Below are 115,343 nucleotides of genomic sequence, written 5' to 3' on the forward strand. Positions count from 1 at the left end.
AACTGGTCGCTATGGGCGGTATCGGTCACACCTCCTGCCTGTACACTGACCAGGATAACCAGCCAGAACGCGTTGCTTACTTCGGTCAGATGATGAAAACTGCGCGTATCCTGATCAACACCCCTGCTTCTCAGGGGGGTATCGGTGACCTGTACAACTTCAAACTCGCACCTTCCCTGACGTTGGGTTGTGGTTCCTGGGGTGGTAACTCCATCTCTGAAAACGTTGGTCCGAAACACCTGATCAACAAGAAAACCGTTGCTAAGCGAGCTGAAAACATGTTGTGGCACAAACTTCCGAAATCTATCTACTTCCGCCGTGGCTCTCTGCCCATCGCGCTGGATGAAGTGATTACTGATGGCCACAAACGTGCGCTCATCGTGACTGACCGCTTCCTGTTCAACAACGGCTATGCAGACCAGATCACCTCTGTGCTGAAAGCGGCTGGCGTTGAAACCGAAGTCTTCTTCGAAGTTGAAGCCGACCCGACGCTTTCCGTTGTTCGCAAAGGCGCTGAGCTGGCTAACTCCTTCAAACCAGACGTGATTATCGCGCTGGGCGGTGGTTCCCCGATGGACGCCGCGAAAATCATGTGGGTCATGTACGAACACCCGGAAACCCACTTTGAAGAGCTGGCGCTGCGCTTTATGGACATCCGTAAACGTATCTACAAGTTCCCGAAAATGGGCGTGAAAGCGAAAATGATCGCCGTCACCACCACTTCCGGTACCGGTTCTGAAGTCACACCGTTTGCGGTTGTGACCGACGATGCAACCGGTCAGAAATATCCGCTGGCTGACTATGCCCTGACCCCGGATATGGCGATTGTCGATGCCAACCTGGTGATGGATATGCCGAAGTCCCTGTGTGCGTTCGGTGGTCTGGATGCGGTAACTCACGCCCTGGAAGCTTACGTTTCCGTACTGGCTTCTGAGTTCTCTGACGGTCAGGCTCTGCAGGCCCTGAAACTGCTGAAAGAAAACCTGCCGACGTCTTACCACGAAGGGTCTAGAAACCCGGTTGCGCGTGAACGTGTTCACAGTGCAGCGACTATCGCCGGTATCGCGTTTGCCAACGCCTTCCTCGGTGTATGTCACTCCATGGCGCACAAACTGGGCTCTCAGTTCCACATTCCGCACGGTCTGGCGAACGCCCTGCTGATTTGTAACGTTATCCGCTACAACGCGAATGACAACCCGACCAAGCAGACCGCTTTCAGCCAGTACGATCGTCCGCAGGCACGCCGTCGTTACGCTGAAATTGCTGACCACCTGGGCCTGAGCGCGCCGGGCGACCGTACCGCCGCTAAGATTGAAAAACTGCTGGCATGGCTGGAAAGCATTAAAGCTGAGCTGGGCATTCCTAAGTCTATCCGTGAAGCAGGCGTACAGGAAGCTGACTTCCTGGCACACGTTGACAAACTGTCTGAAGATGCCTTCGATGACCAGTGCACCGGCGCTAACCCGCGTTATCCGCTGATCTCCGAACTGAAACAGATTCTGCTGGATACCTACTACGGTCGTGATTTCACCGAAGGTGAAGTTGCAGCGAAGAAAGACGTCGTTGCCGCACCGAAAGCAGAGAAAAAAGCGAAAAAATCCGCTTAATTCGTTATCTGTTTTAGCATGACAATAACGGCCTCAATTGAGGCCGTTTTTTTGTTTTACCTGTTTATCTGATGCCTGAAGGCGCTATGCTGATCATCTGGCCTACGCGCTCACGGCACGCCCTTCGTCAGGAGGCCTGAATAATGACCTCCAAAGCGCTACAGGGCGTTTTATAAGCCGATCTTTACCTCAGGTATCATATGTGCCGATGACGCTCCTGAATCGCCGTCAGTGAGCCCTCCTCCAGCGCGTCCTTATAATGCTTACGGCAAACTGAAACGTAGCGTTCATTCCCGCCAATAACCACCTGTTCGCCTTCGTTATAAGGCCTGCCGTCCTGATCAAGGCGCAGAACCATACTGGCTTTACGACCGCAGAAACAGATAGTTTTTAATTCCACCAGCTTATCTGACCATGCCAGCAAGTATTGGCTGCCGACAAAGAGCTCCCCACGAAAGTCTGTTCGTAGCCCATAGCAAAGTACTGGAATATCTAATTTGTCGACAACCTCGGATAATTGATAAACCTGCTGGCGAGTCAAAAACTGGCTTTCGTCGACTAACACGCAATGTATTGTCTGCCGCGCGCTCTCGGCACGAATCTCTTCAAACAAGGATGTATTTTGGTTAAACAATTTTGCCGGCGACGACAAACCGATACGAGAGCTGACTTTGCCTGCGCCGAAACGATCGTCGATTTCCGCCGTATATACGACGGTACGCATCCCGCGTTCCTGATAATTGTATGAAGATTGCAGCAGTGCAGTCGACTTACCCGCATTCATTGCCGAATAGTAGAAATATAGCTGTGCCATTGGTCGCAGGACCTCACCTGAGTGAAATAAAGATTGGCGGGATTGTACCATAATTTACCGACGCGACGGCGCGGCTCGCGCTCCGGTGAGTATTAAGAATTGTACAAACATCGCTCACTATACCCAAAATAATTCGCGTTGCTTAAAGGCGGCAAGGGAGTGAGTCCCCAGGAGCATAGATAACTATGTGGCTGGGGTGAGCGAGCGTAGCCAAACACATAAGCAACTTGAAGTATGAAGGGTATATACACATTCCTTCACAAATTATGCCGTTAAAATTCATCAACAATGCTTATCATCACCCGCCAATATGAAAACCTTGTACTTATTGTTACCGTTACTCATACCCGGTGCAAAGTAATAGGGTTTTCTTGTAAGGAAAGCTAATACAAGAGATTGATATCTCAGCAATGAGATCGTATTTCATCATGATAAAATGTGACCTGACTCCTAAATTTTTAGCGACAGACGGTGAGTATCCCCCCTGCCAATAAGCTCTTTTTTGTGCGGCGCCTCAAGGAAAATTTAAGTTGAGATAATTAAAACGTGTGCTTAATAAAGCGTAATTTTGAATTCCTTACATTCCTGGCTATTGCACAACTGAATTTATCGCTCTATTATTAGCTCAACAAACCACCCCAATATAAGTTTGAGATTACTACAATGAGCGAAGCACTTAAAATTCTGAACAACATCCGTACTCTTCGTGCGCAGGCAAGAGAATGTACTCTGGAAACGCTTGAAGAAATGCTGGAAAAATTAGAAGTTGTCGTTAATGAGCGTCGTGAAGAAGAAAGCGCTGCTGCTGCTGAAGTGGAAGAACGCACTCGTAAACTGCAACAGTATCGTGAAATGTTAATTGCCGACGGCATTGACCCGAATGAACTGCTGAATAGCATGGCTGCCGCTAAATCCGGCACCAAAGCTAAACGCGCAGCTCGTCCGGCTAAATATAGCTATGTTGACGAAAACGGTGAAACTAAAACCTGGACTGGCCAGGGTCGTACACCGGCTGTAATCAAAAAAGCAATGGAAGAACAAGGTAAGCAACTGGAAGATTTCCTGATCAAGGAATAATTTACTTCCTGGATGCTTAAAATCCCGCCGCTGGCGGGATTTTTTTTGCCTGAGTTCTCCGCTGACGACCCCAGGCATAAAAAAAACGCCGGATTTACCAGCGCTTCTGTTAAAAAATTTATAACGTATCGTTACTTCTTAATACCCATTTCTTCTTCAAGCCAGGCTTTAAATTCAGCACCCAGCGAATTATGACGGATGCCATATTCAACGAATGCCTGCATATATCCTAACTTATTACCACAGTCATGGCTTTTACCCTTCATGTGGTAGGCTTCAACCGTTTCTTTTTCGATCAGCATATCGATAGCATCGGTCAACTGAATTTCATCCCCGGCGCCCGGAGGGGTTTTCGCCAGCAACGCCCAGATATCCGCGCTCAACACATAACGCCCGACAATCGCAAGGTTAGACGGCGCGACATCCGCTTTTGGTTTTTCAACCACGCCAACCATCGGCACACTTTCGCCCGGCGCCAGCTCAACGCCTTTACAATCGACCACGCCGTATGCAGTCACATCTTCTACTGGCTCAACCATAATCTGGCTATTGCCGGTTTCATCGAAACGGCGGATCATTTCAGCCAGGTTATCCTGAGACAGGTCGGACTCATATTCGTCAAGAATAACGTCTGGCAGAATAACAGCGACAGGTTCGTTTCCGACAACGGGATGCGCGCACAATACGGCATGGCCCAGGCCTTTTGCCAGCCCTTGACGTACCTGCATAATAGTGACATGCGGAGGGCAAATAGACTGAACCTCCTCCAGAAGCTGACGCTTAACGCGTTTTTCCAGCATCGCTTCCAGCTCAAAACTGGTATCAAAGTGGTTTTCAATAGAGTTTTTAGACGAGTGCGTAACAAGCACGATTTCAGTAATGCCAGCAGCGATACATTCGTTCACGACGTACTGAATTAATGGCTTATCAACCAGCGGCAGCATCTCTTTCGGGATAGCTTTGGTCGCTGGCAGCATCCTGGTTCCCAATCCCGCGACCGGGATAACGGCTTTTTTGACTTTCGAATTAAGGGCAGCCATTTAAAATTCTCCTGGACTGTTCATGTATTGAACGTGTTCATTAATCTGTATCGTGTTCCAGTATATCAGTACCAGAACAAGCCTCAGGTCCAAAAAGGACTTATATTGGTATAATTAAGACAAATACTTATAAATCTGCCGCAGATAGTAACACTCGTCGGGAAAGGCCGGTAAAGCAATTTCCGCTCACTCTTCCGTTTGGTCATTCCGCAGACAACATCAATCGCAGGCGCCCTCCTGCGCCCCATATTTGACACTGCCATGAGTCGCAACGCTGGCTTAATTGGTTAAGGTAGGCGTTACCCAATGTTCCTAGCGGCACGCCGCTGCTAATTTGAACCTGATGAGCGCCCGTATTTAAGGTGGCGTTCAATCCGGCGGAGACGAGAATCAAATTTTTGAGCTCACTGTGATAGTAGCCGACAAATAGCGGGAATTGCCCAGGTAAATTGGCTTGTCTGAGCAGATGATTTACCTGTTTTAATAGCGCGCCTAACTCCGGTAAACGGTGCTTTTGTTGGCCGAGCTGATCCTGCAATAAGCCGTTAAATAGCGCTCGCAGCAACAATGCGGCTAACACGCCGTTATCGCCCGCCCGGGTGACATCCAGGCAATAAAATGCCAGTTCGTTATCAGATAGCGGCGCAATATCCAGCACCAGTCCAGGCTGATCGGCGGAGACGAGCTGCCGGTAATTAATGCGGCAATGGGAAATCACCTGCTGTACCGGGGGCTGCAATTCCTGCAACAATTGCGCTGCGGCGGTTGGATTACTCACCATTGCATCCCAGTCACGAAACAGGCGTTCTTCTTCTTCAACCCGCGAGTTAAACATATTAGGGTATAAGCAAGCGAATACGGTTTCCCGCAAGCGGTTGAGATCTTTTACCGGCTTCAGCAAGACATCTTCAACCCCAAGGCGTAACGCTTTGGCGATATCCGCCATATTTTCTGTTGCGGAAATAACCAGAATAGGCGTCTGGTCTCCGCGATTACGTAAGTTTTCTACCAGTTTGAGACCGTTCATTCTCGGCATAGCGATATCACATATCATGAGATCAGGGGTAAAACGCCCCATCAACTCCAGGGCATCCACCCCGTCGCCTGCCAATGCCGTTGTCGCTCCCAAAGAGGAAAACCACGAATCCAGAAGCGAGCGAAATACAGGCTCGTCTTCAACAATAAGAATCTGTTTTCCGACCAATGGCTGCGTCATGTTCTCTCCCCTGACTGGCTTTAATCAATAGTGGCATGGTATTGCCGCTTGCGCCTGTCAGAATTTGCTTAAGTGATCGTAAAAGGTACATTAAACGTCGGTACGCACCAAGGGTATAAGTTCGTCCATCTTTTTCTCTACGGCTAACTGACCCGCCGCAATAGCGGCATGGGCGCGATGAAAATCCAGCGTAGAGATTTGCGGACAGAATGGTTGAATGAGAATATCAGGCGGATCGCCAGCCATACGGTTACGTTTAAGACGATTTTCCAACACCTGAATGGAGGTTGTCATGATTTCCATTGCCCCAGGCGAACTCACGCCACGGCGTGAAGTCAGGCTACTGAAACGTTCTTTTAAACGCTTATGCCAGGGCAGCGCATCATCGCTCTCTTCATTGATATTCCCGACATTTACAGAGAGTAAATCTTGCTGCATGAGGTGGGCATCATGTTGCAGGTCTACCGCAATAACGATATCGGCCCCCAGCGCCCTGGTTAACGAAACAGGTACCGGATTAACGACTGCGCCATCTACCAGCCAGTAACCGTTATGCTCAACCGGAGACATCAGCCCTGGCATACTGCACGACGCGCGTACAGCAAGGTGTAGATCGCCTTCAGTAAACCATAGCTCTCGTCCCGTGCTAAGATTCGTCGCGACCGCGCCAAAACGTCTTGAACAGTGGTCAAAATCCGTGACGGGCATAATATCCCGATAGTGATTAAATACGCGTTCGCCGCGAAGCAACCCTCCTCTGCCCCAGGATACATCCATCAGGCGTAAAACATCCCAGTAGCGGAATGAACATACCCACTGTTCAAGCGCCGATAATTTATTACAGGCATACGCGGCGCCGACCAGTGAACCTATTGAGCATCCTGCAACGATATCAATATCAATGCCTGTTTGCTTGAGGGCTTTGATGACCCCAATATGAGACCATCCTCTCGCTGCGCCAGATCCCAGCGCCAGCCCTATTTTCATTTTTCTCATCGTACTTAACGACTTCCCCTGGCTTCAAGACGTAGCAACATCGCCACTGCTCAGTTAACATAATGCCACCCTGGCGTTCAACGCCGTTTTTTATATTCAGGGAGATTATTGTGTCTCAGCCTTGTCCCTGTGGTAGCGCTGACGAGTATAGCCTATGTTGTGGTCGTATTGTGTCCGGAGAACGAGTAGCACCCGATCCGTCACATCTCATGCGCTCTCGTTACTGCGCTTTTGTGATGAAAGACGCAGATTACTTAATTAAGAGCTGGCATCCAACCTGCAATGCGGCCGCGTTTCGTGATGATATCATCGCCGGATTTGCCAATACCAGGTGGCTCGGCCTGACTATTTTTGAACATACCTGGTCAGAAGCAGAAAATACAGGGTATGTTAGTTTTATCGCGCGTTTTTCCGAACAAGGGAAAACCGGGGCGATTATCGAACGTTCTCGTTTTATCAAAGAAAACGGTCAGTGGTATTATATTGACGGTACCCGCCCGCAGTTGGGTCGAAACGATCCCTGCCCGTGCGGTTCAGGCAAAAAATTTAAAAAGTGCTGCGGCCAGTGACGCCTGACAGTATCGATACAGCAAACACTCTCAACAGGATTTTTCCGGCAATGCAATCACTACAACGTAAAGTTCTGCGTACTATTTGTCCCGATCAAAAAGGCCTTATCGCGCGGATTACCAACATTTGCTATAAGCACGAGCTTAATATTGTGCAAAACAATGAATTTGTGGACCATCGCACCGGACGCTTTTTTATGCGGACCGAGCTGGAAGGCATCTTCAATGATTCCACTCTTCTGGCTGATCTGGACAGCGCCTTACCGGAAGGCTCTGTTCGTGAACTCAATCCCGCCGGACGCCGTCGGGTAGTGATTCTGGTTACCAAAGAGGCGCATTGTCTGGGCGACCTGCTGATGAAAGCCAACTATGGCGGGCTGGATGTTGAAATCGCCGCGGTCATTGGCAACCATGAAACGTTACGCTCGCTGGTTGAACGTTTTGAGATCCCTTTCGAACTGGTCAGCCATGAGGGATTAACGCGTGAAGAGCATGACACGAAGATGGCGGACGCCATTGATGCCCATCAACCGGACTATGTGGTGCTGGCCAAATATATGCGTGTTTTAACGCCAGGTTTTGTGGCGCGCTTTCCGAACAAAATTATCAATATCCACCACTCATTCCTGCCGGCGTTTATCGGCGCGCGTCCTTATCATCAGGCCTATGAGCGCGGCGTGAAAATCATCGGCGCTACCGCGCACTATGTGAATGATAATCTGGATGAAGGCCCAATCATTATGCAGGACGTGATTCACGTCGATCACACCTACACCGCAGAAGATATGATGCGTGCCGGGCGCGACGTTGAGAAAAACGTATTAAGCCGCGCGCTGTATCAGGTTCTGGCGCAGCGGGTCTTTGTTTACGGCAATCGGACGATTATTCTTTAATCGTCAGTAATATGAATTGATTAGCTTTAATCCGTTACGGATGAAAAGTACGCAAACAGTTCATTTCAGGCAAAGGAATGCTTTACAGCGGCGTGTCATTTGATATGATGCGCCCCGCTTCCCGAAAGGAAGCGGGCCAGTATTAAGCATTACCCCGTGGTGGGGTTCCCGAGCGCTCATAAGGGAGCTGACTGCAAATCTGCCGTCATCGACTTCAAGGTTCGACTCGAGCAATAGTGAGAGAACGTTGCCGCAGGCAACGGCCCGAAGGGTGAGGAGCTTTAGCTCCGAATAATCCTTCCCGCTATAGAATGCAAGCAGCATAATGAATTTATCCCGTGGTGGGGTTCCCGAGCGGCCAAAGGGAGCAGACTGTAAATCTGCCGTCATCGACTTCGAAGGTTCGAATCCTTCCCCCACCACCATTATTCACTACAGCGATGTAGTTAACTCGATGAGCAATGCAGAAGTTTGCACTTGTCGGGGAAGGGTGAGAATCTTCGATTAAGGTTCGGCTCGAGCGAAAGCGAGAGAACGTTGCCAACGGCCCGTAGGGTGAGGAGCGAAGCGACGAATAATCCTTCCCCCACCACCATCTTCAAGCTTTACCTACAATTTGAATTACCCCTGGTGGGGTTCCCGAGCGGCCAAAGGGAGCAGACTGTAAATCTGCCGTCATCGACTTCGAAGGTTCGAATCCTTCCCCCACCACCATCACTTCCGTCGCGTATCTTATCCCCGTTAAGCATAGTGTCTCATATCTCTCCGTACGGGGAAGGATGAGAAGCTTCGACTAAGGTTCGATTCGAGCGCAGCGAGAAAGCGTTGCCGCAGGCAACGACCCGAAGGGCGAAGCGCGCAGCGCTGAGTCATCCTTCCCCCACCACCATCACTTCCGTCGCGTATCTTATCCCCGTTAAGCATAGTGTCTCATATCTCTCTGTACGGGAAGGATGAGAAGCTTCGACTAAGGTTCGATTCGAGCGCAGCGAGAAAGCGTTGCCGCAGGCAACGACCCGAAGGGCGAAACGCGCAGCGCTGAGTAATCTCTCCCCCACCACCATCACTCCATAAAGTACCAATTTCAAATCAATCAGCACTGCCCCATATCCTTACCCCACAGGCAGACTTCACTCCATGGCTTATTGGCTATCTTATCAATACTTCTTCCTGGCAATCTTTTTCGCCTCCTTTGATTGGTTGATTTTTCGCCTGATGAGATCAAAGGCGGCATATGTCTCGCTAAGTTGATCTGGGGTGAGCGTTCCCTTGAGTCGGTTTCTTTCGGCAATGAGCGCTGAACAATCATCCTTAGATTTTTCCGTATATATACTTGCCATGTAATACCAAATATAGGCCTGCTTATTATCTTTAGGCACACCCTGGCGCCCATGAGCATAAATTTCCCCAAGCGCTGATTGTGCCGGAGTAAACCCCTGCTCTGCCGCTTTGAGGTACCACTTCAGCGCATTCCGGCTATTTTCAGGCACGCCTCTTCCCGTGCTATATGCTACGCCAAGCTGATATTGCGCTTTCGCAAAATCCTGTTTTGCTGCTTTTCGATACCATGCGATAGCCTGTCTGTCGCTTTGCGCGACGCCGCGACCAAATGCAGACATGATGCCCAGATGCGTTTGCGCAGCAGGCAGCCCCTGGCGAGCGGCTTTGCGATACCACGCCAGCGCCTGTTGGTAGTCCTGAGAAACGCCCTCACCCTGCATAAACATCACGCCGATCGCATCCTGCGCCTCGGCCAATCCCTGCGCTGCGGCTCTGCGATACCACTCCAGCGCCAGATTGTGATCTTTCAATAAGTGATAACCGTTGTAATACCATACGCCAAAATTGTACTGTACCTTTGCCATCACGCGTTGCGCTGTTTTTCGATACCACGTCTGAGAGTGAACCCGGTCAGCGGGATGCGCTTTATCATAGAGCGCATTCAGCGGAATGTGGCCTGGCGTATAGCTGCCTGGTATACCTTCATTAAGCCAGTAAACTGCCTGACGATAATCCTGAGGCACGCCTTCACCATAAAAATAGGCAACACCGAGATAAAGTTGCGCGGGGTAGTACATATTTTCCGCCGCTTTACGCATCAAGATCGCCGTTTGCTGATAATCCTGAGGAACGCCCTGACCGTGGGCGTACATTACTCCAAGCTTAAATTGTGCTGACGAAGCTGAACCCTGGCCGCGGACAACGCCCGCATCATTGGTTGGAGAGGCGGCTTTTCGATACCACTCCAGCGCTAGCTGGGTATTTTGGGGAAACCCATCGCCATACATATAGGCGTCACCGAGGATTTCTTGCGTACTACTATCCCCTAGCTCTGCCGCCTTGCGATACCACTCCAGCGCTTTTTGTCGACTAAGTGGAAAATTTTCACCATAGTTGTAATGATAGCCAAGGATAAAATAGGAAAAATCAGAACCTTGTTTACCCGCTTTCTCCAGCCATTTTATGGCTAGTTTATAATCAGGCTTAACGTATCGCCCCTCCGCATACCAGCTTCCAAGCGCGAACTGCGCGCTTTCATCTCCTTGTTCCGCTTTTTGCTCTAATTCCTGAACGTACTGGCATTCTTCTGAGTCGGCGGGATAGCGCTCCTCGCAGACAGCAGCGTGAGCCATTTTTGAAATAAATATATTTAATATTATTATTTTGAAAATTGATGAAAAACGCATACAACTATCCTTATTGTCGTTTATGGCGTGATTATATGCTGCACCATCCTTTTTCTGCTTACAAAAAACTCGCACAGATGCTGAATAAACCCAAAAACAAAGAGTACGGATTCAGATGCCAGACATGGCAGATCCGCTGTAAACGAAACAAGGCGGCGGTCGATAAGGCATTTATGCCGCACTCCGGCAAACAGCCATAAAAAAACTCCGCCGAAGCGGAGTTTAGGGCATCGAGAGAAAATCAGTGACGCGCACGTACAATCTGATACTTGCGGGTCAGATACTCGACCGGCACGCTCCAGATATGCACCAGGCGCGAGAAGGGGAACAACAGGAACAGCGTCATCCCCAGTACCAGGTGCATACGGAAGATAAAGGCCACACCGTCCAGATGTGCGGATGCGCCACCGTGGAAGGTCACAACTGACTGCGCCCACCCGACCAGCTTCATCATTTCACTCCCGTCCATATGCTGGGCGGAGAACGGAATGGTCAGCAGACCCAGCGCGCACTGAATCACCAGCAATGAGAGAATCAAAATATCTGCGCCGGTAGTGGTGGCGCGGACACGTGGGCTAAACAGACGACGCTTGAGCAGTAAAATACCGCCAACCAGCGTCAGCACGCCGCAGGCGCCGCCGGCAATCATCGCCATCTTCTGCTTCACGTCGACCGGCAGAAAAGCTTCATACATCCAGTGCGGCGTTAACATGCCCAGGAAGTGACCGGCGAAAATACCCAGAATCCCAATGTGGAACAGGTTTGACGCCAGGTTCATTCCTTTGCGATCCAGCATCTGACTGGAAGCCGCCCGCCAGGTGTACTGACCGTAGTCGTAACGTAACCAGCTACCGATCAGAAATACCGATCCGGCAATGTACGGGTAGATATCAAAGAAGAACATATTCAGGAAGTGCATTAGTGCTGTCCTCCGGTGGTGATATTCAGATATTGCGGCGCCACGGCCCCGGCAAAACGACGCTGGTGAGCGGAGATTTCCGACTCGCCACACCCTTGATCGGCGAAGAATTTCACCTGCTCTTCTTCCCAGACCGCATCCAGTGCCTGCGGGGTATCATCACGTGCTTCATTCGCAATTTTTTCAGCCACTTTGTCGCTGTCGATAACGGTATTCGCCAGTTTTAACAGCAGATCGAACAGCACCGCATAACGGCTGTCACGCTGTTGCAAACGTGCGCTGAGCAGCGCCAGAATCGGCGCGATATCCTGTAAACCCCCTAACGCTTCACTTTTCGGCAATTGCGCAAGGTATTCCAGATACAGCGGCAGATGATCGGGAAGTTCGCGGCTGTCGAGCTGCAAACCGTGCTGCTCATACTGTGCCATCAGGTCAACCATCGCCTGACCGCGATCGCGGGATTCCCCGTGTACATGTTCAAACAGCAGCAGCGATGTGGCGCGACCACGGTCAAACAGTTCACTGTAGGCGGCCTGTACATCCAGCATGTCCTGCGCGGTTAAATCGCGCAGGAAAACGCCCAGAGTCTGGGCATCCTCTTTATCCAGGTTCTCAGATGACGCGAGCGCATCGAACAACTCCTGCTGATGCTGCCACAGGGCAGCATCCGGGTACTCGAGCAGACGCGAAACAATGACGAGTTCAATCATGCGTGCGGCTCCGTTTTGCTGGTCACATCAACAGCGTCGATGCGGCGGCTGTTGAACAGATTGAATTTGGTATCAGACCCGTGGCAACCATCGCCGAAGGTAAAGCCACAACCGCTTTTCTCCGGGAATGCGTCACGCGCCAGTTCACGATGGCTGCTCGGCACCACAAAGCGATCTTCATAATTAGCAATTGCCAGGTAACGATACATTTCCTGCGCCTGGGTTTCGCTTAAACCCACCTCTTCCAGCGCGCGGGTATCCACTTTACCGTCTACGGTTTCCGCACGTTTGTAGTGACGCATCGCCAGCATCCGTTTCAGCGCCAACAGTACCGGTTGGGTGTCGCCAGCGGTCAACAGGTTCGCCAGGTACTGCACCGGGATACGCAGACTGTCTACATCCGGCAGAATACCGTTGCTGCCCAGTTCACCCGCGTCGGCTGCAGACTGAATCGGTGACAAAGGCGGTACGTACCAGACCATCGGCAGCGTGCGGTATTCCGGATGCAGCGGCAGCGCCAGCTTCCAGTCCATCGCCATTTTGTACACTGGCGATTGCTGCGCCGCATCGATCACGCTCTGCGGCACGCCGTCCTTCAGCGCCTGCTCAATGACAGCCGGATCGTTCGGATCGAGGAACACGTCCAGTTGACGCTGGTACAGATCTTTTTCGTTTTCCGTACTGGCGGCGCTTTCAATGGCATCTGCGTCATACAGCAGTACGCCAAGATAACGGATACGGCCCACGCAGGTTTCCGAGCAAACGGTCGGCTGACCGGCTTCGATACGCGGGTAGCAGAAGATGCACTTCTCGGACTTGCCGCTCTTCCAGTTGAAGTAAATCTTCTTGTACGGGCAGCCGGTAATACACATCCGCCAGCCGCGGCACTTGTCCTGGTCGATCAGCACAATGCCGTCTTCTTCACGCTTGTAGATGGCACCGCTTGGGCAGGTTGCCACGCACGCCGGATTGAGGCAGTGCTCGCACAGGCGCGGCAGATACATCATGAAGGTGTTTTCGAACTGGCCGTACATCGCCTTCTGCATGTTTTCGAAGTTCTGATCTTTAGCGCGTTTTTCGAACTCGCCGCCCAGAATCTCTTCCCAGTTTGGCCCGCTGGTAATTTTGTCCATCCGCTGGCCGGTAATCAGCGAGCGCGGACGCGCGATCGGCTGATGTTTGCTTTCCGGCGCGGTATGCAGGTTCTGGTAGTCGTAATCAAACGGCTCGTAGTAGTCGTCGATGCCCGGCAGATGCGGGTTAGCGAAGATTTTACCCAGCAGCAGCGCCCGGTTGCCCATGCGCGGCTGTAGTTTGCCGTTGATTTTGCGGATCCAGCCGCCTTTCCATTTTTCCTGATTTTCCCAGTCATTCGGAAAACCAACGCCAGGCTTACTTTCCACGTTGTTAAACCAGGCGTATTCCATACCTTCGCGACTGGTCCAGACGTTTTTACAGGTGACTGAACAGGTATGACAGCCGATGCACTTATCGAGATTCAGCACCATGCCGACTTGTGAACGAATTTTCATTTTACGCTCTCCTGTACCTGGTCATTGCCTTCGCCATCCAACCAGTTAATGTTCTTCATCTTACGTACCACCACAAACTCATCGCGGTTGGAGCCGACGGTACCGTAGTAGTTAAAGCCGTAGGCTAACTGCGCATAGCCGCCGATCATATGGGTCGGTTTCGGCGTAATGCGCGTCACCGAGTTATGAATACCGCCGCGCTGCTGGGTAATTTCCGACCCCGGCAGGTTTACGATACGTTCCTGCGCGTGGTACATCATGGTCATGCCCGCCGGTACACGCTGGCTGACCACTGCGCGTGCGGTCAATGCGCCGTTGCTGTTGAAGACTTCGATCCAGTCGTTATCTTCAATGCCCAGATCTTTGGCGTCGGTTTCGCTCATCCATACAATCGGGCCGCCACGCGACAAGGTCAGCATCAACAGGTTATCGCTGTAGGTCGAGTGGATACCCCATTTCTGGTGCGGCGTCAGGAAGTTGAGCGCCTTCTCCGGATTACCGTTGGATTTACGCCCCATCACCGCTTTCACCGAGCGAGTGTCGATCGGTGGGCGATACACCAGCAGACTTTCGCCAAAGTCGCGCATCCACTGGTGATCCTGATACAACTGTTGGCGACCAGACAGCGTACGCCATGGGATCAGCTCGTGAACGTTGGTATAACCGGCGTTATAAGAAACGTGCTCATCTTCCAGACCAGACCAGGTCGGGCTGGAGATAATTTTGCGCGGCTGGGCCTGAATATCGCGGAAGCGGATTTTCTCTTCTTCTTTATTAGTTGCCAGATGCGTATGGTCGCGACCGGTAAACTCGCTCAGCGCCGCCCAGGCTTTCACCGCCACCTGACCGTTGGTTTCCGGCGCTAACGTCAGGATCATCTCTGCCGCGTCAATCGCCGTGTTGAGCATCGGCTGGCCTTTCGCCGGACCGTCCGCTTTGGTGTAATTAAGCTTACGCAGCAAGTCCATTTCGCTTTGCGTGTTCCAGGCAATCCCTTTCCCGCCGTTGCCGATTTTCTCCATCAGCGGGCCGATAGAGGTAAAGCGTTCGTAAGTCGCCGGGTAATCGCGCTCAACGGTCATGATGTGCGGCGCGGTTTTCCCTGGAATCAGATCGCATTCGCCTTTTTTCCAGTCTTTCACGTCCAGCGGCTGCGCCAGTTCAGCGGCAGAATCGTGCTGGATCGGCAGCGTCACGACGTCAGTCTCTTTACCCAGGTGGCCTACACAGACTTCGGAGAATTTCTTCGCAATGCCTTTGTAGATTTCCCAGTCGCTTTTCGATTCCCAGGCCGGATCTACGGCGGCAGACAGCGGATGAATAAACGGATGCATATCCGAGGTATTCATATCGTCTTTTTCATACCAGGTGGCGGTCGGCAGTACGATATCGGAGTACAGGCAGGTGCTCGACAGGCGGAAGTCCAGCGTCACCACCAGATCCAGTTTGCCGTCCAGGCCATTGTCACGCCACTCCACTTCTTCCGGCTTCACACCGCCCTGTTTACCCAGATCCAGCCCCTGAATACCATGCTCAGTACCCAGCAGATATTTCAGCATGTACTCATGGCCCTTACCGGAAGACCCAAGCAGGTTTGAACGCCAGATGAACAGGTTACGCGGGTGGTTTTTACCGTTTTCCGGCTGCTCGGCGGCAAAGCGAATCGAACCCTCTTTCAGGGATTTGACGGTATAGTCTACCGGCGTCATACCGGCTTTTTCCGCTTCACGCGCAATGTACAGCGGGTTAGTGCCTAACTGCGGTGCCGACGGCAACCAGCCCATACGTTCGGCGCGCACATTGAAGTCAATCAGATGGCCGCTATAGCGGGATTTGTCCGCCATCGGCGACAGTAACTCCTCGGCGGTCACCGTCTCGTAGCGCCACTGGCTGGAGTGGTTATAGAAGTAAGAGGTGCTGTTCATGTGACGCGCCGGACGCTGCCAGTCAAGGGCAAACGCCAGCGGCTGCCAGCCGGTCTGCGGACGCAGTTTTTCCTGGCCGACGTAGTGCGCCCAACCGCCACCGCTCTGACCAACGCAACCACAGAACACCAACATATTGATCAGCCCGCGATAGTTCATATCGAGGTGATACCAGTGGTTCAGACCGGCGCCAACGATAATCATTGAACGCCCGTGCGTTTTGTCCGCGTTATCGGCGAACTCCCGTGCGATACGGATGATCTGCGCCCGCGGCACGCCGGTGATCTGCTCGGCCCATGCTGGCGTATATGCTTTGGTATCGTCATAACTGACGGCACAATTTTCATCGTTCAGGCCGCGTTCCAGACCATAGTTCGCCATAGTCAGGTCATACACGGTGGTGACTAACGCTGAAGAACCATCGGCCAGTTGCAGACGTTTTGCTGGCAGTTTATGCAGCAGGACGTTATCCAGCGCCACATGATTAAAGTACTCTGAACCTTCGCCGCCGAAATACGGGAAGCCCACGTCAGCAATCTCATCCTGGCTGCCCAGCAAGCTGAGCTGCAATTCAGTTTCTGCACCGGTAGTCCCGTCGCGCTGCTCGAGGTTCCATTTGCCTTTTTCGCCCCAGCGGAAACCAATTGAACCGTTTGGCGCCACCATTTCACCGTTGCTGTTGATAGCGACGGTTTTCCATTCCGGGTTATTTTCCTGCCCCAACGAATCAACGAGATCGGCAGCGCGCAGCATACGACCTGCGGCATAATAACCATCACGCTCTTCAAGCATCACCAGCATTGGCATGTCGGTATAGCGACGGACATAATCGGTGAAGTACTGGCGCGGGTTGTCGAGGTGGAATTCACGCAGCATGACGTGGCCCATCGCCAGCGCCATCGCCGCATCGGTCCCCTGCTTCGGCGCCAGCCACAGATCGCACAGTTTGGCGATTTCGGCATAGTCCGGCGTCACCGCGACGGTTTTAGTGCCTTTGTAACGTACTTCGGTAAAGAAGTGGGCATCCGGCGTACGGGTTTGCGGCACGTTAGAGCCCCAGGCGATAATATAGCTGGAGTTGTACCAGTCAGCGGATTCCGGCACGTCGGTCTGCTCGCCCCAGGTTTGCGGGGAGGCTGGCGGCAGGTCGCAGTACCAGTCGTAGAAGCTCAGGCAGGTACCGCCAATCAGCGAAAGATAACGTGCGCCGGAAGCGTAGGAGACCATCGACATCGCCGGGATGGGTGAGAAGCCCGCGACGCGGTCAGGACCATAGGTTTTCACGGTGTACACGTTGGAAGCGGCGATCAGCTCGTTCACTTCCTGCCATGAGGAGCGAACAAAGCCGCCACGACCACGCGCCTGTTTGAAGCTTTTGGCTTTATCGGCATCTTCAATGATGGAGGCCCATGCCTCTACCGGATCGCGATGCAGTTTTTTCGCCTCGCGCCACATCTTCATCAGACGTTTGCGCATTAGCGGATATTTCAGTCGGTTAGCGCTGTAGAGATACCAGGAGTAGCTTGCGCCGCGCGGGCAGCCGCGAGGTTCATGGTTTGGCATATCAGGACGGGTGCGCGGGTAATCGGTTTGCTGTGTTTCCCAGGTCACCAGACCATTTTTGACATAAATTTTCCAGCTACAAGAACCGGTGCAGTTCACCCCATGGGTTGAGCGCACAATTTTGTCATGCTGCCAACGTTGGCGGTATCCGTCCTCCCAGTCCCGGTTTGTTTCGAGAAGCTGGCCGTGCCCATCGGCAAAGGTTTCGCCCTTCTGCTTGAAGTAGCGAAACCGGTCCAGGAATTTACTCATCGGGTTTCTCCTGTGTGGAACCTTACGGCTCTCTGATAAATCGACATTGCTTAACTAAGGGCGAAGGTAACGCGCTGAATGGGCGTGAGAATTGATAACGATCAAGGCGGACAGGGATGCAAATGGCGCGCAAACCTCCTGCATACTCCTTTTGGAGGAGGAGTTTTATTTATATATATTACTGATTTAATTACATAAAATTAAATTTACGCACGACATGAATGTTAAATTTTCAACAAGTGGGTATTAAGGGGTATCCCCCTGGATGACCGATAAAGATGAGCGTGGTCAGCCCTGTCGCGCCTCTCTTCTTGACTATAAGTATGTTGTAACTAAATACGGATAAAAAAAAGCGCGGTCTAACGCCGCGCAAAGGATAATCAAAAGTTACTTTTTATTTTTAGAATGACGTCCATATACCGCCCAGGTAATAACGACGCAGGCGATATAGAAAATAAGAAAGACTTTCATCGCGCCGACTGGCGAACCGGTTAATGCTAAAGATGAACCAAACGCTTTCGGAATAAAAAAGCCGCCAATCGCGCCAATCGCGGAAATAAAGCCCAGCGCCGCCGCCGTATCAGTTGCCGCTTCACGCATGGCTCTTTCTTCCGACCCGCCTTCCGCTTTTACCCGGTCCATTGTCAGTTTACGGAAGATAACGGAGATCATCTGGAAGGTAGAACCACTCCCCAACCCAGCCGTCAGGAACAGCGCCAGAAATACCCCGTAGAACGCGATAAAGCTACCGCCAACGCCGCCAGTAGGTAATGTCAGGAACAGCAGACCGCTGAAAATCGCCATCAGGACAAAGTTGGTAAGCGTGACGCGAGTCCCCCCCAGACGGTCAGAAATTGCGCCGCCTGCCGAACGCGCCAGCGCGCCGATAAACGGACCGAAAAACGCATAATGTAGGATCTGCACATCCGGGAATTGCGTTTTAGACAGCATCGCGAACCCCGCGGAGAAACCGATAAACGATCCGAAGGTCGCCAGATACAGCAGACTCATGATCCACAGATGACCACGTTTGAGCACCGGCAGTTGCTCTTTTAGCGAGGCCTTAGACGTCGCCAGTTCGTTCATGCCGAACCACGCCGCCAGCGTAAAAATGGCCAGGAAAGGCACCCAAATCCAGGCTGCGTTCGCCAGATAGAGCTGAGAACCATCCGGCTGCTCTACACCGTGGCTGCCAAAGGCGGCAAAGATAGAGAGCGAAACCACCAGCGGCGCAACCAGCTGCATCACGCTCACGCCCATATTGCCCAGACCACCGTTCAGACCCAGCGCGCCGCCCTGCTTTTGTTTAGGAAAGAAAAAGCTGATGTTCGCCATACTGGAGGCAAAGTTCGCGCCGGCAAAACCACACAGCAAGGAAATAATAATGAAAGTGCTAAATGGCGTACTGGTATCCTGAACGGCAAAGCCTAACCATACGCAGGGCACGATGAGGATACCGGTACTGAACGCTGTCCAGCGACGTCCGCCAAATAGCGGCACCATAAAGGAGTAAGGCACCCGTAGCAGCGCGCCGGAAACAGATGGCAGCGCAGTCAACATAAAGAGCTGATCGGTCGTAAAATTAAATCCCACTTTCGGCAGGTTCACCGCCACTGCGCTGAATAGCATCCAGACGCAAAACGCCAGCAGTAAACACGGCACAGAAATCCACAAATTACGGCTGGCGACACGATGGCCGCGCTGCTGCCAGAACGCCGGATCTTCCGGACGCCATTCCGTGATAACAGCGCCAGTTGCCCTTTCCGGGGCGGATGAGTGACTCATAGACACCTCTGATTCTTGATTTGATGTCTGCCACATTAGGGTTTACTGCCGAAGGTAAGTTGATATAAATCAAAGGAAAAGTCGTCATCACCGGCGACTAAAAATAGTTATTACCCTTAATGAGTAGGCTATTTTGGTAAAAAAGCTGTGGTTTTTCACCATGCTGTGTCTGTCTACTCCTTCCCGTCGCAGATACCTCTCTACGGCGGCAATTAAGGAGTAACTCGTTATAGGTATGGGTATACTCCGCTGTATCGTTGAGAATAGCGGCACAGCCGATTGACGCCCCTCTTTTTTGCTACGTTTTTTCGGCGACATTACCCCGAAGAAAGAAGGTAACATGTTTAAACGGTGTTTCTCTCCTCTTACGCTGGTTAACCAACTGGCGCTGATTGTCATGCTCTCTACCGCTATCGGCGTGGCGGGGATGGCGGTTTCCGGCTGGCTGGTTCAGGGCGTGCAGGGTAGCGCTCATGCGATTAATAAAGCGGGCTCATTGCGTATGCAAAGCTATCGACTACTGGCCGCTGTCCCGCTGGATGCTAAAGATCAAAAGCTGCTGGATGAGATGGAGCAAACGGCATTCAGCCCGGAACTGACCCGCGCCGCTGAGCGAGACGGGCAGCAAAAGCAGCTTAAAGCGTTGCAGGATTACTGGCATAACGAACTCTCGCCAGGACTACAGCACGCGCAAAACGCGCACGCGGTCGCAGAAGATGTCACGCGCTTTGTGGCGGGCCTGGATCGCCTGGTGACGTCGTTCGACCATACTACTGAATTGCGTATCGAACGCGTGGTATTAGTTCACCGGGTAATGGCGATCTTTATGGCGCTATTGCTGGTATTTACGATTATCTGGCTACGTGTTCGCCTTTTGCAGCCCTGGAAACAGTTGTTATCAATGGCGCGCGCCGTCAGTCAGCGCGACTTTACCCAACGTGCCAATATCAGTGGACGCAATGAGATGGCCGCGTTGGGTTCTGCGCTCAATAATATGTCTGAAGAACTGGCCGAAAGTTATGCGGTACTGGAACAGCGCGTACAGGAAAAAACAGCCGGTCTGGAACATAAAAACCAGATTCTCTCGTTTTTGTGGCAAGCCAACCGCCGACTGCATTCACAGGCTCCGCTATGTGAACGTCTTTCACCGGTACTGAATGGCCTGCAAAATTTAACCCAGTTGCATGATATTGAGCTGCGAGTCTATGACCTGGAAGATGAAGATAATCACCAGGAATTTACCTGTCAGTCGGACATCAGTTGCGATGATAAAGGCTGCCACCTTTGCCCACGTAGCGCCCTGCCGATGATTAACGGCGGCACCACCTTAAAATGGCGGCTCACCGACTCTCACACCCAATACGGTATTTTGCTGGCGACGCTGCCCTATGGACGCCATCTTAGCCACGATCAGCAACAGTTGGTGGACACGCTGGTTGAACAGCTTACCGCGACTCTGGCGCTCGACAGGCATCAGGAGCGTCAGCAGCAGTTGATTGTCATGGAAGAGCGTGCCACCATTGCCCGCGAACTGCATGATTCTATTGCCCAGTCGCTCTCTTGTATGAAGATGCAGGTGAGCTGCCTGCAAATGCAGGGCGACGTGTTACCGGAAAGCAGCCGTGAGTTACTCAGCCAAATTCGCAATGAGCTAAACTGCTCCTGGGCGCAACTGCGCGAACTGTTAACTACTTTCCGGTTACAGTTGACGGAACCCGGGCTACGTCCGGCGCTGGAGGCAAGCTGCCAGGAGTTCAGCGCCCGGTTTGGCTTTACGGTAAAACTGGATTATCAGCTTCCCCCCCGCCTGGTGCCTTCACACCAGGCGATACACCTGTTGCAAATTGCCAGGGAAGCCCTCAGCAACGCCCTTAAACACTCTCATGCCGACGATGTGGTGGTGACAGTGACGCAATGTGGCAAACAGGTCAAACTAAAAGTGCAGGATAATGGCTGCGGCGTCCCGGAAAACGCCGAACGCAGTAATCACTACGGCATGATCATCATGCGCGATCGGGCGCAAAGTTTGCGCGGCGATTGCCAGGTACGCCGACGCGAGACTGGCGGAACAGAGGTCACTGTTACTTTTATTCCAGAAACAAACTTCACAGAAACCCAGGGAGATACCCATGAATAATCAGGAACCGGCAACCATCCTGTTAATTGACGACCATCCAATGCTACGCACGGGTGTAAAGCAGCTTGTGAGTATGGCGCCCGATATCAGCGTGGTCGGAGAAGCCAGCAACGGTGAGCAGGGTATTGACCTGGCGGAATCGCTCGATCCCGATCTGATCCTCCTTGATTTGAATATGCCGGGAATGAATGGTCTCGAAACGCTGGATAAATTACGCGAAAAAGCGCTGTCAGGACGTATTGTCGTTTTCAGCGTATCCAACCATGAAGAAGATGTCGTCACGGCGCTAAAGCGCGGCGCGGACGGTTATCTGTTGAAAGACATGGAGCCGGAGGACTTGCTCAAAGCGTTACAACAGGCCGCCGCCGGCGAAATGGTATTAAGTGAAGCGTTAACGCCGGTACTGGCGGCCAGCCTGCGGGCCAACCGCGCCACCACCGATCGCGATGTAACGCAGCTCACCCCGCGTGAGCGCGATATTCTGAAGCTCATCGCGCAGGGATTGCCGAATAAGATGATTGCCCGACGTCTGGATATCACCGAAAGTACGGTCAAAGTGCACGTGAAACATATGCTCAAGAAAATGAAGCTGAAATCGCGCGTGGAGGCCGCCGTCTGGGTGCATCAGGAACGCATCTTTTAATTATTGCTCCTGGAACGGTTGCCAATGCGGATTATCGTCCGGCATCGTGATAAACGGTTCAGTCAGCGCGAGCGTGATCTCATTGGAAGAGACACGCTGACCTTTTTCATCCTCAACCACCACCGATAAACGCCAGCGATTTGCCGCGCCTTCGCGGTGATCCCAGGCCGGCATAATGATTGTCCAGCCCTCGATACTGCGGGTGTCCGTTCCTGCCGTCAAACTTAAGGCCTGTGTATCGCCCTGCCAGCTCAAATGACGAATACCGTGCACGCTGCGCACCTGCAATTTTAACGCAACCGTCTCACCAGGCGTAAGATCCCAGGGCGGCGTCGCCAGAAAAACCGTTAACGTTTTACGCTGCCGATACTCCATTGTCGGCAGCGAGTTACGTTGCGGCGTATCATAGCGGCTACCGCGTAATGACTGGCTTTGCGCCACTTCACTGGCGGCAAGCTGCTTTTTGAGCGGCACGCCGAAGCGGTAGTTAAGCGTCAGCCCCAGGTTATTTTGACTGACCCCGCTCTCGCCCTGTTTGTGCTGGGCGGTCATGGTAAGCAAAGGTACTGGCGTATAGTTGAGACCCAGTTTTAACGCGACAGGATTGTGATACCCCGTTCCGGAGTCAAACAGATCCACGCTATCGCCAAAGTACTGCTCCAGGCTAACGCTGGTATTGATATGCTGGTAAAACGGCAGCCGCATTTGCGCGTTGATATCATACCCGCGCGCCATTCGCTGTTCTAAGGTCGCCGTATGCGTCTGCCAGTCGGCAAAAGGCTGGTAATAGTTGGCGGATAAACGCAAATATTCTCCCCACGCCTCCGCGCCAAAGCCGGCGCGCTGCAGATTTTCATCCAGCAGATTATCGTAAAAGGTATTATAGCCAAGAAGCCAGCCATCCTGCGCCCAGCGCTGTCCTATGCCAACGTTGCTTACCAGTCCGTCAGTCTGTTGCGTAAGACCAAGCTGGCTCCAGGTCAGATAGCGCTGTTTATCCTGTAAAGGGATAAACCAGCTTCCGCGACTGCCGTTAAAATGACCTTCGTTATCGACGTTAATATCAACGCTGGCGCTGCCCCAGGCTGATAGCCAGCTTTCAAGCTGCTGGTTAACCTGCTCGCTGACCACATCGCGTACCTGTCCGAAAGCGAATTGCCGCGCCTGTTCACCGGTATCCAGATCGTTATTTTTCATGCTGGCTTCGCCAAACGCTTTGGCCATCTCGGCAAAATGCTTTTCCCCTTCGTGGGATTCCGGCATCATGCCTAAATCCGGCAGACGGTTTTGATCGAAAGGGTCTTGCGCCTGCGCACGGATCGTACCGCTGGCAGCCAGCAAGAGAAGCGAGAGTGAGAATGAACGAAAAACAATACGGCTCAACGTGTCGGCAACTTCTACAACAAAAGATAAGAGGAATGGCATCAGAGTAAACCATAACGTGTCCGGACAGGTTTTGCAGCCTTTTCTCGTGCTTCCAGGAATATCCTTATTTTTTCCGCAGAGCGTCCCAGGATTTTCTCCACGCATTTGGCGGTACCCGGTTCCCGAGGTAACATAACGCCATTGTCGACAAAATTTCTCGAGGAGAAGGGTTATCCATGCAAAATATCGTCATTATCGCTAACGGCGCCGCCTACGGCAGCGAATCATTATTTAATAGCCTGCGTCTGGCCATTGCGCTGCGCGAGCAGGAAAGCCATCTCGATTTACGCCTGTTTTTGATGTCAGATGCCGTAACCGCAGGGTTACGCGGTCAAAAACCAGCCGAAGGCTACAATATTCAGCAAATGCTGGAAATTCTGACCGCGCAAAACGTACCGGTAAAATTATGCAAAACCTGTGCGGACGGACGTGGTATCACTCCCCTGCCGCTGATTGACGGTGTGGAAATCGGAACGCTGGTCGAGCTGGCGCAATGGACGCTGGCGGCGGACAAAGTGCTGACATTTTGAATCTGTACGCGGGAAAAGCTCCCGCGTCAGGATAGACTTCCGGCAAGAAAATCAGGCCAACACGTGAGTAATACCGCGTTTATTTTTTCTTATGCCATTTATCATCCTCGCCTTTTTCATAATCGTTTTTAACCGCCGCCCAGGCGACTTTGTGTGCGGTTTCCTCGCGGCTGGCGTCATCACGACGATCGGCTTTATCTTTATATTGCTCCCAGGCGCTATTAAAGGCTTCTTTGTAAATGTCCTGGGCATGGGCTGGAAGAACATTCCGCACATTATCGGGTAAATCACTTTTGGCTTTATACGGCATCAGCGCCTCCGTCTTCAGGGAAAACATTAAGTGTGGTAAACAATGCGTTATTACGCCAGTCGAGGAGGATTTTTGCTTTTTACGGAAATTAACTTTTTGTTATTTAAACACTGTTAAAACAAGATGCTTGTTTTACTGACCTTGAAAGAAAAAAATCGTCTACGCCGTAAAACTACGTAAAAAACCACTAAAAAAATACAAATTTCTGCTATTTTTACCTTCTCTACTCTTTCCAAAATATTAACACCTGCACAAGGGAGACCCTCATGACGCATGCCTGTGAGGCGGTGAAAACCCGCCATAAGGAGACTTCGCTTATTTTCCCGGTTCTTGCGCTGGTAGTGCTGTTCCTTTGGGGAAGCAGCCAGTCACTACCAGTGGTTATTGGCATCAATATCCTTGCACTTATTGGTATTTTAAGCAGCGCATTTAGCGTGGTCCGTCATGCCGATGTATTAGCGCACCGACTCGGCGAACCCTACGGATCGCTTATTTTAAGCCTGTCCGTCGTTATTCTTGAGGTGAGTTTAATTTCAGCGCTGATGGCTACCGGCGATGCTGCGCCAACGCTTATGCGCGATACGCTCTACTCTATTATTATGATTGTCACCGGGGGACTGGTCGGTTTCTCGTTGTTGTTGGGCGGGCGTAAATTCGCAACGCAATATATGAATTTATTCGGGATTAAGCAGTATCTTATCGCGCTGTTTCCGCTGGCGATTATTGTGCTGGTTTTTCCAATGGCATTGCCGCAAGCCAATTTCTCTACCGGTCAGGCATTATTGGTCGCGTTAATTTCCGCCGCGATGTACGGCGTATTTTTGTTGATTCAAACCAAAACGCACCAGAGCTTATTTATCTATGAACATGAAGATGAAGGCGATGATGACAATCCACACCACGGTAAACCCTCCGCGCACAGTAGCGGCTGGCATACTGTCTGGTTACTCATTCATTTAATTGCGGTCATTGCCGTTACCAAAATGAATGCCAGCCCGCTGGAGGCGTTGCTGACCAGCATGAACGCCCCGGTCGCCTTTACCGGTTTCCTGGTCGCGCTGTTAATTCTCTCGCCGGAAGGACTGGGCGCGCTGAAGGCGGTACTGAATAATCAGGTTCAGCGGGCAATGAATCTGTTCTTCGGATCGGTGTTGGCGACGATTTCATTAACCGTGCCGGTCGTCACGCTCATCGCCTGGGCGACAGGTAATGATCTGGTGTTTGGTTTAGGCGCGCCGGAAATGGTAGTGATGGTGGCCTCGTTAGTGCTGTGCCATATTTCGTTCTCTACCGGACGCACCAACGTGCTAAACGGCGCGGCGCATCTGGCTTTATTTGCCGCCTATCTGATGACGATTTTTGCCTGATATAAAAAAGCCGGATAGTATCTTATCCGGCCTACACAAGCTAAAAACCGCAATCAGTTCTCGGTATCCAGCTCGTCGAAGCTTTTCACCAAATCATCAATCGCTTTTATCTGGGTCAGGAACTGCTCCAGTTTCGCCAGCGGCAGCGCGGAAGGACCGTCGCACTTCGCATTAGCCGGGTCCGGATGCGACTCCAGGAACAGGCCCGCCAGACCGACAGCCATACCGGCGCGCGCCAGCTCGGTCACCTGACCACGACGACCGCCCGAGGCGGCGCCAAATGGGTCGCGGCATTGCAACGCATGGGTAACATCGAAAATCACCGGCGAGTTGCCAGAGACCTTTTTCATCACGCTAAAGCCCAGCATATCCACCACCAGGTTGTCATAGCCGAAGTTCGCGCCGCGGTCGCACAAAATCACCTTATCGTTACCGCCCTCATGGAACTTATCCACAATATTGCCCATCTGACCCGGGCTTACGAACTGCGGCTTTTTCACGTTAATCACAGCGCCGGTTTTCGCCATCGCTTCCACCAGGTCGGTCTGGCGCGCCAGAAACGCCGGGAGCTGAATCACGTCAACCACATCAGCAACAGGCTGCGCCTGGCTGGCTTCATGGACGTCAGTGATCACTTTTACGCCAAATGTCTGCTTGAGTTCCTGGAAGATTTTCATCCCTTCTTCCAGACCCGGCCCACGGTAAGAGTGAATAGAGGAACGGTTGGCTTTATCAAAAGAGGCCTTGAACACGTAAGGAATACCCAGCTTCTGGGTAACGGTTACGTAGTGCTCACAAATGCGCATTGCCAGATCGCGTGACTCCAGCACGTTCATACCGCCAAACAGCACAAACGGCAGGTCATTTGCCACCTTAATGTCGCCAATGTTAACCACTTTTTGTTTCATAGGATCGCCTTACACTTATAGGTAAAATGTCGGTTAATTAATGTAGAACAATTTGCTTGTGCGCAATGGTGTTGATCTGCGCACGAATCATTTCGCTGATCGGGTCTTCCGGACACTGTTCAACGAAGTAGCTTAAATCAGTCAGCGCAACGTGTTCACACTCAAGCTGCGCGTAGATCAACCCGCGGTCACGGATTTCGTAAGGATCTTCCGGGTTAAATTGCAACAATGCTTCGCTAACACGCAGCGCCAGCTCCATTTGCCGTTCCTCCATCAGCGAGGATTTCAGCGTATCCAGTAGCTTACGAATCACTTCGGCGTTATCCGCTTCGTCCAAATCTTCATTAAACAACTCGGCGACCGGACTAATATTGCCTTTTAACCAGACTTCGAGGGTATGTTCATCAAGCGTTTCACCGTTGAACGGGTTAATCAGCCACATTTCCCCTTCCAGCGATTCAATACGCAAAATCAACTGCGTTGGGAAGATAACGGGCACCAACGGCAAATCAAGACGGTTTGCTATCCATAATAAAATAGCGCCCAACGATACCGCGCTACCCTGGCGTTTTTTCAGGACTTTATCGAGCCATAAAGCATCAGAAAGACGGTAGACGCCGCGGGAATCCGTGAACCCCCACTCGCCGTAAAAAAGTGCCAGCAATTTTTCCAGTTGCTCATCCTGAGACAGGAGCTGGCTAATTTCTTCCTGCGCCAGACTGACCAGACGTTCCAGTTCGTCGTAGACAAACTGCGTGGGAAAATCCAGGCGAATCATCTCTGATGCCAGGATCATGCCATCACACAGCGGCGCATTGTTAAATTCGAAATCAGCTAACGACCTCATGACTTACCCCAGTAACGGTATTTTTGTGGTGGCGAGTTTAATGATGATGTACAGCACCACCAGCGCCAGCGGGAAAGCGATAAAACGCGCCTGCTGGCTGCGCGCCTGACGATAATCAAGCGCAATAAAACCCAAAACGATGTAGATGATAACGCCAAACAGTTTTTCAGTCAGCCATGAGCCCGACTCCGTGAATGGCAGGATGTGCGTTTTAACGATTAACCCAATACCGCTAAGCAGTAACAGGGTATCTATGACGGGAGGCACGATTCGTGTCCAGCGCGCGGCGGCCAACGCATGGCCGCAATAGCGCCACCAGTAACGAGCGACAAACAAACTGACGGAGAGCGCAACACAGATAAGATGAAGCGTGAGCAACATTGCAATTGTCATGGCGTAAAACGTCCGCAGGTCACGCGTTCATTACCACCATAATCACGACACGTTTCTACATCCGAGTAACCAGACCGCCTGAAAACCGCTCTTACCGCTTCGCCCTGCTGCCAACCGTGTTCCAGCAGCAGGAAGCCGCCGGGCGTTAACATCTGGCGGGCGTTATCGATAATATGCGTAAGATCCGCCATACCGTTTTCGTCCGCCACCAACGCCGAGCGCGGTTCAAAGCGTACATCGCCTTCGCTAAGGTGCGGGTCCTGCGCATCAATGTAGGGCGGATTGCTGACAATCATGTCGAACTGCTGCCCCGATAGCGCGCTGAACCAACAACTTTGCAGTATACGCACATTCCGGATAGCCAAATGTTCCGCGTTGCGTATCGCCAGCGCAACCGCATCAGGCATACGATCGACCGCAGTCACCTCGCAATCCGGTCGCTCGCAGGCCAGCGCCAGCGCAATCGCGCCGGTTCCGGTGCCTAAATCCAGAATACGACAGGTTTTTACCGGCAATCGCGCCAACGCCTGTTCAACCAGACATTCGGTATCCGGGCGCGGGATTAGCGTGGCGGGAGAAACGAAGAGCGGCAGCGACCAGAATTCGCGTAAGCCCGTCAGGTACGCAATAGGTTCGCCCTGTCTACGCCGCTGCAGCAGATCCGCGAGCTGTTGTTGCTGGACGTCGGTAAGCGGCGTTTCGCCAAAGGCCATGATATACGTCCGCCCCTTGCCTGTTACGTACTCAAGCAGGATCTCGGCGTCGCGCCGGGGGCTGTCGCTGTCCCGGAGCTGGTTTACCGCCTCATGCAGCCAGTGCTGAAAATCCATTATTCCTGCTCGGATAAGGCGGCCAGCAGGTCAGCCTGGTGTTCCTGAACAATCGGCTCAATCAGCATATCCAGCTTACCTTCCATCGTTTCATCAAGGCGATATAACGTCAGATTAATACGATGATCGGTCACGCGCCCCTGCGGGAAATTATAGGTCCGGTTACGATCGCTGCGATCGCCGCTGCCAAGCAGATTGCGGCGCGTTGACGCCTCGGCCTGCTGGCGTTTTGCCGTTTCGGCGGCGTGAATGCGCGCCCCGAGCACCGAGAGCGCTTTCGCTTTGTTTTTATGCTGCGAACGTTCGTCCTGGCATTCCACCACGATGCCGGTCGGCAAGTGGGTAATACGGATAGCGGAGTCGGTGGTGTTAACGTGCTGACCGCCCGCGCCGGAAGAACGAAACGTATCAATGCGCAGATCCGCCGGGTTAATATCCGGCAGCTCGGCTTCCGGCAGCTCCGGCATCACGGCGACGGTACAGGCGGAGGTATGGATACGTCCCTGCGACTCGGTCGCCGGAACACGCTGTACGCGGTGTCCGCCGGACTCAAATTTCAGTCGGCCATACACGCCGTCGCCGCTGATTTTGGCGATGATCTCTTTATAACCGCCATGCTCGCCTTCGCTCATGCTCATGATCTCCACGCGCCAGCGGCGCGTTTCGGCATAACGGCTGTACATGCGGAACAGATCGCCGGCAAACAGCGCGGCTTCGTCGCCGCCGGTACCGGCGCGAACCTCAAGGAACGCGTTTCGTTCATCATCCGGATCTTTCGGCAGCAGCAGTACCTGTAACTGTTGCTCCAGCTGTTCGCTTTTTTCTTTCGCTTCGCGCAGTTCTTCCTGCGCCATTTCTCGCATTTCAGGATCGTCGAGCATCATCTGAGCCGTCTCGATATCGTCCTGAACCTGTTGCCAGTCCGTAAAACAGCGAGAAACGTCGCTTAATTGCGCATATTCGCGCGACAATGCGCGAAAGCGGTCCTGGTCGGCGATAATTCCCGCATCGCCCAGCAACGCCTGAACTTCCTCATGGCGTTCGTGCAGGGCTTCCAGTTTGGCAACGATAGAAGGCTTCATAGGCGTAAATTCACCCTGTAAAAAAGTGTGGTGTGTGCTGCTACTCCAGCCCGAGGCTGTCGCGCAGAATATTCAGGCGTTCGTCATCCCCGTCACGGGCAGCCTGTTGAAGTGATTTCGTTGGCGCATGAATCAGGCGGTTGGTCAGTTTCCATGCCAGATCCTGCAAGATGGCTTGCGCATCACCGCCCTGTTGAAGGGCCGACAGCGCTTTGGTAGTCAGTTCGTCACGAATCTGCTCCGACTGACTACGGTATTCCCGAATGGTCTCGCTAGCCCCCTGGGCGCGTAGCCAGGCCATAAACTCGCTGGCTTCCTGCTCAACAATCGTTTCCGCTTCTACCGCCGCAGCCTGACGCTGCGCCAGATTATGCGAAATGATGCTCTGTAAATCATCGACGCTATAAAGATAAGCGTTCGCCAGTTTGCCGACTTCCGGCTCAACGTCGCGCGGTACGGCGATATCCACCAGCAGCATCGGCTGGTTGCGACGGCTTTTTAATGCGCGCTCCACCATGCCTTTACCGATAATCGGCAGCGGGCTGGCGGTCGAACTGATGATAATATCGGCATCCTGCAAACGGGCGTCGATATCGCTGAGCGAGATAACCTCAGCGCCAACCTCATCCGCCAGGGCTTGCGCGCGCTCGCGGGTTCGGTTGGCGATAATCATCTTTTGTACTTTATGCTCGCGCAGGTGACGCGCCACCAGTTCAATAGTTTCACCCGCGCCAACTAACAGTACAGTGACCGTCGAGAGCGATTCAAAGATTTGGCGGGCGAGCGTACAGGCGGCAAACGCGACGGAGACGGCGCTGGCGCCGATATCGGTTTCAGTCCGCACTCGCTTGGCGACGGAAAACGACTTCTGAAACATTCGCTCCAGCGCGCTGGCGTTAAGGTGGCCTTTTTGCGAATCCGCAAACGCTTTTTTCACCTGACCGAGGATTTGCGGTTCGCCCAGCACCAGTGAATCCAGACCGCTGGCGACGCGCATCAGGTGGCTGACGGCGTCATTGTCCTGATGCCAGTACAGACTGTTGCGCAGATCGTCCTCGTTCAGGTTATGGTAATCGCATAACCAGCGGATCAGCGCTTCCTGCAGGTTATCCTGCTCTTCCACGCTCAAATACAGCTCTGTACGGTTACAGGTTGACAGCACGACCCCGCCCTGCACCATTGGCTGCGCAAGCAGGCTGTCCAGCGCCTGATCAAGCGTGTCCGGCGAAAACGTTACGCGTTCTCGCAGCGATACAGGTGCCGTTTTATGGTTAATACCGAGCGCTAAAAGGGTCATGTCTGCGGGAGTAGTACCAGCGTTGATATGGTTAGTCTGCTTGCATCATACAGGATGCGCGTGGTCAATAAAAGAGAGAGCCCCCTTTTGGAGTAATTGGCAGCGCTCGCTAATTTGATGATTTAAGACAACTTGAAAGTAGACGATGTCACCAGGCGGCGCTAGCATTAAAGGCTATAACTGTAACCGATAGCAAAAATTTGCCGAATCGCGGCGCGAACGTTTTTACAGCCTGCAGGTTCAGTTTTCAGGCCTGATAAGCGTAACGCCATCAGGCAATTATTGCACCGTATCACAAGGATTCGTCATCACTATGACCCTGCCCGATTTTCGCCTGATTCGTCTACTGCCGTTAGCAAGCCTGGTTCTCACCGCCTGTACGCTTCCTGGGCATAAAGGCCCGGGCAAGAGCCCGGATTCCCCTCAGTGGCGCCAGCATCAGCAAGAGGTGCGTCATCTGAATCAATACCAGACGCGCGGCGCCTTTGCTTACATCTCAGATGATCAGAAAGTCTATGCGCGCTTCTTCTGGCAACAGACCGGACAGGATCGCTATCGCCTGCTGCTCACCAATCCGCTGGGCAGCACCGAGCTGGAGCTTAACGCCCAGCCGGGCAATGTCCAGTTGGTGGATAACAAAGGCCAGCGTTATACCGCCGATGACGCCGAAGAGATGATCGGCAAACTCACCGGGATGCCGATTCCGTTAAACAGCCTGCGGCAGTGGATCCTCGGTCTGCCTGGCGATGCCACCGACTACAAACTGGACGACCAGTATCGCCTGAGCGAAGTGAACTATCGCCAGGATGGTAAAAACTGGAAAGTGGTTTACGGTGGCTATGACAGCAAAACGCAGCCTGCCATGCCTGCCAATATGGAGCTTTCAGACGGCAGTCAGCGCATTAAGCTGAAAATGGATAACTGGATTGTGAAATGATGACCCATTGGCCTTCTCCGGCAAAATTAAATCTGTTTTTATATATCACCGGACAGCGAGCAGACGGCTACCACACGCTGCAGACGCTGTTTCAGTTTCTGGATTATGGCGACACACTCCACATCGAACCGCGTCACGATGGCGAAATCCATTTATTAACGCCGGTTAACGGCGTTGAAAATGAAGACAATCTGATCGTCCGCGCCGCGCGGCTGTTGATGAAAGTCGCCTCGGAGAGTGGGCGCCTGCCCGCCGGAAGCGGTGCGGATATCAGCATTGAGAAGCGCCTTCCCATGGGCGGCGGTCTGGGCGGCGGCTCGTCTAACGCCGCGACCGTTCTGGTGGCGCTCAATCATCTTTGGCAATGCGGGCTTTCCATTGATGAACTGGCGACGCTCGGCCTGACGCTCGGCGCCGACGTCCCGGTCTTTGTTCGTGGCCACGCCGCGTTTGCCGAAGGCGTAGGCGAAATATTAACGCCGGTGAATCCGCCGGAAAAATGGTATCTGGTCGCGCACCCTGGCGTAAGCATTCCGACGCCGGTTATCTTTAAAGATCCTCAATTGCCGCGTAATACGCCAAAAAGGTCAATAGATACGTTACTAAAATGTGAATTCAGCAATGATTGCGAGGTTATCGCAAGAAAACGTTTTCGCGAGGTTGATGCGGCGCTTTCCTGGCTGTTAGAATACGCGCCGTCGCGCCTGACTGGGACAGGGGCCTGTGTCTTTGCTGAATTCGATACAGAGTCTTGTGCTCGCCAGGTGCTTGAGCAAGCCCCGGAATGGCTCAATGCTTTTGTGGCGAAGGGTGTCAACCTCTCCCCATTGCATCGAGAGTTACTCTAACGCATTCGGGTTTCAGGAAGATGGCGAAATGACGAATCGCCGGTCATATATGCCGTATTTGACCGGTGTGAGGCATCGATACCAGCGCACATGAAACGTGAATGAAGACGAGTAAGCCGGGCAAGCTGAGCTTCGGTGACAACGTCACCTTGTTCCAGACGTTGCATCGCGCTCTTTAATACACCGCCTGGATAGGATTTTGCCTGGCCCGCACAGTTTTCGGCAGATTCTTTCCACCAATGGACGCATGCCTGAGGTTCTTCTCGTGCCTGATATGAAGCTTTTTGCTGGTAACGCCACCCCGGAACTAGCACAACGTATTGCCAACCGCCTGTACACTTCTCTCGGCGACGCCGCCGTAGGTCGCTTTAGCGACGGCGAAGTCAGCGTACAAATCAACGAAAATGTACGCGGTGGTGATATTTTCATCATCCAGTCCACTTGTGCCCCAACCAACGACAACCTGATGGAATTGGTCGTTATGGTTGATGCCCTGCGTCGTGCTTCCGCAGGTCGTATCACCGCCGTTATCCCCTACTTTGGCTATGCACGTCAGGACCGTCGCGTACGTTCCGCCCGTGTGCCGATTACCGCAAAAGTTGTCGCTGACTTCCTGTCCAGCGTCGGCGTTGACCGCGTTCTCACCGTAGATCTGCATGCTGAACAGATCCAGGGCTTCTTTGACGTTCCGGTTGATAACGTGTTCGGTAGCCCAATCCTGCTCGAAGATATGCTGCAACTGAATCTGGATAACCCGATCGTGGTTTCTCCGGATATTGGCGGCGTGGTTCGTGCCCGCGCTATCGCTAAGCTGCTGAACGATACCGATATGGCTATCATTGATAAACGTCGTCCGCGCGCGAACGTTTCTCAGGTGATGCACATCATCGGCGACGTCGCTGGCCGTGACTGCGTGCTGGTTGATGATATGATCGATACCGGCGGTACTCTGTGCAAAGCAGCAGAAGCATTGAAAGAACGTGGCGCTAAACGCGTATTTGCCTACGCGACGCACCCGATCTTCTCAGGCAATGCGGCAAACAACCTGCGCAACTCCGTCATTGATGAAGTCGTTGTCTGCGACACCATTCCGCTGACCGACGAAATCAAAGCGCTGCCGAACGTGCGTACTTTGACCCTGTCAGGTATGCTGGCCGAAGCGATTCGCCGTATCAGCAACGAAGAATCGATTTCCGCCATGTTCGAGCATTGATCGAACCCGGATCTGAAACCCGCTGCGGCGGGTTTTTTTGTCTGTAACACCCTTTTGTATGACTTATGCCTCCTTCACCTGCCATTTAGTTGACAGATGATGCGCTCATGGATGAAACATTATTGTGAACAAATTATTTTCCTCACATGTGATGCCTTTCCGCGCTCTCATCGATGCTTGCTGGAAAGAAAAATATACCGCCTCCCGGTTCACCCGTGATGTGATAGCCGGGATCACCGTCGGGATTATTGCTATCCCGCTGGCGATGGCGCTGGCAATTGGCAGTGGCGTTGCGCCGCAGTATGGCCTCTATACCTCCGCTGTCGCCGGGATCGTGATCGCGCTAACCGGCGGCTCGCGCTTTAGCGTTTCCGGCCCTACCGCCGCGTTTGTGGTGATTTTGTATCCGGTATCGCAACAGTTTGGTCTGGCGGGCCTACTGGTCGCCACGCTGATGTCGGGCTTCTTCCTGATCCTTTTCGGCCTGGCGAGACTGGGGCGATTGATTGAATATATCCCGGTGTCGGTCACGTTGGGTTTTACCTCAGGGATTGGTATTACCATCGGTACCATGCAGATTAAAGATTTTCTTGGTCTGCAGATGGCCCATGTGCCAGAGCACTATTTGCAGAAAGTCGGCGCGCTGTTTATGGCGTTGCCCACCGTCAATATTGGCGATGCCGCCATTGGCGTAGTAACGCTGGGAACGTTGATTTTCTGGCCGCGTCTCGGTATTCGTCTGCCAGGACATCTTCCCGCGCTGCTGGCTGGTTGCGCCGTGATGGGGATCGTTAATCTGCTGGGCGGCAATGTGGCGACTATCGGCTCACAGTTCCATTATGTTCTGGCTGACGGCACTCAGGGCAACGGCATCCCGCAGCTCCTGCCGCAACTGATGCTGCCGTGGAGTCTTCCTGGCTCCGATTTCACGCTAAGCTGGGATTCACTGCGCGCGCTGCTGCCAGCGGCCTTCTCGATGGCAATGCTGGGGGCAATCGAATCATTGCTCTGCGCCGTCGTGCTGGACGGCATGACCGGCACCAAACATAAAGCTAACAGCGAACTTATCGGCCAGGGACTGGGGAATATGGTCGCGCCGTTCTTTGGCGGCATCACCGCCACCGCCGCGATTGCCCGCTCTGCCGCCAACGTCCGCGCTGGCGCGACCTCTCCCATCTCGGCGGTAATTCACGCTATCCTGGTCATTCTGGCGCTACTGGTCTTGGCCCCGCTACTCTCCTGGCTGCCGCTTTCCGCGATGGCGGCGCTACTGCTGATGGTGGCATGGAATATGAGTGAAGCCCATAAAGTGGTAGATCTGTTACGCCATGCGCCGAAAGACGACATCATCGTTATGCTGCTGTGCATGTCATTAACGGTTCTGTTTGATATGGTCATCGCCATCAGCGTGGGGATTGTCCTTGCTTCCCTGCTGTTTATGCGCCGTATTGCGCGAATGACTCGACTTGCGCCGGTCAATGTCGATGTGCCTGATGATGTGCTGGTGCTGCGTGTTATCGGTCCGCTCTTTTTCGCCGCGGCGGAAGGACTGTTTACTGACCTTGAGTCACGTATTAAGGGTAAACGTATCGTCGTTCTGAAATGGGACGCAGTACCAGTGCTGGATGCAGGCGGGCTTGATGCTTTTCAGCGTTTTGTGAAGCGTCTGCCGGAGGGTTGCGAATTGCGTATCAGTAATCTGGAGTTCCAACCGCTGCGCACAATGGCGCGTGCCGGTATCAAACCTATTCCTGGGCGTCTGACCTTCTTCCCGAACAGGACGGAGGCGTTAGCGGATTTACTCAGTTAATGGACAATGCCCGGTGGCGATAACGCTTACCGGGCCTGAACCGGTTAGCTATGACGACGATTGTCGTTACGGCGGCAACGTTTGTCATAGTGACGTACCCACCAATATTTGTCGCTCACCTGCTCATGCCCCCCTACACGAGCCCCTGCCAGCCAAAGAACTGCCCCGACAAAAATGCTCAGTATTGCGCCATGCGCAAAAAACTGCGGCAAATTAAACTGCGGCAGTTGGTTTAAAATAGAGTAACCCACGCCGACAACCATCACGACCAGCCCCAACCCCATCAGCACGTTACCGAATAACGAAGCGTTTTTGCGTTTCATATGTCACCTCCGGAACTTTTGGGTTGTTTTTAGGAAATACCCCTAAACTTTATGTGTAAAGTATAGACAACACTTCCGTTTGTAAGTGCGGCTGTGATCACAAATGTAAAGTTTCATTTAACAAAACTCTACAAATAACACACTGAACAGTTTACATTTTTAATAATCAATGCTGGCAATTATTTAATTTACTTCAGAGTGTCGCTCTGTTTTGTCAAGCGGGCAGACAGACAGTAAACTACGCGCCAGTTATGGATCTACTCAGGACAAAAAACGTGGCAATTAAATTGATTGTTGGTCTGGCGAATCCCGGTACGGAATATGCCGCGACGCGACACAATGCAGGCGCATGGTACGTCGATTTACTGGCGGAGCGCCTGCGCGCGCCGTTGCGTGAAGAGCCTAAATTCTTTGGCTATACCTCACGCATCACGCTGGAAGGGGAAGATGTTCGCCTGCTGGTACCCACCACGTTCATGAACCTCAGTGGTAAAGCAGTTGGCGCAATGGCCAGTTTTTACCGTATTCAGCCGGACGAAATTCTGGTCGCTCACGACGAGCTGGATCTCCCTCCGGGCGTGGCGAAATTTAAACTTGGCGGCGGCCACGGCGGCCACAATGGTCTGAAAGACATCATCAGCAAGCTGGGCAATAATCCCAACTTTCACCGCTTACGCGTTGGAATTGGTCATCCAGGCGATAAAAATAAAGTTGTTGGTTTCGTGCTGGGTAAACCCCCTGTTTCTGAACAAAAATTAATTGATGAGGCCATTGACGAAGCGGCACGCTGTACGGAATTGTGGTTCAAAGAGGGTCTGGCCAAAGCAACAAGCCGTTTGCATACCTTTAAGGCGCAATAACCAGTGATGTGCGGCATTTTTGCCGCACGCCGTGTATAATAGGCGAAGTTATTTCCATTTCTGCAATCTGTTTTCTATAACAGATTGATTATTAAGATATTAAGGTGAGTTAAATCATGGGATTCAAATGCGGTATCGTCGGTCTGCCCAACGTCGGGAAATCCACCCTGTTCAACGCGCTGACAAAAGCCGGTATTGAAGCGGCAAACTTTCCGTTCTGCACTATCGAACCGAATACCGGTGTCGTGCCGATGCCCGATCCGCGTCTGGACCAGTTGGCTGAGATTGTTAAACCGCAACGCATTCTACCAACCACGATGGAGTTCGTGGATATCGCCGGTCTGGTAAAAGGCGCATCCAAAGGCGAAGGGTTGGGTAACCAGTTCCTGACCAATATCCGTGAAACCGAAGCTATCGGTCACGTGGTTCGCTGCTTTGAGAACGACAATATCATCCACGTGGCGGGTAAAGTAAATCCGGCAGAAGATATTGATGTTATCAATACCGAACTGGCGCTGGCTGACCTCGATACCTGCGAGCGCGCGATCCATCGCGTACAGAAGAAAGCCAAAGGCGGCGATAAAGACGCCAAAGCGGAACTGGCCGCGCTGGAAAAATGCCTGCCGCACCTGGCCGAAGCGGGGATGCTGCGTTCGCTGGACCTGACGGACGAAGATAAAGCGGCTATCCGTTATTTAAGCTTCCTGACGCTGAAGCCGACGATGTATATCGCTAACGTCAATGAAGACGGTTTTGAAAATAACCCGTATCTAGACCAGGTTCGCGAAATCGCCGCCAAAGAAGGTTCGGTCGTGGTTCCGGTGTGTGCCGCCGTCGAAGCTGATATTGCTGAGCTGGATGATGACGAGCGCGACGAATTTATGGCTGAACTGGGTCTGGAAGAGCCGGGGCTGAACCGCGTTATTCGCGCAGGTTATCGCCTGCTGAACCTCCAGACCTATTTCACCGCCGGGGTGAAAGAAGTTCGCGCATGGACCATTCCGGTTGGCGCAACCGCGCCGCAGGCAGCAGGTAAAATCCATACCGACTTCGAAAAAGGCTTTATCCGCGCCCAAACTATCGCTTTTGACGACTTTATTACCTATAAAGGTGAACAAGGCGCGAAAGAAGCCGGTAAGATGCGAGCGGAAGGCAAAGATTACATCGTTAAAGATGGCGATATAATGAACTTCCTGTTCAACGTCTAAATAACATTCGTTGTCTTATGAGGTTTCATTGAATCTCAGAACAACGGTAAAACTCTATAAAATCCACGCCATTGCGTGGATTTTTCATTTCATAATGTCTCAACTCATCTCGTAACAATGCTGTCAAAAATGAGTACAACATTTTTCCATCTTCATTTTAAGTAAGTACAAGAACGGTATAATAAATAAACAAGGCCCCGTTATGCTCACCGATACGCAATGCCGCACTGCCCGGGCCATAGTGTGAATGTTGTTTCGTCTAAGGTTTTGACTCTATACCAGCGAAAAGCTTTTTAGAAAGGTATAGATACCGTATGGCCTGTTTGGGTTAACTCATATCACAGTATCGCACATAGCCTCAGATCTTGTTCAGGCGTTCCCCCTACACTCGCCACCGAGGATCTTAGGCCAACTGCATGAACTACAAAATTATAATCATTTTGCAATTCTGAAACTAAATATAATTTGCGATTGCACTGCCATTAATTTAATACGCATAATGAATGAATAAAAAATCATTAAAATCGTAGACTGTAATACTCTAAGAATCGCGTGAAGGAATTCATATTAAAATATTGAGATGTTTTTTTAACAAAGAATCAACCCTGTTTGCTCTGTGACTATAGAGAAATACCGAAAGTTTTATTTTTGATCAAATCCAACCGGCTGGACGCACCATCATCAATTTTAGATTGACATTCATTAATAATAGTAGAATAGTGACCATAGAAATTTCGGTAGATATACAGGATGATGCCGTGGATAGTTTTATTTCTAATTTAATCATTTTCTTATTTATTGCCTTTTTGATAACGTTTTTTATATTCACACAAAGAATAAAAGCTAAAGCAATAGATAAAATTGACAATAGTTTGACGCTTTACAGCATTATCTTTAACAAGGGCGTTCAGGACCATGTCACATATCCTCAGAATATCATATCACATTTAAAAATCGATCGTTTTTACCCGTTGGTCACTTACCTCCCTGCAATCCCACTCTTTTGTCTTGTTTTATATTGTCTGGAAGGCTTGTCATTAGCAATATTAACAATTTCTATCATTGCATTACTTTCATTTGCTGCATTGAGTCTTACAATCTCACTTGATATATATGAAAATGCTATTGTTCATAATACGTTGCTAAGGAAAAGAGTCTTTTTATTTAGCCAACTTGACTCTATTGATGAAAAAATAGACTATGACGGTGTTCCAAACACAAAAGAAGAAGCACTAATGTATCCAAGATATTATGCCATAGTAAAAAATGGGCGAGTCATCTTTTGCATACCGAAAACACTTAGCAATTACTCCAACTTCAAAAAAAATTTCAATGAATCGTCTATTTTTATAAAAGAAATAATAGGCAACGAATATTAACCAGATAATTAACCCATTATTTATCAGGAAGGTATAAAATGTTTCAGAATTCAGGCGAAGTGATTATGTACTTCGGTTGTTTTTTATTCTCCTTACCATTTATCCTTGTTTTAATCAGAAAAGTACTTTTTTTTGTGGGGCTACAATATAATTTCCTTCATAGCCACAAAGCAGGTGTCTCTTTTGGATTGCTACTTATATATGGACTTATCATCGCATACATAGGGCAGTCGTATAAAGACAGGATCTGCAATGATGTGATGCTTTCTTATTATGAACAAGGTATAAATTATTCTGAGCTAACGCCATCGCAGAGGATAAATATATTATATGCGAGTATTCATATGCCTATAGATTTCAAAAAAGGTAACGACGTCTCTAAGTACTTACCTGCGTTAGAAAAATACACATACCAATCAAAAATATATAAACATAAATCAATAGAAGAGGCCAAAGAAGAGACAAATCAATTTATGAAAACATTCACACAATAATTATACATACTGCATACCAAGCCACAAGTGCGGTAAACACATCGACCTTTGGTGTACATTAACACTAAGAGCCTATCCCACCAGGCGTTATTGGCGCAGCCAGTTTGGACACGGACAGCGCGCAAAAACCGGAGCGTACACGTAGTACGTGAGGTTTGACTCGCTACGCTCGCCCTTCGGGCCGCCGCAAGCGGCGTTCAAAACGCTAACGCGTTTTGGCGAGCACTGCCCAGGACCAAAATGGCAAGTAAAATAGCTCTAATGGGATAGGCTCTAAGCGTCAATCCCTCTTACACAGTTATAGCAGCGCACCAGGTACAATGCATTGATACTTAAAGACTGGTGTAGGAATTCATAATTGGAAACATCGAAGATTCAGAGTTTTCGTCAGAGATCGGGCCAGGGTCAATCTGGCCGGGATCTCAAAAATGCATGGAACTAAAACGAGTCTATTTACAGTAAGTTCTTTTCTTAATTACCAGTCGACATTCACTGTATGGTTATAAAAAGGATGCTGATCCTTTAGCGGCGTCTCATAACTTGGGATCGCATCATAATCATCTTTTCCCCGAACGGAATACCTTCCCGCTTCGATATCAAAACGATGTTTGAGCCATCCCGCAACATGACTTGCGAAAGCCTCTTTTCTTCTTAATGGCCAATCGACAGAAGCCAAATTAACATCTAATAAGTACCGCCCTTCTTTATTAACCTTGATCATTCCAGCCTGCAGTAACGCCCGTACCACCTGGGATTGGTTATCATGAATCCAGACCCAGGCATTTCCAAATTCCATTGCATAGCTATCATTTAAAAAATCTTTTTTTGAAAATAATTCACTTACATAATCATTGATAGAGTCAGCATAATTTTTTACTTTAGATGCAGATAAATCAAAAAAAGATTCAAATTCGAAAGTATTGTCATTAATACAGGACAGTAACGCACCCGGTTCCGAGAGCTGGGTCCATGATTGTAAACTCTCTACAGCTATAATGAATTTGAAAGTATTTCTTCCAATGATACCCCGGTCAATTAAAGTTAAAATATCGTGAGCTACGGTAGGAATATCTTCTACAAATGGAACAATTATTCCCGCACCACTTATTTCGCTTGATTTAAAATCAAACCCTGGGGTGCTTTCAATGTTTTCCGGAATACCATACTCTTTAATATGATTAAGGAAATTTTTAATATCGCCACGATATGGCCATCGCCATTCGCGTTCATGTGTCCAGTCAATCTTACCTGGAACATAAGTAACATATCTATATTGTTCAATTAAAGGAAGAGCCGTTTCATCAAGAATACGTTCCCCGTTTCTGCCTTGCGAGCATCGAGCATTGTTATGCTCATCCAACCCATATATGACTGGCCTTGCCCCATAATTAAACATTTGCTCTTTAGGTAAAACGATTGCATATAAACCGATTTTTTCATTTCGTTCTAATCGGCGAACACCAGTTTCTAAATAAGCTGCAATCGGCATATCTGTAAAGCATACCACCGGGGAGTCACCATATACGGTTCGTTGCCCATTTCGGTATGACCAGGACGAGAAAATTTTATGACTGCGTAAAGATAATCGAAGTAAATATTTAGCATCAATGAAACATGCGTGGTGCTGATTATTAAAACCACAGTGTTCAGGCAAATAAATATGGCTACCGGTCTCTAAATCAACGTCCCGAAAAAAATGAATCAAATAATCGGATAAGTCAAATCTGATGTTATTTTTCATGGGGCGCCCTCTTTCAAATGGTCTCTTTTTTGCATTCCTTTAAAACCAGCACCATCATTTTATATAAAAATCATCACGAAGTATGCTTCTTTTAACGATGACATCAAACCCTCCCTCCTTTTGCGTCAACTTACGTATCCCTGAAATGGCGAGACCAGGCTAAATCTACCCGAGGTTGCTCACTGAAAACCTCATCCTGGAACAAGCTCAACCGTCCTTCCCCGCCACGGCCCTTTCGCCGAAAAACCGATAATGGGTATAAATATACCGCTATAAGCTATACCCACACACTTCACATTGTTTCTTATCGTTAATCCGATACGCTTTTTTCACATTATTTCTGGCGATATACGCCGGTGCAAAGTGAATCGGGCTCGTTTCCGCGCTCGCGCGTAACCCAATGATTTGCTTTGCTGGCGGAACGTCAACGGACCCGCAAAAGCGCCTTATGCCCCTGGCGGAGCGTGGTGCAAAAAGGAGAAAAAATACGCGTTATGAATAACGAGGAGACCTTTTATCAAGCCATGCGTCGTAAGGGAGTGACCCGACGCAGCTTTCTCAAATTCTGTAGCCTTGCCGCCACATCGCTGGGACTGGGCGCCGGAATGACGCCAAAGATCGCCTGGGCGCTGGAGAATAAACCGCGGATTCCGGTGGTCTGGATTCATGGACTGGAATGCACCTGCTGTACCGAATCCTTTATCCGTTCCTCGCACCCGCTAGCCAAAGATGTGATCCTCTCGCTGATTTCCCTCGATTATGACGACACCCTGATGGCCGCCGCCGGCGCACAGGCCGAAGAAGTCTTTGACGATATTACCACTCGCTACGCCGGGAAATACATTCTGGCGGTGGAAGGCAATCCGCCGTTAGGAGAACAAGGGATGTTCTGTATCAGCGGCGGCCGCCCGTTTATTGAAAAACTGAAGAAAGCCGCCGCGGGCGCCAGCGCTATTATCGCCTGGGGAAACTGCGCCTCCTGGGGTTGCGTCCAGGCCGCCCGCCCCAATCCGACCCAGGCAACGCCTATCGATAAAGTGATCACCGACAAGCCGATCGTGAAAGTCCCTGGATGTCCGCCAATCCCGGATGTCATGAGCGCCATTATCACCTATATGGTGACGTTTGATCGTCTGCCGGAACTCGATCGCATGGGCCGTCCACTGATGTTCTACGGTCAGCGTATCCACGATAAATGCTACCGTCGCGCCCATTTTGACGCCGGTGAATTTGTCGAGAGCTGGGATGATGACGCCGCCCGCAAGGGATACTGTCTGTACAAGATGGGCTGTAAAGGGCCAACCACCTATAACGCCTGCTCCTCCACACGCTGGAATGACGGCGTCTCCTTTCCTATCCAGTCCGGTCACGGATGTCTGGGATGTTCAGAAAATGGTTTCTGGGATCGCGGCTCGTTTTATAGCCGCGTGGTGGATATTCCCCAGATGGGTACCCATTCAACCGCCGATACGGTGGGGCTGACCGCGCTGGGCGTGGTCGCGGCGGGCGTTGGCGGTCACGCTGTCGCCAGCGCGCTCAACCAACGTAAACGCCACAAACAACAGTTAGCGCAAGCCGAACAACAGCCGGACAATGAGGATAAACAGGCATGAGTAACCAGTATCAAACCCAGGGTTATACCGTTAACGACGCCGGCCGTCGTCTGATCGTGGACCCGATTACCCGCATCGAAGGGCATATGCGCTGCGAAGTGAACATTGATGAGCAAAACGTCATTACCAATGCCGTTTCCTGCGGCACGATGTTCCGCGGGCTGGAGATCATTCTGCAAGGCCGTGACCCGCGTGACGCCTGGGCGTTTGTTGAACGTATTTGTGGTGTATGTACCGGGGTACATGCTCTGGCATCGGTGTACGCTATCGAAGATGCGATTGGTATCCAGGTGCCGGATAACGCCAATATTATACGTAACATCATGCTGGCTACGTTGTGGTGTCACGATCATCTGGTCCATTTTTATCAGTTAGCCGGTATGGACTGGATTGATGTTCTGAATGCGCTGAAAGCCGATCCGCGCGCCACCTCGCAGTTGGCGCAAAGCCTTTCCGCCTGGCCGATGTCATCGCCGGGCTACTTCTTTGACGTACAAAATCGATTGAAGAAATTTGTCGATGGCGGCCAGCTTGGGATATTCCGTAACGGCTATTGGGGACATCCACAGTACAAACTGTCGCCAGAGGCTAATCTGATGGGTTTTGCCCACTATCTTGAAGCCCTCGACTTCCAGCGAGAGATCGTCAAAATCCATACCATATTTGGCGGTAAGAACCCCCATCCTAACTGGATCGTCGGCGGGATGCCGTGCGCGATCAATCTCGATCAAAGCGGCGCGGTCGGGGCTATCAATATGGAGCGCCTCAACCTGGTGCAGTCGATCATCACCCGCACCGCCGACTTCATTAACAACGTGATGGTTCCGGACGCGCTGGCTATCGGCCAGTTCAATAAAGCATGGAGTCAAATTGGCACCGGTCTGTCGGATAAATGCGTGCTGAGTTACGGCGCATTTCCGGACATTGCCAACGACTTCAGCCAGCAAAGCCTGTTAATGCCGGGCGGCGCGGTGGTCAATGGCGATTTTAAAAATGTCATGCCGGTAGATTTGGCCGATCCGCAGCAGATACAGGAGTTTGTGGATCACGCCTGGTACCGCTATCCGGACGATCGGCTGGGGCGTCATCCTTTTGACGGCATTACCGATCCCTGGTACAACCCCGGTGATGTCAAAGGCAGCGATACGCATATCCAGCAGCTCAACGAGCAGGAACGTTACTCCTGGATTAAAGCGCCGCGCTGGCGGGGTCATGCCATGGAAGTCGGCCCGCTTGCCCGAACGCTTATCGCGTACCACAAAGGGGATGCCGCCACCATAGAGTCGGTAGATCGCATGATGTCCGCCCTTAAACTGCCGCTCTCCGGTATCCAGTCTACGCTTGGCCGTATTTTATGCCGCGCGCACGAAGCGCAATGGGCCGTCGGTAAGCTGCAGTATTTTTTCGACAGGCTTATGACCAACCTGAAAAACGGCGACCTGGCCACCGCCAATACCGAGAAATGGGAACCGGCCAGTTGGCCGCAGCACTGCCGCGGCATCGGTTTTACCGAAGCGCCTCGCGGAGCGTTGGGACACTGGGCGTCAATACGCGATCAGAAGATTGAACTCTATCAGTGCGTGGTCCCCACCACCTGGAACGCCAGCCCGCGCGATCCTAAAAAACAGATCGGCGCCTATGAAGCGGCATTGATGGGAACGCAAATGGCGATTCCCGACCAACCGTTAGAAATCCTGAGGACGCTGCACAGCTTCGACCCCTGCCTCGCCTGTTCAACCCACGTGCTCGGCGACGACGGCAGCGAACTGATTGCCGTCCAGGTACGCTAAGCGTTAAGGAAAAGAACGATGACTGGAAAGCTATCTCCACGCGTCGGGGAGGCGCGTGATACTGCCGTCAGCCACTATGTGTTTGAAGCGCCGGTACGCCTGTGGCACTGGCTAACGGTGGCCTGCATGTTGGTACTGATGGTAACAGGCTACTTCATTGGCCGGCCCTTGCCGTCGGTGAGTGGCGAGGCGACCTATCTGTTTTACATGGGCTATATCCGGCTGATCCACTTTGCCGCCGCGATGATCTTTACCGTGTTACTGCTGGGGCGAATTTATTGGGCCTGTGTCGGCAACCGCTATTCGCGAGAGCTGTTTATCGTCCCGGTCTGGCGTCGCAGTTGGTGGCAAGGCGCTTTCTCCGTGGTCCGCTGGTATCTGTTTCTGGAGAAAAAACCGGGGAGCGACATCGGACATAACCCTGTCGCGCAGGCCGCGATGTTCGGCTATTTCCTGTTGTCGGTATTTATGATCCTCACCGGTTTCGCTCTGTTTGGCGAGCATAGCCAGTACGCGATCTTTGCGCCGTTCCGCTATGTGGTTGAATTTTTCTACTGGACCGGCGGCAACTCCATCGATATTCACAGCTGGCACCGACTGGGTATGTGGCTGATCGCCGCCTTCATCGTCGGGCACGTTTACCTCGCTATCCGGGAAGACATTATGTCCGACGATACGGTGATCTCCACCATGATCAATGGCTATCGCAGCCATAAATTCCCCAAACCGCACGACAAGGAGCCCTCATGAATGCGCAACGCGTAGTGGTGATGGGGTTAGGAAACCTGCTGTGGGCCGATGAAGGATTCGGTATCCGGGTCGCGGAGCGTTTGTATGCCCGATATCACTGGCCTGAAGAGGTGGAAATTGTGGACGGCGGTACGCAAGGGCTAAACCTGTTAGGTTATGTTGAGCAAGCCAGCCATCTCCTGCTCCTTGACGCGATCGATTACGGCCTGGCGCCGGGCAGCCTGCGAACCTATGCCGGCGAGAAAATCCCCGCGTATCTCAGCGCCAAAAAAATGAGTCTGCATCAAAACAGTTTTTCCGAAGTTCTGGCGCTGGCCGACATCCGCGAGCATCTGCCCTGTCACATAGCGCTGGTCGGTCTGCAACCGGCGCAACTGGACGACTATGGCGGTAGCCTGAGCGAAATAGCTCGCAGCCAGCTACCGGCGGCGGAACAGGCCGCCCTGGCGCAACTGGCCGCCTGGGGGATCGTACCGCAGGCAAACGAGGTCGCACGCTGCCTGAACTATAAATGCCTGTCGATGGAAAATTATGAGGGAGTGCGCATACGTCAGTATCAGACACGTCTGGAGGACAAAAGAAGTGGCGAATGACACCCCGTTCTCTGCGCTATGGCAACGCCTGTTAACCCGTGGATGGCAACCGGTAGAGGCTTCTACGGTAGACGACTGGATCAAACGGGTTGGAGATGGCGTCGTCCTGTTAAGTAGCGATCCGCGGCGTACGCCGGAAGTCAGCGATAACCCGGTGATGATTGCCGAACTCCTGCGTGAGTTCCCGCAGTTTGACTGGCAGGTGGCGGTGGCCGACCTTGAACAAAGCGAAGCTATCGGCGATCGCTTTAATGTACGTCGGTTTCCGGCGACGTTGGTTTTTACAGACGGCGAGCTACGCGGCGCGCTCAGCGGCATTCATCCCTGGGCTGAACTGCTCACGCTGATGCGTTCGATGGTTGATACTCCCGCAGCGCAGGAGACAGCACAATGAGCAACGCCTTTTTTCATCTGCTGGGGCCAGGCACGCAGCCTGATGACGCCAGTTTCTCGATGAATCCCCTACCGCTCACCTGTCAGGTCAATGGCGACCCAAGTATGGCGGCGCTGGAGCGCTGCGCTCACAGCCCGGCGGTGATGGCATTGTTGACCGATCTGCGAGGTCAGCTTGCCCGGCGCATTCCGGAAGTCGGCGACGTGCTGGGATGGGAGTTATCTCCCCTGAATGCCGATGATCTCTCATTCCTCAATACGCTATTGGGCGAAGGCGAAGTCTCGGTACGCATTCAGCATCCGGACGGGAGTGAAAGCGAGATCCAGGAGACTATCTTCTGCGGCCTGTGGCGGGTACGCCATCTGCATAACCGACGTCTGCTGACGGATCGTCTGGAAGCAGGTAGCGCGCCCCTGACATTATGGCAAGCGGCGACTGCCGATACGCTGCCTGACGACTCTCTGCTGCCTCCGCCTGTCGCTGGCCTGATGAATGGACTGCCGCTGGCCCATGAGTTATTGGCGCACGTACGCGATCCGGCGTTGCAACCTCACAGCATCAATTTGACCCAACTGCCGCTCAGCGAGGCCGATCGTCTTTTTCTGGCGCGTTTATGCGGACACGGGAACATCCAGATTCGCATCTCCGGGTATGGCGAAAGCCAAATCAACGCCACAGCATTGCGCCATCTCTGGCATGTACGCTGTCTGGATGCCCTTAAAGGGCCGTTGCTCGATAGCTATGAGATTTGTCCTTTGCCGGAGCTGGTACTGGCGGCCCCGGAAGATCTGGCCGATTCGCGCCAGCGCCTGGATGAAGTCTGCCGATGGCTGGAGACGCGCTAGCGCTCTCAACAGGAACGTCACCGGTGTCCGGTACTGATTAGCTTTTTACTCTCTTTCTGCCTACAGGAGTTAGCATGTGGGATGTCATTGACTTATCGCGCTGGCAGTTTGCGCTGACCGCGCTGTATCACTTTTTATTTGTTCCTCTTACGCTTGGGCTGATTTTTTTGCTGGCCGTCATGGAGACGATCTATGTGGTGACGGGGAAAACCGTCTACCGCGATATGACGCGTTTCTGGGGCAAGCTCTTCGGGATCAATTTTGCTCTCGGTGTGGCTACCGGCCTGACCATGGAGTTTCAGTTCGGGACTAACTGGTCGCTCTATTCCAACTATGTGGGCGATATCTTCGGCGCGCCGCTGGCGATGGAAGCGTTACTGGCCTTCTTTCTCGAATCCACTTTTGTCGGCCTGTTCTTTTTCGGCTGGCAGCGGCTGAATAAATACCAACACCTGCTGGTCACCTGGCTGGTGGCCTTCGGCTCCAATATTTCAGCATTATGGATTCTGAATGCCAATGGCTGGATGCAGTATCCTACCGGCGCTCATTTCAACATCGATACATTACGGATGGAAATGAGCAGCTTCAGCGATCTGGTCTTTAACCCGGTGAGCCAGGTGAAATTCGTCCATACCGTCATGTCCGGTTATGTCACCGGCGCCATGTTTATTATGTCCATTAGCGCCTGGTATCTGCTACGTGGCCGCGAGCGTGAGGTGGCCTTGCGCTCGTTTGCTATCGGCTCAGTATTCGGCACCCTGGCCATTCTGGGAACCCTGCAACTGGGCGACAGTTCGGCCTACGAGGTCGCCCAAATTCAGCCGGTGAAACTGGCGGCGATGGAAGGCGAATGGCAAACCGAACCCGCGCCCGCGCCGTTTCATCTGATTGCCTGGCCGCAGCAGGAACAGGAGCGTAATGCATTTGCCGTGAAGATCCCTGCTCTGCTGGGTATTCTGGCCACCCATTCGCTGGATACGCCGGTTCCGGGGTTAAAAAACCTGATGGACGACGCGCTGCCGCGCCTGAAGCGTGGCCGGGAGGCCTGGCTGCTCATGCAGGAGATATCGCAAGGTAATCGCTCGCCGCAGGTACTGAATGCGTTTCACGCCGTTGAGGGCGATCTGGGGTACGGCATTCTGCTGGCGAAATATGCCCCGGATATGAACCATGTGACGCCGGAGCAGTATCGTGCGGCCCAGCGTGGCGCTATTCCTCAGGTGGCGCCGGTGTTCTGGAGTTTCCGTATTATGGTCGGCTGCGGTTCGCTGCTGTTAGTGGTGATGTTGATTGCGTTGATACAGACGCTGCGAATGCGTATCGACCAGCATCGCTGGGTATTGCGTATGACGCTGTGGAGCCTGCCGTTACCGTGGATTGCCATTGAAGCCGGTTGGTTTATGACGGAGTTTGGCCGTCAGCCCTGGGCGATTCAGGACATTCTGCCGACCTGGTACGCTCACTCCGCGCTGACGCCGGGCCAGTTGGCCTTCTCAATGGGGCTTATCCTCGGACTTTACACCCTGTTTTTAATCGCGGAAGTCTATCTGATGCAGAAGTACGCGCGTCTTGGGCCGAGCGCCATGCAACATCAACAACAAGCGCAACAACAGGGATAAAGGAGACAATCATGTTGGATTATGAAACGTTGCGGTTCATTTGGTGGCTGCTGATCGGCGTCATCCTGGTGGCATTTATGGTAACTGACGGGTTTGATATGGGTGTCGGTTGCCTGCTCCCGCTGATAGCGCGTAACGATGACGAACGCCGGGTGTTGATCAATAGCGTCGGCGCCCACTGGGAAGGAAACCAGGTATGGTTGATTCTCGCGGGCGGGGCATTATTCGCCGCCTGGCCACGGGTCTATGCCGCCGCGTTTTCCGGTTTTTATGTGGCGATGATCCTGGTGCTGTGTGCCCTCTTCTTTCGCCCGCTGGCCTTTGATTATCGGGGTAAAATCGCCAATGCCCGCTGGCGCGCGCTGTGGGATACCGGTCTGGTTATCGGCAGCCTGGTGCCCCCAGTCGTATTCGGCATCGCGTTCGGCAACCTGTTTTTAGGCGTGCCGTTTGCCTTCACGCCGCAGCTTCATGTTGACTATTTTGGCACCTTCTGGCAGTTACTCTCGCCCTTTGCCCTACTGTGTGGATTATTGAGCCTGTCGTTGGTGATTATGCAAGGAGGCGTCTGGTTACAGTTGAAAACGGAGGGCGTTATTCGTCAACGGGCTCTGTCGGCCACCCGCCACAGCGCGCTGCTGATCGTGATCTGCTTCCTGCTGGCCGGTTACTGGCTGTGGGCCGGCGTTGATGGCTTTGTCTTACTCACGCAGGATGCCAACGGTCCTTCCAATCCGCTCTTAAAAGGCGTGGCGATACTCCCTGGCGCATGGATGAACCACTTTATACGCTCGCCGCTACTGCTCATCATCCCGTTGCTCGGTATGATCCTGCCGATTCTGGCTTTCTATGCCTGCCTTCGCGGTCAGACTATTCGTGGATTTCTGTTCGCTTCCCTGACCCAGGCCTGCGTCATCTTTACCGCCGGCATAACGCTATTTCCTTTTGTGATGCCGTCGAGTGTTAGTCCTCTCTCCAGCCTGACGGTGTGGGACAGCACCTCCAGCCAGATGACGCTCGAAATCATGCTGGTGATTGTGCTGATTTTTCTGCCGATCGTACTGCTCTATACGCTATGGAGCTATTACAAAATGTTGGGGCGTATCAACCTGGAGACCCTCCGCCGCAACGATCATGAACTTTATTAGGGAGCGGGAGCGATGTGGTATTTACTGTGGTTTGTCGGCATTCTGCTGATGTGCTCACTGTCGACGCTGGTGCTGGTGTGGCTTGAGTCGCGTCAACAATAAAGAGGTAACCCGGGGTCAGCGCCGTCTGACTCCGGTTATTTTTATCTTTTTACGCGCCTGGCGAAGACGTTTCCCCGCCGACAGGACGACATAACATTGATACATGTCGTTATCATAATCTTTACTTTTAGAGGTGCGTCATAATTATGACAAATAGCCGCCTTGCACATATCACGCATATTTAAGCAATTAATTGCATAATTAGCGATATATCACCTCTTATAGCGGATAGTTAACCACTTCTCATCCAAAATCATAACGAAAATCCAACTGCCTGCCATTTTTGATCTGAGTTAATTGTTTAAAAAAGTGTTAAATTTATCGCTACATGGTGTGATCTACTATGTACCACGGTCAATTAAAGAACATATTACTTTTATCACTAAGGTTTATCATGGATAAGTTATCTTACGCTTCAGATAGCAGCACATCTGCCTGGAATACCTACCTGCAACAAATCGAGCGTGTGGCCCCTTATCTGGGCGAGTTAGCCCCCTGGGTGGATACTCTGCGCCACCCAAAACGCGCTCTGATCGTCGATATTCCGGTACAAATGGATGATGGCACTATTCGCCATTTCGAAGGATATCGCGTGCAGCACAACCTCTCCCGAGGTCCGGGTAAAGGCGGTGTTCGCTACCATCCTGACGTTGATCTCAATGAAGTGATGGCCCTGTCAGCATGGATGACCATCAAATGTGCCGCGCTGAACCTGCCATACGGCGGCGCTAAAGGCGGTATCCGCGTCGATCCGTTCTCGCTGTCGGAAGGTGAACTGGAGCGTTTGACCCGCCGCTATACCAGCGAGATCGGCATTATCATCGGGCCGCAGAAAGATATTCCTGCGCCGGATGTCGGCACCAACGGTAAAGTGATGGCCTGGATGATGGATACGTATTCCATGAATCATGGCACGACGGTCACTGGCGTCGTCACCGGTAAGCCTATCCATCTTGGCGGTTCGCTGGGCCGTGAAAAAGCGACGGGGCGCGGCGTTTTCGTCAGCGGGCTGGAAGCCGCACGTCGGGCGAATATTGCCGTTGAAGGCGCTCGCGTTGCGGTTCAGGGTTTTGGTAACGTCGGCAGCGAAGCCGCGCGTCTGTTTGCAGGCGCTGGCGCCCGTGTCGTGGCGATTCAGGATCATACCGCGACCCTGTTTAACGCCACCGGTATTGACATGAAGGCGCTCACGGCATGGCAGACAGAACACAAACAGATAGCCGGTTTCCCGGGCGCGGAAACTATCGCCAGCGATGCGTTCTGGCGTCTGGAGATGGATATTCTGATCCCGGCGGCGCTTGAAGGTCAGATAACTCGTCAGCGCGCGGAAGCCCTGACGTGTAAGCTGGTGCTGGAAGGGGCTAACGGCCCGACCTATCCGGATGCTGATGATGTTCTGGCCAGCCGTGGTATCCTTGTGGTGCCTGACGTGGTCTGTAACGCAGGCGGCGTAACCGTCAGCTACTTCGAATGGGTACAAGATATGGCCAGCTTCTTCTGGAGCGAAGAAGAGATCAACGCGCGCATGGACAAAATCATGACCGACGCGATCGTCCATGTCTGGGAGAAAGCGGCTGAGAAATCCTGTTCTCTGCGCACCGCAGCCTATATTGTCGCCTGTGAGCGCATTCTGCTGGCCCGTAAAGATCGCGGTATCTATCCAGGTTAAGGCGACAAATCATTGCGCTAAAATCCACGTCCCGGCGTGGATTTTTTGTCTGTATACCCCGTTTTCCACGCGCGCGCCGATAAATTCTGTCTCAATAAAATGTCTGTTTGTTCGCAAAATAGCGGTTCAATCACGCGTATCTGGTCATCGTAGACTAAGGTTTTGTCATGGTAAATGCCGTTGGCTTTGGCTCACCGCTAAGGAGATAACTTGATGATACCCCCAGAGATTCGCCGTTCTGTTCTACTGCAGAAAGCCATAAAACTGGCGCTGGCAGGGACGCTGCTGACGTTTGCATCGTTTTCGGCGACTGCCGCAGACCCGTCTTCCGACACTGAAACTCCGCAGCCGCCGGATATTTTGCTTGGCCCGCTCTTTAATGATGTCCAGAATGCAAAACTCTTCCCCGATCAGAAAACCTTTGCTGACGCCATACCTAATAGCGATCCGCTCATGATTCTTGCGGATTATCGTATGCAGCGGAACCAGTCCGGCTTCGATTTGCGTCATTTTGTTGATGTTAACTTCACCCTGCCGAAAGCGGGTGAAAAATATGTCCCGCCTGCCGGGCAGTCATTGCGTGAACATATTGATGGCCTGTGGCCGGTGCTGACCCGTTCAACTAAAAACGTCGAAAAGTGGGGCTCGCTCTTGCCGTTGCCTGAATCCTATGTCGTACCGGGTGGGCGATTCAGAGAGATTTACTACTGGGACAGCTATTTTACGATGCTGGGGCTGGCGGAAAGCGGGCACTGGGATAAGGTGGCGGATATGGTGGCGAACTTTGGTTACGAAATTGACGCCTGGGGGCATATTCCCAACGGCAACCGTACCTACTACCTGAGTCGTTCGCAGCCGCCTTTCTTTGCGTTTATGGTTGAGTTACTGGCGGAACATGAAGGTGACGATGCGCTGAAAGAATACCTGCCGCAACTGCAAAAAGAGTACGCCTATTGGATGGAGGGCGTTGAGACATTGCAGCCAGGGCAACAAAACCAACGCGTCGTCAAACTGGAAGACGGCAGCGTTCTCAACCGCTACTGGGACGATCGGGATACGCCCCGCCCTGAATCCTGGGTTGAAGATATCGCTACCGCCAAAAGCAACCCCAACCGCCCGGCAACGGAGATCTATCGGGACCTCCGATCTGCCGCCGCCTCCGGCTGGGATTTCAGCTCCCGCTGGATGGATAATCCGCAGCAGCTCAGTACCATTCGTACCACCACGATTGTCCCTGTCGATCTTAACGCTCTGCTGTATCAGCTGGAGAAAACCCTCGCCCGCGCCAGCGCTGCGGCGGGCGATCGGGCCGAAGCCTCGCAATATGACGCGCTGGCCAACGCGCGGCAAAAAGCCATTGAAATGCATCTGTGGAATAACAAAGAGGGTTGGTATGCCGACTACGATCTGCAGAACAATAAAATCCGTGACCAACTCACCGCTGCCGCGCTGTTCCCGCTCTATGTAAACGCCGCCGCGAAAGATCGCGCCGCGAAAGTGGCAGCGGCGGCTCAGGCGCATCTGCTACAGCCTGGCGGGCTGGCTACCACCTCGGTTAAAAGCGGACAGCAGTGGGATGCGCCAAACGGCTGGGCGCCGTTACAATGGGTCGCTGCCGAAGGATTGCAAAATTATGGGCAGGATGACGTGGCAATGGAAGTCACCTGGCGCTTTTTAACCAATGTGCAGCACACCTACGATCGCGAGAAAAAACTGGTCGAAAAATATGATGTCAGCAGTACCGGAACCGGCGGTGGCGGCGGCGAATATCCCCTTCAGGACGGCTTTGGCTGGACCAACGGCGTGACGCTGAAAATGCTCGATCTGATTTGTCCGCAGGAAAAACCGTGCGATAGCGTACCGTCTACTCGTCCGGCATCGTTAAGCGCAACGCCGACAAAAACGCCGTCTGCAGCGACGCAGTAACGCGTGTTTATAGTAGGTTGACCCGGCGCTGACCGGGTCAACGCTTACACGTTCTGCAGCGGTTAGCCGCGTCGCAGAAGGCGGAAAATCACCAGCACCACAATCGCGCCCACCACGGCGACCAGGAAACTGTGCAGATTGAAGCCGCTGATACTGCCGCCAATACCAAACATCGTCGCCAGCCATCCGCCAACGACCGCCCCGACGATACCGAGAATACAGGTCAGGATAAATCCCCCGCCATCGCGCCCCGGCATAAGCAATTTGGCGATAACGCCGGCAATCAAACCAAAAATAATCCAGGCGATAATTCCCATTTGCAAACCCTCTTTCCAGTAAAAACGTTTTAAGTATAGGCAAAGTCGAGCGTCGCATTTCTGAACACTGATTTATCTCGCGGACATAAAAATTTATTTATCGCTATTAAGTTCTTTCTACCGATGCCGATAACCCAACGATAGTCTGCGTATCAGGGGTTATTTCGTGTGAGTGGTTACAATGAGCAGTTCCTGAAAAAAAATCCATTAGCGATATTAGGCGTGCTACGGGATTTAAATAAAAATCAGGTTCCACTGCGTATTTCATGGGCGCATGGTCAATTCATCAGTAAAATTTTGGCGGTAGACCCGGAAAAACTCATCGTGGATTACGGCAGCCAGGAATATGAAAATAGCGCCGTATTACGTGCCGGGCAGGTAGCCATTATCGCAGAAACGCAGGGCGCAAAAGTCGAGTTCACGTTGCCGCAACTCGTTACAGGTGAATATCAGCGGCTGCCGGCCTTTATCACGCCCCTGCCGTCGTCACTGTGGTTTGTCCAGCGCCGGGAGTATTTTCGTATTGGCGCGCCGCTGTATCCGCCTTATTACGGCGTCACCACGCTACCGGACACCCGTACGTTACGTTTTCGCCTGTTTGATCTTTCCCTGGGCGGCATGGGCGCGCTACTGGAATCCGCCATCCCCGACGGACTAATCGAAGGCGCGCGCTTTTCGCAGGTTGAACTGAACATGGGGCAATGGGGGATTTTTCACGTTGACGCCCAGCTTATCGCCATCAGCGAGCGTAAGGTGATTGATGGGAAAAATGAAACGATCACCACTCCCCGCCTGAGCTTTCGTTTCCTTAACGTTAGCCCGGCGGTGGAGCGGGAGTTGCAGCGGATTATTTTTTCGCTTGAGCGCGACGCCCGAGAAAGAGCGAATAAAGTGCGAGAATAATCTTCACGCTAAACTACATGGCGTCCAGCGCCTGCTGAAGCTTCCAGATATAGCGCGGCGCCTGCGGCGCGGGATGATTATCAACAACATGTTCAAAAAACTCGTCCGCATCCAGATCGTTAATTTTTTCTATCGCCTTCTTCCTGTCGGATGAAAAAGTACGCAATAACGCGCCTGCGCCGTTAGCATAAGAGACGACCAGCGCATATTGCATCACCTGCGGATCTTTGATGCCGGCCAGCGGCCCATTTTCCAGAATGCTCAGATACGCCGCGCCCATTGAGATGTTACGCTCAGGGTTTTTCAGCTCGCTGGTGGTCGGTTCGCCACGCCAGCCCATACGACGGTAAACGTCACGCCCGGAGGTCGACGCCTTTAACTGCATCAGGCCAATCGCATTGGATTTACTGACCGCGTTAGGGTTGCCGCCGGATTCAATGGCGATAATCGCGGTGATTAAATGCGGATCAACCCCCCATGCCGCCCCGGCTTTTTCACTGATGGGCATCCACTGCATCGCACGCTTTACAGGCACTTCGGCATTCCACGGCGGATTCCTGTAATCCTGTTTTGAGCTACAGCCAGCCAGTATTACTACCAAAAAAGCAAACCATCTTAATTTCACGTCATCTATCCTTATAGCCGTAACTTATCTGTCGAAGAGGTTATAACCGCCCCGGCCAGGCACTTAGGTTGCCTCCCTGGTGCGCATCCAGAAACGTCGCACAACGAGGGACATCGCCTAATATATGCGGCATGATATACATTTGCATTCTATTGTCAGCAAGGAATTACCATGTCTCTGTTTCATTTAATCGCCCCCTCGGGCTACTGTATTAACCAACAGGCCGCGTTACGCGGCGTTCAGCGCCTGACTGACGCGGGTCATCAGGTGGAGAATGACGAGGTGATTCGTCGCCGCTATCAGCGTTTTGCCGGTACGGACGCGGAACGGCTGGCCGATGTTAATTCGCTGGCCTCGCTAACTTCGCCGGATACGATCGTCATGCCAGTTCGCGGCGGCTATGGCGCCAGCCGCTTGCTGGATCGTATCGACTGGCAGGCGCTCGCCTCCCGGCAACAGCGCGATCCCTTACTGATTTGCGGTCATAGCGATTTTACGGCGATTCAGGCTGGACTCCTGGCGCAGGCCAATGTCATCACCTTTAGCGGTCCTATGCTGGCGGCAAATTTTGGCGCCGAAACGCTGAATACGTTCACCGAGCAACATTTCTGGCTGGCGCTACGCAAGGCGCAATTTACCGTAGGGTGGCAAGGCGACGGCCCTCAGTGCGACGTACAAGGCACCTTATGGGGCGGAAATCTGGCGATGTTGATTTCCCTTATCGGTACGCCCTGGATGCCGACTATCGATAAAGGAATTTTAGTGCTGGAAGATGTCAATGAGCATCCTTTCCGGGTGGAGCGTATGCTTTTGCAACTGGAGTATGCCGGAATTTTAAACCGCCAGAGCGCCATCGTTCTCGGCAGCTTTAGCGGCGCGGCGCCCAACGAGTATGACGCCGGCTATTCTCTGGAGAGCGTCTACGCGTTTTTACGTTCCCGTCTGTCCGTTCCGCTGATTACCGGTCTCGACTTCGGGCATGAACAGCGTACGGTGACGCTCCCTATCGGGGCAAACGCGACGCTTAAAAATACGCGCCAGGGGACTCAACTCACTTTATCTGGCCATCCTACGCTGCAATTGTAAAAAAAGTCCCCGACAGGCTAAGTAAAACGCTGCCCTGGCCGTTATTATGTTAATGTTAAATAATACGAAGTCGTGTGAGTCAGGAGATATAAAACGTTGGATGCTGCAACAATTATTAGTCTATTTATTTTAGGTTCCATCCTTGTAACCAGCAGTATCCTGTTAAGTTCATTCTCATCGCGACTGGGTATCCCGATTCTGGTCATTTTTCTCGCCATTGGGATGTTAGCGGGTGTGGATGGCATTGGCGGTATTCCTTTCGATAATTATCCTTTCGCTTATATGGTCAGTAACCTGGCGCTGGCGATTATTTTACTCGATGGCGGCATGCGCACCCAGGCCAGCTCTTTCCGGGTAGCGCTGGGCCCCGCGCTGTCGCTGGCGACGCTCGGCGTGCTGATCACGTCGGGGTTAACAGGTATGATGGCCGCCTGGCTGTTTCATCTGGATCTTATCGAAGGTCTGCTTATCGGCGCGATAGTCGGTTCCACTGACGCCGCAGCGGTCTTTTCTCTGCTTGGCGGCAAAGGGCTAAACGAACGTGTAGGCTCCACGCTGGAGATCGAATCGGGAAGTAACGACCCGATGGCCGTTTTTCTGACCATTACATTAATTGAGATGATCCAGAAACATGAAACCGGTCTGGACTGGATGTTTGCCGTCCATATTATCCAGCAGTTCGGTCTCGGTATTGTTTTTGGCCTCGGCGGCGGTTACCTGCTACAGCAGATGATCAACCGTATTTCTCTGCCCAGCGGCCTGTATCCGATGCTGGCACTCAGCGGCGGTATTCTGATTTTTGCTTTGACGACCGCGCTTGAAGGCAGCGGCATTCTCGCGGTCTATCTGTGCGGATTCCTGTTAGGAAACCGTCCGATTCGCAACCGTTACGGCATCCTGCAAAACTTTGACGGACTGGCCTGGCTGGCGCAGATCGCCATGTTCCTGGTCCTGGGACTGCTGGTGACGCCTTCCGATCTGTGGCCGATTGCCGTCCCTGCGCTTATTCTCTCTATCTGGATGATTTTCTTCGCCCGCCCATTGTCGGTGTTTACCGGCCTGCTGCCTTTTCGCGGCTTCAATCTTCGGGAGCGCATTTTCATCAGTTGGGTCGGACTGCGCGGCGCGGTGCCGATTATTCTCGCCGTTTTCCCGATGATGGCCGGGCTTGAAAACGCTCGCCTGTTCTTTAATGTCGCTTTCTTTGTGGTACTGGTGTCGCTGCTCCTGCAGGGAACATCGCTGTCATGGGCGGCGAAGAGAGCCAAAGTGGTCGTGCCTCCGGTTGGCTGGCCAGTATCGCGCGTGGGGCTTGACATCCATCCTGATAATCCGTGGGAGCAATTCATCTATCAGTTGAGCGCCGACAAATGGTGCGTCGGCGCGGCGTTGCGCGACCTGCATATGCCGAACGAAACCCGCATTGCCGCGCTATTTCGCAATAATGAACTGTTTCACCCCACGGGTAGCACTCGCCTGCAGGAAGGCGACGTACTCTGCGTGATTGGCCGGGAGCGCGATCTGCCAGCGCTGGGCAAATTGTTTAGCCAGTCGCCGCCGGTTTCGTTAGATCAGCGTTTCTTTGGCGATTTTATCCTCGAAGCGAATGCGAAATTCGCCGACGTGGCGCTTATCTACGGGCTGGAAGAAGGAACGGAATACCGGGATAAACAACAAACCCTGGGTGAAATCATACAGCAACTGCTAGGCGCTGCGCCGGTCGTCGGCGATCAGGTGGAGTTTGGCGGCATGATTTGGACGGTAGCTGAAAAAGAAGATAACGTGGTACGCAAGATTGGGGTACGCGTCGCCGAAGACGAAGCAGAATAAGGTCGCCGGACAACGTCGACCCGCCCCCAGTGGACCGGTCGACGCCTTAGCCTGAATTAGGTTACGTTGTCACAAACGGCACGCGCGGCGCTACGGCGCACAGTAGCTCATAGCCCAGCGTGCCTGCCGCAGAGGCGACATCATCGACCTTAATTTCTTTGCCCCATAATTCAACCGGCGTGCCGATTCCCGCCTGCGGACACGGCGTCAAATCCACCGCCAGCATATCCATTGAAACGGTGCCTACTGTTCTGGTACGGATACCGTCCACCAGCACAGGCGTCCCGGTCGGCGCATGGCGTGGATAGCCATCGGCATAACCCGCCGCGACGATGCCAATGCGTTGTTCCTGAGTCACAGAATACCCTCCGCCATAGCCTACTTTTTCACCCGCGCTCAGCGTCTGCACGCCAATAATTTCGCTACTCAGCGTCATCACGGGTTTTAGTCCGGTATCGGCAATATCCCGCCACTGTCCTGACGGCGACGCGCCGTACAAAATAATGCCCGGCCTGACCCAGTCATAATGCGCCTGGGGATGCCACAGCGTCGCTGCCGAATTTGATAACGAGTATGCACACTGCAGGCCTTCTGTCGCCAGCGCAATACGCCTCATCGCTTCCCCGATACCTTCCGGATGATCGGCCTGAGCAAAATGTGACATCAGGGTCATTTCACCGACATTGCGCATTGCCCGCAATTGCTGCCAGACGGTCTGCGCCCGCTCAGGCTGAAAACCGAGTCGGTTCATGCCGCTGTTGACTTTGACATAGATATCCAGCGGCGCGTTAAGCCGCGCATTTTGCAGCGCTTTCAACTGCCAGTTACTGTGGATGCAGGTGGTCAGCCGATAAGTGTCATATGCCTCCAGGTCTTGCGCATGGAAAAACCCCTCCAGCATTAATATCGGCCCTTTCCACCCGCGCTCACGCAGGGTAATCGCCTCTTCAAGGTTGAGCATAGCGAAACCATCTGTGGCGCCCAGCGCGCTCCAGACGCGTTCAATACCGTGGCCGTAGGCGTTGGCTTTCACTACCGACCAGACGCGCGCCTCTGGGGCCGCCCGGCGCACAATAGCCAAATTTTGTTTCATTACCTGTAAATCAAGGCTGGCCTGTATAGGGCGGGTCATTTCACTTCCTTTATCAGTTATGCGCGCTATGCAAACGTTGCGGGCGGGTGGGCGTAAAATCGGAACGGTATCGCGCCACGCTCAGATCGTCGTAGGGTATCGCTGGCGTGCGACCCGACAAGATATCGCTTAACAACTGGCCTGAACCGCAGGCCATCGTCCAGCCTAAGGTGCCGTGTCCAGTATTAAGCCACAGATTTTTATAACGGGTGCGTCCTACTACCGGCGTGCCGTCCGGCGTCATGGGGCGCAGGCCGGTCCAGAATGTGGCCTGCTCAATATGACCGCCGCGCGGAAAGAGATCGCGCACAACCATCTCCAGCGTCTCGCGGCGCGGTTGCAGTAAGTCGGTATTAAAGCCCACGATTTCCGCCATTCCCCCCACGCGAATACGCTTATCAAAACGCGTAATAGCGATTTTGTAGGTTTCATCAAGAATCGTCGATACCGGCGCGCCGTCTGGCTCGACGATTGGGATGGTTAATGAATAGCCTTTCAGCGGATACACCGGGATATCAACAATGCCTTTAAGCATCGCCGTCGAATACGATCCAAACGCCATGACATACGCATCTGCTTTAATGATCTCATCGGCGCATTTCACGCCGTAAATCTGATCATTTTCGTACAGTAATTTTTCCACGGGAGTATTAAAGCGAAAGGTTACGCCCGCCTGCTCCGCCATGCGCGCCAGACGCTGGGTAAAGAGCTGACAGTCCCCGGTTTCATCATTCGGTAAGCGCAGTCCGCCGGTTAATTTATGCGCAACCTCAGCCAGAGCGGGTTCAACTTCCGCCAGTCGGCTGGCTTCCAGGAGCTGATACGGCACCCCGGCATCTTCCAGCACGGCGATATCACGGGTGGCGTTCTCATACTGTTGCGCGGTGCGAAAGAGTTGTAGCGTTCCCCCCTGGCGGCCTTCATATTCGATACCGGTCGCGGCGCGTAGCGTTTTCAGACAGTCGCGACTATATTCCGCCAGACGCACCATGCGGCCTTTATTTTCCATATAATGCCGGGTATCGCAGTTACGCAGCATTTGCCACATCCACTTCAGTTGAAACGGGGTGCCATCCAGACGCACCGCCAGCGGCGCATGGCGCTGGAACATCCATTTTATCGCCTTCAGCGGTACGCCAGGGGCCGCCCAGGGCGCCGCATATCCCGGTGAAATTTGTCCGGCATTCGCCGCGCTGGTTTCTTGCGCCGGGCCGGATTCGCGATCGATGACGGTGACATCATGCCCCGCCTGACTCAAATACCAGGCGCTGGTCACGCCAACTACGCCACTCCCCAGGATGACAACTCGCATAACCACTCCGTTAATAGTAAAAGAACAATCTTCTGATTACATCTTGATAACCCAGATGAAAATATTATTCAACATATGACTTTTTTATGGTGACGTGCTTCACATATACCCTAAAGACAAGCGATCCCACTGGTTTGGGATCTCCTGCTACGCGGCATGGCTATACAGCATAAAATGATGCCAATACCCGTTTTTTTGCCGTGCAGAGTGGAGGAAATCGCAAAGAAAAGTTTTCACGATCAAGTCGTTTTTTAACATGGTGTTCTATGCTTGAAAGGAGGCGCTCCATACAGAGAGCGTCGCCAACAATGAGGGTGCGCGAATGGCAACGATTGATTCCATGAACAAGGACACCACACGTTTGAGCGATGGACCCGACTGGACATTTGATCTGCTGGATGTCTATCTGGCAGAGATAGACCGCGTGGCGAAGCTCTACCAACTGGATACTTACCCGCACCAAATTGAAGTCATCACTTCCGAACAGATGATGGACGCCTACTCCAGCGTCGGGATGCCGATCAACTATCCGCACTGGTCGTTTGGCAAAAAGTTCATTGAGACGGAACGTCTGTATAAGCATGGTCAACAAGGACTGGCTTATGAAATTGTGATCAACTCTAATCCCTGCATTGCCTACCTGATGGAAGAAAACACCATCACCATGCAGGCGCTGGTCATGGCGCACGCCTGTTACGGCCACAACTCCTTTTTTAAAAATAATTATCTCTTCCGGAGCTGGACGGATGCCAGTTCTATCGTCGATTACCTGATTTTCGCCCGGAATTACATTACCCGCTGTGAAGAACGCTACGGAGTGGATGAAGTAGAAAAACTGCTCGACTCCTGCCACGCGCTGATGAATTACGGCGTCGATCGCTATAAGCGTCCGCAGAAAATCTCGTTGCAGGAAGAGAAAGCGCGACAAAAAAGCCGGGAAGAGTATCTACAAAGCCAGGTGAATATGCTGTGGCGCACGCTGCCAAAACGCGAGGAAGAAAAAACTGTCGCCGAAGCACGCCGCTTTCCCGCTGAACCGCAGGAAAACCTGCTCTATTTTATGGAGAAAAACGCCCCGTTGCTCGAGCCGTGGCAGCGCGAAATTCTGCGCATCGTGCGTAAAGTCAGCCAGTATTTTTATCCGCAGAAACAGACGCAGGTCATGAACGAGGGCTGGGCGACCTTCTGGCACTACACCATCCTGAACCATCTGTATGATGAAGGCAAAGTGACGGAACGCTTTATGCTGGAGTTTTTACACAGCCATACCAATGTCGTATTTCAGCCGCCCTATAATAGCCCCTGGTATAGCGGAATTAACCCCTATGCGCTCGGCTTTGCCATGTTCCAGGATATCAAACGTATTTGTCAGTCGCCCACGGATGAAGATAAATACTGGTTTCCGGATATTGCCGGTTCCGACTGGCTGGAAACGCTGCACTTCGCCATGCGCGATTTTAAAGATGAAAGCTTTATCAGCCAGTTCCTGTCGCCAAAAGTGATGCGTGATTTCCGTTTCTTCACGGTACTTGATGATGACAGGCATAATTATCTGGAGATCTCCGCCATTCATAACGAAGAAGGTTATCGGGAGATTCGATCAAAACTGTCGTCACAGTATAACCTGAGCAACCTGGAGCCGAATATTCAGGTCTGGAATGTGGATTTACGCGGCGACAGATCGCTGACGTTGCGTTATATCCCGCATAACCGCGCACCGCTGGATAAAGGCCGCAAAGAGGTGCTGAAACATGTGCATCGGTTATGGGGCTTTGATGTGATGCTGGAGCAACAAAATGAGGATGGCAGCGTAGAACTGCTGGAGCGTTGTCCGCCGCGCATGAACATGCTGTAATCGAGATGCTGCCCGGTAGTGTTTGCGCTTACCGGGCATCGCGGGATTATCGTCCCTGAATCGCTAAATCGCCGGGCAGATTTTTCTGCATCCGATGCCAAATCTCGCCGCTGTCATGCCCGTAACGTCGCACCGTTTCATACACCTGGTCGTGCGCGCCCTGCTCGCATAACGACGATAATTTATGATAGAAACCCAGTGCCAGACTGCGCGCTTCCGGATTGGCGAAATAGTGGCGACCAATGCGGGTGTATAACCCTTTCATGCCGTTCAGGATCAAGCCGTAAATAGGATTGCCGGAGGCGAATGCCAGACCACGAAAGATGTTATAGTCCAGATCGGCGAATGCATCGGCATGGTCGGCCACTTCGTGGGCAGTGGCCAGCACTTCCTGCGCCTTATCCGGGTGTTGACGCAACGCGGTACGAATAAAGATAGTAGAAATATTGGTACGCACCGACAACAAATTGTCGATCAGTTGCGGAACGCTTTCATGATCAAGGCGGGCCAGCGTTTCAAGGATATTCAGCCCTGACGTTTCCCAAAAATTATTAACCTTTGTCGGTTTGCCATGCTGAATGGTCAGCCAGCCATCTCGCGCCAGCCGCTGTAACACCTCGCGTAATGTCGTGCGCGTCACGCCGATCAGTTCGGAGAGTTCTCGTTCTGCCGGTAAGATCGTGCCAGGAGGAAAGCGGTTATTCCAGATACTTTCAATAATATACTCTTCCGCGAAACCCGCCGGGCTCTGCGCCTTAATGACCATAGTGAGATTTCCATTACACAGCAAAACATAGTTGTACTCATCATACCAGACGGGCGTAACACCTGATAGCGGACGCAATGAAGAAAAAGGGGATCAAGGCACCATTTCTGATATCGCCTGCCAATATCGTTAAGGACTTGCTTGCATTCGTCGCGCTCGCTACTCTCTGTGTTTAAACATAAAAACGCTATTTCATTTTTCTAGGTAAGGAAAAATTTCATGGAGATCTCATGGGGTCGCGCCATGTGGCGCAACTTTTTAGGCCAGTCGCCCGACTGGTACAAACTGGCACTACTTGTCTTTTTAATTGTTAACCCATTCATTTTCTTAGCTAATCCCTTTGTTGCCGGTTGGCTGCTGGTGGCAGAATTTATCTTCACCCTGGCGATGGCGTTAAAGTGTTACCCCCTGCTGCCCGGCGGGTTACTGGCCATTGAAGCCGTTATCATCGGCATGACCAGCGCCGCCCATGTACGTGAAGAGGTTGCCGCCAACCTGGAAGTCTTGCTGCTGCTGATGTTTATGGTGGCAGGCATCTACTTTATGAAGCAGTTATTGCTGTTTATTTTTACCCGTCTGTTACTCAGTATCCGCTCGAAGATGGTTCTGTCGCTGGCCTTTTGCGTCGCCGCCGCGTTCTTGTCGGCTTTCCTTGACGCGCTTACCGTCGTTGCGGTGGTGATCAGCGTCGCCGTCGGTTTTTACGGGATTTACCATCGTGTGGCCTCATCGCGCGGCGAAGAGAACGATATGCTGGACGACAGCCATATCGATCCGCATTACAAAACGGTGCTGGAGCAATTCCGCGGATTCTTGCGTAGCCTGATGATGCATGCAGGCGTGGGGACGGCGCTGGGCGGTGTCATGACCATGGTCGGGGAGCCGCAAAACCTGATCATCGCTAAAGCGGCTGGCTGGCATTTCGGCGACTTTTTTTTGCGGATGTCGCCTGTCACCGTCCCGGTACTGGTATGTGGACTGTTAACCTGTATGCTGGTCGAGAAAATGCGCTGGTTTGGCTATGGCGAAACGTTGCCCGAAAAAGTCCGCGACGTTTTACAGCAATTCGACGATCAAAGCCGTAAGAAGCGCACCCGCCAGGATAAAATTAAACTAATAGTCCAGGCGATTATTGGCGTCTGGCTGGTTACCGCCCTCGCCCTCCATCTCGCGGAGGTGGGACTGATTGGTCTGTCGGTCATTATTCTGGCCACCGCGTTAACGGGTGTCACCGATGAACACGCCATCGGCAAAGCGTTTACCGAGTCGCTGCCGTTTACTGCGCTGTTAACCGTTTTCTTCTCCATTGTGGCGGTTATTATCGATCAACATCTTTTCGCGCCGATTATTCAGTTCGTCTTGCAAGCCTCTGAACACGCGCAGCTAACGCTGTTCTATCTCTTTAACGGCCTGTTGTCCTCCATCTCAGATAACGTCTTTGTCGGCACCATTTATATCAACGAAGCGAAGGCGGCAATGGAAAACGGCGCTATCAGCTTAAAACAGTTTGAGCTTTTAGCCGTGGCCATCAATACCGGTACTAACCTGCCATCGGTAGCGACGCCAAATGGTCAGGCGGCATTCTTATTCCTGCTGACCTCCGCGCTGGCGCCGTTAATCCGTCTCTCCTATGGCCGTATGGTCTGGATGGCGTTACCGTACACTATCGTACTGACCCTGATAGGGCTACTGTGCGTCGAATTCACTCTTGCGCCGGCCACCGAATGGATGACTCAGGCAGGATGGTTAGCAACGCTTTCGTAACGTTTGGCCGGGCAATACACCGCCCGGCTCCGATTTTTGCCTGATAATTATCCAATTACACATTATTTCATTTCCCGCTAGTGGCGCACGAATTGAATTGGTTTACACTGCGGTCTCTACGCATGTTGCAGGGAAATTATTATGTTGCGATTTTTAAACCAGTGCTCACGGGGTCGGGGCGCATGGTTACTGATGGCGTTTACCGCCCTGGCGCTGGAAATGGTGGCGCTGTGGTTCCAGCACGTCATGTTACTTAAACCTTGCGTGCTATGTATTTACGAACGTTGCGCCCTGTTTGGCGTGATGGGCGCGGGTCTGGTCGGCGCAATAGCGCCGAAAACGCCGCTGCGATACGTGGCAATGGTTATCTGGATTTACAGCGCCTGGCGGGGTCTACAACTGGCGTATGAACATACGATGATTCAGTTGCATCCCTCGCCGTTCATGACCTGTGACTTTATGGCGCGCTTTCCAGACTGGTTGCCGTTGGGTAAATGGCTGCCGCAGGTGTTTGTGGCATCCGGTGATTGCGCCGAACGCCAGTGGTCGTTTTTAACGCTGGAGATGCCGCAATGGCTGTTGGGGATCTTTGCCGCTTACCTTGTGGTGGCGATAGCCGTCGTCATAGCCCAGGCATTTAAGCCTAAAAAACGCGACCTGTTCGGTCGTTGATACACACGCTCCTTCGGGAGCGTTTTTTTTGCCCGAAGCGTTGTTTGCCAGTGATTAAAAGGTGTATATTAAATACATCTTTTAATCACCACATCAGGGAGATGTCTTATGTCCCACTTACGCATCCCGGCAAACTGGAAAGTTAAACGCTCTACCCCCTTTTTCACCAAAGAGAATGTTCCGGCGGCACTGCTCTCTCATCACAACACAGCGGCAGGCGTTTTCGGACAACTCTGCGTGATGGAAGGCACCGTGACCTACTATGGCTTTGCGAATGAAACCGCGACAGAACCAGAAGTGAAAGTGGTGATTAATGCCGGGCAATTCGCCACCAGTCCGCCGCAATACTGGCATCGGGTAGAGCTGAGCGATGATGCGCGGTTCAACATTCATTTTTGGGTAGAGGAAGACCATCAGGGCGAGGAAATGTATCAACAGAAAAAAGCCTGACATCGGTAAACCAGTCACCACTGGGCGGCGTCCCGCCCAGTAGCCAGGTGATTAATGGCGCTAATTAAACGCTAGAGTAGTTTAATTTTAACGTGGTATCCCTCAAGCCCTTTCATCGTTTCTCGCGGCGCGAACTCTATTTCGGAAACCTCTTGCCCGGTTTTCTTCCGTAGTTCGGCAACCTTTTTGCTAATGAGTGCCGCGATTTCCTCTTCTGCTTTATGTGTCAACTCTTCGCTGTTCATTGATTTCCTCCTTTGAACTCGCAAACGGCTAAGCGCAATAAGACAGTGTCGTCATGGACGCGCTACTATTTTAACGTACAAAAAATTATAGGCTATCTTTCTGAGGATTATCAGGATGTTTCGCTTTAGAAGATGTAAAAAACCGCCTGGCACAGACGGTGCATCAGGCGGTTGGTTAATAGCACAAGACGCTATCTACGAGGATCTTCAACCTCATTCTGGGTATCCGGGTCGAGAGGATCGTCTCCCTCTGGCGTATCCGGAATATTTTCACCAGGAAGCGGCTCATCCTCTGGTAATGGATCGACTAAATCAGGACGTTCAGACATAAAGCCTCCAACGAACCATAGTTATTAAAGATACCCTACAGCACTACTTTTGGTTTTTCTTTGGATTTTTTCCTTCGTCTTCGGGTGTCTTATCAGGCTTCCTGGGCTGATCCTTTGAAACGCGCAACGGTTGGTTATTCATGGGGTAACTCCTCAGGATAGGCAGCGATATACTGCTTTGAAAGTATAGAGTCGCCACCATACGTGCGCGAGCGCAGCGACAAGGCGCGTCAGGGAGGAGTAGAAGGCAGTGATAACGCCAGGTGACGGAATTTGCACGCAATTCCTGATTTCAGGGGGCGCCCGGCGTAAATTAAAGAATTGTAAACAATCAGCCGTTTTGCCGAAGACTTATTCTGCCCACGACGGTTTATTTAAAATATGATCCTGCCAGTCCCGTACTTCAGATTCTTTAACCGCGATATGACGGACAGAAATTCGCTCGCCATGCATAGCAGCTTTCGATCCAGTCAGCAGCGGATGCCACGTCGGCAAGGGCTTACCTTCCGCCAACAAACGGTAGGCGCAGGTCATCGGCAACCATTCAAAGTCTGGCAAGTTTTCGCGAGTGAGTTTGATACAGTCGGGTTCAAATTCAAAACGGCGCTCATAATGACGGCACTGGCACGTTTTAATATTTAATTGCCTGCACGCCACGTTGGTGAAGTAGATTTCATCTGTATCTTCATCCATCAGCTTATGCAGGCAGCATTGACCGCAGCCATCGCACAGCGACTCCCACTCGGCATCGGTCATTTCATCCAGGGTTTTACGTTGCCAGAAAGGTGTATCGCTCATTAAAGTATCCGCCATTGCACTAAAGCTGCACCTTATAACCAGTCTGGCCTGCAGATGCAAGTTTTACCGCCGCTGAAGGCGGCAAGCAGATTTTACAGAACGCGGGTAGACAATGTTTCGCCATTAAAACGAATGTCCAGCTCATCGCCGCTCAATAATGGCCCCACGCCTGCCGGCGTGCCGGTTAGCACCACGTCCCCGGCTTTGAGCGTAAAATAGCGGCTCATATAGGCGATAAGGGGCACAATAGGATGAATCATATCCGCGGTCGACCCTTGCTGGCGAACCTCGCCATTAACGTTAAGTCCGATAACCGTATTTTGCGGATCGCCGCAGAAGGCCGCGACAGGGATGAAGCCTGAAATCGGACATGCGTTATCAAAACCTTTGGCTTTTTCCCAGGGCTGTCCGGCCTTTTTCATTTTCCCTTGAATATCGCGCAGGGTTAAATCAAGCGCCACGCCATAACCGGCTATCGCTTTACATACATGATCTTCGGTCGCCTGGCGGAGCGTTGCGCCAATCAGCACGGCAAGCTCAACTTCATGATGAACAGCGCCCATATCCGCCGGAATCGCCAGCGGCTGGCGAATATCACACAATGCGGTTTCCGGCTTGATAAAAAGCACGGGTTCTTCCGGCGTCGCGCTGCCCATCTCCTTGATGTGATTTGCGTAATTACTGCCCACGCAGACCACTTTACTTACCGGGTAATCAAGCAAGGCGCCTTGCCAGTTACGATGTTGATACATATTTTCCCCTAAGATCATGATGGAATTCAGGCGCGGCGCCGAATACCGTTTAACGGTCAGCGGGCGACGTATTTTGTCCCACCGAAGAAAGATGTTGTTTCAGCAAATCTTCCGGCGGCGGCGGCAATTGTAAATAATAGCCCTGCTCGCTTAACGCCTGTTTTACTTTTTCGAGCTCGGCATTGACTAATTTTTTACGTCCATCAAGCGGCAGCATCATCGCTAACTGCGGCTGACCGAATCCTTTCATCAATGCTTCAGGCACCCGCGAAAAATCGTCTTTTTTTTCGACATACAAATAGGTTTGATCGCGCTTGCTACTTCGATAGATCACACAAAACATACTTTTACTCTGAATTAACGGGATGGTGACTTGCCTCAATATAATACTGACTATAACATGCCTTCTGGACTTCGGAATATCACTCCGTATCGGAGATGATAAATAGCAAATTGAGTAAGGCCAGGATGTCAAACACGCCAATCGAGCTTAAAGGCAGTAGCTTCACCTTATCAGTGGTTCATTTGCATGAAGCGGAACCAGAGGTTATTCGTCAGGCGTTAGAAGACAAAATAGCGCAGGCTCCTGCGTTTTTAAAACACGCCCCTGTCGTTATTAACGTTAGCGGTCTTGAAAGCCCGGTAAACTGGCCGGAACTGCATAAGATCGTGACCTCAACCGGCTTACGCATTATCGGCGTGAGCGGCTGTAAAGACGCCAGCCTGAAAGTAGAAATCGATCGGATGGGTCTTCCTTTACTGACTGAAGGTAAAGAGAAAGCGGTTCGGCCTGCGCCCGTTGAGCCGGCAACGCCCAGCGAACCGCCGCAAAACGCTAATCCCATCACAAAAACGCGATTAATTGATGTTCCGGTTCGTTCCGGTCAGCGCATTTATGCTCCACAATGTGATCTGATTGTTACAAGTCACGTCAGCGCTGGCGCAGAGCTTATCGCTGACGGCAATATCCATGTCTATGGCATGATGAGAGGTCGCGCGCTGGCAGGGGCGAGCGGCGATCGGGAAGCGCAAATTTTTTGTACCCATCTGACGGCAGAACTGGTCTCTATCGCAGGTGTTTACTGGCTGAGTGATAAAATCCCGGCAGAATTTTATGGCAAAGCGGCGCGCCTGCGTTTAGCAGACAACGCTTTGACAGTTCAACCGTTGAATTGATCCCTTTTTAACAAGGAATTTTTATGGCACGCATTATTGTTGTTACTTCGGGTAAAGGGGGCGTTGGCAAGACCACCTCCAGCGCGGCCATCGCTACAGGTTTGGCCCAGAAGGGAAAGAAAACTGTCGTCATTGATTTTGATATCGGACTGCGTAACCTCGATCTGATTATGGGGTGCGAACGTCGTGTCGTTTACGATTTTGTAAACGTCATTCAGGGCGATGCGACACTGAATCAGGCGCTGATCAAAGATAAGCGTACTGAAAATCTCTTCATTCTTCCGGCGTCGCAGACCCGGGATAAAGACGCGCTAACGCGCGAAGGCGTCGCTAAGGTACTGGACTCACTGAAAGCGATGGACTTTGAGTTCATCGTTTGCGACTCGCCGGCGGGTATCGAAACCGGGGCGCTGATGGCGCTCTATTTTGCCGATGAAGCGATCATCACGACTAACCCGGAAGTCTCTTCTGTCCGTGACTCGGACCGTATTCTGGGTATTCTGGCATCGAAATCTCGTCGCGCAGAAAATGGCGAAGAACCGATTAAAGAACATCTCCTGTTGACGCGCTACAATCCAGGCCGCGTCAATAAAGGCGACATGCTCAGCATGGAAGATGTACTGGAGATTCTGCGTATTAAACTCGTCGGGGTGATCCCGGAAGATCAATCCGTACTGCGCGCATCGAACCAGGGCGAACCGGTGATTCTTGACGCCACTGCGGATGCGGGTAAAGCCTATGCAGATACCGTAGATCGTCTGTTGGGAGAAGAACGTCCTTTCCGCTTCATTGAAGAAGAGAAGAAAGGTTTCCTCAAACGCCTGTTCGGAGGATAAATTATGGCATTACTGGATTTTTTTCTCTCGCGGAAAAAGAGTACCGCTAATATTGCAAAAGAGCGGTTGCAAATCATTGTCGCGGAACGTCGCCGTAGCGATGCCGAACCGCATTATTTACCGCAGTTACGTAAAGATATTCTTGAGGTCATTTGTAAATACGTACAAATCGATCCGGAAATGGTTACCGTCCAGCTTGAGCAAAAAGATGGTGATATCTCCATCCTTGAACTTAACGTAACGCTGCCGGAAGCCGAAGAGTCAAAATAAGCTCTTTTATGGGAAAATTCCTGGATTAAAAAAGGCAGAAGAATCTGCCTTTTTTATTTTTTTACATTATTCCGAATACGGACATTTATTTCACTGGCCGTTTTCCCGGAAATTACCGCCGTTAACGCGGATACTCCTGCAACAGAAGAGTTAACTTCTCCGCCATCAGTTCGGCGCGCCAGCCGGAAATCAATTCCGGTTGCCCATTTTGCGGTTTTAATTTCCAGTGCCAGTTAAGCAACTGATTAATCTGCCGACGCGATGCCAGTAGCTCGCCGCTGACGTGATGCGACGCGCTCACCTCCGCCACCAGCGCTTTGATGGCCTTAAACGCTTTGCGATAGCCCGGCATGTCCATCAGATTCAACAGGGGTTCCGGCAATGCCTCCTCCGGTAACGCCTGTGCTTTCGCCACCAGCGATATCAACGTCTTGCCGTGAAAACGAATCTCGCTGCCGGAAAGCCCCAGGCTATCCAGCTCACCGAGACTGCCCGGCATATAACGCGCGACCGCCCACAGGTTTTCTTCACGCACAACAAAGTTCACCGCCATATCGCGCTCACGCGCCTTACGTATCCGCCAGTCAGCTAAAAGTTGCAGACAGGCTAACTGGCGAGTACGCAGTTGCCAGGCATTGGTGATATCCCGCCATGCTTCTTCCGGCGCCTGAATCTCCTGACGACGCTGCTGCATCAATCGGCATTCATCAAGCGCGGCAGGCAGCCATCCTGCGGCTTCAGTTTCAATCATCAGCTTTTTGGCGATCGGTAACAGATACCAGACATCCGCCGCCGCGTATTCACACTGACGTTCGCTTAAAGGCCGGGCTAACCAGTCGGTACGAGACTCGCTTTTATCCAGCGCCACGCCCGTATACTCTTCTACCATCGCCGCAAACCCCCACGACAGCGGACGCCCGCAAAACGCCGCCAGAATTTGCGTATCAATCAGGGGCTCCGGCAGTTCGCCAAACGCATTCAGAAATACTTCCAGATCTTCGCTACCCGCGTGCAGAAATTTGGTGATTCCCGTATCGCGCAACACCGCTTTTAACGGCGACCAGTCGCTGATGCCGAGCGGATCGATCAGGGCGACATTTGCCCCGTCAAATAACTGGATCAATCCTAACTGCGGGTAATAGGTGCGGGTACGGACAAATTCCGTATCTAAAGCAATAGCCGGACATGTGCGGACAGCTTCACACAGGCTCGCCAGCGCATCGTCCGTTTCAATCATTTGGTAATTCAAATCGTGTTCTCTTTGGTTCGCGCCAAAAAAAACGCCGGCTTAACCGGCGTCTCTCGTTAGCTGACTTAACGCTCAGGCTTTATTGTCTACTTTGCCACGGGCTTCGTCACGCAGTTCTCGTCGTAAAATTTTCCCAACGTTAGATTTTGGTAATTCCTCGCGAAACTCGACCTGTTTGGGCACTTTATATCCGGTCAGATGGCGACGGCAGAAGGTGATCAACGCATCGTCAGTCAATGCTGGATCTTTCTTAACCACAAAAAGCTTCACCGCTTCGCCGCTACTACCGGAAGGCACGCCAACCGCCGCGACTTCCTGCACGCCAGAATGCTGCATCACCACATCTTCAATTTCGTTTGGATAAACGTTGAAACCAGAAACCAGAATCATATCTTTCTTACGATCGACAATCCGCAGAAAGCCGTCTTCATCCATAACCGCAATATCGCCCGTATGCAGCCAGCCATCTTTAATGATTTCATCCGTCGCGTCAGGACGCTGCCAGTATCCCAGCATAACCTGCGGGCCTTTCACGCAAAGCTCTCCGGCCTCACCCGGCGCGACTTCGTTGTCATCGTCATCCACCAGTTTGGCTTCTGTTGACGGTACTGGCAGGCCGATACTGCCGCTGTGATAATCAATATCATGCGGGTTGACGCTCACCAGCGGGGCGCACTCGGTCAGCCCGTAACCTTCCAGCAGGTATTGCCCGGTCAGCTTTACCCAACGTTCCGCAACGACGTTTTGCACCGGCATCCCGCCGCCGGCTGACAGATGCAGCGAAGAAAAATCCAGCTGTTGAAACTCTTTATTATTGAGCAGGGCGTTGAATAGCGTATTAACGCCAGTCATCGCCGTAAATGGATATTTCGCCAGCTCCTTGACCAGGCCGGGGATATCACGCGGATTGGTAATCAGCAGGTTTTGCCCACCCAGCTCGATAAAAAGCAGACAGTTCATGGTTAAGGCAAAAATATGATACAGCGGCAGCGCGGTCACTACCAGCTCTTTCCCCGGGTGCAGCAGCGGCCCATAGGTCGCTTTCACCTGCTCCAGATTCGCCAGCATATTGCGGTGGGTCAACATCGCGCCTTTCGCCACGCCCGTCGTACCGCCGGTATATTGCAGGAAAGCCAGATCTTCAGCGACAACCTCGGGTTTGACATACTGCATACGGTAGCCATGCTGTAGCGCGCTGCGAAACGAGATCGCATCTGGCAAGTGGTATTTTGGCACCAGACGCTTGATGTATTTCACGACAAAGTTAACAACCGTACCTTTGGCGGTAGAAAGCTGGTCGCCCATCCGCGTCAGAATAACGTGCTGTACCGACGTTTTCTCGACTACTTTTTCCAGCGTATGGGCAAAGTTAGAAACAATAATGATTGCCGCCGCGCCGCTATCGTTAAGCTGATGCTCAAGTTCGCGCGGCGTGTAAAGCGGGTTAACGTTCACCACAATCATGCCGGCGCGTAAAATACCAAATAGCGCGACGGGATACTGCAACAGGTTTGGCATCATCAGCGCCACACGGTCGCCTTTTTTGAGTCCCAGCCCTTGTTGTAAATAAGCCGCAAATGCCCGACTACGTTCTTCTAATTTACGGAAGGTCATTACCTCCCCCATATTGACGAACGCAGGCTGATCGGCATAGCGCGTCGCCGCATGTTCAAACAGTTCAACCAGGGATTGATAACGGTCAGGGTTGATCTCCGCCGGAACATCAGCAGGATAACGGTTAAGCCAAACCTTCTTCAATGCATCACCTCTAAAATGAGTGTTCGTCGTCATCACAACCCCAGTTAATAAACAAGTCGTTAACATTATATTAACTCAGCGTACCAGTTTATTAATTACGCAACTGAAAGGTTGCGAAGCGCGTCACTATTTATTTTTATTATGTCTCTATGAATGCAGAAACAGCGGACCAGCCGCTGTTTCTTTTATTGATAAAACAAAGATTTACTCTGTTACTATCGTCTGAACCTCTGCGGGTCCAGGGTTATACCACCCCCAACCGCCATAGCCATAAGGCCAGGCGCGTCCGCCGTAAAACCACGGATCGATCGGCTGTGGAGGCATGACGACCTGCTGAACAAGATGCCAGCGTTTATAACCGGTAGCCTGCATCAGCATAAATTTATACGGCGTATTGCCGATTTTACCGTCAACCGTGCCGGTTATCGGGCCGACAACGGTAACTAACTGGCCACGGAAGTCCACCGGGTCCAGAAAACCGTTCACATCGGCAAAAATTCTGCCGCGCGAGGCTTCGCCCAGAACAGGACGCGCGCCACTGTCGAGCGGTACGGTCGCGATTTCAAGCCGGGTTTTTCCCTGCTGATTTTGTACCGCCACAACTTTGCCGCCAAAACGCGCCTCTTGCCCGATATAGAGCTGTGGCGCATTCATCACCCGCACCAAATCCTGCTGCGGCGTCGGACTCGAACCTTTAATGGCATCCGGGATAGTCACGCAACCGCTCAGCATAAGCGCAAAAGCGCACGCCAGCGCCCCTTTTATTAACCGTTTTTGAACCGCCATGATGCGACTCCTTTTTCTCGACCTCTATTCCACCCCACAGCATAAAGTATGGGGGGTAATAGTAGTGAGAGTCATTCTTTGCCGGGAAGTTTCTTCCACGCCACTTCGTTACGCAAATAAACCGGCTCGGCATGTTCCACGGCAACGGTCTCTCCTGCCGCCAGCTTTTGACTGGCGATGGGCAACATATCTTCCGCTGCCGGGAGCGACACCTCCCCATCATGAAGCGTCAGGCCGCACTCCTTCGCCAGATCGGGCCAGGCGGACCAACCCGTTCCTACCGTCGCCCACTCGCCGGAAAGCTGTTTCAACCGCTCGCCGACCCGTTCCGGTTTCAGCACCGCTTCCGTCTCTTCGCCCTGCCAGACGCCCTGCGCATCACGCTGGTATTCCGCCCAGTACACTTCTCCCATTCGCGCGTCAATCGCGGCGAGTACGCGGGTCGCGCCGGTTTTACGCCACGCGCCCTGCGCCATCGTGGCAAGCGTCGAAACACCGATCATCGGCAGATTTGCCCCTAACGCCAGCCCTTGCGCAATACCAATACCGATACGCACGCCGGTAAAGCTGCCCGGACCGCGCCCAAACGCCAGCGCATCTATCTCATTGAGCGAGGCGCCGCTGGCGACCAGAATTTCCTGCACCATGGGCAGGATACGTTGAGTGTGTTCTCGTGGACAAAGCTCAAAGTGAGCATTGATAGTACCGTTGTTCCACAGGGCGACAGAACAGGCCTCTGTGGCGGTATCGATAGCCAGAATTCGCATGAGGTTTCGTGCTTAGATCAATAAAATAGCGCGCATCTTACCATACTCCGTAACAAATTACTCGGCGGATGGAATCGCAAGAAAGCGAACGGCACGGGCGATATCACGCGTGCGCGGCGCAGGAGGCAGGCTGGCGAGAAACGTGGCGCCATAGGGCCGCATCACCAGCCGGTTATCACAAATCACTAACACCCCGCGATCGTCCGCATCGCGAATCAGCCGCCCCACCCCCTGCTTCAGCGTAATCACCGCGTCGGGCAGTTGAACCTCATCAAACGGATCGCCGCCGCGCAAACGACAGTCTTCCATTCGCGCTTTTAACAGCGGGTCGTCCGGGGAAGTAAACGGCAATTTGTCGATAATCACCAAAGATAACGTATCGCCGCGCACGTCCACCCCTTCCCAGAAGCTGCTGGTGGCGACGAGCAGCGCGTTGCCGGCGCTAACAAATTGCTGTAACAGTTGGCCTTTACTGGTTTCCCCTTGCAACAATACCGGCAGCGTCATGGTGGCACGAAACTGCTCCGCCAGATCGCGCATCATGGCGTGTGAGGTGCACAGCATAAAACATCGCCCGTTATTGGCTTCGATAATCGGCCTGAGCATAGCCGCCAACTGTCGCGCCGCGCCGGGCTGGTTGGTTTGCGGTAGGTTACGCGGTACGCAGAGTAACGCCTGGCGCGTATAGTCGAATGGGCTGGGCAGCAGCATGGATTCTGCCTGTTCAATTCCAAGACGGGCGGTAAAGTGGTGAAGATCATCATTTACCGACAACGTGGCCGAGGTAAAAATCCAGCTACCGGGCTTCTGTTCCATCACCTCTTTGAATTTGTCCGCCACGGTGAGCGGCGTCAGCGCCAGGGTGAAATGGCGCGAGGTGCACTCATACCAGTAGCTGTATCCCGGCTGATTGATCTCTTTTAAGCGTTTCAGCCGTGAACGGTATAGCGTGGCGCGTTCAAAAGCCGCATCCAGCAGCGCCGAACGGCCCAGCGACAGTTTCGCCACGTCGTAACAAAGCTCCAGCGTATCATCCAGCAGTAAAAATGCCCGTTGGATACGTGGGTCGGCTAACAGTTCACGCAAATTCCCCCGGTAGCCGGGCTCCCCCAGTTGCAGACGAAAATCCTGGGCGCTCTGGGCAAGGCGATCGGCGCATTTTTGCAACTGTTGAGTGTCTTTCAGTTCCGTCCGGTAGGCGATGGTGATGTCTTTTGCTAAATCCAGCAACTGACGGCTGGAGAGCGATTGTCCGAAATACTGGCTGGCGATGTCAGGCAGTTGGTGGGCTTCATCGAAGATCATTACTTCAGCCTGAGGGATAAGTTCGCCAAACCCGCTCTCTTTAACCACCATATCCGCAAGAAAAAGGTGGTGGTTTACAATCACCACATCCGCGTCCATCGCCTTTTTACGCGCTTTCACCACAAAGCACTCTTTGTAGAGCGGGCAATCGCTGCCAAGGCAGTTGTCGTTGGTACTGGTGACCAGCTGCCAGGCCTGGGAATCCTCCGCCACGCTGACGCAGGTGCTGATATCGCCATCCCGCGTCTGATTTGACCAGGAGCGCAGCAATATCACGTCGCTTAACGTTTGTACCGGTAAATCGCCGCCCGCCAGCGCTTGTTGTTCCAGACGCTCCAGGCAGAGGTAGTTTGAACGTCCTTTCAACAGGGCCGTCTTACCGGTAAACGCCAACGCTTTTGCTACCGTCGGCAGATCGCGGCTGTAGAGTTGATCCTGCAACGCTTTCGACCCGGTTGAAATGATGACTTTTTTCCCGGCGCGCAACGCCGGAGCGAGGTAAGCATAGGTCTTCCCGGTTCCGGTGCCGGCTTCAACAACCAGAGGCTGCGCATTTTCAATCGCTTGTGTCACGGCAACCGCCATTTGTCGCTGTGGTTCGCGCGGTTTAAAACCGGTTATCGCTTTGGCCAGTTGGCCATCTGCTGCAAAATCGTCCGTCACACTGCCCCCTGTTAATTTGCACAGGGGATTATGTCAGGGTAGAAAGGCTTACGCCAGTTACAGAGGTGACGGCGGCGCCACATTGTGGCAGTCTTGAGCCATTCAAATGGAAAGCAAATGAGGAATAAGTAATGTCTATCGTGCGTATTGATGCCGAAGATCGTTGGTCGGACGTGGTGATCTACAATAATACGCTGTGGTATACCGGCGTGCCGGAAAACCTCGACGCCGACGCTTTTGAGCAAACGGCGAATACTCTGGCGCAAATTGATGCGGTGCTGGAAAAACAGGGCTCCAGTAAGTCACGTATTCTGGATGCCACTATTTTCCTGAGCGATAAAGCGGATTTTGCCGCCATGAATAAGGCGTGGGATGCGTGGGTCGTCGCAGGCCATGCGCCGGTACGCTGTACCGTACAGGCCGGGTTAATGAATCCGAAATATAAAGTTGAGATTAAGATTGTCGCGGCGGTATAAGCCGGTTATTCGTCTTCATCCTCAAAACGCGCCACTATCCGTTCGCCGGTATGGTTGGCGCGAAGTTCGCCCGCCACCTGGGCAATCGCTTCTCCGCTGCTCATACCTTGCGACATCAATTCCTGGATACGTTCTACGGCTTTTTGCTGTTGTTCATGACTGAGTGAAGGTAAACCTGCAAACATGATTAACTCCTGCTAAATTGTTAGCGCTAATTATTTCACGCTACCCGGCGGTAAGCCAGTAGTGTTGTAACGAGTCAGGAATGATGAAGACGTTATCTCCCACTGTTATCACCTTACCCTGGCGTCCGGACGCCGCTGAACACTATTTTGCGCCCGTAAACCATTTGCCCTGGGCGATGCTGCTGCATTCAGGTGATGCTATTCATCCCTATAACCGCTTTGATATTCTGGTCGCCGATCCTGTCACCACACTGACCACGCGCGCGCAGGAAACCACGGTATGTACTGCGCGCACGACTACCGTCACTCTCGACGATCCGTTACACGTTTTGCAGACTCAACTGGAGGCGCTGCCTTTTCATCCTCAGCCTGACCCTGACTTACCCTTTCAGGGCGGCGCGCTGGGTCTGTTTGGTTATGATTTAGGGCGGCGTTTCGAAATTCTGCCCGATACTGCCGCGCGCGATATCGCTTTACCCGATATGGCGATTGGCCTTTACGACTGGGCGCTGATTGTCGATCACCATAAACAGGTAGTGTCGCTGATAAGCTATCACGATGCAGACGCCCGATATCGCTGGCTCACCAGCCAGCGCGCGCCAACCCGAACGCCCTTCAGGCTTACCTCGGCCTGGCAATCCAATATGACGCGTTGCGAGTATGGCGAGAAGTTTCGTCAGGTGCAGGCCTGGCTGCACAGCGGGGACTGCTATCAGGTCAATCTTTCCCAGCGTTTTCAGGCGAGCTACGAGGGTGATGAGTGGCAGGCTTTCGAACGCCTTAACCGCGCAAATCGCGCCCCGTTCAGCGCCTTTCTTCGTTTACATGACGGCGCCATATTGAGCCTTTCTCCCGAGCGTTTTATCCAACTGGAGAATGGTCATATCCAGACGCGCCCGATCAAAGGTACGCTTCCACGGCTTAACGATCCGCAGGCGGATCGTCAGCAGGCGCAGAAACTGGCCAACTCAATGAAAGATCGCGCTGAAAATTTGATGATCGTCGATTTGATGCGTAACGATATTGGCCGGGTCGCCGTACCAGGTTCGGTGAAAGTGCCGGAACTGTTCGTCGTCGAACCATTTCCTGCCGTTCACCATCTGGTTAGCACCATTACCGCCCGTTTACCGGACTCGCTTCATGCTACCGACCTGCTGCGCGCGGCTTTCCCCGGCGGCTCCATTACCGGCGCGCCTAAAGTGCGGGCGATGGAAATTATCGACGAACTGGAGCCGCAGCGACGCAACGCCTGGTGCGGTAGCATCGGTTATCTGAGTTTCTGCGGCAAGATGGATACCAGTATTACTATCCGCACCGTCACGGCAACGCAGGGCCAACTCTATTGCTCAGCCGGCGGCGGTATCGTGGCCGATAGCAAGGAAGAAGCGGAATATCAGGAAACTTTTGATAAAGTTAATCGTATCCTGCACCCACTGGAGAACTAATACGTGGATACCAGCCGTCTGACGCTCGATCATTTCTTATCGCGCTTTCAGCTTTTGCGCCCGCAGATGCCCCATGAAACGTTGAATCAACGTCAGGCCGCCGTACTGATCCCTGTGGTTCGCCGCCCCCAGCCGGGGCTGCTATTGACCCAGCGGGCTATTCATTTGCGCAAACACGCCGGACAGGTCGCCTTTCCCGGCGGGGCCGTGGACAGTACCGATGCTTCGCTTATCGCCGCAGCGCTTCGCGAAGCGCAGGAGGAAGTCGCCATCCCGCCGCAAGCCGTGGAAGTGATTGGCGTTTTACCGCCGGTAGACAGCGTGACCGGTTTTCAGGTCACCCCGGTGGTCGGCATTATTCCGCCAAATCTTCCCTGGCGCGCCAGTGAAGACGAAGTGTCTGCGGTGTTTGAAATGCCGCTGGCGCAAGCGTTGCAACTGGGTCGATATCATCCGCTTGATGTTTACCGTCGCGGCAATTCGCACCGCGTATGGCTCTCCTGGTATGAGCATTATTTCGTCTGGGGCATGACCGCAAACATTCTTCGTGAGCTGGCGCTGCAAATCGGCGTAAAGCCCTGACTGTACACAACGCCATTCACGTTGCCTCAAGGCGGTAACAATCGCCTCCCCCAAAGAGGCAGCCTGAAGGGCAACGTGTATATACTTAACTTTACGCGCGCAAGACACGACTTGAGATTACTGTCGCAATATTAGTAAAAACGCGGTTATTCATTAGTTTAATTCATGTGAATAGTTAAGCTGATGCCAGCGTTCCCTCTTACACTATGCGCAGTTATAACATCGTAACCGGAAACCCCGGTTGCCCTGTCAGGAGTATTATCGTGATTAGCCTATTCGACATGTTTAAGGTAGGGATTGGTCCCTCCTCTTCCCACACTGTTGGCCCGATGAAGGCCGGTAAACAGTTCGTCGATGACCTGGTCGAAAAAGGATTACTGGATAACGTTACCCGCGTCGCTGTCGATGTCTACGGCTCGCTGTCGCTGACGGGGAAAGGTCACCATACCGATATCGCCATTATTATGGGTCTGGCGGGTAATGAACCCGCTACCGTGGATATTGATAGTATCCCCGGTTTTATTCGCGACGTCGAAACGCGCGGGCGTCTGTTACTGGCCCAGGGACGTCACGAAGTCGACTTCCCGAAAGATGACGGAATGCGTTTTCACAACGGCAATTTGCCGCTGCATGAAAACGGGATGCAGATCCACGCCTGGCATGACGACACGGTCATTTATAGCAAGACGTACTATTCCATCGGCGGCGGCTTTATCGTTGATGAAGAGCATTTCGGCCAGGAAGCGACGAATGAGGTTACTGTACCTTATCCGTTTAAATCGGCGAAAGAAATGCTGGAGTATTGCAACAGTACCGGCCTTTCACTCTCCGGCATGGTGATGCAAAACGAACTGGCGCTGCATAGCAAGAAAGAGATTGAAGAGTATTTCGGTCACGTCTGGCAAACCATGCAGGCTTGTATTGATCGCGGTATGAATACCGAAGGCGTTCTGCCGGGGCCGCTGCGCGTACCGCGTCGCGCCTCCGCGCTGCGTCGTATGCTGGTTTCCAGCGATAAGCTTTCCAACGATCCGATGAACGTCATTGACTGGGTGAACATGTTTGCTCTGGCGGTGAACGAAGAGAACGCCGCAGGCGGCCGCGTCGTGACGGCGCCAACCAATGGCGCGTGCGGCATCGTTCCTGCGGTACTGGCTTACTACGACCATTTTATTGAATCAGTCAGCCCGGATATTTACACCCGCTACTTCCTGGCGGCAGGCGCTATTGGCGCGCTGTATAAGATGAACGCGTCTATTTCCGGCGCGGAAGTCGGCTGTCAGGGAGAAGTCGGGGTCGCCTGTTCGATGGCGGCGGCAGGCCTTGCTGAATTGTTGGGCGCCAGCCCGGAACAGGTTTGCGTTGCCGCTGAAATCGGCATGGAGCATAACCTGGGGCTGACCTGCGACCCGGTTGCCGGTCAGGTGCAGGTGCCGTGTATTGAGCGTAACGCCATTGCTTCGGTTAAAGCGATCAACGCTGCGCGTATGGCCATGCGTCGAACCAGCGCGCCGCGCGTCTCGCTGGATAAAGTCATCGAAACGATGTACGAGACCGGAAAAGACATGAACGCCAAATACCGCGAAACGTCGCGCGGCGGGTTGGCCATTAAAGTCCAGTGTGATTAAACGCCATTTCCCCTCCCTTCGCCCATCTGCTACGGATGGGCGAAATTTTTATCTCTTCCTCGTCGACTCCACGTTTCCCCACTACACTTGCTGTGTCGCGGTTGGCTTTTGTCGCCAACGCTTATTGGGCGGCCCGCATGCAAACAGCACAACGGATCATCAATCATTATCGCCGTAATCGTTTCATTGTTTGCACGATTTGTGCACTGGTCACGCTCATTCTTACGCTGAGCATCCGATTTATTTCGGAGCGGAACTTAAATCACCATCGCACGGTTGCATTCGCGAATCATGCCGTTGATGCGCTGGATAATGTGCTGCATCCTCTCCTGGTCGGACGAAACATACTGCTACCCTTACTTGAGCTTCCGTGCGCGACCGCGCATTTGCCGTTGCGTAAGCAAGCCGCCCGCCTGCAAACCATTCGTTCTATCGGGCTGGTAAAAGAGGGAATTCTCTACTGCTCAAGCATTTTTGGCGCCCGTAATACTCCCATACGCCAGCTTCAGCCCGATCTTCCCGCAGCTGGCGATCTGCTGCTACTTTCCACGGACCAATCGTTACTCAAGGGAAGCCCGATCCTCATTCAGTGGTATCCCGCCTCTGCCGATGGCCAGGATGGCGTGATGGAAATTGTGAATATTGACTTGCTGGCGACTATGCTACTTGAGCCGCAGCAGCCGCAAATTACCAGCGCCAGCCTGACGGTCGGCAAACGGCACCTGTTATATGGTCGGGGCGTGGTCGATACTCTTCCGGAATTAAAAAAAGATGAAGAGCGTTACCAGCTTTCATCGCGGCATTTCCCTTTTACTATCAGCGTCAGCGGGCCGTCGGCAGGCGTACTGGCGTTCAAACATCTCCCGACACAGTTACCGCTGGCCGTATTGCTTAGCCTGTTGATCGGTTATATCGCCTGGCTGGCAACGGCCAGCAGAATGAGCTTTTCCTGGGAGATTAATCTGGCCCTTGCCGAACGGGAGTTTGAGCTATTTTGTCAGCCGTTGCTTAATGCCCGCACGCAGCAGTGTACCGGCGTTGAGATCCTGTTACGCTGGAATAACCCGCGCCAGGGCTGGATCTCACCGGATGTTTTTATTCCTATCGCCGAGGAGCATAACCTGATAGCACCGCTGACCCGCTATGTGATTGCGGAAACCATTCGGCAGCGGCACTACTTCCCCATCAACCATCAGTTTCATATCGGCATCAATGTGGCGGCAAGCCATTTCCGACACGGCGTGCTTCTCAAGGATCTTAATCAGTACTGGTTTAGTGCGGAACCTGTTCAGCAACTGGTGCTGGAGCTCACGGAACGCGACGCGTTGCTTGACGTTGATTACCGCCTGATGCGCGAGCTGCATCGTAAAGGCGTCAAGTTAGCCATCGATGATTTTGGCACAGGAAACAGCTCGCTCTCCTGGCTGGAAAAACTGCGGCCGGATATTTTGAAAATCGATAAATCCTTCACCGCCGCCATCGGTACCGATGCGGTCAATTCAACGGTGACCGATATTATTATCGCGCTGGGGCAAAGACTGAATATTGAACTGGTGGCGGAAGGGGTCGAAAACCAGACGCAGGCACAGCATTTGCGCCAGCATGGCGTGCAAATGTTACAGGGCTATCTCTATGCGAAGCCGATGCCCATTAGCGAATTTCCACAGTGGCTGGCGGGCAGCGCGCCGCCGCCCGCCCGGCATAACGGACAGATTATGTCCGCGATGCCGCATCTATAGACTTGATTCCTGCGTGTGACGTTATTCCTCTTCGTCGTGGGCAGGCTGTTCTTTAACAATCCGAACCAGATCGACACGGTAGTCGTTGGCCTCGACAATGGTGATCCGCAGTGGCGGAACATCAATGACATCGCCTACACGAGGAATATGGCCATTAGCGGCGATCACTAACCCCGCGACCGTCGCAATATCGCCCTCTTCGTTCACCAGATGGTCAACTTCCAGCGCCTGCTGTAGCGCATGAAGATCGGTGCCGCCCTTCACTATCCAGCCCTCGGCATCGGCAACGATTTCCGGCGTTTCATCGGCATCCGGGAACTCACCGGCAATCGCTTCCAGCACATCCAGCGGCGTAACCAGCCCCTGCACCACGCCGAACTCGTTCGTGACGATAACGAAACTGCCGCGCGCGCGACGCAAAACGCCTAACAGATTGATAGGATCAAGCGTTTCCGGCACCACTATCGCCGGGGAAGACGCGGCGATAGCCGCAACGTCCGCGCCCTCTTCCAGCGCCACCAGCAACTCTTTCGCCCGAACGATACCGATAATTTCATCCAGCTCGCCCCGACATACCGGGAACAGGCTATGCGGAGAAGAGAGTAACTGCTGACGGATTTCAGCTACGCTGAGATTCGCATCCACCCAACTAATTTCGCCTCGCGGCGTCATAATGCCGCGCAGGGAGCGCGACGCCAGAGTCAGTACGCCGTTAATCATGTAGCGTTCTTCTTCGGCGAAGGCGCCTTCCGACACCGATATCGCGGCCGGGCTATCCGTCTCATGTTGCGTACTTGCCTGACGTTTACCGCCCATCAGACGCAGGATAGCGTCCGCAGTACGCGCGCGCAGCGGCAACGTGGACTGATGACGAATAAAGTTGCGGCGCGCAATCTGGTTAAACACCTCGATAACGATCGAGAAACCAATTGCCGCGTACAGGTAGCCTTTCGGAATATGGAAACCGAACCCTTCCGCCACCAGACTCAAGCCGATCATCAGCAGGAAACTCAGACAGAGCACCACCACCGTCGGATGCTGGTTGACAAAACGGGTCAGCGGTTTTGACGCCAGTAGCATCACCGCCATCGCAATCACCACCGCCGCCATCATAACCGGCAGATGGTTTACCATACCTACCGCCGTAATCACGGCGTCCAGCGAGAAGACCGCATCCAGGATGACAATCTGCGTGACTACCACCCAGAAGCTCGCATAGCCTTTACCGTGTCCGGTGTCATGCTCGCGGTTTTCCAGACGTTCATGCAGCTCGGTGGTCGCTTTAAACAGCAGGAATATACCGCCCAGCAGCATAATTAAATCACGGCCGGAGAAGGTAAAATCCCAGACGGTAAAGAGCGGCTTTGTTAAGGTCACCAGCCACGAAATAATGGACAGCAGCGCCAGACGCATAATCAGCGCCAGCGAGAGCCCGATAAGACGCGCTTTGTCACGCTGCTTTGGCGGCAATTTATCGGCGAGGATCGCGATAAAGACCAGGTTATCGATACCCAGGACAATTTCCAGGACGACGAGCGTGAGTAAACCCACCCAAATTGAGGGATCCATTAATAATTCCATGACAAGCTCCTGCTTAAGGAATGACTAAACGGCGCCCACAACATCTCAAAGGATGCAGGCGGTAACGCAATAAACAAAGTAAGGCTATGGCAAGATATGCCAGATTGACAGGCGCAAAACGGCCAAAGAGTGAAATGACGTCGGTGACGATCCATACAACGGGCTGCTGCCCTATACCCCATTCTAATTAAACGGAAGCTAAACATAACAGAGACAACTGGTTTTTGGCAAAGATTTACCTTCCTTTGCAAAGAGATGTAACCGGGATATTTTACACTTCGAAATTTCTCATTATCGAAAACAAAATTACGGATCTCCATCACACAAAATATTTTTTTCGATATCTAAAATAATTCACGAAAATCATGCGTTTTTCGTTGTAACCCTCATCTGAATCGATTCGCTTGCGGACGGCGATTCAAAAAATACATCTGTCAAGTTGATGTGTTGACAATAATAAAGGAGGTAGCAAGTGACCATTGCTATTGTTATAGGCACACATGGTTGGGCTGCAGAGCAGTTACTTAAAACAGCCGAAATGCTGTTAGGCGAGCAGGAAAACGTCGGCTGGATCGATTTCGTTCCAGGCGAAAATGCCGAAACGCTGATCGAAAAGTACAACGCTCAGTTGGCTAAACTCGATACCAGTAAAGGCGTGCTATTTCTCGTTGATACATGGGGAGGCAGTCCGTTTAATGCTGCCAGCCGCATTGTCGTCGATAAAGAGCGCTATGAAGTTATTGCCGGCGTCAACATCCCGATGCTGGTCGAAACGTTTATGGCTCGTGACGACGATCCAAGCTTTGACGAGCTGGTCGCACTGGCGGTAGAAACCGGTCGTGAAGGCGTAAAAGCGCTGAAAGCGAAACCGGTAGAAAAAGCCGCGCCAGCGCCAGTCGCCGCCGCGCCAAAAGCGGCCACGCCGGCAAAACCGATGGGCCCGAATGATTATATGGTTATCGGGCTTGCCCGTATTGATGACCGCCTCATTCACGGTCAGGTCGCTACCCGCTGGACCAAAGAGACCAATGTCAGCCGTATTATTGTTGTGAGCGATGAAGTCGCGGCGGATACCGTACGTAAAACGCTGCTGACGCAAGTTGCGCCGCCGGGCGTTACGGCGCATGTGGTTGACGTCGCGAAGATGATTCGCGTCTACAATAACCCGAAATACGCCGGCGAACGCGTGATGCTTCTGTTTACCAATCCTACCGACGTCGAGCGCATCGTTGAGGGCGGCGTGAAAGTCACTTCCGTGAACATTGGCGGTATGGCCTATCGTCAAGGTAAAACGCAGGTGAACAACGCCGTTTCCGTCGATGAAAAGGATATCGAAGCCTTTAAAAAGCTCAACGAGCGCGGCATCGAGCTTGAGGTGCGTAAAGTTTCCACCGATCCGAAACTGAAAATGATGGATTTAATTGCCAAAGTGGCGAAATAACCGCCGGCATTTAATTAGCTTTCACACTTAAGATAGCAATAGGAGAAGTACAATGGAGATTACCACTCTTCAGATTGTGCTGGTGTTCATCGTCGCATGTATCGCGGGTATGGAGTCGGTACTTGATGAATTTCAGTTCCACCGTCCGCTGATCGCCTGTACCTTAATCGGCGCCGTTTTGGGGGACATGAAAACCGGTATTATCATCGGCGGTACTCTGGAAATGATCGCTCTGGGCTGGATGAACATCGGTGCTGCCGTTGCGCCTGATGCCGCACTGGCATCCATCATCTCTACCGTTCTGGTCATCGCCGGGCATCAAAGCATTGGCGCCGGTATCGCGCTGGCGATTCCGCTGGCGGCAGCAGGCCAGGTACTGACCATTATCGTACGTACCATCACCGTGGCATTCCAGCACGCGGCGGATAAAGCGGCGGAAAACGGTAACCTGACGGCGCTCTCCTGGCTGCACGTTTCTTCTCTGTTCCTGCAGGCAATGCGTATCGCTATCCCGGCGGTTATCGTTGCCATCTCCGTAGGCACCAGCGAAGTACAGGGAATGCTGAATGCGATTCCTGAAGTCGTCACAGGCGGTCTGAACATCGCCGGCGGCATGATCGTCGTGGTTGGTTATGCGATGGTTATCAACATGATGCGCGCAGGCTACCTGATGCCGTTCTTCTACCTCGGTTTCGTCACCGCGGCTTTCACAAACTTCAACCTGGTCGCACTGGGTGTCATCGGCGCAGTGATGGCTATTCTTTACATCCAGCTGAGCCCGAAATACAACCGTGTAGCGGGCGCGCCTGCAGCGGCTGCTGGCAATAACGATCTCGACAACGAACTGGACTAACAGGTGAGCGAAATGGTTGATATGACTAAAACTACCACCGAGAAAAAACTCACTCCGAGCGATATTCGCGGCGTATTTCTTCGTTCTAACCTGTTCCAGGGGTCATGGAACTTCGAACGTATGCAAGCACTGGGCTTCTGCTTCTCTATGGTGCCGGCGATTCGTCGCCTGTATCCGGAGAATAATGACGCGCGTAAACAGGCGATTAAGCGTCACCTGGAGTTCTTTAACACCCACCCTTACGTTGCGGCGCCGGTACTGGGCGTGACCCTGGCAATGGAAGAAAAGCGTGCGAACGGCGCAGAGATTGACGATGGTGCTATCAACGGTATCAAAGTCGGTCTGATGGGACCGCTGGCAGGCGTCGGCGACCCTATCTTCTGGGGTACCGTCCGTCCGGTATTCGCGGCGCTGGGCGCAGGTATTGCAATGAGCGGCAGCCTGCTTGGTCCGCTGCTGTTTTTCATCCTGTTTAACCTGGTGCGTCTGGCGACCCGCTATTATGGCGTAGCTTATGGCTACCGCAAAGGCGTCGATATCGTTAAAGATATGGGCGGCGGCTTCCTGCAAAAACTGACTGAGGGGGCGTCAATCCTCGGCCTGTTTGTCATGGGGGCATTGGTTAACAAGTGGACGCACGTGAATATCCCGCTGGTGGTCTCCACCATCACCGGTCAGGATGGTCAGACACGCGTTACCACCGTGCAAACCATTCTCGACCAGCTGATGCCGGGTCTGGTTCCGCTACTGTTGACCTTTGCCTGTATGTGGCTGCTGCGTAAGAAAGTTAACCCGCTGTGGATTATCGTGGGCTTCTTCGTCATCGGTATCGCCGGCTACTCCGTAGGACTGCTGGGTCAGTAAGGCTGTTGTACACTACCGGGGCCAAACGGCCCCGTTTTTTTATTTCTCTGGAGGATAAATGACTATCACGGACCTGGTGCTGATTCTCTTTATTGCCGCATTATTGGCTTACGCTCTCTACGATCAGTTCATCATGCCCCGTCGCAATGGCCCCACTCTGCTTTCTATAGCCCTGCTCCGCCGTGGTCGTGTAGACAGCGTTATCTTCGTTGGGCTGGTCGCCATCCTTATTTATAACAACGTAACCAGCCACGGAGCGCAGATGACCACATGGTTATTAAGTGCGCTGGCGTTAATGGGGTTTTATATATTCTGGATCCGCACGCCACGGATCATCTTTAAACAACGTGGCTTTTTCTTCGCCAATGTCTGGATAGAATATAACCGTATTAAAGAGATGAATTTATCGGAAGACGGCGTACTGGTGATGCAATTAGAACAACGACGCTTGCTTATCCGTGTACGCAATATCGACGATCTGGAAAAAATATATAAACTTCTTATTGAAAATCAATAATCTAAGATATAGCCTCAACTATGTTTTTCGAATTTTATTTCGAATCATAATATAGCTAAGGCTATATTTTCTATTGACCAATTGTTATTTAATTTAACGTTTTATTGATGAATAAATCTAAATGAAAATCGTTTTCAATTAGAAGACAAATAATATTTTATCGCTGTTGTTTTATATTCTAAAAATATGTTAATGTTGCGCCGTCAATTGGGGAGTAGCCGATTTCCAGACTCCGGAAATGTACGCGTCAACATACTCGTTGCAAAACGTGGCGCGTACGGACCAGCCGCCGCTGGTCAGGCGAGACCATAGGCGCATCAACTGCTGTGTATTTCGTCACAGAATGGCGACATGCATGTTTGCTGGGGGCAGTGATGTGTTTAATGGATACCCCGGTCAGGACGCTGTCATGCACTTTACTGCTACTGTTCTTCTCGCTTTCGGCATGTCGATGGATGCTTTCGCGGCATCAATTGGCAAAGGCGCCACCCTACATAAACCCAAATTCTCAGAAGCGTTGCGTACCGGCCTTATCTTTGGCGCGGTTGAAACGCTGACCCCGTTAATCGGCTGGGGGCTGGGGATATTGGCGAGTAAATTCGTTCTGGAATGGAACCACTGGATAGCCTTTGTTCTGCTGATCTTTCTGGGCGGACGCATGATCATCGAAGGTATCCGCGGCGGTAGTGATGAAGATGAAACACCGTTACGTCGCCACAGCTTTTGGCTATTAGTCACGACGGCTATCGCGACCAGCCTTGATGCGATGGCGGTTGGCGTCGGTCTGGCGTTTTTGCAGGTAAACATCATCGCTACCGCATTAGCTATCGGTTGCGCCACGCTTATCATGTCCACCCTCGGAATGATGATCGGTCGCTTTATCGGCCCAATGCTGGGTAAGCGTGCTGAAATTCTCGGCGGGGTCGTACTGATAGGAATTGGCGTCCAGATCCTCTGGACGCATTTTCACGGTTAACGGTTACGCTGCCAGAGATGAAGGTTGAAATCCGTCTGGCAGCTAAGTCCGGCGCTGGCGGCCAGTTGTTCCCACACGTCTGGCCTGGCGCGCCAGGCAAATGGCGTCATTTGCAACAGTGCTACAGCCGTTTCGGCGGTGAGCTGCATGTGATAAGCAAGGCGGGTACTCTGCAGCAATGTGAATCCGTCGAGCTGCTCGGTATACGGCGCATGTAAACGCACCTCATCATAAATGAGCCCTTTTAGTTCCATCAGATGATGCGGCCCCGGCGTGGCGGTAACGACCCAACCACCAGGTTTCACCACACGCGCCAATTCCTGCGCCTTACACGGGGCGTAGATTCTGATCACCGCATCCATTGACGCATCGGCAAAGGGCAGTCGATGGCTTGACGCCACACAAAACTTCACCTGCGAATAGCGCTTCGCCGCCGCTTTGATCGCCGTTTTAGCAACGTCCAGTCCAAACGTGGTGACTCCCGGCAACGCCTCGGCAAAAGCATGAGTGTAATACCCCTCGCCGCAGCCGATATCCAGAATCGCCGTGGCCGACTGATCCAGCCGCTCGCGCAACAGGTTAATCACCGCATCGCGCAGCGGCTGATAATGGCCCGCATCAAGAAACGCTCTCCTCGCCTGCATCATTTCGGCGCTGTCGCCCGGATCGCGCGAACGTTTATGCTGTACCGGCAGCAGATTGATGTAGCCCTCTTTCGCCACATCAAACTGATGGCGCTGTGGACATATAACGCTGTTATTAATCTGCGTAAGCGGCTGATGGCAAAGCGGACAGGTAAACGACATGACAACTCCGGACTGGGGCGCTAAAGGGCGCAAGTGTAACGCGAATTGCGCCCCGGGAAAATCCTTTACGAGCCCGGAACCGCAACGTGGCTGCCATGCATCACCAGAAGGTGATCTGAATCGGCTGGCATACCGTCTGGCTCAACATTTTCCAGCCGCAGCACATCGCCCATGATCTGGCTGAATACGGGCGCAGATACCGCGCCGCCATAATAAGCCCCGTTTTGCGGATTATTAATCACCACCACCAGCGCAAATCTGGGGTTACTTGCCGGCGCGACGCCTGCGGTATATGCCACATACTTATCGACGTATTTACCATCATCGCCAATTTTTTTCGCCGTCCCGGTTTTGACCGCAATACGGTAGTCTCTTACTGCGGCTTTTGTTCCGCCGCCGCCAGGCAACGCGACGCTCTCCATCATATGTTCCACCTCGTGCACCAGTTCTTCAGGCATTACCCGCGTGCCGATCACGGGCGGATCAACTTTGGTGATCGATAACGGACGGTAGATACCAAAGCTGCCAATCGTGGCATAAACATGCGCCAGTTGCAGCGGCGTCACCATTAATCCATAGCCAAAAGCGAAGGTAGCGCGATCTAAATCACTCCAGTAACGGCGTTTCGGTAATAACCCGCTGCTCTCTCCGGTGAGACCCAGTCCGGTAGGCACGCCGAAACCAAAGCTTTTATAAGTATCCATTAATTTCTGCACCGGCATCGCCAGAGAAAGGTGAGAAACGCCGGTATCGCTGGATTTTTGCAAAATGCCGGTTAATGTCAGTTCCGGATAGTAACCGACGTCGCGGATACGGTGTCCATCGAGAGTAAAAGGATGGGTATCGATAACGCTGTCCGGCTGCACGATGCCCTGCTGTAACGCAGTCATAATGACCAATGGCTTCACAGTAGAACCGGGTTCGAAAGTGTCGCTAATCGCGCGGTTACGAAAATCGTCCAACTGCGCGCCTTCACGATTGTTCGGGTTGAAATCCGGGTAGCTCGCCATCGAGAGAATTTCACCCGTTGGAATGTTAATCAATACGGCAGCGCCGGATTCCGCTTTGTTCCAGATGACGGCGTTATCCAGCGCATCTTCGGTAACCGTTTGCAGACGTTCATCAATGCTAAGCTGAAGTTCATGAGCAGGAACCGGATTCACTTCCGTAATGTTCTCAATAACGTGACCAAATTTATCTTTACGCACCAGCCGGGAGCCCGGTTTTCCCGTCAGTTGCGCGTTAAAGCTCTTTTCAATACCTTCTATTCCCTGCCCGTCGATATTGGTAAAGCCGATCAAATTGGCCGCTACGTGTCCGGCAGGGTAAAAACGGCGCGACTCTTCCCGCAGGTTAATACCCGGTAGATTCAGTTTATCTATCCATTCGGCTTGCTGGGGTGAAACCTGGCGCGCAAGGTAGATAAAACGGCCTGCCGGGTTACTGTTTACCCGTTCCGCAAGCGTACTGAGCGACAGATGTAAGGCGCTGGCCAGCGCCTGCCAGCGCTCATTGTAGCCAACGCCGCCTTTGCTTATGATAGTCTTCGGATCGGCCCAGACAGCATTAACCGGAACACTCACCGCTAAGGGCCGCCCTTCTCTGTCGGTGATCATGCCGCGTGGAGAGGCCGTGGTCACTTCACGAAGCGAGCGCATATCTTCTTGTTTCACCAGTTTCGACGGCGTAACAATTTGCAACCATGCCACCCGCCCTAACAACAATGCCATACTGAGCAGAATGGCAGTGCAAAGTAGTGCAAAACGTATGGGCGTAAAATTACGGGTATCGCCGTCGCTTTTCTTTTTCACCTGATCTCCAGCCGAATCATTTTTCAGGTGATTGATTTAACGGGAAACGGACGGAAAAACCAGAAAAAACAATGCTAATAACCTCGCGCCTTTGCAACAAATCGCTAACGAGAGCGCATCCAGACACATTTTGAAGGATATTGAATTAAAAAGCCCCGCTTTTAGCGAGGCTTTATATCTGAGGCTGACGCGACAAACGCATCAAATCAGTGGTGTCGATCAGATAGCTGTTACGTTAACAGCAGCCGGACCTTTCTGGCCGTCCTGAATTTCGAACTCAACGTTCTGGCCTTCAGCCAGAGTTTTGAAACCATTGCCCTGGATAGCGGAGAAGTGTACGAACACATCTTTGCTGCCGTCAGCCGGAGTAATGAAGCCAAAACCTTTGGATTCGTTGAACCACTTAACTTGACCTTTAATCTTTGCCATTTGCAAAATTCCTTAGAGTGTTTTCTTTGCCCGTAGGCATAACATAGATAAAACTGAGACATTACTGCTTGAGGCACTAATATAAGGTTCGGCAGAGAAGCGGTATTCAACGTCAACGTGTTTACTCAGGACTTCTTTACTGAAAATGCCACACATAAACAGAACTGTACCTCGTTTAACCCAAAGCCTGTTATCACATACAACGTTAATTATGGCAAGCCATTTTTAAACGTGTCTCGATCCGTCGCACAAATTACGAGAACCTTCACAAATTGACAGCACGTTTATGCAACAAAATTGCGAAAGATATATCCTCACGCGCTGACGGACTCCTGACAACGTCACTGCTGAAAAGCCATTTTTCTACCATAGCTCAATAACTTCGCTTCTTCCAGTGCATCAAATCACATTTAAAAGCTGTATTTTTCATATCACTTTTTATGCTGAGTTATGCATAAATTGTCACAATGATAAAAAACACCTTTTAATCAAAATAATAGAAAAGAAAAGCGATTTTCGACACCGCTTTTTGTGATGTTCTGCGTCTTTACAGAATGCCTTAAAATAATGAACAAACAATGACAATCCATAAAGAAAGAGAAACGTTTCGCTTTTAAGAGAGAATGAGCGGTATCACAAAAATGCCATATGTCCATTTGTTATACATATAAAACTATGTTGCATATAAAGCCATATATTATGTAAGGTGTTGATGCTGTAGTATCAGTTGCAAACGGCAACGCGGAGAGATCCGACGGGGAAATGGGGCGTATGGCACTGGCGCCATTTGCGCCCCGGTAAGCATTATCGTTCTGCAACCAGACGAATGATGTCCTCATCCTCTTTTGGTTCGCTTGCCGCTGTTGCGGGTTCCGCTTCTTTTTCTGGTTCGTTTGCTTCGCAAAGGCGACGTAACAACGCGTTTTGCCGCTTCTGTTGATCCAACAACGCTTCGAGCAGTTCTATCTGCTCGTTGGCACGGGAACTTGCCCGGTTGACAAAGAACCAAAGCGCCAGCCCCACCACCAGAACCACCATTGATACTATTAAAGATGCAAGAGAAAACGCACCAGAGTTTAAAACGTCGTTCATTTCACCACCTCAATGTAGAGACGTCATTCTACCACTGCTACACGGGAAGGAAATCTCTGGTGTAAAACGTTTACCAGGGAATAAATTTATTGATGGCGCAAATACCGCTGAAAAATTGTACATCCTGATCGCACATGATATTAAACACCTGCGCCCACAGCAACAGGCATACTACCACCACGATGCCGAGAACGACCCATCGAAATTTTTTCACTCCACTCTCCGATCTTACATCTTATGTCGCTAAATTATCATGAGTTACTTAAACCAGGAGTAACTGTAGCGGCATTATATGTTTTTAGGAATGATTCACTTGTTTCAATCAATGTACACGCTACTCTTATTCTAACTAAAAAAGAAAAGAGGTAGTAATGCGTTTGATCATTCGCGCAATTGTATTGTTTGCCCTGGTGTGGATAGGCCTGCTGATGAGCGGCTATGGCATCCTGGTGGGAAGTAAAGTGAACGCTGCGGGGCTGGGTTTACAGTGCCATTACCTGACCGCACGCGGCACCAGCACGGCGCAATATCTCCATACCAACAGCGGCATTATTGGCTTTTCCGACTGTCCCATTTTCAGAAAAATCGCCACCGTGGTGGATAATGGCTAAGCGGTAATAAATAATTTCACAGTGAAACTATCACCAATAATTCCCCTATATTGGCTGTTGTTCATAAGTACTGTTAAATAATATTTTAATAACCGTTAAATAAGCCGACAGACATTATCTTCTTTTACGATTTCATCCCACCCGATGTTATAAAAAAAGCAGCTACATTTTTCGCAGCTGCTTTTTTTTAACGTCATGCTAATAACGTTGCTTAGAAAGGATAATCGTTGTAACCCATTTGTTCAGAAATTTTACGCGCGGCGGCGTGTAACATAGCCACATATTCCTGCAGGCGTTCTTCTGAAAAGCGCAGCGTCGGGAACGAAATGCTTAACCCTGCGATGACTACGCCAAAACGGTCAAATACCGGTACGCCGATACAACGTAATCCTTCTTCCTGTTCTTCGTTATCTTCACCGTATCCTTGCGCACGCACTTCATCCAACAGCGGCAGCAACGCTTCAGTGCTGGTAATCGTGCGTCCAGTGCTTTGCTTATACTCTACGCCGTCGAGAATCTGCTTAACCTCATCACGGTCGCGCCAGGCCAGAAGCACTTTACCGATGGCCGTACTGTACAGCGGATTACGACGCCCAATACGTGAGTACATCCGCAGATTGTACATAGAGTCAATTTTATGGATATAGACAATGCTGTCTTCATCCAGCGCGCCAAGATGGATAGTTTCTTTTGTCAGACGAGACAGTTCGCGCATCTGAATGTCCGCACTGCGGATGAGATCAACATTTTGCAAAGCTCGCGCACCCAGCTCAAACAGCTTTAGCGTCAGAGAGTATTTTTCAGACTCCCCCTCCTGAGCCACGTAGCCCAGCGTTTTCATGGTTTGCAAAAAGCGATAAACGGTGCTTTTCGACATCATGACGCGCTGCGATAGCTCGGTAATCCCTATTTCACGCTCTTCACCCAGCGCCTGCAGAATGCCGAAAACTTTCAGCACAGAAGATACAGAATCAGGCTGCTTATCCAGATCTGCGTTTGCCATTTATCACCTCATTACGAGCGTTTTATAAAATTCAGAACGAGTTTTTATTATAATTTCACGCCAGGTCGCCCGCAATCCATCTTTGCTTACTTCGTTACAAATCTGCGACATAACAACTCAGTATTAATGCTAACATTATTATTCAGCTCATAATTCCCCTTATTACAAAATACTTATGGAAAAAACACGGGCCGATGGCCTGCCCCTCCCGCAGAGATACGGCGCTATCCTGACGATTATTATCGGTATTTCGATGGCGGTTCTGGATGGCGCAATCGCTAATGTCGCGCTGCCAACCATTGCGACTGATTTACATGCCTCCCCTGCCAGCTCTATCTGGATTGTCAATGCATACCAAATCGCCATTGTCGTCTCACTGCTTTCCCTGTCTTTTTTAGGCGACATGTTTGGTTATCGCCGGATCTACAAATGTGGTTTAGTGGTATTTCTGCTTTCATCATTGTTTTGCGCGCTTTCAGACTCGCTGCAGATGCTGACGCTAGCGCGCATCGCGCAGGGATTTGGCGGCGCGGCGCTAATGAGCGTAAACACGGCGCTGATTCGTCTTATCTACCCCCAGCGTCATCTGGGACGAGGCATGGGAATTAACTCTTTTATCGTCGCAGTCTCTTCCGCCGCGGGTCCGACGATCGCCGCGGCGATTTTGTCCATCTCATCATGGAAATGGCTGTTTCTGATTAATGTCCCGTTAGGTATCATCGCGTTAATTCTGGCCATACGCTTTTTACCAGCAAACATCGCCCATGACACTAAGCCGCGCTTTGACTTACCGAGCGCGGTAATGAATGCGCTCACATTTGGCCTGCTGATTACCGCATTGAGCGGCTTTGCCCAGGGACAGTCGCTAACGTTAATTGGCGCAGAGCTGCTCGTTCTGGTCGTGGTCGGGTTTTTCTTCGTGCGCCGCCAGCTTTCTTTGCCCGTCCCTTTGTTACCCATCGACTTGTTACGAATTCCGCTTTTTTCACTCTCGATCGGCACGTCAATTTGCTCGTTCTGCGCGCAAATGTTAGCCATGGTCTCGCTACCTTTTTATCTGCAAACCGTGCTGGGCCGTAGCGAAGTAGAAACCGGCCTGTTATTGACGCCCTGGCCGCTGGCAACGATGGTAATGGCGCCGCTGGCGGGATACCTGATAGAACGTCTTCATGCCGGTTTGCTGGGGGCGCTGGGAATGGTGATAATGGCAGCCGGGTTGTTTGCGCTGGTCATGTTGCCAGCCTCCCCCTCCGATCTGAATATTATCTGGCCGATGATCCTTTGTGGCGCAGGGTTTGGCCTGTTCCAGTCGCCGAATAATCACACCATTATCACTTCCGCGCCGCGTGAGCGCAGCGGTGGCGCCAGCGGGATGCTGGGCACGGCGCGACTGTTAGGCCAAAGTACTGGCGCCGCGCTGGTAGCGCTGATGTTGAACCAGTTTGGCGATAGCGGTACGCATCTTTCTCTGCTCGCAGCGGCGATCCTGGCGACTCTCGCGGCGGTGGTGAGCGGTTTACGTATTACGCAACCACGCGTTCAGGCGTAAAAAAAGCGCGTCATTCGACGCGCTTTTCATACTTGCCAGTGGGCTTATTATTTCAGGTACTCACCGCTACGTAGCGCTTCAATGCGTTTATCCAGCGGTGGGTGCGTCATAAACAGCTCGCTTAACGATTTCGATTTACCGTTAATACAAAACGCCATCATGCTGGTCGCTTCTTGCGGCTCGTAGCTGGTTTTCAGGCGCTGCAACGCGGCAATCATTTTTTCACGGCCTACCAGCTTCGCCGATCCCGCATCGGCATGAAACTCACGGTAACGGGAGAACCACATGGTGATGATGCTCGCCAGAATACCGAAGACCAGTTCCAGCACCGTCGCAACGGCGAAATAGATTAGCGGATTACCGTTACTTCCTTCGCCTTCATCGCGGTTGCCGCCCAGAAAACCAGCAGCAATTTGCGCGATAATGCGCGAAATAAAGATAACGAAGGTGTTAACCACCCCCTGAATCAACGTCATCGTCACCATATCGCCATTGGCAATATGGCTGATTTCATGCGCAATGACGGCTTCCGCTTCGTCAGGGCTCATGTTTTGCAACAAACCGGTGCTCACAGCGACCAATGAGGCGTCACGGCGTGCGCCCGTCGCAAACGCGTTAATGTCCGGCGCATGGTAGATAGCAACCTGCGGCATGGCGATACCAGCCTGGCGCGCTTGCGTTGCTACGGTGTTCATCAACCAGCGTTCTCTTTCATTGCGAGGCTGTTCAATAACTTCCCCTCCTACGGATTTTAACGCCATCCATTTGGACATCAGCAATGAAATAAAAGAACCGCCAAAACCAAACAGCAGCGCCATGATCAGCAAGCCTTGCACGCTGCTCGACTGTATCCCTGTCAGGCTCAGAACCAGCCCGAAAACGACCATCACGGCCAGGTTCGTCAGCAGGAAGAGCGCGATTCGCATCATAATTTTCTTTTAACCTCAATTTAACAAAGCGCACTATGCGATTACCCACATCGTATGGGTCTTATGGCTATTTTCAAGCATCACCAGGCGGTAAGTCACGAGAAAAACACAACTTTACATTTTGTAGCATTATCCTGACGACTTCTGCGCTTGTTAAAAAAAAACAGGCACAATTTTTTGTGCCTGTTTCGCGTTACTTATTGGCTGCCGCCTGCTCCGCTGGTTTTTCTTTTTCAAGATGCGCCAGGTCCAGAGCAATCTTCACCGTTTCATCAAGGTACGGGTCCGGCTCCTGGTAATCCTTTGGCAGATCGTCCAGTTTCTTCAGCAACGGTTTACCCTCACGTTTAAACCGATCGTTAATACGCGCCAGACGCAGAGCGTCTTCTTCATTGTTCTCTTTCTCACGCTGCGCATAATTCAGAGAGACGATGTTGCGCTTATCCTTCATGGCATTGAAACGTGCGATATCCTTCATGATGTACTGAAACTCAGGATCTTTGGCGATACGCGCGTTGTGTTCTTTCAATAATTCCGGGCCAAACGGGGCCAAATCGTCCGATTTCACGTATTTCGCCGCATCAATGCTATCCCACGGCAAGGCGTTATCTTCAAATTTTTCTCCGGTTTCCGTCTCTTCATTGCCAGTCGGCATGATGATATCCGGCGTGACCCCTTTACGCTGCGTACTACCGCCGTTGACACGGTAAAACTTCTGAATGGTGTACTGCACCGAACCCAACGCAGGCCATTCCGGGCGAAGCATCTGATCGTAAATTCGGTTTAGCGAACGATATTGCTGTACCGTCCCTTTACCGAAGGTCGGCTCACCGACAATCAGCGCGCGACCATAATCCTGCATCGCGGCAGCAAAGATTTCCGATGCCGAGGCACTGAAACGATCGACCAGCACCACCAGCGGGCCTTTGTAGTAGACCACGCCGTCGGTGTCGCTATCCTCACGCACTTTGCCGTTATTGTCGCGCACCTGAACTATCGGACCAGAAGGGATAAACAGACCGGAAAGCGAAACGGCTTCCGTCAGCGCCCCGCCGCCGTTTGAACGCAGATCGATAACGATGCTGTTAACGTTCTGTTTTTCCAGCTTCTGAAGCTGAACTTTGACATCATCGGTCAAGCCAACATAGAAGCCTGGAATATCCAGTACACCAACTTTTTCCTTGCCGACGGTTTTCACCGACATTTTAACCGCGCGATCTTCAAGACGAATCCGTTCACGCGTCAGCGTGATAATACGCGTTTTCGTCCCTTTGCCAGCCGGCAGTATTTCCAGTCGAACCTTGCTGCCTTTTGGCCCTTTGATCAGCGCCACCACATCGTCAAGACGCCAGCCAATGACGTCGACCATCGGCTTTCCGGCTTGCCCTACGCCGACGATACGATCGCCGACGCTAATCGACTTGCTCTTCGCTGCCGGGCCGCCGGCAACCAATGAGTTAATGACAGTATAATCGTCATCCATTTGCAGCACCGCGCCGATACCTTCCAGAGACAGGCTCATTTCGGTATTAAACTGCTCGGTATTGCGGGGAGAAAGATAATTCGTATGTGGGTCGATTTCACGCGCAAAAGCGGTCATCGCCAGCGAGAACACATCTTCACTGTTGGTCTGCGCCAGGCGACGAATAGCGAATTTGTAGCGACGCGTCAGCGTTTCGCGAATTTCTTTGTCGCTCTTACCGGTGAGTTTCAGGCTGAGCTCATCGAATTTCACTTTACCATCCCACAGCGCATTTAGCTCAGCCTCATCTTTCGGCCAGGGCGCTTTACTGCGGTCCAGGTTAAACGTATCGTTTCCGGTGAAATCCATTGGCCGTTCCAGCACTTTTAGCGCGTACTGGTAACGTTCAAACCGGCGCTTTTGCGCCAGGTTATAAAGATCGTAAAAAACATCCAGCTTACCCGTGCGCAGCTCATCGCCCAACACGGTTTTCTTTTTCGCAAACTGCTCGACATCGCTCGCCAACAAAACGTTGTGGCTATAGTCGAGAAGATTCAGATAGCGATCAAAAATCTTTGCCGAAAATGCCTCATCCAGATCGAACTGGCGATAATGGGAGCGGGTAAAACGCGACGTTACGCGCTCGCTCACCGTCGCATGTTGCGTCTCTTCCTTTAGTACGGGAATTTGATCGGCACGCGTAATATCTTCCACGGCGAAGGACTGGCCTGCTAATGCAAGCAGGCCAGCTAACGCGGTAAGCCTAAAAAAAGTGTTCATGCCAGGCCTGGCCTCCGTTTCAGAACACCAGGTGTTCTGCGCGTACAATCAAAGACATACCCGAATTCAGCTGTACACGGACACCATCTTTGGTGATTTCTAATACGGTGGCATCCATCGCATTATTACCCGCTTTCACCTTGAGGGACTGCCCTACGGTCAATACTGAAATATCAGAAACCGGCGTGTGCTTCTCTTCGCGAGGCGCACGCGGCGCTTTCGTCGTCGGTTTATCAGCGCGAGGTTTACGTTCAGCGCCTTCTTTACGACGCGCTACCGGGCGAGGTTTACGCTCGCGTCGCGGCGCGTCTTCTTTTTCGCCAGCCGCCGCGGCAGCTTCGCGTTTTTTCGCTTGCTGCTCTGCGCGCTGCGCCTGAACACGGGCTTTGGCTTCTTCAAGCTGCTTACGCGCATGTTCGACATGCTGTTCTTCCAGCTCGCCGCACGGATTGCCATCAAGGTCGACGCGCGTTGCGCCCGGCTTAACGCCGTACAGGTAACGCCAGCTTGAAGTATAAAGACGTAAAGCGGAACGAAGTTGCGTTTTGCTGAGGTTCATTTCGCCCCCAACTCGCTCTACCAGATCCTGAAAAATACCAATTTTCAGCGGGCGAGCTTCGCCTTCCGCACTAAAACAGTGAGGAAAACGCTCGGCCAGAAACGCGATAACTTCTTTACTGCTATTCAACTTAGGTTGATTTTCCATGAAATTTCCTGATTACAACGGACGTAGCCAACAAGCAGCAGGCATGAACAGGCGTCATTATAATGACGCCATCAGTAATTGCTACGTTATCCGTTGATTATCCTGCGACGCTCGCAAAGAATTTTTTGTAATCCGTCGTTGCAAGCACGGTTTCAAGCTGTGCGACCAGCGTACGCAGGCCGTGTTCATCTTCTTCGGTAAAACGGCCAAACGCCGTGCTATCTATATCCAGCACGCCGATAATCCGTTCGCCAACCGTGACAGGCAGCACAATTTCGGCGTTGCTGGCGGCATCACAGGCAATATGGCCGTCAAACGCATGAACATCATCAATACGTTGAACCTTATTCTGCGCTACCGCTGCGCCGCACACGCCGCGACCAACCGGAATCCGCACACAGGCGATTCGCCCCTGAAACGGCCCCAACACCAGCGTATCGCCTTCGAGGAGATAAAATCCCGCCCAGTTCACCTCGGTAAGGCGTTCGAACAGTAGCGCGCTGGTATTCGCCAGCGTGGCCAGAAAGCTGGTTTCACCTGCCATTAACGACTGAAAATCGCGGTTTAACGCCGCGTATAGTTCTGTTTTGCTCATTATATAATCACTTCGTGGTCTTACTCCTAAACACAGGCTATTAAAATAAGCATTAAATGCGTTCTTGCTCAAGATTATTCCTGTCATGAGTTAAGATTACATTATTCTAACACTTTGATTCACGATACATGGCTCTGAACACCTCACACGTCACGCCAACAAAAAAGCTAACGATCAGGTCAATTAGCGAAGCGCTGCCGCGCAGCCACTACCAGCGCTGCCCTGAATGCGACATGCTGTTCAGCTTGCCGGAGATGAGCGCTCATCAAAGCGCTTATTGTCCTCGTTGCCAGGCCAAAATTCGCGATGGGCGCGACTGGTCGCTGACGCGGCTGACCGCGATGGCAGTAACCATGCTGCTATTGATGCCGTTTGCCTGGAGTGAACCGCTACTCCATATCTACCTGTTGGGCGTACGCATTGATGCCAATGTGATGCACGGCATCTGGCAAATGACGCAGCAGGGCGATCCGTTAACCGCCGCAATGGTGCTCTTTTGCGTGGTGGGCGCGCCGCTTATTCTGGTTTTTTCAATTGCTTATCTGTGGTTTGGCAGCCTTCTCGGCATGAATCTGCGTCCGGTCCTGCTGATGCTGGAAAAACTGAAAGAGTGGGTGATGCTGGACATCTATCTGGTCGGTATTGGCGTTGCCTCTATCAAAGTGCAGGACTATGCCTTTCTGCAGCCGGGCATCGGGCTTTTAGCGTTCGTCTCGTTGGTGGTTCTTAGCATTCTGACTATGATTCATCTGAATGTGGAGCAACTATGGGAACGATTTTATCCGCAGCGCCCTGCTCAACGTGCGGACGAAAGATTGCGCGTCTGTCTTGGCTGCCACTTTAGCGGCTATCCGGATGCGAAAGGACGCTGCCCGCGTTGTCATATTCCGCTACGGTTACGCAGAAAACAGAGCATACAGAAGTGTTGGGCGGCCTTGCTGGCGTCTATTGTCTTTTTGCTGCCGGCAAACCTGCTGCCTATTTCGGTAATCTACATTAATGGCGGGCGTCAGGAAGATACTATCCTGTCGGGCATTATGTCGCTTGCCAGCAGCAATATCGCCGTCGCCGCCGTCGTTTTTATCGCCAGTATTTTGGTGCCGTTTACCAAAGTCATCGTGATGTTTACGCTACTGTTGAGTATCCATTTTAAATGCGAACAGGGACTGCGGACGCGAATTCTGTTGCTGCGTCTGGTGACATGGATAGGCCGCTGGTCGATGCTGGATCTTTTCGTTATCTCGTTAACCATGTCTCTGATTAATCGCGATCAGATTCTGGCTTTTACTATGGGACCGGCTGCGTTTTATTTCGGCGCAGCGGTAATTTTGACTATTCTTGCAGTGGAATGGCTGGATAGCCGCTTACTTTGGGATGCACATGAGTCAGGAAACGCCCGCTTCGAAGACTGAAGCGCAAATTAAAACCAAACGCCGTATTTCACCTTTCTGGCTGCTACCGCTTATCGCGCTAATGATCGCAGGGTGGCTGGTATGGGATAGCTACCAGGATCGCGGCAATAGTGTGACTATCGATTTTATGTCGGCGGATGGTATCGTACCAGGCCGGACTCCCGTTCGTTATCAGGGAGTAGAAGTCGGCACCGTGGAAGATGTCAGCCTGAGCAAAGATCTGCGCAAAATTGAAGTTCGCGTCAGTATCAAATCAGATATGGAAGATGCGTTGCGCGAAGAGACGCAATTCTGGCTGGTGACGCCCAAAGCCTCGCTGGCGGGCGTTTCCGGCCTGGATGCGTTGGTCGGCGGGAATTACATCGGTATGATGCCAGGTAAAGGCAAGCCCAGAGATCATTTCGTCGCCCTGGATACACAGCCTAAATACCGGCTTAGCAACGGCGATCTGATGATTCATCTCAATGCGCCGGATCTCGGTTCGCTTAATAGCGGTTCACTGGTCTATTTCCGTAAAATCCCTGTCGGACGGGTGTATGACTATTCGATTAACCCTAACAAACAAGGCGTAACGATTGACGTTCTGATTGAGCGACGGTTTACCGATCTGGTGAAAAAAGGCAGCCGTTTCTGGAATGTCTCCGGCATTGACGCCGATCTAAGCCTGAGCGGCGCGAAGGTGAAACTGGAGAGCCTCGCGGCCCTGGTCAATGGCGCGATTGCGTTTGATTCGCCGGACAATTCCAAACCCGCCGCCCAGGATGACACGTTCGGCTTATATAAAGATTTAGCCCACAGCCAACGAGGGGTAATCGTTAAACTTGAGCTGCCCAGCGGAGACGGTCTGAAGGCGGAATCTACGCCGCTCATGTACCAGGGACTGGAGGTGGGTGAGCTTTCTAAACTGACGCTCAACCCTGGCGGTAAAGTCACCGGAGAGATGACCGTCGATCCCAGCGTTGTTCCTCTGATGCGGGAAAATACGCGCATTGAGTTACGCAATCCCAAACTGTCGCTGAGCGACGCGAATATCAGTTCGTTGTTAACCGGAAAAACCTTCGAGCTGGTGCCGGGCGACGGCGAACCGCGCAGTGAATTTGTGGTGGTGCCGGGTGAAAAGGCCCTGCTGCATGAGGCGAATGCCTTAACCCTGACGCTGACGGCCCCGGAAAGTTACGGCATCGAACCGGGCCAGCCGTTAATTTTACATGGTGTAAAAATTGGCCAGGTCATTGAGCGCAATTTATCCAGTAAAGGCGTGTCATTCACCGTCGCGATTGAACCGCAGCACCGGGATTTGGTACAGGGCGACAGTAAATTCGTGGTCAACAGCCGGGTGGATGTCAAAGTCGGCCTTGACGGCGTAGAGTTCCTCGGCGCCAGCGCCAGCGAGTGGATTGACGGCGGAATTCGTATTTTACCCGGTACGAGCGGGAAGATGAAATCCACCTACCCGCTCTATGCTAACCTGGAAAAAGCGCTGGAAAATAGCCTCAGTGACTTACCGACTACCACCTTAACGCTGACGGCCGAAACGTTGCCGGATGTCCAGGCAGGTTCCGTCGTGCTGTATCGAAAATTTGAAGTAGGCGAAGTCATCACCGTTCGCCCACGCGCCAATACCTTTGACATCGACCTGCATATTAAGCCGGAGTATCGCCACCTGTTAACCAGCAATAGCGTGTTCTGGGCGGAAGGCGGCGCGAAAGTGCAACTTAACGGCAGCGGCCTAACGGTACAGGCCTCGCCACTCTCCCGCGCGCTGAAAGGGGCCATTAGTTTTGATAACCTGAGCGGCGCCAGCGCCAGTCGGCGCAAAGGCGATAAACGCATTCTTTATGCTTCAGAAACTTCCGCCCGCGCGGTAGGCGGACAAATTACGCTGCACGCGTTCGACGCCGGAAAATTGGCGGAGGGGATGCCCATTCGTTACCTCGGTATTGATATCGGTCAGATCCAGACGCTGGAATTGATCACCGCACGTAATGAAGTGCAGGCAAAAGCCGTACTTTATCCGGAGTACGTACAGACATTTGCCCGCGCCGGGACACGTTTTTCCGTTATTACGCCACAAATTTCCGCGGCGGGCGTCGAGCATCTGGATACGATTCTCCAGCCCTATATTAACGTTGAGCCAGGACGCGGCGCGGCACGGCGCGACTTTGAACTGCAGGAAGCCACGATTACCGACTCACGCTATCTGGATGGGTTAAGCATCGTCGTGGAGGCGCCAGAAGCAGGCTCGCTTAATATTGGTACACCCGTCCTGTTCCGCGGTATCGAAGTGGGAACGGTCACCGGAATGTCCCTGGGGTCGCTCTCCGATCGCGTGATGATCACCTTGCGCATCAGTAAACGTTATCAATATCTGGTGCGGAATAACTCCGTATTCTGGCTTGCCTCCGGCTATAGTCTCGACTTTGGTCTGACAGGCGGCGTGGTGAAAACGGGGACATTTAATCAGTTCATCCGTGGCGGTATCGCCTTCGCTACTCCACCAGGTACGCCTCTGGCGCCAAAAGCGCAAGCCGGTAAGCATTTCCTGTTACAAGAGAGCGAACCGAAAGAGTGGCGTGAATGGGGCACCGCTCTGCCACGTTAAACACCCGGCTCCGGCGTACTCGCGCCGGAGCGTTTTATGCTACACTGCGCGCCTGTTTTTTTGCCGGCGATACACCTGTGGCTCAACACGCTGTCTATTTTCCTGACGCTTTTCTGACGCAAATGCGTGAAGCAATGCCTTCCACGCTCTCTTTTGATGAATTTATTTCGGCCTGCCAACGCCCGTTGCGCCGCAGTATACGCATCAATACGCTTAAAATATCCGTGGCTGATTTCCTTACCCTAATCGCGCCCTACGGCTGGTCGCTCACGCCAATTCCGTGGTGTCATGAAGGATTCTGGATCGAGCGCGATGATGAAGAGGCATTGCCGCTTGGCAGTACCGCTGAGCATTTAAGCGGCCTGTTTTACATTCAGGAGGCCAGTTCGATGCTGCCGGTCGCGGCCCTGTTCGCCGATGATAATCATCCGCAGCGGGTCATGGATATGGCAGCGGCGCCTGGCTCCAAAACCACGCAGATCGCTGCCCGCATGGGGAACCGCGGCGCCATTCTGGCCAACGAATTTTCGGCCAGCCGCGTCAAAGTTCTGCACGCTAATATCAGCCGATGTGGAATCGCCAATACCGCACTGACGCATTTCGATGGCCGCGTATTTGGCGCTGCGTTACCGGAGATGTTTGACGCTATCCTGCTGGATGCGCCCTGCTCTGGCGAAGGCGTAGTACGTAAAGATCCTGATGCGCTAAAAAACTGGTCGCCAGAAAGCAATCTGGATATCGCGGCGACACAGCGGGAACTGCTCGACAGCGCTTTTCATGCTTTACGACCCGGCGGCACGCTGGTCTACTCCACCTGCACGTTAAATCGCCAGGAAAACGAAGAGGTCTGCCTCTGGCTGAAAGAGACCTACGCCGACGCCGTTGAATTTTTGCCGCTGGGTGATCTGTTTCCTGATGCTGACCGCGCCCTCACCCCGGAAGGCTTCCTGCACGTCTTCCCGCAAATTTACGACTGCGAAGGATTCTTCGTCGCACGTCTGCGTAAAATGTCATCCCTTCCAGCCATGCCCGCGCCAGCGTATAAAGTGGGGGCATTTCCTTTTACCCCCCTCAAAGGCCGCGAAGCATTACACGTTACCCAGGCGGCCAACGCCGTCGGACTGTTATGGGATGAAAATCTCCATCTTTGGCAGCGTGAAAAAGAGGTCTGGCTGTTCCCGGCAGAGATTGAATCACTGATCGGAAAAGTCCGTTTTTCCCGGCTCGGCATTAAGCTGGCCGAAAGTCATAATAAAGGCTATCGCTGGCAACATGAGGCGACGATAGCCCTTGCCTGCCCGACTCATGCTCACGCGTTCGAACTCTCTGCGCAAGAGGCGGAGGAGTGGTATCGCGGTCGGGATATTTATCCGCAAACATCTCCTGCCGCTGATGATGTCCTGGTGACGTTCCAGCATCAGCCGCTTGGTCTGGCAAAACGTATCGGCTCAAGAATAAAGAACAGTTACCCGCGTGAACTGGTGCGGGATGGCAAACTCTTTACTGGTAATAGTTAAAAGGCGCACAAAAAAACCGCACTTTTTGACTGGCGCTTTTGCGTACGTTGACTACGCTGAAAAATGGACGGCTAAACTGGTCGTACCACAATTAGCGTATTAACGGAGAGCACGATGATGAAAACCAGTGTGCGCATTGGCGCTTTTGAAATCGACGATGCCGAATTACATGGCGAATCGCCGGGGGAGCGAACGTTAACAATCCCCTGTAAATCCGATCCGGATTTATGTATGCAACTGGACGCCTGGGATGCCGAAACCAGCGTTCCCGCCATTCTCAACGGGGAACATTCCGTTTTGTTCCGTAATCATTACGATCCTAAATCTGATGCCTGGGTCATGCGTCTTGCCTGACTCAAAAAGAACCCGTCGCCAGGCGGGTTATTTATTCTTCCTTTTCTCATTTCCCCCCTGCGCTAACCTCTCCTACACTATCGTGTAAAGTAGTTAACATTGAGGATGTAATGTTCGCGCTGGTACTTTTTGTATGTTACCTGGATGGAGGATGCGAGGATATTGTCGTGGACATCTACGATACCGAGCAGCAGTGTCTTTATTCGATGGACGATCAACGGATTCGCCATGGCGGCTGTTTTCCGGTAGAGGATTTTATCGACGGCTTCTGGCGACCTGCGCAGCAATATAGCGATTTTTAACCCTGGTCGCTGATACCGCTATTGTATCCGCGCTAACGTCAATTGCCCGCCAAATACCGCGCCCGTATCAATATAGTGTACGTTGGCGAAATCCATGCGCCGACGCAACGGCGTATGGCCAAACCAAAAATGATCGGCACCGCTAATCCCGCCGCGCTTATTTATGAGTCGTTCGCGGCTCCAGAGAACCTGATGTAAATCGACCTTTTTTTGCCATTGATAGGTTGATGCTGGATAATCTGCATGAGCGATCACATGCGTGCTATGGCGGCAGCGAACTTCCAGTATCCAGGGCAGCCGCTGACAAAGAATAAAAAGCGCTTCAGCTTGCGCAGCGTGTTCAGCCGTCAGGCGGGTAAACCAGTCGCCACCATTCATCAACCACAGCGTCGACTGCGATGAGGCCCGCGCATCCAGCGCCATTTGTTCATGATTGCCGCGAACCGCCGTCATCCAGGACTCACGCAGTAAAGCCAGGCACCCCAGGCTGTCCGGGCCTCTATCAATGATATCGCCCACAGAAACTAACAGGTCTTGTTGCGGATCAAATCGACACTCACGTAACCTTTTCATTAACATTGAAAAACAGCCGTGAATATCGCCGACCACCCAGACATGCCGCCAATTCTTTGCCTCTATTCGCTGATAAATCTCTTCAGGCCGCATCATGTTTTTCCTGTCGTTCATTACCCAGGACAGATATAAAAAGATAGCGTATGCAGATTTTTTTTGCTTAGTAAACGTGCTCTGTTGTAAATAGCGAATTTCATCAGTAGTGAGTAAATGCTTTGTTATCACCGCAATAAAATATAACTGGCTGCGCCAGGGGAGTATTATCCCCTGGCGCAGCCAGCTACTCACTATCGCCTGTTCACGTTCAATATTCTTCCTCCTTAAAAGCATGCCAAAAACATAAACCACATATCGACACCACAGGCTTCAGCACACTCTTTAGCTGAGTGAGACGCAAGGCAAACCAGCGCCAATGCAGGTGTCGTTACCGTGGCGACCATCACCCCCACAAACAGGAGCAGCACAATTTTTTTTAAAGGCGGCATAACCTCTCCTGACAGTTAACAGACCATTAATCCTTATCGAGACATCATCCGTGCGCGGGTATCATAGACTTAACAACACGCAGCGTTACAAAAAAAGCTGTCTGGTTATGCCGGTATTTAGAGTAATAACAATTATTTTAAGTTTTAAGGGTATCCATTTGATTTTTATATTAAAATAAAGATGACGACGTTTTGTTAAAAGCGTCGCCATAAAAATGAATATATACTTTCAGAAAATCTGCTATTAATTCATATGGTTAATAGCAGTATTGTGTTTGCTATCTTCAGGAGGCATTCTGAAGATACTTATTCGCGATATTTTCTATAGTTAGCTGAAATTGTTGTGGCGTCGGCATCGTCCCCTTATTAAACAGCGGCGTAACCTCTTTCATAACGATTTTCTCAGCATACGCTTTAAAAGACACCTGCTGATTATAATTTATAAACATATGCGGATATTTAATGCTCGCTGCAGCAATGAGGGGGACGACAAAAGGATTCGCCCCTGCCCCACCTGGAGTAAATACGCCGTTTTTTATCTCCCCAGGTAGCCCCGCATTCTGCGCAGCCTCTCCTATCTCTTTCAGAAAGGGGGTAATACTGACCCCTTTACTGATGAGTAATTTACAACAGTGATCTTTATTATTACTGTACACGGCTGATAACATGGCTTCGCATGTCTGACGAGCATAGGCCGGATCTTTACTCGCATTACCTTTGATATCCAGGCTATTGAGCTTTTGCAGCATAAAATCTTTAACAGTTTTACTGGTTAATACTGCCCTACCCTCAGAGGCGCTCCCACGATGAAAATGGCTAGTCGGTATGTCTGTTTGCAGATGCAGGCTCAAGCGATCTGACAGACTCGTCGACAGGCTGATAAAGCTATTTCTAACGGCAGTAATACTTTTCGCAAAAATGTCCTTCTCCGTTGTTTTTTCTTTTACTGGTTCAACGTCACTTCTATGGATTCTGTAGTGCTGGGTGGATAGGGTTATATTAGTCACGGTAGTTCTCCTTTTAGATAACTATGCATAGCTACACTTTATTTATATTTCTTGCTTTCAAAAAATAGCCACCTTCTCCACAACCATTCTTACTCATTGATCTGTATAAATTTTATTTTCCTGATGAATTTTGTTCTTCTGTCACTTAGCCTGTTTTTTTTCGGCGCAAGGTGATCGACTTTTATCGAGGAACATTTTTATCGGGACAATCCTGAACAGGCAAAACATCACTTCAATTCAGCTGCTACATCACAAAAAACATTCATGAATATTATTATTTATGCTGATGTTGTTACGATTTTGCCCCCATTCAAACACTGACTGTCAGTTATCCTGCCTGCAGGTTAGCCGCTTTTTCAAAACCTATAAAGTCTCCACGCCAAACCTCTCCGCCACTGTAATCCTTATCTAAATATCAATTAATTAACTGATTTTTATATATTATGACTTTTCATGGCGTTCAGAAAAACTACAAATGAAATGGATTGACGCATCTATTAGTGGTCAAAAAAACGCGCTACGAGAAATAATCAGTAACAATTGCAACACTATTCCAATCATAACGTAAACTATATGATACCAGTCGATTATTATTGCTTTTAGGTAACATCTTTGTATAGCCGCTTTTAAGCAACAATACTCTAACACAACATATAACATTATAACTCACAATAGGTTAACAAATGGAATTACAGCTTATGCTTAACCACTTTTTCGAGCGCGTCAGAAAGGATGCAAATTTCAACGCATTTCTAATCGATCTGGAATATAATAATATCGCTTATTACATCTATTTTGTTGCTACCGGTAATGTGAAAATTATCACTCATGCAGGCCATTTCATTTCTATTAAAAGCAATAGAAAGCTGATTAAAGTCAATTCAACACCGAATACGCAATTAATAAAATTGACTTCAGCCAAACACTTTTCGGGGGAGCATTCCTATGAAAAATACTGTACCGATCTGGCAACGGCAGGCGTTTTTAAATGGATTGTGGAATTAAACCAAAAAACTCGACAATACTGGTCGAAAGACAACCAATTATTATATATAGAAAATGTGGTCATGCCGCTTTAACAAGCCAGGGTAATAATAGCGTCAGTCGTGACATCCGGCGTGTTACGACTGCGGTTTATCCATTTGAGACCATGATGAGAGTCTGACTACGAGAGTTATCCTGTGCAGTCCGACCGACGCAGCAACGTTTGACACGATGCTCGACAACAGCATCTCCTGATGCAGGAGAAATGATATTCAAAGCGATATCGACTAAAAGCTCAAAATATTTGCCTGCTATTTATATTCCATCTAATTAATACCCTCCAGGAAGTGTGGCATAATTGCAGAATCTGTCAGGATTCCGGGAGCATACCGGAGCGTAATCGGAAAACCATCTGGAGATGTATGAGCAAGGATGAAATCAGTTATCAAATTCTTTACCGGTACTCTCTGGAAAAGCTATACAGTACTCTTACCAGAAGAGTAGATAACGTGCTGTCATTCGCCCTCGTTTTTCTCGGGGTCGGCGTCACCATAAACATCGGGAGTCCCTTTATTCTGGGGCCAGGCATTGTGGGTATCGCCATACTAAAAAGAGTACTCCGCTTCGGCACGCGATCAGCACAGGCCGACCGGCAGTCCCGCGCCTGGCTGAAACTTTTTAATACTCAGCACCGCTTTCCTTCAGATAAAACACTGTTCCTTGCCTTCACATCGCTTGAGCAAGACACGAGCGAAGTATGGTCCATGCTTATTGGTCCTGCCATCGTCATGACTGAGACCGCCCTCGGAAAAACGCCCATTGAGCCATTGACGGCGGGTGAAAAACTCTGCGCATTTTTGAGTGGCGCGACGAAATCCCAGCCAGCAGATCGCAATTGACCTGTCTTCTAAACGCCTGCGCCATACCACAGAGATTTAGTATAAAATTAATTAATGGAGTACTAACGCTGTCAGCAGGTTTCTCTGAGTGAAAGATTCGTATTATACGCACAGCCCAGTTTACAGTTTATATAACAGCGCTATATGTTTTTGTATCCGTACCATGCCGCCTACAAGCGGCTGTCTGAGTACCTCTAGCCGTGCCAGGGGGTATTAGCTCAAATGTGAGCTGACATATCTATGGCACAGCGCCAAACCTAATCTGACTGTCCGCCCTGTGCCAGAAGCGGACGCTGAACATGGTGTGTACAGGCCAACAATACGATATATTTTAAAGCTACCTGATTGCAGCTTTCATAAGGCTATGGGTATTCAAATGCAGCAAAGCTATAAATCAGGCTTAATTAAATAATGCCTTTGCGAACCTACTTTAGGAAAGTCCGGTAGCGACATTTGAAGTATATAACCCTGTTTTTCATAAAAAGGGAGAGCCTGGAAGCTAAAGGTATCTACAAGTCCATGAACACAGCCTTTCCGCAAACCTTCTTTTTCGGCCATCTCCATAAGTTTACTACCCAGACCGTTGCTCCTTGCAGATTCACTTACCCAAAGATAGTCGATGCAGAGCCACGGACCTTTTCTGTCAGCAATTAATCCGCCTACCATTTCGCCGCTTTCGTTTCTGCAGTAGACCCCAAGCTGCCCATTTTTACTAAAATCGACAAACTGAGCATTGTAGCTTCTTAATCCGGCTAATAGTTCTTCTTTATCAAATTCAGTAACTTGATGTGTGATTTGAATGTCCATACATATCCAATTGAACAAGTTTGCATTTGGAATATAACGTTATAAATAAGTTGATTAAATGTATCAATAGAAAGTTTATTTTTACTCCTGGGGGCAGGCCACGTCCGCTACTCGCTTAAAGCAGACCGTCAGTTGGAGTCTGAGCTGGTACAATTAATGTGCCACTGGTTAGAAATCAGTAATACGATTTTATCAGGCTGATGCTCTGGCCTGTCAGGATTTGAGGTATCCACCCGGTTTACCAGCCCACTGTATTTGGCACCAGTGGAACCCACTTCCCGATCCAGGATCCAGTATCCACCGCCGAACCTCTTTCCCCAAAAGATATGAGCAACCTCAAGCGCCTTGTCTGGATGATGACCACGGTATGAAGTTTGATAACGCGTGGAATCAGGGCGTTTGGTTCGCTCTCCGTGCAGCAACTGGACGCCCTTCTCCCCAGCCTTTCAGCGTTGAAGATTTGCCAGCGCTGGGTGAAGAGTGTAGGCGAATTATGAAAATCACTTCTGCCGTTTATACTTCGAAAAAGACGTTATCAGAAAGGTGGTTCGCAAGCGCGGAGTTATTAAACCTTTACTTAACGAAATACGGTTTAAGTTGCTTGAATTGCAGCAGAAAGAAAACGACGGCTTGCTGATGCTGGACAAATTAAGCAAGCATGGCATCAATGGACTGATACGCCGTCAATAAAAGGAAGGGTGCATGGACGATCCCGTCACATCACCAATCACAACAGAAGAGCACAAAACAACATTTCACAGCGTAAAGGATAAAACACGATGCCATTTTCAATCAAACACATATGTTCAGGTCCACAAGGACACTACCCAGAAATCTCCGGACCTATACAGAACAAGCCAGTACCGAGGAATTGCACACTGACCTCAACAACATGCGATATACAGAGCTATACAGTATTCAGCAGATGGTCCTGCAGTTATGAAATGCGCCCACCCGGTGCAGAAGAAAAAACCCCACGACTAAAACTCTCAGCAACGGAGCTCTTATGGCTATCTAAAACAATAGAAACAGAGAGGCGCAACACAAAAGAATGAGCCTGTCAGTAATTCTGTGTAACTGCCCAGTTATTAAAGGTGATCGCTCAGACGGTCACCGAACTCGATAATAAAACGGCTCATCGCCAGCCGCCAGTTCTGGATCGGCATACTCCATTTTTTGACGCATCCTCGATCGCCAGATAAATAACTTTTCGTACTGAGTCATCCGTCGGGAACACCTTGCGTTTCTTAATCGCGGCACGGATCACGCAGTTCAGCGATTCGATTGCGTTTGTCGTGTAGATGGCCTTGCGGATATCCGGCGGATAACTGAAGAGCGTATTGAGGTTTTCCCGGTGCGCACGCCAGCTTTTGCTGATTTGCGGATATTTATCGTCCCGGACTTTCGCGAACGCATCCATCGCCATCAGTACCGCATCTTCGGCCGGGCCTGAGGCCGCTGGTGGCGGCTTTGTAGTCTTTCCAGGACACGTATTTCAGGCTGTTACGCACTATATGAATGATGCACAGCTGGATATGGGTCTGCGGGAAGACGCTGTTTATCGCACTCGGGAAGCCCTTCAGACCATCCACACAGGCAATCAGGATGTCCTGAACATCAGGACGAAGCAGGTCTTCATAGCGGGTGGTGTACCGAGGCGAAAGCATTTCTCGCTTCATAGCCCACTGTTGCGGCATCCCCTGCCCGGCGAAGTACAACGTCCCCCATTCGCCTGGCGCGGTGAATATCATGTTCAGTTAAGGCGCTAGATAGCTACCCAGCATCTCCTCCACAAGAGGTCGCAGGCCATCCAAAAATGTCTTTTTCGCGCTCTCCATCGCTCTTGCTCCGATAGTGCGCTCTGCATCGGTATTACCGACAAGCCCAAACGGTCTCAGCTCTGTGTCAGACAGCATCCGGTACGTTTCCTCATAATCCGATATTTGCTTTTCACGAAGCGCGTTAACGCGTTCCGGCGCTTTGCGCTCCAGCACGCTGTGTAACGGCCCCCACTGCAGTATCCACTCCCTGAGCTCGCTTTTTTCAGCGGCTTTCACCTGAAGCTCCGCAGCCTGAAGG

Annotated in this window: 112 protein-coding genes, 2 tRNA genes, 4 other RNA genes, 2 pseudogenes and 1 riboswitch (1 of these 121 running past the window's edge); of the genes and pseudogenes, 64 read left to right on the forward strand and 56 right to left on the reverse strand. The window is 51.8% G+C overall.

Annotated features, from left to right (window positions below):
- On the forward strand, positions 1-1,607 hold a 1,607-nt coding region (locus ABVN44_RS08700; RefSeq protein ID WP_393942483.1), incomplete at its 5' end, for an iron-containing alcohol dehydrogenase.
- A 196-nt stretch (positions 1,608-1,803) separates the two neighbouring features.
- On the opposite strand, the gene tdk is transcribed toward ABVN44_RS08700, so the two are convergent.
- Entirely contained in the window at positions 1,804-2,421 is a 618-nt protein-coding gene (tdk, locus tag ABVN44_RS08705; RefSeq protein ID WP_000068097.1) for a thymidine kinase, read from the reverse strand.
- 663 nt (positions 2,422-3,084) lie between these two features.
- Here tdk and hns point away from each other — a divergent pair.
- A complete protein-coding gene (gene hns / locus ABVN44_RS08710) occupies positions 3,085-3,498 on the forward strand; it encodes a histone-like nucleoid-structuring protein H-NS (RefSeq protein ID WP_001287383.1) in 414 nt (137 codons plus the stop codon).
- A 131-nt stretch (positions 3,499-3,629) separates the two neighbouring features.
- Here hns and galU read toward each other — a convergent pair whose 3' ends face one another.
- The 3 genes from galU to rssA form a co-directional block, all read right to left on the reverse strand.
- Positions 3,630-4,538: a UTP--glucose-1-phosphate uridylyltransferase GalU gene (gene galU, locus ABVN44_RS08715; RefSeq protein ID WP_000729450.1), complete on the reverse strand. Its 909-nt coding sequence runs from the start codon at positions 4,536-4,538 to the stop codon at positions 3,630-3,632.
- Positions 4,539-4,740: 202 nt separating this feature from the next.
- Entirely contained in the window at positions 4,741-5,754 is a 1,014-nt protein-coding gene (gene rssB / locus ABVN44_RS08720; RefSeq protein WP_000193432.1) for a two-component system response regulator RssB, read from the reverse strand.
- Between the two features lie 90 nt (positions 5,755-5,844).
- Positions 5,845-6,750: a patatin-like phospholipase RssA gene (rssA, locus tag ABVN44_RS08725; protein ID WP_001230575.1), complete on the reverse strand. Its 906-nt coding sequence runs from the start codon at positions 6,748-6,750 to the stop codon at positions 5,845-5,847.
- Between the two features lie 110 nt (positions 6,751-6,860).
- On the opposite strand from rssA, the gene ABVN44_RS08730 reads away from it, so the two are divergent.
- The 8 genes from ABVN44_RS08730 to ABVN44_RS08765 all read left to right on the forward strand — a co-directional run bounded on the left by ABVN44_RS08730 (position 6,861) and on the right by ABVN44_RS08765 (position 9,275).
- Complete coding sequence (locus ABVN44_RS08730) at positions 6,861-7,319, forward strand: YchJ family protein (RefSeq protein WP_001540172.1); 459 nt, start codon at positions 6,861-6,863, stop codon at positions 7,317-7,319.
- A gap of 50 nt (positions 7,320-7,369) precedes the next feature.
- On the forward strand, positions 7,370-8,212 hold the full coding sequence (gene purU / locus ABVN44_RS08735; protein ID WP_001191156.1) for a formyltetrahydrofolate deformylase: 843 nt from the start codon (positions 7,370-7,372) through the stop codon (positions 8,210-8,212).
- 170 nt (positions 8,213-8,382) lie between these two features.
- A non-coding RNA gene (locus tag ABVN44_RS08740) (RtT sRNA) lies at positions 8,383-8,524 on the forward strand.
- Positions 8,525-8,552: 28 nt separating this feature from the next.
- Positions 8,553-8,637: transfer RNA gene (locus tag ABVN44_RS08745), tRNA-Tyr, on the forward strand.
- Between the two features lie 44 nt (positions 8,638-8,681).
- Positions 8,682-8,807, forward strand: a non-coding RNA gene (locus ABVN44_RS08750) — RtT sRNA.
- Positions 8,808-8,841: 34 nt separating this feature from the next.
- Positions 8,842-8,926: transfer RNA gene (locus ABVN44_RS08755), tRNA-Tyr, on the forward strand.
- Positions 8,927-8,970: 44 nt separating this feature from the next.
- Positions 8,971-9,101, forward strand: a non-coding RNA gene (locus ABVN44_RS08760) — RtT sRNA.
- A gap of 43 nt (positions 9,102-9,144) precedes the next feature.
- A non-coding RNA gene (locus ABVN44_RS08765) (RtT sRNA) lies at positions 9,145-9,275 on the forward strand.
- A gap of 94 nt (positions 9,276-9,369) precedes the next feature.
- On the opposite strand, the gene ABVN44_RS08770 is transcribed toward ABVN44_RS08765, so the two are convergent.
- The 6 genes from ABVN44_RS08770 to narK form a co-directional block, all read right to left on the reverse strand.
- The gene (locus ABVN44_RS08770; protein ID WP_023231396.1) at positions 9,370-10,899 is read right to left on the reverse strand and encodes a tetratricopeptide repeat protein; all 1,530 of its coding nucleotides are present in this window, start codon (positions 10,897-10,899) and stop codon (positions 9,370-9,372) included.
- A gap of 241 nt (positions 10,900-11,140) precedes the next feature.
- Entirely contained in the window at positions 11,141-11,818 is a 678-nt protein-coding gene (gene narI, locus ABVN44_RS08775; protein ID WP_000545594.1) for a respiratory nitrate reductase subunit gamma, read from the reverse strand.
- The gene (gene narJ, locus ABVN44_RS08780) at positions 11,818-12,528 is read right to left on the reverse strand and encodes a nitrate reductase molybdenum cofactor assembly chaperone (protein WP_000571668.1); all 711 of its coding nucleotides are present in this window, start codon (positions 12,526-12,528) and stop codon (positions 11,818-11,820) included. The genes narI and narJ overlap by 1 nt, the downstream gene beginning before the upstream one ends.
- Positions 12,525-14,060, reverse strand: a complete 1,536-nt coding sequence (gene narH / locus ABVN44_RS08785; protein WP_048348797.1) for a nitrate reductase subunit beta — start codon at positions 14,058-14,060, stop codon at positions 12,525-12,527. The genes narJ and narH overlap by 4 nt, the downstream gene beginning before the upstream one ends.
- A complete protein-coding gene (locus ABVN44_RS08790; RefSeq protein WP_048348798.1) occupies positions 14,057-17,800 on the reverse strand; it encodes a nitrate reductase subunit alpha in 3,744 nt (1,247 codons plus the stop codon). The genes narH and ABVN44_RS08790 overlap by 4 nt, the downstream gene beginning before the upstream one ends.
- A 387-nt stretch (positions 17,801-18,187) precedes the next feature.
- A complete protein-coding gene (gene narK / locus ABVN44_RS08795; protein ID WP_023231540.1) occupies positions 18,188-19,585 on the reverse strand; it encodes a nitrate transporter NarK in 1,398 nt (465 codons plus the stop codon).
- 340 nt (positions 19,586-19,925) lie between these two features.
- Between narK and narX the strand changes: the two genes are divergently transcribed.
- Positions 19,926-21,722: a nitrate/nitrite two-component system sensor histidine kinase NarX gene (gene narX / locus ABVN44_RS08800; protein WP_000476244.1), complete on the forward strand. Its 1,797-nt coding sequence runs from the start codon at positions 19,926-19,928 to the stop codon at positions 21,720-21,722.
- On the forward strand, positions 21,715-22,365 hold the full coding sequence (gene narL, locus ABVN44_RS08805) for a two-component system response regulator NarL (RefSeq protein ID WP_001064598.1): 651 nt from the start codon (positions 21,715-21,717) through the stop codon (positions 22,363-22,365). The genes narX and narL overlap by 8 nt, the downstream gene beginning before the upstream one ends.
- Here the strand turns inward: narL and ABVN44_RS08810 are convergent, their stop codons facing one another.
- Entirely contained in the window at positions 22,366-23,790 is a 1,425-nt protein-coding gene (locus ABVN44_RS08810; protein WP_001116347.1) for a YchO/YchP family invasin, read from the reverse strand.
- A gap of 176 nt (positions 23,791-23,966) precedes the next feature.
- Between ABVN44_RS08810 and ABVN44_RS08815 the strand changes: the two genes are divergently transcribed.
- Positions 23,967-24,320: a DsrE/DsrF/TusD sulfur relay family protein gene (locus ABVN44_RS08815; RefSeq protein WP_001179794.1), complete on the forward strand. Its 354-nt coding sequence runs from the start codon at positions 23,967-23,969 to the stop codon at positions 24,318-24,320.
- A 79-nt stretch (positions 24,321-24,399) separates the two neighbouring features.
- Here ABVN44_RS08815 and chaB read toward each other — a convergent pair whose 3' ends face one another.
- The gene (gene chaB / locus ABVN44_RS08820; RefSeq protein WP_001146392.1) at positions 24,400-24,630 is read right to left on the reverse strand and encodes a putative cation transport regulator ChaB; all 231 of its coding nucleotides are present in this window, start codon (positions 24,628-24,630) and stop codon (positions 24,400-24,402) included.
- Between the two features lie 266 nt (positions 24,631-24,896).
- Between chaB and chaA the strand changes: the two genes are divergently transcribed.
- Entirely contained in the window at positions 24,897-25,997 is a 1,101-nt protein-coding gene (gene chaA, locus ABVN44_RS08825; protein WP_000148418.1) for a sodium-potassium/proton antiporter ChaA, read from the forward strand.
- Between the two features lie 53 nt (positions 25,998-26,050).
- Here the strand turns inward: chaA and kdsA are convergent, their stop codons facing one another.
- From kdsA to hemA, 6 genes are read right to left on the reverse strand one after another with little or no spacing between them, the layout of a single operon-like run.
- A complete protein-coding gene (kdsA, locus tag ABVN44_RS08830; RefSeq protein ID WP_000811046.1) occupies positions 26,051-26,905 on the reverse strand; it encodes a 3-deoxy-8-phosphooctulonate synthase in 855 nt (284 codons plus the stop codon).
- Positions 26,906-26,942: 37 nt separating this feature from the next.
- The gene (sirB1, locus tag ABVN44_RS08835) at positions 26,943-27,752 is read right to left on the reverse strand and encodes an invasion regulator SirB1 (RefSeq protein WP_001257065.1); all 810 of its coding nucleotides are present in this window, start codon (positions 27,750-27,752) and stop codon (positions 26,943-26,945) included.
- Between the two features lie 3 nt (positions 27,753-27,755).
- Positions 27,756-28,145 carry an invasion regulator SirB2 gene (gene sirB2, locus ABVN44_RS08840; protein ID WP_000150667.1) on the reverse strand — a complete coding sequence of 130 codons (390 nt, stop codon included), beginning with the start codon at positions 28,143-28,145 and terminating at the stop codon, positions 27,756-27,758.
- A complete protein-coding gene (gene prmC, locus ABVN44_RS08845) occupies positions 28,142-28,975 on the reverse strand; it encodes a peptide chain release factor N(5)-glutamine methyltransferase (RefSeq protein ID WP_023231543.1) in 834 nt (277 codons plus the stop codon). Before prmC ends, sirB2 begins: the two co-directional genes overlap by 4 nt.
- A complete protein-coding gene (prfA, locus tag ABVN44_RS08850) occupies positions 28,975-30,057 on the reverse strand; it encodes a peptide chain release factor 1 (RefSeq protein WP_023231544.1) in 1,083 nt (360 codons plus the stop codon). The genes prmC and prfA overlap by 1 nt, the downstream gene beginning before the upstream one ends.
- Positions 30,058-30,097: 40 nt before the next feature.
- Complete coding sequence (gene hemA, locus ABVN44_RS08855; RefSeq protein WP_000173208.1) at positions 30,098-31,354, reverse strand: glutamyl-tRNA reductase; 1,257 nt, start codon at positions 31,352-31,354, stop codon at positions 30,098-30,100.
- Positions 31,355-31,667: 313 nt separating this feature from the next.
- On the opposite strand from hemA, the gene lolB reads away from it, so the two are divergent.
- From lolB to dauA, 4 genes are all read left to right on the forward strand, one after another.
- Positions 31,668-32,291 (forward strand): lipoprotein insertase outer membrane protein LolB, encoded by a 624-nt coding sequence (gene lolB, locus ABVN44_RS08860; protein WP_000174484.1) that lies wholly within the window; start codon positions 31,668-31,670, stop codon positions 32,289-32,291.
- Positions 32,288-33,139, forward strand: coding sequence for a 4-(cytidine 5'-diphospho)-2-C-methyl-D-erythritol kinase (gene ispE / locus ABVN44_RS08865; protein ID WP_000988246.1), 852 nt, complete (start codon positions 32,288-32,290; stop codon positions 33,137-33,139). Before lolB ends, ispE begins: the two co-directional genes overlap by 4 nt.
- 265 nt (positions 33,140-33,404) lie before the next feature.
- Positions 33,405-34,352 (forward strand): ribose-phosphate diphosphokinase, encoded by a 948-nt coding sequence (gene prs / locus ABVN44_RS08870; protein ID WP_001518537.1) that lies wholly within the window; start codon positions 33,405-33,407, stop codon positions 34,350-34,352.
- 124 nt (positions 34,353-34,476) lie between these two features.
- Positions 34,477-36,162 (forward strand): C4-dicarboxylic acid transporter DauA, encoded by a 1,686-nt coding sequence (gene dauA, locus ABVN44_RS08875; RefSeq protein WP_001037181.1) that lies wholly within the window; start codon positions 34,477-34,479, stop codon positions 36,160-36,162.
- A gap of 44 nt (positions 36,163-36,206) precedes the next feature.
- Here dauA and ychH read toward each other — a convergent pair whose 3' ends face one another.
- The gene (gene ychH, locus ABVN44_RS08880; RefSeq protein ID WP_000823878.1) at positions 36,207-36,485 is read right to left on the reverse strand and encodes a stress-induced protein YchH; all 279 of its coding nucleotides are present in this window, start codon (positions 36,483-36,485) and stop codon (positions 36,207-36,209) included.
- A gap of 275 nt (positions 36,486-36,760) precedes the next feature.
- Here ychH and pth point away from each other — a divergent pair, with 275 nt between their 5' ends.
- The 4 genes from pth (at position 36,761) to ABVN44_RS08900 (ending at position 40,426) form a co-directional block, all read left to right on the forward strand.
- Positions 36,761-37,345, forward strand: a complete 585-nt coding sequence (gene pth / locus ABVN44_RS08885; protein WP_023231337.1) for an aminoacyl-tRNA hydrolase — start codon at positions 36,761-36,763, stop codon at positions 37,343-37,345.
- Between the two features lie 116 nt (positions 37,346-37,461).
- Positions 37,462-38,553 (forward strand): redox-regulated ATPase YchF, encoded by a 1,092-nt coding sequence (gene ychF, locus ABVN44_RS08890; protein WP_000505850.1) that lies wholly within the window; start codon positions 37,462-37,464, stop codon positions 38,551-38,553.
- Positions 38,554-39,311: 758 nt separating this feature from the next.
- Entirely contained in the window at positions 39,312-39,932 is a 621-nt protein-coding gene (locus ABVN44_RS08895) for a hypothetical protein (protein WP_170873655.1), read from the forward strand.
- A 38-nt stretch (positions 39,933-39,970) separates the two neighbouring features.
- Positions 39,971-40,426, forward strand: coding sequence for a hypothetical protein (locus ABVN44_RS08900; RefSeq protein ID WP_023231892.1), 456 nt, complete (start codon positions 39,971-39,973; stop codon positions 40,424-40,426).
- A gap of 475 nt (positions 40,427-40,901) precedes the next feature.
- On the opposite strand, the gene ABVN44_RS08905 is transcribed toward ABVN44_RS08900, so the two are convergent.
- Positions 40,902-42,167, reverse strand: coding sequence for a DUF4427 domain-containing protein (locus tag ABVN44_RS08905; RefSeq protein WP_023231891.1), 1,266 nt, complete (start codon positions 42,165-42,167; stop codon positions 40,902-40,904).
- Positions 42,168-42,661: 494 nt separating this feature from the next.
- Here ABVN44_RS08905 and hyaA point away from each other — a divergent pair, with 494 nt between their 5' ends.
- From hyaA to ABVN44_RS08960, 11 genes are all read left to right on the forward strand, one after another.
- Positions 42,662-43,780, forward strand: a complete 1,119-nt coding sequence (gene hyaA / locus ABVN44_RS08910) for a hydrogenase 1 small subunit (protein WP_001058312.1) — start codon at positions 42,662-42,664, stop codon at positions 43,778-43,780.
- Positions 43,777-45,570, forward strand: a complete 1,794-nt coding sequence (hyaB, locus tag ABVN44_RS08915) for a Ni/Fe-hydrogenase large subunit (RefSeq protein WP_000070982.1) — start codon at positions 43,777-43,779, stop codon at positions 45,568-45,570. The genes hyaA and hyaB overlap by 4 nt, the downstream gene beginning before the upstream one ends.
- A gap of 18 nt (positions 45,571-45,588) precedes the next feature.
- Positions 45,589-46,320: a Ni/Fe-hydrogenase b-type cytochrome subunit gene (gene hyaC, locus ABVN44_RS08920; protein WP_000147031.1), complete on the forward strand. Its 732-nt coding sequence runs from the start codon at positions 45,589-45,591 to the stop codon at positions 46,318-46,320.
- Positions 46,317-46,913 (forward strand): hydrogenase 1 maturation protease, encoded by a 597-nt coding sequence (gene hyaD / locus ABVN44_RS08925; RefSeq protein WP_023231889.1) that lies wholly within the window; start codon positions 46,317-46,319, stop codon positions 46,911-46,913. Before hyaC ends, hyaD begins: the two co-directional genes overlap by 4 nt.
- A complete protein-coding gene (hyaE, locus tag ABVN44_RS08930) occupies positions 46,903-47,307 on the forward strand; it encodes a hydrogenase-1 operon protein HyaE (protein ID WP_023231888.1) in 405 nt (134 codons plus the stop codon). Before hyaD ends, hyaE begins: the two co-directional genes overlap by 11 nt.
- Positions 47,304-48,152, forward strand: coding sequence for a hydrogenase expression/formation protein (locus ABVN44_RS08935; RefSeq protein ID WP_000063377.1), 849 nt, complete (start codon positions 47,304-47,306; stop codon positions 48,150-48,152). The genes hyaE and ABVN44_RS08935 overlap by 4 nt, the downstream gene beginning before the upstream one ends.
- 74 nt (positions 48,153-48,226) lie before the next feature.
- On the forward strand, positions 48,227-49,771 hold the full coding sequence (appC, locus tag ABVN44_RS08940; RefSeq protein WP_023231887.1) for a cytochrome bd-II oxidase subunit 1: 1,545 nt from the start codon (positions 48,227-48,229) through the stop codon (positions 49,769-49,771).
- An 11-nt stretch (positions 49,772-49,782) separates the two neighbouring features.
- A complete protein-coding gene (appB, locus tag ABVN44_RS08945) occupies positions 49,783-50,919 on the forward strand; it encodes a cytochrome d ubiquinol oxidase subunit II (protein WP_000888110.1) in 1,137 nt (378 codons plus the stop codon).
- A 12-nt stretch (positions 50,920-50,931) separates the two neighbouring features.
- The gene (gene cbdX, locus ABVN44_RS08950) at positions 50,932-51,021 is read left to right on the forward strand and encodes a cytochrome bd-II oxidase subunit CbdX (protein ID WP_000270306.1); all 90 of its coding nucleotides are present in this window, start codon (positions 50,932-50,934) and stop codon (positions 51,019-51,021) included.
- Between the two features lie 394 nt (positions 51,022-51,415).
- Positions 51,416-52,690, forward strand: coding sequence for a Glu/Leu/Phe/Val dehydrogenase (locus ABVN44_RS08955; RefSeq protein WP_045343573.1), 1,275 nt, complete (start codon positions 51,416-51,418; stop codon positions 52,688-52,690).
- Between the two features lie 213 nt (positions 52,691-52,903).
- Positions 52,904-54,616: an alpha,alpha-trehalase gene (locus tag ABVN44_RS08960; protein ID WP_023232590.1), complete on the forward strand. Its 1,713-nt coding sequence runs from the start codon at positions 52,904-52,906 to the stop codon at positions 54,614-54,616.
- A gap of 62 nt (positions 54,617-54,678) precedes the next feature.
- Here ABVN44_RS08960 and ABVN44_RS08965 read toward each other — a convergent pair whose 3' ends face one another.
- Positions 54,679-54,933, reverse strand: a complete 255-nt coding sequence (locus ABVN44_RS08965) for a GlsB/YeaQ/YmgE family stress response membrane protein (protein WP_000511320.1) — start codon at positions 54,931-54,933, stop codon at positions 54,679-54,681.
- Between the two features lie 168 nt (positions 54,934-55,101).
- Between ABVN44_RS08965 and ycgR the strand changes: the two genes are divergently transcribed.
- A complete protein-coding gene (gene ycgR, locus ABVN44_RS08970; protein WP_020438150.1) occupies positions 55,102-55,836 on the forward strand; it encodes a flagellar brake protein YcgR in 735 nt (244 codons plus the stop codon).
- 13 nt (positions 55,837-55,849) lie between these two features.
- Here ycgR and emtA read toward each other — a convergent pair whose 3' ends face one another.
- The gene (gene emtA, locus ABVN44_RS08975) at positions 55,850-56,461 is read right to left on the reverse strand and encodes a membrane-bound lytic murein transglycosylase EmtA (protein WP_000776974.1); all 612 of its coding nucleotides are present in this window, start codon (positions 56,459-56,461) and stop codon (positions 55,850-55,852) included.
- Positions 56,462-56,632: 171 nt separating this feature from the next.
- On the opposite strand from emtA, the gene ldcA reads away from it, so the two are divergent.
- Together ldcA and ABVN44_RS08985 are read left to right on the forward strand one after the other, a co-directional pair.
- On the forward strand, positions 56,633-57,547 hold the full coding sequence (gene ldcA / locus ABVN44_RS08980; protein ID WP_023232591.1) for a muramoyltetrapeptide carboxypeptidase: 915 nt from the start codon (positions 56,633-56,635) through the stop codon (positions 57,545-57,547).
- 96 nt (positions 57,548-57,643) lie between these two features.
- Positions 57,644-59,377 (forward strand): potassium/proton antiporter, encoded by a 1,734-nt coding sequence (locus ABVN44_RS08985; protein ID WP_000338376.1) that lies wholly within the window; start codon positions 57,644-57,646, stop codon positions 59,375-59,377.
- A gap of 61 nt (positions 59,378-59,438) precedes the next feature.
- Here ABVN44_RS08985 and dadX read toward each other — a convergent pair whose 3' ends face one another.
- Both dadX and ABVN44_RS08995 read right to left on the reverse strand, forming a co-directional pair.
- Entirely contained in the window at positions 59,439-60,509 is a 1,071-nt protein-coding gene (gene dadX, locus ABVN44_RS08990) for a catabolic alanine racemase DadX (protein ID WP_023232592.1), read from the reverse strand.
- Positions 60,510-60,522: 13 nt separating this feature from the next.
- Complete coding sequence (locus ABVN44_RS08995) at positions 60,523-61,821, reverse strand: D-amino acid dehydrogenase (RefSeq protein ID WP_001266935.1); 1,299 nt, start codon at positions 61,819-61,821, stop codon at positions 60,523-60,525.
- A 322-nt stretch (positions 61,822-62,143) separates the two neighbouring features.
- On the opposite strand from ABVN44_RS08995, the gene ABVN44_RS09000 reads away from it, so the two are divergent.
- Complete coding sequence (locus ABVN44_RS09000; RefSeq protein WP_000190831.1) at positions 62,144-63,676, forward strand: SpoVR family protein; 1,533 nt, start codon at positions 62,144-62,146, stop codon at positions 63,674-63,676.
- Positions 63,677-63,722: 46 nt separating this feature from the next.
- On the opposite strand, the gene fadR is transcribed toward ABVN44_RS09000, so the two are convergent.
- Positions 63,723-64,442, reverse strand: a complete 720-nt coding sequence (gene fadR, locus ABVN44_RS09005) for a fatty acid metabolism transcriptional regulator FadR (protein ID WP_000234826.1) — start codon at positions 64,440-64,442, stop codon at positions 63,723-63,725.
- 219 nt (positions 64,443-64,661) lie between these two features.
- Here fadR and nhaB point away from each other — a divergent pair, with 219 nt between their 5' ends.
- The 3 genes from nhaB (at position 64,662) to ABVN44_RS09020 (ending at position 67,328) form a co-directional block, all read left to right on the forward strand.
- On the forward strand, positions 64,662-66,206 hold the full coding sequence (gene nhaB, locus ABVN44_RS09010) for a Na(+)/H(+) antiporter NhaB (protein WP_000406444.1): 1,545 nt from the start codon (positions 64,662-64,664) through the stop codon (positions 66,204-66,206).
- A gap of 141 nt (positions 66,207-66,347) precedes the next feature.
- Positions 66,348-66,878, forward strand: a complete 531-nt coding sequence (dsbB, locus tag ABVN44_RS09015; RefSeq protein ID WP_000943475.1) for a disulfide bond formation protein DsbB — start codon at positions 66,348-66,350, stop codon at positions 66,876-66,878.
- 108 nt (positions 66,879-66,986) lie between these two features.
- Positions 66,987-67,328 (forward strand): DUF1971 domain-containing protein, encoded by a 342-nt coding sequence (locus ABVN44_RS09020; RefSeq protein ID WP_000018967.1) that lies wholly within the window; start codon positions 66,987-66,989, stop codon positions 67,326-67,328.
- Between the two features lie 71 nt (positions 67,329-67,399).
- Here ABVN44_RS09020 and ABVN44_RS09025 read toward each other — a convergent pair whose 3' ends face one another.
- The 5 genes from ABVN44_RS09025 to ABVN44_RS09045 all read right to left on the reverse strand — a co-directional run bounded on the left by ABVN44_RS09025 (position 67,400) and on the right by ABVN44_RS09045 (position 69,795).
- On the reverse strand, positions 67,400-67,573 hold the full coding sequence (locus ABVN44_RS09025; RefSeq protein WP_001083582.1) for a GnsA/GnsB family addiction module toxin: 174 nt from the start codon (positions 67,571-67,573) through the stop codon (positions 67,400-67,402).
- Between the two features lie 191 nt (positions 67,574-67,764).
- Positions 67,765-67,902, reverse strand: a complete 138-nt coding sequence (locus ABVN44_RS09030; protein ID WP_001519337.1) for a hypothetical protein — start codon at positions 67,900-67,902, stop codon at positions 67,765-67,767.
- Positions 67,903-68,253: 351 nt separating this feature from the next.
- Positions 68,254-68,700, reverse strand: coding sequence for a YcgN family cysteine cluster protein (locus ABVN44_RS09035; protein WP_001285703.1), 447 nt, complete (start codon positions 68,698-68,700; stop codon positions 68,254-68,256).
- A 92-nt stretch (positions 68,701-68,792) separates the two neighbouring features.
- A complete protein-coding gene (locus ABVN44_RS09040) occupies positions 68,793-69,452 on the reverse strand; it encodes a fumarylacetoacetate hydrolase family protein (protein ID WP_001537367.1) in 660 nt (219 codons plus the stop codon).
- A gap of 49 nt (positions 69,453-69,501) precedes the next feature.
- Complete coding sequence (locus ABVN44_RS09045; RefSeq protein ID WP_001525604.1) at positions 69,502-69,795, reverse strand: YcgL domain-containing protein; 294 nt, start codon at positions 69,793-69,795, stop codon at positions 69,502-69,504.
- A gap of 125 nt (positions 69,796-69,920) precedes the next feature.
- Here ABVN44_RS09045 and minC point away from each other — a divergent pair, with 125 nt between their 5' ends.
- From minC to minE, 3 genes are read left to right on the forward strand one after another with little or no spacing between them, the layout of a single operon-like run.
- Positions 69,921-70,628: a septum site-determining protein MinC gene (gene minC / locus ABVN44_RS09050; RefSeq protein WP_000072527.1), complete on the forward strand. Its 708-nt coding sequence runs from the start codon at positions 69,921-69,923 to the stop codon at positions 70,626-70,628.
- A gap of 23 nt (positions 70,629-70,651) precedes the next feature.
- Positions 70,652-71,464 (forward strand): septum site-determining protein MinD, encoded by an 813-nt coding sequence (gene minD, locus ABVN44_RS09055; RefSeq protein ID WP_000101047.1) that lies wholly within the window; start codon positions 70,652-70,654, stop codon positions 71,462-71,464.
- A 3-nt stretch (positions 71,465-71,467) separates the two neighbouring features.
- The gene (minE, locus tag ABVN44_RS09060; protein ID WP_001185666.1) at positions 71,468-71,734 is read left to right on the forward strand and encodes a cell division topological specificity factor MinE; all 267 of its coding nucleotides are present in this window, start codon (positions 71,468-71,470) and stop codon (positions 71,732-71,734) included.
- A gap of 121 nt (positions 71,735-71,855) precedes the next feature.
- Here minE and rnd read toward each other — a convergent pair whose 3' ends face one another.
- From rnd to ABVN44_RS09085, 5 genes are all read right to left on the reverse strand, one after another.
- Positions 71,856-72,983 carry a ribonuclease D gene (rnd, locus tag ABVN44_RS09065; RefSeq protein ID WP_023232594.1) on the reverse strand — a complete coding sequence of 376 codons (1,128 nt, stop codon included), beginning with the start codon at positions 72,981-72,983 and terminating at the stop codon, positions 71,856-71,858.
- 72 nt (positions 72,984-73,055) lie between these two features.
- Positions 73,056-74,741, reverse strand: coding sequence for a long-chain-fatty-acid--CoA ligase FadD (gene fadD, locus ABVN44_RS09070; protein WP_000758418.1), 1,686 nt, complete (start codon positions 74,739-74,741; stop codon positions 73,056-73,058).
- Positions 74,742-74,945: 204 nt separating this feature from the next.
- On the reverse strand, positions 74,946-75,527 hold the full coding sequence (locus ABVN44_RS09075) for a Slp family lipoprotein (RefSeq protein ID WP_000290594.1): 582 nt from the start codon (positions 75,525-75,527) through the stop codon (positions 74,946-74,948).
- Between the two features lie 71 nt (positions 75,528-75,598).
- Entirely contained in the window at positions 75,599-76,294 is a 696-nt protein-coding gene (gene tsaB / locus ABVN44_RS09080) for a tRNA (adenosine(37)-N6)-threonylcarbamoyltransferase complex dimerization subunit type 1 TsaB (RefSeq protein ID WP_001221018.1), read from the reverse strand.
- A 57-nt stretch (positions 76,295-76,351) separates the two neighbouring features.
- The gene (locus ABVN44_RS09085; RefSeq protein WP_023231923.1) at positions 76,352-78,262 is read right to left on the reverse strand and encodes an ATP-dependent DNA helicase; all 1,911 of its coding nucleotides are present in this window, start codon (positions 78,260-78,262) and stop codon (positions 76,352-76,354) included.
- A 131-nt stretch (positions 78,263-78,393) separates the two neighbouring features.
- Between ABVN44_RS09085 and ABVN44_RS09090 the strand changes: the two genes are divergently transcribed.
- Positions 78,394-78,738: a RidA family protein gene (locus ABVN44_RS09090; RefSeq protein WP_000029550.1), complete on the forward strand. Its 345-nt coding sequence runs from the start codon at positions 78,394-78,396 to the stop codon at positions 78,736-78,738.
- Between the two features lie 5 nt (positions 78,739-78,743).
- On the opposite strand, the gene ABVN44_RS09095 is transcribed toward ABVN44_RS09090, so the two are convergent.
- Positions 78,744-78,923 (reverse strand): YoaH family protein, encoded by a 180-nt coding sequence (locus ABVN44_RS09095; RefSeq protein WP_000457328.1) that lies wholly within the window; start codon positions 78,921-78,923, stop codon positions 78,744-78,746.
- Positions 78,924-79,003: 80 nt separating this feature from the next.
- Between ABVN44_RS09095 and pabB the strand changes: the two genes are divergently transcribed.
- The 4 genes from pabB (at position 79,004) to ABVN44_RS09115 (ending at position 84,317) form a co-directional block, all read left to right on the forward strand.
- Positions 79,004-80,368, forward strand: a complete 1,365-nt coding sequence (gene pabB / locus ABVN44_RS09100) for an aminodeoxychorismate synthase component 1 (RefSeq protein ID WP_000978460.1) — start codon at positions 79,004-79,006, stop codon at positions 80,366-80,368.
- A gap of 3 nt (positions 80,369-80,371) precedes the next feature.
- Positions 80,372-80,950: a CoA pyrophosphatase gene (locus ABVN44_RS09105; RefSeq protein WP_000381534.1), complete on the forward strand. Its 579-nt coding sequence runs from the start codon at positions 80,372-80,374 to the stop codon at positions 80,948-80,950.
- 263 nt (positions 80,951-81,213) lie between these two features.
- Entirely contained in the window at positions 81,214-82,578 is a 1,365-nt protein-coding gene (sdaA, locus tag ABVN44_RS09110) for an L-serine ammonia-lyase (protein ID WP_023231925.1), read from the forward strand.
- 137 nt (positions 82,579-82,715) lie between these two features.
- Complete coding sequence (locus tag ABVN44_RS09115) at positions 82,716-84,317, forward strand: EAL domain-containing protein (RefSeq protein WP_001192519.1); 1,602 nt, start codon at positions 82,716-82,718, stop codon at positions 84,315-84,317.
- A 21-nt stretch (positions 84,318-84,338) separates the two neighbouring features.
- Here the strand turns inward: ABVN44_RS09115 and yoaE are convergent, their stop codons facing one another.
- A complete protein-coding gene (gene yoaE, locus ABVN44_RS09120) occupies positions 84,339-85,898 on the reverse strand; it encodes a CNNM family cation transport protein YoaE (RefSeq protein ID WP_000421815.1) in 1,560 nt (519 codons plus the stop codon).
- Positions 85,886-86,218 (reverse strand): protein YoaL, encoded by a 333-nt coding sequence (locus tag ABVN44_RS09125; protein WP_011233029.1) that lies wholly within the window; start codon positions 86,216-86,218, stop codon positions 85,886-85,888. The genes yoaE and ABVN44_RS09125 overlap by 13 nt, the downstream gene beginning before the upstream one ends.
- A 152-nt stretch (positions 86,219-86,370) precedes the next feature.
- Between ABVN44_RS09125 and manX the strand changes: the two genes are divergently transcribed.
- From manX to mntP, 5 genes are all read left to right on the forward strand, one after another.
- A complete protein-coding gene (gene manX / locus ABVN44_RS09130; protein WP_000150523.1) occupies positions 86,371-87,339 on the forward strand; it encodes a PTS mannose transporter subunit IIAB in 969 nt (322 codons plus the stop codon).
- A gap of 52 nt (positions 87,340-87,391) precedes the next feature.
- A complete protein-coding gene (gene manY, locus ABVN44_RS09135; RefSeq protein WP_000406918.1) occupies positions 87,392-88,192 on the forward strand; it encodes a PTS mannose transporter subunit IIC in 801 nt (266 codons plus the stop codon).
- A gap of 12 nt (positions 88,193-88,204) precedes the next feature.
- Positions 88,205-89,056: a PTS mannose transporter subunit IID gene (locus tag ABVN44_RS09140; protein WP_001518647.1), complete on the forward strand. Its 852-nt coding sequence runs from the start codon at positions 88,205-88,207 to the stop codon at positions 89,054-89,056.
- A 58-nt stretch (positions 89,057-89,114) separates the two neighbouring features.
- Positions 89,115-89,573, forward strand: coding sequence for a DUF986 family protein (locus tag ABVN44_RS09145; RefSeq protein WP_000156280.1), 459 nt, complete (start codon positions 89,115-89,117; stop codon positions 89,571-89,573).
- Positions 89,574-89,769: 196 nt separating this feature from the next.
- A riboswitch (yybP-ykoY riboswitch) is annotated at positions 89,770-89,871 on the forward strand.
- Positions 89,872-89,982: 111 nt separating this feature from the next.
- A complete protein-coding gene (mntP, locus tag ABVN44_RS09150) occupies positions 89,983-90,549 on the forward strand; it encodes a manganese efflux pump MntP (protein WP_001518359.1) in 567 nt (188 codons plus the stop codon).
- Here the strand turns inward: mntP and rlmA are convergent.
- From rlmA to mgrB, 6 genes are all read right to left on the reverse strand, one after another.
- Complete coding sequence (rlmA, locus tag ABVN44_RS09155; RefSeq protein ID WP_023232507.1) at positions 90,546-91,355, reverse strand: 23S rRNA (guanine(745)-N(1))-methyltransferase; 810 nt, start codon at positions 91,353-91,355, stop codon at positions 90,546-90,548. The two genes, mntP and rlmA, sit on opposite strands and share 4 nt — an antisense overlap.
- Positions 91,356-91,420: 65 nt before the next feature.
- The gene (gene ftsI, locus ABVN44_RS09160) at positions 91,421-93,166 is read right to left on the reverse strand and encodes a peptidoglycan glycosyltransferase FtsI (RefSeq protein ID WP_000730322.1); all 1,746 of its coding nucleotides are present in this window, start codon (positions 93,164-93,166) and stop codon (positions 91,421-91,423) included.
- 219 nt (positions 93,167-93,385) lie between these two features.
- Complete coding sequence (gene cspE, locus ABVN44_RS09165) at positions 93,386-93,595, reverse strand: transcription antiterminator/RNA stability regulator CspE (RefSeq protein ID WP_001062678.1); 210 nt, start codon at positions 93,593-93,595, stop codon at positions 93,386-93,388.
- Between the two features lie 12 nt (positions 93,596-93,607).
- Entirely contained in the window at positions 93,608-93,751 is a 144-nt protein-coding gene (locus ABVN44_RS09170; protein ID WP_001537930.1) for a DUF2627 domain-containing protein, read from the reverse strand.
- A 648-nt stretch (positions 93,752-94,399) separates the two neighbouring features.
- Positions 94,400-94,687, reverse strand: coding sequence for a YebO family protein (locus ABVN44_RS09175; RefSeq protein ID WP_001000660.1), 288 nt, complete (start codon positions 94,685-94,687; stop codon positions 94,400-94,402).
- A 70-nt stretch (positions 94,688-94,757) separates the two neighbouring features.
- Positions 94,758-94,901 (reverse strand): PhoP/PhoQ regulator MgrB, encoded by a 144-nt coding sequence (mgrB, locus tag ABVN44_RS09180; protein WP_000714547.1) that lies wholly within the window; start codon positions 94,899-94,901, stop codon positions 94,758-94,760.
- Between the two features lie 157 nt (positions 94,902-95,058).
- On the opposite strand from mgrB, the gene yobH reads away from it, so the two are divergent.
- On the forward strand, positions 95,059-95,298 hold the full coding sequence (gene yobH / locus ABVN44_RS09185; protein WP_001236777.1) for an invasion protein YobH: 240 nt from the start codon (positions 95,059-95,061) through the stop codon (positions 95,296-95,298).
- Positions 95,299-95,509: 211 nt separating this feature from the next.
- Here the strand turns inward: yobH and kdgR are convergent, their stop codons facing one another.
- On the reverse strand, positions 95,510-96,301 hold the full coding sequence (gene kdgR, locus ABVN44_RS09190; protein ID WP_001262195.1) for a DNA-binding transcriptional regulator KdgR: 792 nt from the start codon (positions 96,299-96,301) through the stop codon (positions 95,510-95,512).
- A 175-nt stretch (positions 96,302-96,476) separates the two neighbouring features.
- Between kdgR and ABVN44_RS09195 the strand changes: the two genes are divergently transcribed.
- Positions 96,477-97,850 carry an MFS transporter gene (locus ABVN44_RS09195; RefSeq protein WP_000416139.1) on the forward strand — a complete coding sequence of 458 codons (1,374 nt, stop codon included), beginning with the start codon at positions 96,477-96,479 and terminating at the stop codon, positions 97,848-97,850.
- 47 nt (positions 97,851-97,897) lie between these two features.
- Here ABVN44_RS09195 and htpX read toward each other — a convergent pair whose 3' ends face one another.
- The 4 genes from htpX to ABVN44_RS09215 all read right to left on the reverse strand — a co-directional run bounded on the left by htpX (position 97,898) and on the right by ABVN44_RS09215 (position 102,322).
- Positions 97,898-98,779: a protease HtpX gene (gene htpX / locus ABVN44_RS09200; RefSeq protein ID WP_000984498.1), complete on the reverse strand. Its 882-nt coding sequence runs from the start codon at positions 98,777-98,779 to the stop codon at positions 97,898-97,900.
- Between the two features lie 193 nt (positions 98,780-98,972).
- Positions 98,973-101,021, reverse strand: coding sequence for a carboxy terminal-processing peptidase (gene prc, locus ABVN44_RS09205; protein WP_001091237.1), 2,049 nt, complete (start codon positions 101,019-101,021; stop codon positions 98,973-98,975).
- A 19-nt stretch (positions 101,022-101,040) separates the two neighbouring features.
- Positions 101,041-101,727 (reverse strand): RNA chaperone ProQ, encoded by a 687-nt coding sequence (gene proQ / locus ABVN44_RS09210; protein ID WP_000431401.1) that lies wholly within the window; start codon positions 101,725-101,727, stop codon positions 101,041-101,043.
- Between the two features lie 97 nt (positions 101,728-101,824).
- The gene (locus tag ABVN44_RS09215; protein WP_001518229.1) at positions 101,825-102,322 is read right to left on the reverse strand and encodes a GAF domain-containing protein; all 498 of its coding nucleotides are present in this window, start codon (positions 102,320-102,322) and stop codon (positions 101,825-101,827) included.
- Positions 102,323-102,450: 128 nt separating this feature from the next.
- Here ABVN44_RS09215 and yebS point away from each other — a divergent pair, with 128 nt between their 5' ends.
- From yebS to ABVN44_RS09240, 5 genes are all read left to right on the forward strand, one after another.
- Positions 102,451-103,734 carry a membrane integrity lipid transport subunit YebS gene (yebS, locus tag ABVN44_RS09220; RefSeq protein WP_001207293.1) on the forward strand — a complete coding sequence of 428 codons (1,284 nt, stop codon included), beginning with the start codon at positions 102,451-102,453 and terminating at the stop codon, positions 103,732-103,734.
- Entirely contained in the window at positions 103,703-106,336 is a 2,634-nt protein-coding gene (locus ABVN44_RS09225; RefSeq protein WP_001529852.1) for a PqiB family protein, read from the forward strand. Before yebS ends, ABVN44_RS09225 begins: the two co-directional genes overlap by 32 nt.
- A 77-nt stretch (positions 106,337-106,413) precedes the next feature.
- Positions 106,414-107,853, forward strand: a complete 1,440-nt coding sequence (gene rsmF / locus ABVN44_RS09230) for a 16S rRNA (cytosine(1407)-C(5))-methyltransferase RsmF (RefSeq protein ID WP_048348885.1) — start codon at positions 106,414-106,416, stop codon at positions 107,851-107,853.
- 117 nt (positions 107,854-107,970) lie between these two features.
- Positions 107,971-108,207, forward strand: coding sequence for a YebV family protein (locus tag ABVN44_RS09235; protein ID WP_024131167.1), 237 nt, complete (start codon positions 107,971-107,973; stop codon positions 108,205-108,207).
- 110 nt (positions 108,208-108,317) lie between these two features.
- Positions 108,318-108,509: a YebW family protein gene (locus ABVN44_RS09240; RefSeq protein ID WP_000457838.1), complete on the forward strand. Its 192-nt coding sequence runs from the start codon at positions 108,318-108,320 to the stop codon at positions 108,507-108,509.
- A gap of 18 nt (positions 108,510-108,527) precedes the next feature.
- Here the strand turns inward: ABVN44_RS09240 and pphA are convergent, their stop codons facing one another.
- The 3 genes from pphA to sopE2 form a co-directional block, all read right to left on the reverse strand.
- Positions 108,528-109,178, reverse strand: coding sequence for a protein-serine/threonine phosphatase (gene pphA, locus ABVN44_RS09245; protein ID WP_023226864.1), 651 nt, complete (start codon positions 109,176-109,178; stop codon positions 108,528-108,530).
- A gap of 224 nt (positions 109,179-109,402) precedes the next feature.
- Positions 109,403-109,567 (reverse strand): hypothetical protein, encoded by a 165-nt coding sequence (locus ABVN44_RS09250; protein WP_023232530.1) that lies wholly within the window; start codon positions 109,565-109,567, stop codon positions 109,403-109,405.
- Between the two features lie 284 nt (positions 109,568-109,851).
- Complete coding sequence (sopE2, locus tag ABVN44_RS09255) at positions 109,852-110,574, reverse strand: SPI-1 type III secretion system guanine nucleotide exchange factor SopE2 (protein ID WP_023232531.1); 723 nt, start codon at positions 110,572-110,574, stop codon at positions 109,852-109,854.
- Positions 110,575-111,257: 683 nt separating this feature from the next.
- Here sopE2 and ABVN44_RS09260 point away from each other — a divergent pair.
- Together ABVN44_RS09260 and ABVN44_RS09265 are read left to right on the forward strand one after the other, a co-directional pair.
- Positions 111,258-111,653: a DUF1398 domain-containing protein gene (locus ABVN44_RS09260; protein WP_000422887.1), complete on the forward strand. Its 396-nt coding sequence runs from the start codon at positions 111,258-111,260 to the stop codon at positions 111,651-111,653.
- Positions 111,654-111,980: 327 nt separating this feature from the next.
- A complete protein-coding gene (locus ABVN44_RS09265) occupies positions 111,981-112,457 on the forward strand; it encodes a hypothetical protein (protein ID WP_023232532.1) in 477 nt (158 codons plus the stop codon).
- 387 nt (positions 112,458-112,844) lie between these two features.
- On the opposite strand, the gene ABVN44_RS09270 is transcribed toward ABVN44_RS09265, so the two are convergent.
- Positions 112,845-113,264, reverse strand: coding sequence for a GNAT family N-acetyltransferase (locus ABVN44_RS09270; protein ID WP_023232533.1), 420 nt, complete (start codon positions 113,262-113,264; stop codon positions 112,845-112,847).
- Positions 113,265-113,631: 367 nt separating this feature from the next.
- Between ABVN44_RS09270 and ABVN44_RS09275 the strand changes: the two genes are divergently transcribed.
- Both ABVN44_RS09275 and ABVN44_RS09280 read left to right on the forward strand, forming a co-directional pair.
- Positions 113,632-113,901 carry a hypothetical protein gene (locus ABVN44_RS09275; protein WP_077248370.1) on the forward strand — a complete coding sequence of 90 codons (270 nt, stop codon included), beginning with the start codon at positions 113,632-113,634 and terminating at the stop codon, positions 113,899-113,901.
- Positions 113,902-114,066: 165 nt separating this feature from the next.
- Positions 114,067-114,207, forward strand: coding sequence for a hypothetical protein (locus ABVN44_RS09280; protein ID WP_048348799.1), 141 nt, complete (start codon positions 114,067-114,069; stop codon positions 114,205-114,207).
- Positions 114,208-114,352: 145 nt separating this feature from the next.
- Here the strand turns inward: ABVN44_RS09280 and ABVN44_RS09285 are convergent.
- The 3 genes and pseudogenes from ABVN44_RS09285 to sspH3 form a co-directional block, all read right to left on the reverse strand.
- A pseudogene (locus ABVN44_RS09285) lies at positions 114,353-114,880 on the reverse strand (transposase); the annotation flags it as partial.
- A 6-nt stretch (positions 114,881-114,886) separates the two neighbouring features.
- A pseudogene (locus tag ABVN44_RS09290) lies at positions 114,887-114,988 on the reverse strand (DUF4113 domain-containing protein); the annotation flags it as partial.
- 33 nt (positions 114,989-115,021) lie between these two features.
- Positions 115,022-115,343 carry the 3' portion of a type III secretion system effector SspH3 gene (gene sspH3, locus ABVN44_RS09295; protein ID WP_048348800.1) on the reverse strand. 2,099 nt of this gene lie beyond the right edge of the window, so the window shows 322 of its 2,421 coding nt (coding positions 2,100-2,421); its start codon lies off the right edge, out of view — the gene reads right to left on this strand; it ends in the stop codon at positions 115,022-115,024.

The organism is Salmonella sp. SJTUF15570 (genome assembly GCF_043357055.1).
Classification (GTDB): domain Bacteria; phylum Pseudomonadota; class Gammaproteobacteria; order Enterobacterales; family Enterobacteriaceae; genus Salmonella; species Salmonella enterica.

Excerpts from the sequence above, each read along its gene's own strand:
- ABVN44_RS09215 (WP_001518229.1), bottom strand. The coding sequence starts at position 102,322 with ATGAGCAAAACAGAACTATACGCGGCGTTAAACCGCGATTTTCAGTCG.
- ABVN44_RS08770 (WP_023231396.1), bottom strand. The coding sequence starts at position 10,899 with ATGCGTTTTTCATCAATTTTCAAAATAATAATATTAAATATATTTATT.
- narJ (WP_000571668.1), bottom strand. The coding sequence starts at position 12,528 with ATGATTGAACTCGTCATTGTTTCGCGTCTGCTCGAGTACCCGGATGCT.
- cspE (WP_001062678.1), bottom strand. The coding sequence starts at position 93,595 with ATGGCAAAGATTAAAGGTCAAGTTAAGTGGTTCAACGAATCCAAAGGT.
- narK (WP_023231540.1), bottom strand. The coding sequence starts at position 19,585 with ATGAGTCACTCATCCGCCCCGGAAAGGGCAACTGGCGCTGTTATCACG.
- ABVN44_RS09125 (WP_011233029.1), bottom strand. The coding sequence starts at position 86,218 with ATGGAGATCCGTAATTTTGTTTTCGATAATGAGAAATTTCGAAGTGTA.
- rssB (WP_000193432.1), bottom strand. The coding sequence starts at position 5,754 with ATGACGCAGCCATTGGTCGGAAAACAGATTCTTATTGTTGAAGACGAG.
- narL (WP_001064598.1), top strand. The coding sequence starts at position 21,715 with ATGAATAATCAGGAACCGGCAACCATCCTGTTAATTGACGACCATCCA.
- ABVN44_RS09030 (WP_001519337.1), bottom strand. The coding sequence starts at position 67,902 with ATGTCTGAACGTCCTGATTTAGTCGATCCATTACCAGAGGATGAGCCG.
- ABVN44_RS09095 (WP_000457328.1), bottom strand. The coding sequence starts at position 78,923 with ATGTTTGCAGGTTTACCTTCACTCAGTCATGAACAACAGCAAAAAGCC.
- ldcA (WP_023232591.1), top strand. The coding sequence starts at position 56,633 with ATGTCTCTGTTTCATTTAATCGCCCCCTCGGGCTACTGTATTAACCAA.
- ABVN44_RS09275 (WP_077248370.1), top strand. The coding sequence starts at position 113,632 with ATGAAGTTTGATAACGCGTGGAATCAGGGCGTTTGGTTCGCTCTCCGT.
- prmC (WP_023231543.1), bottom strand. The coding sequence starts at position 28,975 with ATGGATTTTCAGCACTGGCTGCATGAGGCGGTAAACCAGCTCCGGGAC.
- manY (WP_000406918.1), top strand. The coding sequence starts at position 87,392 with ATGGAGATTACCACTCTTCAGATTGTGCTGGTGTTCATCGTCGCATGT.
- ABVN44_RS08995 (WP_001266935.1), bottom strand. The coding sequence starts at position 61,821 with ATGCGAGTTGTCATCCTGGGGAGTGGCGTAGTTGGCGTGACCAGCGCC.
- minE (WP_001185666.1), top strand. The coding sequence starts at position 71,468 with ATGGCATTACTGGATTTTTTTCTCTCGCGGAAAAAGAGTACCGCTAAT.
- chaA (WP_000148418.1), top strand. The coding sequence starts at position 24,897 with ATGACGCATGCCTGTGAGGCGGTGAAAACCCGCCATAAGGAGACTTCG.
- ABVN44_RS09035 (WP_001285703.1), bottom strand. The coding sequence starts at position 68,700 with ATGAGCGATACACCTTTCTGGCAACGTAAAACCCTGGATGAAATGACC.
- galU (WP_000729450.1), bottom strand. The coding sequence starts at position 4,538 with ATGGCTGCCCTTAATTCGAAAGTCAAAAAAGCCGTTATCCCGGTCGCG.
- sirB1 (WP_001257065.1), bottom strand. The coding sequence starts at position 27,752 with ATGAGGTCGTTAGCTGATTTCGAATTTAACAATGCGCCGCTGTGTGAT.
- fadR (WP_000234826.1), bottom strand. The coding sequence starts at position 64,442 with ATGGTCATTAAGGCGCAGAGCCCGGCGGGTTTCGCGGAAGAGTATATT.
- ABVN44_RS09270 (WP_023232533.1), bottom strand. The coding sequence starts at position 113,264 with ATGGACATTCAAATCACACATCAAGTTACTGAATTTGATAAAGAAGAA.
- purU (WP_001191156.1), top strand. The coding sequence starts at position 7,370 with ATGCAATCACTACAACGTAAAGTTCTGCGTACTATTTGTCCCGATCAA.
- hyaC (WP_000147031.1), top strand. The coding sequence starts at position 45,589 with ATGACTGGAAAGCTATCTCCACGCGTCGGGGAGGCGCGTGATACTGCC.
- ABVN44_RS09140 (WP_001518647.1), top strand. The coding sequence starts at position 88,205 with ATGGTTGATATGACTAAAACTACCACCGAGAAAAAACTCACTCCGAGC.
- ABVN44_RS09045 (WP_001525604.1), bottom strand. The coding sequence starts at position 69,795 with ATGTTTTGTGTGATCTATCGAAGTAGCAAGCGCGATCAAACCTATTTG.
- yoaE (WP_000421815.1), bottom strand. The coding sequence starts at position 85,898 with ATGGAATTATTAATGGATCCCTCAATTTGGGTGGGTTTACTCACGCTC.
- hyaA (WP_001058312.1), top strand. The coding sequence starts at position 42,662 with ATGAATAACGAGGAGACCTTTTATCAAGCCATGCGTCGTAAGGGAGTG.
- ABVN44_RS08965 (WP_000511320.1), bottom strand. The coding sequence starts at position 54,933 with ATGGGAATTATCGCCTGGATTATTTTTGGTTTGATTGCCGGCGTTATC.
- ABVN44_RS09175 (WP_001000660.1), bottom strand. The coding sequence starts at position 94,687 with ATGAACGACGTTTTAAACTCTGGTGCGTTTTCTCTTGCATCTTTAATA.
- tsaB (WP_001221018.1), bottom strand. The coding sequence starts at position 76,294 with ATGCGAATTCTGGCTATCGATACCGCCACAGAGGCCTGTTCTGTCGCC.
- ABVN44_RS09115 (WP_001192519.1), top strand. The coding sequence starts at position 82,716 with ATGCAAACAGCACAACGGATCATCAATCATTATCGCCGTAATCGTTTC.
- ABVN44_RS08900 (WP_023231892.1), top strand. The coding sequence starts at position 39,971 with ATGTTTCAGAATTCAGGCGAAGTGATTATGTACTTCGGTTGTTTTTTA.
- ABVN44_RS08790 (WP_048348798.1), bottom strand. The coding sequence starts at position 17,800 with ATGAGTAAATTCCTGGACCGGTTTCGCTACTTCAAGCAGAAGGGCGAA.
- minC (WP_000072527.1), top strand. The coding sequence starts at position 69,921 with ATGTCAAACACGCCAATCGAGCTTAAAGGCAGTAGCTTCACCTTATCA.
- ABVN44_RS09250 (WP_023232530.1), bottom strand. The coding sequence starts at position 109,567 with ATGCCGCCTTTAAAAAAAATTGTGCTGCTCCTGTTTGTGGGGGTGATG.
- lolB (WP_000174484.1), top strand. The coding sequence starts at position 31,668 with ATGACCCTGCCCGATTTTCGCCTGATTCGTCTACTGCCGTTAGCAAGC.
- ABVN44_RS09240 (WP_000457838.1), top strand. The coding sequence starts at position 108,318 with ATGTTCGCGCTGGTACTTTTTGTATGTTACCTGGATGGAGGATGCGAG.
- sirB2 (WP_000150667.1), bottom strand. The coding sequence starts at position 28,145 with ATGACAATTGCAATGTTGCTCACGCTTCATCTTATCTGTGTTGCGCTC.
- kdsA (WP_000811046.1), bottom strand. The coding sequence starts at position 26,905 with ATGAAACAAAAAGTGGTTAACATTGGCGACATTAAGGTGGCAAATGAC.
- htpX (WP_000984498.1), bottom strand. The coding sequence starts at position 98,779 with ATGATGCGAATCGCGCTCTTCCTGCTGACGAACCTGGCCGTGATGGTC.
- ABVN44_RS09280 (WP_048348799.1), top strand. The coding sequence starts at position 114,067 with ATGTTCAGGTCCACAAGGACACTACCCAGAAATCTCCGGACCTATACA.
- narI (WP_000545594.1), bottom strand. The coding sequence starts at position 11,818 with ATGCACTTCCTGAATATGTTCTTCTTTGATATCTACCCGTACATTGCC.
- ABVN44_RS09020 (WP_000018967.1), top strand. The coding sequence starts at position 66,987 with ATGTCCCACTTACGCATCCCGGCAAACTGGAAAGTTAAACGCTCTACC.
- rssA (WP_001230575.1), bottom strand. The coding sequence starts at position 6,750 with ATGAGAAAAATGAAAATAGGGCTGGCGCTGGGATCTGGCGCAGCGAGA.
- chaB (WP_001146392.1), bottom strand. The coding sequence starts at position 24,630 with ATGCCGTATAAAGCCAAAAGTGATTTACCCGATAATGTGCGGAATGTT.
- ABVN44_RS09225 (WP_001529852.1), top strand. The coding sequence starts at position 103,703 with ATGAGTCAGGAAACGCCCGCTTCGAAGACTGAAGCGCAAATTAAAACC.
- ABVN44_RS08955 (WP_045343573.1), top strand. The coding sequence starts at position 51,416 with ATGGATAAGTTATCTTACGCTTCAGATAGCAGCACATCTGCCTGGAAT.
- ABVN44_RS09090 (WP_000029550.1), top strand. The coding sequence starts at position 78,394 with ATGTCTATCGTGCGTATTGATGCCGAAGATCGTTGGTCGGACGTGGTG.
- appC (WP_023231887.1), top strand. The coding sequence starts at position 48,227 with ATGTGGGATGTCATTGACTTATCGCGCTGGCAGTTTGCGCTGACCGCG.
- tdk (WP_000068097.1), bottom strand. The coding sequence starts at position 2,421 with ATGGCACAGCTATATTTCTACTATTCGGCAATGAATGCGGGTAAGTCG.
- hyaD (WP_023231889.1), top strand. The coding sequence starts at position 46,317 with ATGAATGCGCAACGCGTAGTGGTGATGGGGTTAGGAAACCTGCTGTGG.
- ABVN44_RS09260 (WP_000422887.1), top strand. The coding sequence starts at position 111,258 with ATGGAATTACAGCTTATGCTTAACCACTTTTTCGAGCGCGTCAGAAAG.
- ABVN44_RS09025 (WP_001083582.1), bottom strand. The coding sequence starts at position 67,573 with ATGAACAGCGAAGAGTTGACACATAAAGCAGAAGAGGAAATCGCGGCA.
- ispE (WP_000988246.1), top strand. The coding sequence starts at position 32,288 with ATGATGACCCATTGGCCTTCTCCGGCAAAATTAAATCTGTTTTTATAT.
- ABVN44_RS09000 (WP_000190831.1), top strand. The coding sequence starts at position 62,144 with ATGGCAACGATTGATTCCATGAACAAGGACACCACACGTTTGAGCGAT.
- hyaB (WP_000070982.1), top strand. The coding sequence starts at position 43,777 with ATGAGTAACCAGTATCAAACCCAGGGTTATACCGTTAACGACGCCGGC.
- pabB (WP_000978460.1), top strand. The coding sequence starts at position 79,004 with ATGATGAAGACGTTATCTCCCACTGTTATCACCTTACCCTGGCGTCCG.
- ABVN44_RS09145 (WP_000156280.1), top strand. The coding sequence starts at position 89,115 with ATGACTATCACGGACCTGGTGCTGATTCTCTTTATTGCCGCATTATTG.
- dsbB (WP_000943475.1), top strand. The coding sequence starts at position 66,348 with ATGTTGCGATTTTTAAACCAGTGCTCACGGGGTCGGGGCGCATGGTTA.
- prc (WP_001091237.1), bottom strand. The coding sequence starts at position 101,021 with ATGAACACTTTTTTTAGGCTTACCGCGTTAGCTGGCCTGCTTGCATTA.
- appB (WP_000888110.1), top strand. The coding sequence starts at position 49,783 with ATGTTGGATTATGAAACGTTGCGGTTCATTTGGTGGCTGCTGATCGGC.
- narH (WP_048348797.1), bottom strand. The coding sequence starts at position 14,060 with ATGAAAATTCGTTCACAAGTCGGCATGGTGCTGAATCTCGATAAGTGC.
- prfA (WP_023231544.1), bottom strand. The coding sequence starts at position 30,057 with ATGAAGCCTTCTATCGTTGCCAAACTGGAAGCCCTGCACGAACGCCAT.
- ABVN44_RS09265 (WP_023232532.1), top strand. The coding sequence starts at position 111,981 with ATGAGCAAGGATGAAATCAGTTATCAAATTCTTTACCGGTACTCTCTG.
- narX (WP_000476244.1), top strand. The coding sequence starts at position 19,926 with ATGTTTAAACGGTGTTTCTCTCCTCTTACGCTGGTTAACCAACTGGCG.
- yebS (WP_001207293.1), top strand. The coding sequence starts at position 102,451 with ATGGCTCTGAACACCTCACACGTCACGCCAACAAAAAAGCTAACGATC.
- ABVN44_RS08815 (WP_001179794.1), top strand. The coding sequence starts at position 23,967 with ATGCAAAATATCGTCATTATCGCTAACGGCGCCGCCTACGGCAGCGAA.
- rlmA (WP_023232507.1), bottom strand. The coding sequence starts at position 91,355 with ATGTCGTTTACCTGTCCGCTTTGCCATCAGCCGCTTACGCAGATTAAT.
- ABVN44_RS09040 (WP_001537367.1), bottom strand. The coding sequence starts at position 69,452 with ATGTATCAACATCGTAACTGGCAAGGCGCCTTGCTTGATTACCCGGTA.
- cbdX (WP_000270306.1), top strand. The coding sequence starts at position 50,932 with ATGTGGTATTTACTGTGGTTTGTCGGCATTCTGCTGATGTGCTCACTG.
- kdgR (WP_001262195.1), bottom strand. The coding sequence starts at position 96,301 with ATGGCAAACGCAGATCTGGATAAGCAGCCTGATTCTGTATCTTCTGTG.
- ABVN44_RS09075 (WP_000290594.1), bottom strand. The coding sequence starts at position 75,527 with ATGGCGGTTCAAAAACGGTTAATAAAAGGGGCGCTGGCGTGCGCTTTT.
- ABVN44_RS08810 (WP_001116347.1), bottom strand. The coding sequence starts at position 23,790 with ATGCCATTCCTCTTATCTTTTGTTGTAGAAGTTGCCGACACGTTGAGC.
- ABVN44_RS09235 (WP_024131167.1), top strand. The coding sequence starts at position 107,971 with ATGAAAACCAGTGTGCGCATTGGCGCTTTTGAAATCGACGATGCCGAA.
- ABVN44_RS09195 (WP_000416139.1), top strand. The coding sequence starts at position 96,477 with ATGGAAAAAACACGGGCCGATGGCCTGCCCCTCCCGCAGAGATACGGC.
- ychF (WP_000505850.1), top strand. The coding sequence starts at position 37,462 with ATGGGATTCAAATGCGGTATCGTCGGTCTGCCCAACGTCGGGAAATCC.
- pphA (WP_023226864.1), bottom strand. The coding sequence starts at position 109,178 with ATGATGCGGCCTGAAGAGATTTATCAGCGAATAGAGGCAAAGAATTGG.
- ABVN44_RS08960 (WP_023232590.1), top strand. The coding sequence starts at position 52,904 with ATGATACCCCCAGAGATTCGCCGTTCTGTTCTACTGCAGAAAGCCATA.
- minD (WP_000101047.1), top strand. The coding sequence starts at position 70,652 with ATGGCACGCATTATTGTTGTTACTTCGGGTAAAGGGGGCGTTGGCAAG.
- ABVN44_RS09170 (WP_001537930.1), bottom strand. The coding sequence starts at position 93,751 with ATGTGTGGCATTTTCAGTAAAGAAGTCCTGAGTAAACACGTTGACGTT.
- nhaB (WP_000406444.1), top strand. The coding sequence starts at position 64,662 with ATGGAGATCTCATGGGGTCGCGCCATGTGGCGCAACTTTTTAGGCCAG.
- hemA (WP_000173208.1), bottom strand. The coding sequence starts at position 31,354 with ATGACCCTTTTAGCGCTCGGTATTAACCATAAAACGGCACCTGTATCG.
- hns (WP_001287383.1), top strand. The coding sequence starts at position 3,085 with ATGAGCGAAGCACTTAAAATTCTGAACAACATCCGTACTCTTCGTGCG.
- ychH (WP_000823878.1), bottom strand. The coding sequence starts at position 36,485 with ATGAAACGCAAAAACGCTTCGTTATTCGGTAACGTGCTGATGGGGTTG.
- yobH (WP_001236777.1), top strand. The coding sequence starts at position 95,059 with ATGCGTTTGATCATTCGCGCAATTGTATTGTTTGCCCTGGTGTGGATA.
- proQ (WP_000431401.1), bottom strand. The coding sequence starts at position 101,727 with ATGGAAAATCAACCTAAGTTGAATAGCAGTAAAGAAGTTATCGCGTTT.
- ABVN44_RS08905 (WP_023231891.1), bottom strand. The coding sequence starts at position 42,167 with ATGAAAAATAACATCAGATTTGACTTATCCGATTATTTGATTCATTTT.
- ABVN44_RS08935 (WP_000063377.1), top strand. The coding sequence starts at position 47,304 with ATGAGCAACGCCTTTTTTCATCTGCTGGGGCCAGGCACGCAGCCTGAT.
- dadX (WP_023232592.1), bottom strand. The coding sequence starts at position 60,509 with ATGACCCGCCCTATACAGGCCAGCCTTGATTTACAGGTAATGAAACAA.
- mntP (WP_001518359.1), top strand. The coding sequence starts at position 89,983 with ATGCACTTTACTGCTACTGTTCTTCTCGCTTTCGGCATGTCGATGGAT.